The organism is Halomonas sp. MES3-P3E, from assembly GCF_002836035.1.
Classification (GTDB): Bacteria; Pseudomonadota; Gammaproteobacteria; order Pseudomonadales; family Halomonadaceae; genus Vreelandella; species Vreelandella arctica.
The window spans coordinates 115,343-202,929 of the sequence record NZ_PJBT01000186.1; the positions used below are offsets into that span (position 1 = coordinate 115,343).

General features: G+C 55.3%; 81 protein-coding genes (1 of these 81 cut by a window edge). 33 read left to right on the forward strand and 48 right to left on the reverse strand.

The features are described 5' to 3' along the window. Positions 1-418, reverse strand: partial view of a tRNA cyclic N6-threonylcarbamoyladenosine(37) synthase TcdA gene (gene tcdA, locus CXF87_RS16370; protein WP_101147368.1) — the 5' end (the start) only. The gene continues 464 nt to the left of window position 1, outside the view; the window shows 418 of its 882 coding nt (coding positions 1-418); the start codon lies at positions 416-418; its stop codon lies off the left edge, out of view. Positions 419-428: 10 nt separating this feature from the next. Continuing rightward, complete coding sequence (locus CXF87_RS16375; RefSeq protein ID WP_101147369.1) at positions 429-1,202, reverse strand: pseudouridine synthase; 774 nt, start codon at positions 1,200-1,202, stop codon at positions 429-431. Positions 1,203-1,390: 188 nt separating this feature from the next. Here CXF87_RS16375 and sodC point away from each other — a divergent pair, with 188 nt between their 5' ends. Next, positions 1,391-1,927: a superoxide dismutase family protein gene (gene sodC, locus CXF87_RS16380; protein WP_101147370.1), complete on the forward strand. Its 537-nt coding sequence runs from the start codon at positions 1,391-1,393 to the stop codon at positions 1,925-1,927. 197 nt (positions 1,928-2,124) lie between these two features. Further along, positions 2,125-3,600 carry a carbon starvation CstA family protein gene (locus CXF87_RS16385; protein ID WP_101147371.1) on the forward strand — a complete coding sequence of 492 codons (1,476 nt, stop codon included), beginning with the start codon at positions 2,125-2,127 and terminating at the stop codon, positions 3,598-3,600. 115 nt (positions 3,601-3,715) lie between these two features. On the opposite strand, the gene bfr is transcribed toward CXF87_RS16385, so the two are convergent. The 5 genes from bfr to lptF form a co-directional block, all read right to left on the reverse strand. Further along, on the reverse strand, positions 3,716-4,198 hold the full coding sequence (bfr, locus tag CXF87_RS16390) for a bacterioferritin (protein ID WP_101147372.1): 483 nt from the start codon (positions 4,196-4,198) through the stop codon (positions 3,716-3,718). A 190-nt stretch (positions 4,199-4,388) separates the two neighbouring features. After that, complete coding sequence (locus CXF87_RS16395) at positions 4,389-4,595, reverse strand: bacterioferritin-associated ferredoxin (protein WP_101147373.1); 207 nt, start codon at positions 4,593-4,595, stop codon at positions 4,389-4,391. A 158-nt stretch (positions 4,596-4,753) separates the two neighbouring features. Continuing rightward, the gene (locus CXF87_RS16400; RefSeq protein ID WP_101147374.1) at positions 4,754-5,227 is read right to left on the reverse strand and encodes an RDD family protein; all 474 of its coding nucleotides are present in this window, start codon (positions 5,225-5,227) and stop codon (positions 4,754-4,756) included. Positions 5,228-5,289: 62 nt separating this feature from the next. Then, positions 5,290-6,369 (reverse strand): LPS export ABC transporter permease LptG, encoded by a 1,080-nt coding sequence (gene lptG / locus CXF87_RS16405; protein ID WP_101147375.1) that lies wholly within the window; start codon positions 6,367-6,369, stop codon positions 5,290-5,292. Further along, positions 6,369-7,448 carry an LPS export ABC transporter permease LptF gene (lptF, locus tag CXF87_RS16410; protein WP_101147376.1) on the reverse strand — a complete coding sequence of 360 codons (1,080 nt, stop codon included), beginning with the start codon at positions 7,446-7,448 and terminating at the stop codon, positions 6,369-6,371. Before lptF ends, lptG begins: the two co-directional genes overlap by 1 nt. A gap of 146 nt (positions 7,449-7,594) precedes the next feature. On the opposite strand from lptF, the gene CXF87_RS16415 reads away from it, so the two are divergent. The 14 genes from CXF87_RS16415 (at position 7,595) to CXF87_RS16480 (ending at position 25,317) form a co-directional block, all read left to right on the forward strand. Beyond that, positions 7,595-9,115 carry a leucyl aminopeptidase gene (locus CXF87_RS16415; protein WP_101147377.1) on the forward strand — a complete coding sequence of 507 codons (1,521 nt, stop codon included), beginning with the start codon at positions 7,595-7,597 and terminating at the stop codon, positions 9,113-9,115. Between the two features lie 166 nt (positions 9,116-9,281). Continuing rightward, positions 9,282-10,403 (forward strand): branched-chain amino acid aminotransferase, encoded by a 1,122-nt coding sequence (locus CXF87_RS16420; RefSeq protein WP_101147378.1) that lies wholly within the window; start codon positions 9,282-9,284, stop codon positions 10,401-10,403. 100 nt (positions 10,404-10,503) lie between these two features. After that, positions 10,504-10,935 (forward strand): DNA polymerase III subunit chi, encoded by a 432-nt coding sequence (locus CXF87_RS16425; RefSeq protein ID WP_101147379.1) that lies wholly within the window; start codon positions 10,504-10,506, stop codon positions 10,933-10,935. Between the two features lie 41 nt (positions 10,936-10,976). Then, a complete protein-coding gene (locus CXF87_RS16430; protein ID WP_101147380.1) occupies positions 10,977-12,188 on the forward strand; it encodes an MFS transporter in 1,212 nt (403 codons plus the stop codon). 104 nt (positions 12,189-12,292) lie between these two features. Continuing rightward, positions 12,293-15,139 carry a valine--tRNA ligase gene (locus tag CXF87_RS16435; protein ID WP_101147381.1) on the forward strand — a complete coding sequence of 949 codons (2,847 nt, stop codon included), beginning with the start codon at positions 12,293-12,295 and terminating at the stop codon, positions 15,137-15,139. Positions 15,140-15,352: 213 nt separating this feature from the next. Beyond that, entirely contained in the window at positions 15,353-15,727 is a 375-nt protein-coding gene (locus CXF87_RS16440; RefSeq protein ID WP_101147382.1) for an SPW repeat domain-containing protein, read from the forward strand. A 262-nt stretch (positions 15,728-15,989) separates the two neighbouring features. Then, entirely contained in the window at positions 15,990-17,033 is a 1,044-nt protein-coding gene (locus tag CXF87_RS16445; RefSeq protein ID WP_101147383.1) for a phosphotransferase, read from the forward strand. 31 nt (positions 17,034-17,064) lie between these two features. Beyond that, on the forward strand, positions 17,065-18,309 hold the full coding sequence (locus tag CXF87_RS16450) for an ABC transporter substrate-binding protein (protein ID WP_101147384.1): 1,245 nt from the start codon (positions 17,065-17,067) through the stop codon (positions 18,307-18,309). Positions 18,310-18,312: 3 nt separating this feature from the next. After that, the gene (locus CXF87_RS16455) at positions 18,313-19,986 is read left to right on the forward strand and encodes an ABC transporter permease (protein WP_101147385.1); all 1,674 of its coding nucleotides are present in this window, start codon (positions 18,313-18,315) and stop codon (positions 19,984-19,986) included. Positions 19,987-19,998: 12 nt separating this feature from the next. After that, complete coding sequence (locus CXF87_RS16460; RefSeq protein ID WP_101147386.1) at positions 19,999-20,637, forward strand: ATP-binding cassette domain-containing protein; 639 nt, start codon at positions 19,999-20,001, stop codon at positions 20,635-20,637. Beyond that, entirely contained in the window at positions 20,624-21,337 is a 714-nt protein-coding gene (locus tag CXF87_RS16465; protein ID WP_101147387.1) for a TIGR04283 family arsenosugar biosynthesis glycosyltransferase, read from the forward strand. The genes CXF87_RS16460 and CXF87_RS16465 overlap by 14 nt, the downstream gene beginning before the upstream one ends. Continuing rightward, entirely contained in the window at positions 21,327-21,962 is a 636-nt protein-coding gene (locus CXF87_RS16470; RefSeq protein ID WP_101147388.1) for a TIGR04282 family arsenosugar biosynthesis glycosyltransferase, read from the forward strand. Before CXF87_RS16465 ends, CXF87_RS16470 begins: the two co-directional genes overlap by 11 nt. Before the next feature lie 68 nt (positions 21,963-22,030). After that, on the forward strand, positions 22,031-24,175 hold the full coding sequence (locus tag CXF87_RS16475; protein ID WP_101147389.1) for an FAD-dependent oxidoreductase: 2,145 nt from the start codon (positions 22,031-22,033) through the stop codon (positions 24,173-24,175). Continuing rightward, on the forward strand, positions 24,172-25,317 hold the full coding sequence (locus tag CXF87_RS16480) for an FAD-dependent oxidoreductase (protein ID WP_101147390.1): 1,146 nt from the start codon (positions 24,172-24,174) through the stop codon (positions 25,315-25,317). The genes CXF87_RS16475 and CXF87_RS16480 overlap by 4 nt, the downstream gene beginning before the upstream one ends. A gap of 9 nt (positions 25,318-25,326) precedes the next feature. Here CXF87_RS16480 and CXF87_RS16485 read toward each other — a convergent pair whose 3' ends face one another. Together CXF87_RS16485 and gloA are read right to left on the reverse strand one after the other, a co-directional pair. Next, positions 25,327-25,785, reverse strand: a complete 459-nt coding sequence (locus CXF87_RS16485) for an META domain-containing protein (protein ID WP_101147391.1) — start codon at positions 25,783-25,785, stop codon at positions 25,327-25,329. A 37-nt stretch (positions 25,786-25,822) separates the two neighbouring features. After that, positions 25,823-26,263, reverse strand: a complete 441-nt coding sequence (gene gloA / locus CXF87_RS16490; RefSeq protein WP_101147392.1) for a lactoylglutathione lyase — start codon at positions 26,261-26,263, stop codon at positions 25,823-25,825. Between the two features lie 127 nt (positions 26,264-26,390). Here gloA and CXF87_RS16495 point away from each other — a divergent pair, with 127 nt between their 5' ends. Then, on the forward strand, positions 26,391-27,461 hold the full coding sequence (locus tag CXF87_RS16495; protein ID WP_101147393.1) for a metal-dependent hydrolase: 1,071 nt from the start codon (positions 26,391-26,393) through the stop codon (positions 27,459-27,461). A gap of 31 nt (positions 27,462-27,492) precedes the next feature. Here the strand turns inward: CXF87_RS16495 and CXF87_RS16500 are convergent, their stop codons facing one another. From CXF87_RS16500 to rho, 9 genes are all read right to left on the reverse strand, one after another. After that, positions 27,493-28,224 carry an MliC family protein gene (locus CXF87_RS16500; protein WP_101147394.1) on the reverse strand — a complete coding sequence of 244 codons (732 nt, stop codon included), beginning with the start codon at positions 28,222-28,224 and terminating at the stop codon, positions 27,493-27,495. A 45-nt stretch (positions 28,225-28,269) separates the two neighbouring features. Then, entirely contained in the window at positions 28,270-28,782 is a 513-nt protein-coding gene (locus CXF87_RS16505; RefSeq protein ID WP_101147395.1) for a DUF3087 family protein, read from the reverse strand. 77 nt (positions 28,783-28,859) lie between these two features. Then, the gene (locus tag CXF87_RS16510) at positions 28,860-29,945 is read right to left on the reverse strand and encodes a 3-deoxy-7-phosphoheptulonate synthase (RefSeq protein WP_101147396.1); all 1,086 of its coding nucleotides are present in this window, start codon (positions 29,943-29,945) and stop codon (positions 28,860-28,862) included. 2 nt (positions 29,946-29,947) lie between these two features. Beyond that, a complete protein-coding gene (locus CXF87_RS21800) occupies positions 29,948-30,106 on the reverse strand; it encodes a hypothetical protein (protein ID WP_198556120.1) in 159 nt (52 codons plus the stop codon). A gap of 147 nt (positions 30,107-30,253) precedes the next feature. Further along, complete coding sequence (locus CXF87_RS22305) at positions 30,254-30,385, reverse strand: hypothetical protein (protein WP_269801109.1); 132 nt, start codon at positions 30,383-30,385, stop codon at positions 30,254-30,256. Positions 30,386-30,493: 108 nt separating this feature from the next. Then, positions 30,494-30,622 (reverse strand): hypothetical protein, encoded by a 129-nt coding sequence (locus tag CXF87_RS22310; protein ID WP_008959857.1) that lies wholly within the window; start codon positions 30,620-30,622, stop codon positions 30,494-30,496. A 59-nt stretch (positions 30,623-30,681) separates the two neighbouring features. Continuing rightward, entirely contained in the window at positions 30,682-31,422 is a 741-nt protein-coding gene (locus CXF87_RS16515) for an NAD(P)H-flavin reductase (protein ID WP_101147397.1), read from the reverse strand. A gap of 61 nt (positions 31,423-31,483) precedes the next feature. After that, complete coding sequence (gene ubiD / locus CXF87_RS16520; protein WP_101147398.1) at positions 31,484-32,974, reverse strand: 4-hydroxy-3-polyprenylbenzoate decarboxylase; 1,491 nt, start codon at positions 32,972-32,974, stop codon at positions 31,484-31,486. An 82-nt stretch (positions 32,975-33,056) separates the two neighbouring features. Continuing rightward, positions 33,057-34,316, reverse strand: coding sequence for a transcription termination factor Rho (gene rho / locus CXF87_RS16525; RefSeq protein ID WP_007111700.1), 1,260 nt, complete (start codon positions 34,314-34,316; stop codon positions 33,057-33,059). 549 nt (positions 34,317-34,865) lie between these two features. On the opposite strand from rho, the gene ppx reads away from it, so the two are divergent. After that, positions 34,866-36,419: an exopolyphosphatase gene (gene ppx, locus CXF87_RS16530; RefSeq protein WP_101147399.1), complete on the forward strand. Its 1,554-nt coding sequence runs from the start codon at positions 34,866-34,868 to the stop codon at positions 36,417-36,419. On the opposite strand, the gene tilS is transcribed toward ppx, so the two are convergent. The 18 genes from tilS to rpsB form a co-directional block, all read right to left on the reverse strand. After that, positions 36,382-37,722, reverse strand: coding sequence for a tRNA lysidine(34) synthetase TilS (gene tilS, locus CXF87_RS16535; protein ID WP_101147400.1), 1,341 nt, complete (start codon positions 37,720-37,722; stop codon positions 36,382-36,384). The genes ppx and tilS overlap by 38 nt on opposite strands. Further along, positions 37,703-38,659: an acetyl-CoA carboxylase carboxyl transferase subunit alpha gene (gene accA / locus CXF87_RS16540; protein ID WP_101147401.1), complete on the reverse strand. Its 957-nt coding sequence runs from the start codon at positions 38,657-38,659 to the stop codon at positions 37,703-37,705. The genes tilS and accA overlap by 20 nt, the downstream gene beginning before the upstream one ends. Positions 38,660-38,762: 103 nt before the next feature. Continuing rightward, positions 38,763-42,269, reverse strand: a complete 3,507-nt coding sequence (dnaE, locus tag CXF87_RS16545; protein WP_101147402.1) for a DNA polymerase III subunit alpha — start codon at positions 42,267-42,269, stop codon at positions 38,763-38,765. A 38-nt stretch (positions 42,270-42,307) separates the two neighbouring features. Continuing rightward, positions 42,308-42,955, reverse strand: a complete 648-nt coding sequence (gene rnhB, locus CXF87_RS16550; protein ID WP_101147403.1) for a ribonuclease HII — start codon at positions 42,953-42,955, stop codon at positions 42,308-42,310. Further along, positions 42,945-44,117 carry a lipid-A-disaccharide synthase gene (lpxB, locus tag CXF87_RS16555; protein WP_101147404.1) on the reverse strand — a complete coding sequence of 391 codons (1,173 nt, stop codon included), beginning with the start codon at positions 44,115-44,117 and terminating at the stop codon, positions 42,945-42,947. Before lpxB ends, rnhB begins: the two co-directional genes overlap by 11 nt. A gap of 17 nt (positions 44,118-44,134) precedes the next feature. Further along, on the reverse strand, positions 44,135-44,902 hold the full coding sequence (gene lpxA, locus CXF87_RS16560; RefSeq protein ID WP_101147405.1) for an acyl-ACP--UDP-N-acetylglucosamine O-acyltransferase: 768 nt from the start codon (positions 44,900-44,902) through the stop codon (positions 44,135-44,137). Then, on the reverse strand, positions 44,899-45,342 hold the full coding sequence (gene fabZ, locus CXF87_RS16565; protein ID WP_101147406.1) for a 3-hydroxyacyl-ACP dehydratase FabZ: 444 nt from the start codon (positions 45,340-45,342) through the stop codon (positions 44,899-44,901). Before fabZ ends, lpxA begins: the two co-directional genes overlap by 4 nt. A gap of 159 nt (positions 45,343-45,501) precedes the next feature. Then, positions 45,502-46,536, reverse strand: coding sequence for a UDP-3-O-(3-hydroxymyristoyl)glucosamine N-acyltransferase (gene lpxD / locus CXF87_RS16570; protein WP_101147440.1), 1,035 nt, complete (start codon positions 46,534-46,536; stop codon positions 45,502-45,504). 52 nt (positions 46,537-46,588) lie between these two features. Then, the gene (locus tag CXF87_RS16575) at positions 46,589-47,080 is read right to left on the reverse strand and encodes an OmpH family outer membrane protein (protein ID WP_101147407.1); all 492 of its coding nucleotides are present in this window, start codon (positions 47,078-47,080) and stop codon (positions 46,589-46,591) included. Between the two features lie 58 nt (positions 47,081-47,138). Next, on the reverse strand, positions 47,139-49,490 hold the full coding sequence (gene bamA, locus CXF87_RS16580; RefSeq protein ID WP_442906376.1) for an outer membrane protein assembly factor BamA: 2,352 nt from the start codon (positions 49,488-49,490) through the stop codon (positions 47,139-47,141). 100 nt (positions 49,491-49,590) lie between these two features. Beyond that, positions 49,591-50,949, reverse strand: a complete 1,359-nt coding sequence (gene rseP, locus CXF87_RS16585; protein ID WP_101147408.1) for an RIP metalloprotease RseP — start codon at positions 50,947-50,949, stop codon at positions 49,591-49,593. 45 nt (positions 50,950-50,994) lie between these two features. Then, positions 50,995-52,212 carry a 1-deoxy-D-xylulose-5-phosphate reductoisomerase gene (gene ispC, locus CXF87_RS16590; RefSeq protein ID WP_101147409.1) on the reverse strand — a complete coding sequence of 406 codons (1,218 nt, stop codon included), beginning with the start codon at positions 52,210-52,212 and terminating at the stop codon, positions 50,995-50,997. Beyond that, complete coding sequence (locus CXF87_RS16595) at positions 52,209-53,039, reverse strand: phosphatidate cytidylyltransferase (RefSeq protein WP_101147410.1); 831 nt, start codon at positions 53,037-53,039, stop codon at positions 52,209-52,211. The genes ispC and CXF87_RS16595 overlap by 4 nt, the downstream gene beginning before the upstream one ends. Then, positions 53,032-53,820 (reverse strand): polyprenyl diphosphate synthase, encoded by a 789-nt coding sequence (uppS, locus tag CXF87_RS16600; RefSeq protein ID WP_101147411.1) that lies wholly within the window; start codon positions 53,818-53,820, stop codon positions 53,032-53,034. The genes CXF87_RS16595 and uppS overlap by 8 nt, the downstream gene beginning before the upstream one ends. Before the next feature lie 93 nt (positions 53,821-53,913). Beyond that, a complete protein-coding gene (frr, locus tag CXF87_RS16605) occupies positions 53,914-54,471 on the reverse strand; it encodes a ribosome recycling factor (protein WP_101147412.1) in 558 nt (185 codons plus the stop codon). A 4-nt stretch (positions 54,472-54,475) separates the two neighbouring features. Further along, positions 54,476-55,255: a UMP kinase gene (gene pyrH, locus CXF87_RS16610; protein WP_008959877.1), complete on the reverse strand. Its 780-nt coding sequence runs from the start codon at positions 55,253-55,255 to the stop codon at positions 54,476-54,478. 179 nt (positions 55,256-55,434) lie between these two features. Continuing rightward, positions 55,435-56,304 (reverse strand): translation elongation factor Ts, encoded by an 870-nt coding sequence (gene tsf / locus CXF87_RS16615; RefSeq protein ID WP_101147413.1) that lies wholly within the window; start codon positions 56,302-56,304, stop codon positions 55,435-55,437. 229 nt (positions 56,305-56,533) lie between these two features. Beyond that, on the reverse strand, positions 56,534-57,283 hold the full coding sequence (gene rpsB, locus CXF87_RS16620; protein ID WP_008959879.1) for a 30S ribosomal protein S2: 750 nt from the start codon (positions 57,281-57,283) through the stop codon (positions 56,534-56,536). Between the two features lie 346 nt (positions 57,284-57,629). Here rpsB and map point away from each other — a divergent pair, with 346 nt between their 5' ends. The 9 genes from map (at position 57,630) to CXF87_RS16665 (ending at position 72,200) form a co-directional block, all read left to right on the forward strand. Beyond that, positions 57,630-58,421: a type I methionyl aminopeptidase gene (gene map / locus CXF87_RS16625; RefSeq protein ID WP_101147414.1), complete on the forward strand. Its 792-nt coding sequence runs from the start codon at positions 57,630-57,632 to the stop codon at positions 58,419-58,421. Then, positions 58,421-61,096 (forward strand): [protein-PII] uridylyltransferase, encoded by a 2,676-nt coding sequence (locus CXF87_RS16630; protein ID WP_101147415.1) that lies wholly within the window; start codon positions 58,421-58,423, stop codon positions 61,094-61,096. Before map ends, CXF87_RS16630 begins: the two co-directional genes overlap by 1 nt. 134 nt (positions 61,097-61,230) lie before the next feature. Next, a complete protein-coding gene (locus tag CXF87_RS16635; RefSeq protein WP_157826562.1) occupies positions 61,231-64,740 on the forward strand; it encodes a site-specific DNA-methyltransferase in 3,510 nt (1,169 codons plus the stop codon). Beyond that, on the forward strand, positions 64,731-67,856 hold the full coding sequence (locus tag CXF87_RS16640) for a DEAD/DEAH box helicase family protein (RefSeq protein ID WP_101147417.1): 3,126 nt from the start codon (positions 64,731-64,733) through the stop codon (positions 67,854-67,856). Before CXF87_RS16635 ends, CXF87_RS16640 begins: the two co-directional genes overlap by 10 nt. Before the next feature lie 143 nt (positions 67,857-67,999). Then, complete coding sequence (gene dapC / locus CXF87_RS16645) at positions 68,000-69,196, forward strand: succinyldiaminopimelate transaminase (RefSeq protein ID WP_101147418.1); 1,197 nt, start codon at positions 68,000-68,002, stop codon at positions 69,194-69,196. 31 nt (positions 69,197-69,227) lie between these two features. Beyond that, entirely contained in the window at positions 69,228-69,572 is a 345-nt protein-coding gene (locus tag CXF87_RS16650; protein ID WP_101147419.1) for a Spx/MgsR family RNA polymerase-binding regulatory protein, read from the forward strand. Between the two features lie 57 nt (positions 69,573-69,629). Further along, entirely contained in the window at positions 69,630-70,655 is a 1,026-nt protein-coding gene (gene dapD, locus CXF87_RS16655; protein ID WP_101147420.1) for a 2,3,4,5-tetrahydropyridine-2,6-dicarboxylate N-succinyltransferase, read from the forward strand. After that, complete coding sequence (dapE, locus tag CXF87_RS16660; protein ID WP_101147421.1) at positions 70,642-71,814, forward strand: succinyl-diaminopimelate desuccinylase; 1,173 nt, start codon at positions 70,642-70,644, stop codon at positions 71,812-71,814. Before dapD ends, dapE begins: the two co-directional genes overlap by 14 nt. After that, positions 71,811-72,200, forward strand: a complete 390-nt coding sequence (locus CXF87_RS16665; protein WP_101147422.1) for a hypothetical protein — start codon at positions 71,811-71,813, stop codon at positions 72,198-72,200. The genes dapE and CXF87_RS16665 overlap by 4 nt, the downstream gene beginning before the upstream one ends. A 78-nt stretch (positions 72,201-72,278) precedes the next feature. Here the strand turns inward: CXF87_RS16665 and CXF87_RS22315 are convergent, their stop codons facing one another. Beyond that, positions 72,279-72,818, reverse strand: coding sequence for a cold-shock protein (locus tag CXF87_RS22315; RefSeq protein WP_101147423.1), 540 nt, complete (start codon positions 72,816-72,818; stop codon positions 72,279-72,281). A 112-nt stretch (positions 72,819-72,930) separates the two neighbouring features. Between CXF87_RS22315 and CXF87_RS16675 the strand changes: the two genes are divergently transcribed. Next, entirely contained in the window at positions 72,931-73,179 is a 249-nt protein-coding gene (locus tag CXF87_RS16675; protein WP_101147424.1) for a SlyX family protein, read from the forward strand. 31 nt (positions 73,180-73,210) lie between these two features. On the opposite strand, the gene ald is transcribed toward CXF87_RS16675, so the two are convergent. The 7 genes from ald to radC all read right to left on the reverse strand — a co-directional run bounded on the left by ald (position 73,211) and on the right by radC (position 78,610). After that, complete coding sequence (gene ald, locus CXF87_RS16680; protein ID WP_101147425.1) at positions 73,211-74,329, reverse strand: alanine dehydrogenase; 1,119 nt, start codon at positions 74,327-74,329, stop codon at positions 73,211-73,213. Positions 74,330-74,504: 175 nt separating this feature from the next. Next, the gene (locus CXF87_RS16685) at positions 74,505-74,939 is read right to left on the reverse strand and encodes an acyl-CoA thioesterase (RefSeq protein ID WP_101147426.1); all 435 of its coding nucleotides are present in this window, start codon (positions 74,937-74,939) and stop codon (positions 74,505-74,507) included. Between the two features lie 34 nt (positions 74,940-74,973). Then, entirely contained in the window at positions 74,974-76,164 is a 1,191-nt protein-coding gene (locus CXF87_RS16690) for a class I SAM-dependent rRNA methyltransferase (RefSeq protein ID WP_101147427.1), read from the reverse strand. A gap of 95 nt (positions 76,165-76,259) precedes the next feature. Beyond that, positions 76,260-77,102 carry a bifunctional DNA-formamidopyrimidine glycosylase/DNA-(apurinic or apyrimidinic site) lyase gene (gene mutM / locus CXF87_RS16695; protein WP_101147428.1) on the reverse strand — a complete coding sequence of 281 codons (843 nt, stop codon included), beginning with the start codon at positions 77,100-77,102 and terminating at the stop codon, positions 76,260-76,262. A gap of 157 nt (positions 77,103-77,259) precedes the next feature. Further along, complete coding sequence (rpmG, locus tag CXF87_RS16700) at positions 77,260-77,415, reverse strand: 50S ribosomal protein L33 (protein WP_007111734.1); 156 nt, start codon at positions 77,413-77,415, stop codon at positions 77,260-77,262. A 25-nt stretch (positions 77,416-77,440) separates the two neighbouring features. After that, a complete protein-coding gene (gene rpmB, locus CXF87_RS16705; protein WP_022520205.1) occupies positions 77,441-77,677 on the reverse strand; it encodes a 50S ribosomal protein L28 in 237 nt (78 codons plus the stop codon). 258 nt (positions 77,678-77,935) lie between these two features. Further along, a complete protein-coding gene (radC, locus tag CXF87_RS16710) occupies positions 77,936-78,610 on the reverse strand; it encodes a RadC family protein (RefSeq protein WP_101147429.1) in 675 nt (224 codons plus the stop codon). A 172-nt stretch (positions 78,611-78,782) separates the two neighbouring features. On the opposite strand from radC, the gene coaBC reads away from it, so the two are divergent. From coaBC to slmA, 5 genes are all read left to right on the forward strand, one after another. After that, on the forward strand, positions 78,783-80,120 hold the full coding sequence (gene coaBC, locus CXF87_RS16715) for a bifunctional phosphopantothenoylcysteine decarboxylase/phosphopantothenate--cysteine ligase CoaBC (RefSeq protein ID WP_101147430.1): 1,338 nt from the start codon (positions 78,783-78,785) through the stop codon (positions 80,118-80,120). Beyond that, a complete protein-coding gene (gene dut / locus CXF87_RS16720; protein WP_101147431.1) occupies positions 80,117-80,575 on the forward strand; it encodes a dUTP diphosphatase in 459 nt (152 codons plus the stop codon). Before coaBC ends, dut begins: the two co-directional genes overlap by 4 nt. An 87-nt stretch (positions 80,576-80,662) precedes the next feature. Further along, the gene (locus tag CXF87_RS16725) at positions 80,663-82,048 is read left to right on the forward strand and encodes a phosphomannomutase/phosphoglucomutase (RefSeq protein WP_101147432.1); all 1,386 of its coding nucleotides are present in this window, start codon (positions 80,663-80,665) and stop codon (positions 82,046-82,048) included. Between the two features lie 143 nt (positions 82,049-82,191). Next, on the forward strand, positions 82,192-83,091 hold the full coding sequence (argB, locus tag CXF87_RS16730) for an acetylglutamate kinase (protein ID WP_101147433.1): 900 nt from the start codon (positions 82,192-82,194) through the stop codon (positions 83,089-83,091). A gap of 18 nt (positions 83,092-83,109) precedes the next feature. Further along, complete coding sequence (gene slmA, locus CXF87_RS16735) at positions 83,110-83,718, forward strand: nucleoid occlusion factor SlmA (RefSeq protein ID WP_101147434.1); 609 nt, start codon at positions 83,110-83,112, stop codon at positions 83,716-83,718. Positions 83,719-83,804: 86 nt separating this feature from the next. Here slmA and rpoH read toward each other — a convergent pair whose 3' ends face one another. The 4 genes from rpoH to ftsY all read right to left on the reverse strand — a co-directional run. After that, positions 83,805-84,671, reverse strand: a complete 867-nt coding sequence (rpoH, locus tag CXF87_RS16740; RefSeq protein ID WP_008959900.1) for an RNA polymerase sigma factor RpoH — start codon at positions 84,669-84,671, stop codon at positions 83,805-83,807. Positions 84,672-84,804: 133 nt separating this feature from the next. After that, a complete protein-coding gene (gene ftsX / locus CXF87_RS16745) occupies positions 84,805-85,848 on the reverse strand; it encodes a permease-like cell division protein FtsX (protein ID WP_101147435.1) in 1,044 nt (347 codons plus the stop codon). Further along, positions 85,845-86,513, reverse strand: coding sequence for a cell division ATP-binding protein FtsE (ftsE, locus tag CXF87_RS16750; protein WP_008959902.1), 669 nt, complete (start codon positions 86,511-86,513; stop codon positions 85,845-85,847). Before ftsE ends, ftsX begins: the two co-directional genes overlap by 4 nt. Further along, a partial coding sequence (ftsY, locus tag CXF87_RS16755; protein WP_101147436.1) for a signal recognition particle-docking protein FtsY occupies positions 86,510-87,587 on the reverse strand: 1,078 nt, incomplete at its 5' end. The genes ftsE and ftsY, both read right to left, overlap by 4 nt.

An 87,587-nucleotide genomic window follows, 5' to 3' on the forward strand; every position in this document is an offset into this window, starting at 1 on the left:
CATGGTCGGCATCCCCAGGAATGCGCTCGGCCAGGTTGGAGGGCGTGACGAAGGCAGAGTCCGCCACGATCTCGATCTCTGGGGCAATCAGGCGGCAGCGCTCGGCCAGTACATCCACTTTGGGCTGGCCAATGGTGCCATCCAGCGCGTGGAGCTGGCGGTTGACGTTGGAGACACATACGTCGTCCAGATCAATCAGCGTAAGCTTGCCGATGCCCGAGCGGGCTAGTGCCTCGACCGTCCAGCTACCCACGCCGCCAACGCCGACTACCACTACATGGGCATGGCGAAACACCTCCGCAGCGCGCTGACCGTAGAGGCGCCGAATACCGCCAAAGCGGAAGTCATAGTCGCTAGAAGAATAGGCGCTAGAAACTGAGGCGGTAGCAAGGGAGGTTGATGGCTCGTTCAAAGGCATAGAAACAGACTCACAGTGCTTGGAGAGCGGAAGGCGTTGCAAGAGGTGGCGTTCGTACACTATCCAGCGGCAAATGCCCTGCCCAGCCTAGGTGATGAAACAGCGCGATCATGGTCTCGTCCAAGGCGCAGCTCAATTGTACACGTTTGGCCAACAGCGGATGGTCAAAGGCTAAATAGGTGGCGGCCAGCAGTAAGCGCGGCGCGCCCAACTGCTCGGCAAAAAAGCGGTTGTGAACACTTTTACCGTGTTTGGCATCGCCGATAATGGGATAGCCCCGCCGTGAAAGATGACGACGAATTTGGTGGCGACGACCCGTCAATGGCCGAGCCTCTACCAGGGAGTAACGCGCCACTGGGTAACGGTCGACCTGTACCGGCAACTCAGCGCTATCCAGACGGCGAATATCGGTCATCGCAGGCATGGCAGGCATCTCAGCTTTAGGCCGCGAGCCATCCTCTTCCCGCAGTGGGTAATCCAAACGTTCGCTCTCCGGTGCTTTACCCCGCACCACCGCCAGGTAGCGCTTTTCTACCTGACGCTCGCTAAAGGCTTCGCTGAGCAGGCCAGCCACCGTTGAAGAGAGCGCAAAAACGATCACACCTGACGTCGGTCGATCCAACCGGTGAACGGGATACACCCGCTTACCGAGCTGGTCGCGAAGCCGCTGGAGCAGAAATTCGGTTTCGCCACGCGCTAACGCCGAGCGGTGCACTAATAGGCCTGACGGCTTATGCACCGCAACAAGATACTCATCCTGATAGAGGATGTTGAGTGGCGTCATAACGCTCCCTGGTAACAGCTGGTGACAAGACTTTCTACAACAAGCTATCTATCAAACAGACCGCTATTGTCGCGGCTTGACGAGCCGATGTCATCCGTCGGCTTAATTGGCGAACAAACCGCTTGGCAGCTACCTTAAATAAGCAACGCTGCTACAGCGTTTCCATGGATTCGGAAGGAGAAAACTCTATGCGCTATTCAACACCACTTACTGCTATTGCTGCCTCATTACTGCTCGCCACATCGGCGGCCCAGGCCAATGAAACCCTTGATGTGGAGATGCATAAAGTCAGCACCGAAGGAAGTGAAGAGTCTATTGGCACCGTATCACTTGAGCATACGGATCACGGTTTATTGCTGACACCCTCGCTGTCGGATCTTGAGCCCGGCGTTTACGGCTTTCACGTTCACCAGAACGCCAGCTGCGACCCAGCCGAGAATGACGATGGCGAGATGACTGCCGCCCAGGCAGCAGGTGGCCACTATGATCCTGAGGAAACCGGCACCCACCAGGGACCTTATGGTGAAGGCCACTTGGGTGATCTACCGGTGTTAACAGTGAATGAAGATGGTGAAGCGAATCTGCCTGTTCTTGCTCCACGCTTAAGCATGGAAGATATGCCTGGCCGCAGTATCATGATTCATGAAGGTGGTGATACCTACGAGGATGAGCCTCATCTTGGTGGTGGCGGCACTCGTATGGCCTGTGGTGTCGTGGAATCTTAATACCAGCACTCACGTAGAGCAGTAAAACGGGCGGCCGATGGGTTGCCCGTTTTTATTGATTGATTACCAACTAAAGTCTAGCTGTGCTGATCAGCCCTTATCTGTACATTCGATCCGGCTAAAAAAGTGCCTACTTTTGTGTTACTGGCACACTCGCCACTCTTGGCTAATCCCCTTCACTGCTCTAGGTACCTTCGATGATCACCTTTATTGTATCGATCCTGCTGCTGATTGCGGGCTACTTTACCTATGGGAAGTTCGTTGAGCGCGTGTTTGTGACCGATCGCAAACGGCGCACACCAGCGTTCACCATGCGCGACAACATCGACTACGTGCCGATGAATACTACGCGTAACTCGCTTATCCAGTTACTCAATATTGCCGGTGTAGGCCCTATTTTTGGTCCTATTCTTGGCGCACTTTATGGCCCTGTTGCCTTTATATGGATCGTGGTCGGCTGCATCTTTGCTGGTGCTGTCCATGACTATCTGACCGGGATGATCTCGATTCGCAACCACGGCGCTCACCTGCCACAGTTAGCAGGCAAGTTCCTCGGTAAAGCGATGAAGCACGTCGTGAATGGCTTCGCGATTCTGCTGCTTCTTCTGGTGGGTACGGTTTTTGTGACTTCACCCGCAGCGCTGCTGGCCAATATGACGTCGCTGTCGTTAACACTCATCATTGTCGCTATCTTTATTTACTATCTGATTGCCACGCTGCTACCGATTGATAAGGTCATTGGCCGTATCTATCCCTACTTCGGTGCATTACTACTGTTTAGTGCGGCGGGTATTGGTATTGGCCTGATTGTAACGGGCGCCCCCATCCCCGAGCTCTCCTTCCAGAACATGCATCCTGAAGCAGCCCCCATTTTTCCGCTGCTGTTTTTAACGATCTCCTGCGGCGCACTTTCCGGCTTCCACGCCACTCAAACGCCGATTATTTCGCGTACGACTGAAAATGAAACCAATGGGCGTAAAATCTTTTACGGCATGATGATCACCGAAGGCATCATTGCGATGATTTGGGCGGCGGCGGCGATGAGCCTGTTCTACGGCGACCAGTCACTCGCCGATGTGCTGGCGGCGGGTGGCCCTGCTGCAGTGGTGAGTGAGGTGTCTACCACCATGCTCGGCGCTGTCGGCGGCACCCTGGCCATACTCGGCGTTATTGTGTTGCCGATCACCTCTGGCGATACCGCTTTCCGCAGCGCACGAATGATCATTGCTGATTACATTAAGATCGATCAAAAGCCGATTATGAAGCGCGTCATGGTCGCTCTACCACTGTTTGTAGTGTCCTATGCATTAACCCATATGGACTTCACGCTACTGTGGCGTTACTTCTCATGGGCGAACCAAACCACCGCCGTTATCGCGCTATGGGTAGGTACCATGTACTTGGTGTTGTCGCGCAAACCTCACTTAATCACATCAATCCCAGCCACCTTTATGACCATGGCTACCTTTACCTACTTGGCCTATGCCCCTATCGGTTTTGGTCTACCGCTGCACTTGAGCTATGTGGTAGCGGCACTGGGTACACTTATCTGCATCGCGCTATTTATGAAGCGTGTACGCCGTTTGAGCCGCACGACCTTTGCGGTTGATGAACCTGCAGAACAGGCGCTTGGTACAGGCAAGGCGGGCGATACGCTAGCCACCAGCTCATAGCGTGATTGAGAGGAAATACCAGCAATAGAAAACGGGCAGCCAAGTGGCTGCCCGTTTTCTATTCTGCACGTTTAGCTGAACTAAAAAGCCAGTCAAACAGACTTGGCTAGAGAGATCACTCTTCGCCAGCCATCTGCATTTGGCGCTGCAGGTAGTTCTGAATACCGACCTGTTCGATTAGCTTCAGCTCAGTTTCGATGTGGTCAATATGACCTTCTTCATCAGCAAGCAGGTCACGCAGCATATCGCGAGTCACGTAATCTTTAACGCTTTCGCAATAGGTGATCGCTTCGATGTAATCATTGCGGCCATCGTGCTCGATCTTTAGATCGCTTTCGAGCATCTCTTTAACATTTTCGCCAATGTGAAGCTTGCCCAAATCTTGCAGGTTGGGAACCCCTTCCAGGAACAAAATACGCTCGATGATCTTGTCAGCGTGTTGCATCTCTTCAATGGACTCATCGTATTCCCATTTGGCCAGCGCTTTTAGACCCCAATCTTTATACATTTTGGCGTGCAAAAAGTACTGATTGATCGCAACCAATTCATTGCCGAGCGCTTTGTTGAGATGCTCAAGAACCTTTGTATCACCTTTCATAACGTCACCTTTTCTACTGTAATGCTGATGTTTAATCTAATTTAGACAATGCGATCAAGCAGTTACGTTTGAAGAGAAGTATAGACGTAAATAGCTATACTCCAGCTTTATTGAGAGTATAGATAAGGTATTTAAAAGTTCAAGCAAATCATATATTTGCTAAAGATAACCCTAACAATAGTGATTCGCGTCACACGGCGTATGCTAGCCCCATATCGGCTTCTTGGCGTGCTTCTAGCACGGCATCACGGGTAACGGATTTTGCATGGCACGCGCACTTACCACACTGGGTTGCGCAGCCGGTTGCCTCGCGTACTTCTCGCCAGCTGCGCGCTCCATCGCTAACGTGCTGGCGAATCTGATGATCGGTTACTCCCTTGCACACGCAAACGTACATGGCGACACCTCATAAAAATCATGAGATGAATGTAAATGATTCGCATACATCTTATCAAGTAGAAATGGATACTTTTTGACATCCATTCGTCTTAATCTTAATTGAGTATGCGATAACATATTGGCAAGCCAATTTTTTTTGGAAATTCTTGGTAAAAATTATTTTTTCGGTAGCACCACGGTTTGTGTCTTTGAGGCAATATCCGGCCAGCTACGGCGCTCTGCATCGAATAACACCCAGAAATAACCCAAGCCTAGTGCCAGGAGTGATAGCCAAGCGGCTGCGCACCGAATCAGGCCTTGTTTCCAGTTCAGCGAATGACCATCCAACGTTTGCACCCGTAGTCGCCACGCCTGCATCCCCAACGTCATTCCACCTCGCGACCAGGAGAAAACAAAAAACAGGCTGACAAAAAACAGCAGCATTACCCGAAGGCTCCAGATATCAAACGCCGTTGTGCCAATCTCTTCCGGCTGCTGACCGAGCACAAAACGAAAAAATGCCAGATGGGCAACGGTCACCGCTATCCAAATCGCTAAGACCAGAAAACCGTCATACAGCATGGCGCCCAGGCGACGACCAAGGCCCGCCGGCCATACGCTATCCAATTGTGCAAAGCGTCGAATTCCCATAACTCTCTCTTTTGAAGTTGAGCACTTGTTTAACGTCTGGCGTTTCGCTTGGCGAGCACTCTTTAACCGTTACGGCGCAAAAAATAGACACCGACGCCCGCACACAGCAGAGTGGGAACCAAGACAGCCCATACGGGTGAAAATCCAAAAATGGTCGAGGCAGGTGCCAATAAATCCTGGATATATTTAAAGCTCAGTCCGGTGACAACGCCATAAAATACCCGCGTGCCTGCAGCTACCGTACGTAGCGGACCAAACACAAAGGAAGCCGCAATCAGTACCAGCGATCCCATAGTGAGCGGCAGCAGCACTTTCTGCCAAAAATAGAGGAGTGCCTGATCGTTCTGCAGGCCCTGCTCTTCAAGAAAGCGTGCATAGTGCCAAAGCTCGCTGGGCGCCTGACTTTGGATATCACGCAGCAGCCGTTCTAACTGCGTGGGTGTGAACGACGTTTCCCAGCCCATGCTTTCGATTTGATCAGACTCGGTGTAATCGTCAAATATGCGCGTGGTGGTAACGCTCTCCAGCAGCCACGCATCGTCTTCCCAAATAGCGCGCTGGGCATAGGTTGCCTCGACTAAGCGGCGGCCATCAAAACGGTAGCGGGTTAAATCAAGCACCACGTTATCCGCACGAATTGCGCCAAAGCGATAGACACTATCGCCTTCGATTTGCCAACCGCTACGGCTAGTAAGCATGGCTCCTTCACCCTGAATTTTCTCTAGCCGCCATGCCTCAGCGAACTGTTCGGTACGCGGACTGACATACTCAGCGACCATCAGCACGACAACCACCACCAACAGCACCGGCTTCATTACCCCCCACAAAATGCGCGCCAGAGACCGCCCTGCGGCACGCATTACCGTAAGCTCGTTGCTGGACGCCATGGTACCCAAGCCAATTAGCGCACCAATTAGCACCGCTACCGGTGCATATTGATAAAAGCGCCAAGGGGTGCGCATAAGTAGATACAGCAAGGCATCAAGGGCGGTATAACCTGCTTGCACATCACCTAAGTCGTCAATATAGGCAATAGTAATATCCAACCCCAGCAGCACCACTTGAACCACGATAATGGCTGCCAGCACATTGCGAGCAATATAGCGATCAAGGCGGTCAGCGACTGTTAATACCCTTAACATTAACGCATCCCCTTACGTTGCGAGTGCCACAGCAGTAGCAGACCCAAACCTAAAAACAGTCCATGTACGGGCCACACTCCCAGCGTGGCAGACCAATTGCCACTGCCAATCGCATCCACCGCGGCCAGCAGCAAGCTGAGATAAGCCACATATAAAAACACTGCAGGGAGAAGCTTGCCAAAACGACCCTGACGAGGATTCACACGAGAAAGTGGTTGCGCCATCAACGCCAGCACAAACACCATTAGCGGAAGCCCTGCACGCCACTGCCACTGGGCCTGAGCGCGTGAGCTGGGGTCGTTCCACAACATTGGCGTGGTCGCATACTCCAGTGAATCAAGCTCCTGCCGGTCGCGACTCAATCCCAAACGCAACGTATAACGCTCAAAGGTGAGCCGTTCGGCGTTTCTTTGCCCAGGAGTTACCCCGTAACGCTCGCCGCTATCCAGTACCAAAAAGCGGCTGCCGGTGTCGAGCCGCGTCTCCTGATAACCAGACGCTGCTCGGGTAATATAGTCATGGGTCGACTCGTCGCCAGGCTGGTTTTGTTCGTGTACCAGCACATCCTGCATTTCGGTTCCATCGCTGGAGAAGCTGCCGATATAAGCAGTACGACCACCGCCAAACTCTTGAAAGCGGCCAGGGGCCAACACAGAGACATCCAGGCGACTACGCTGCTCTTCCAGTACGGTTTCAGTTTGCAGCGCGCCATAGGGCGTCAGCCATAGGCTACACAAGCCCACCAGCACAGCCACAACGCTGGCGGGCAGCAGGGTCACCTTCAACAGTCGCGTAGGGCTCATTCCGCAGGCGACCATCACGGTGATTTCGCTGTTCATGTACAGCTGCCCGTAGGCCAGCATGATGCCCAAAAAAAACGACAGCGGTAGAATCAATTCCATAAAACCAGGCAGGTGATACACCATCAGGCTACCCAGCATAGTGACGGGAATATCGCCTTCTGCCGCATCCGAAAAATAGCGGATAAAGCGGCTGCCCATGATCACCAACAGCAGAATGCCAGCAACTGCCGACATGGTAAGTAACACTTCGCGAGTTAGATACCGAAATAAAATCAACGCGCTCTCCGGCTAGTCGTGCAGGATGCCATGCAATCAGGGCATAGCTTGGGTACACTAATCGAACTATTCTCAGTCCCTTTTCAAAATCAAAAGCAACGAGGCATTATCCCGAATCCCTCGATGCTTGTCTTGTTGGAGACGTCATGGAATTTTCCGTTCAGACTGCTAACCCGGCCAAAGCCGAAACAGCTTGTCTCGTGGTGCCGGTTTTTAAAGATAGCGGCCTACTGCCCACCGTCGCCAAATTAGACGACGCCAGCGAGAGACTGATTGGCCAATTGCTGGAGCGTGGCGACTTTGATGCAGCGCTTGGCAATGTGCAAATGGTGCCGTTTGCGCCGGGCCTGGGTGCTGAGCGCATCTTACTAGTTGGCTTGGGGGAACGCGAAAAGTGCCAGGAAGCCGCCTTTATTAAAGCCTTTGATGCCGCCATGGCGGCGTTAGTAAAACTGCCCATTGACGAAGCCAGCTTAGTATTTAGCGACGTACCCCTCGCTGACTGCGACACGGCCTGGAAAGCGCGCAAAATAATGGAAGCCGCCGAGCGAGCCATTTACCGCTTTGATCAATTTAAATCCTCGCCAGCTCCCGTGCCCAGCCTTGCCAAGCTGACGCTAATGGCGAGCGATGCCGAATCGATCCCACAGATTAAGCAGGGGGCGTTCATCGGCAATGCGATCGGCCAAGGCATTAGTTTAACCCGCACCCTAGGCAACTTGCCCGGCAATGTATGCACGCCCAGCTATTTAGCTGACCAGGCAGAGCAGTTGGGGCGCGAATCGAAAGGTGCACTCGAGGTAGAGATTCTTGATGAAGAGGCGCTGGAAGCCCTGGGTGCGGGCTCGCTGCTTTCTGTAGGTCGCGGCAGCAAAGAGCCATCACGCCTGATCGTGATGAAATACCAGGGCGCCGAAAAAGCCGAGGATGCCCCTCATGTTTTGATCGGCAAAGGCATTACCTTTGATACCGGCGGTATTTCGCTTAAGCCGGGCGAAGGCATGGACGAAATGAAGTTCGACATGTGCGGCGCTGCCAGCGTGTTTGGTACCGTCAAAGCCGTGCTGGAGATCAAGCCCAAGCTGAATCTGGTGTTTATCGTCGCCGCAGCGGAAAACATGCCCGACGGCCACGCCACCAAGCCCGGCGACATTATCAAAACACTGAAAGGCCTCACCGTCGAAGTACTTAACACCGACGCAGAGGGCCGACTGGTGCTGTGCGATGCGCTGACCTACGCCGAGCGCTTTACCCCCGCCAGCGTGGTCGATATTGCTACCCTTACCGGTGCCGTAATTGTTGGCCTGGGACACCACGCCACCGGTCTGCTCTCCAACGACGATGATCTAGCGCTGGATCTTCTCGATGCGGGCGAAGCCGCCTGGGATCGCGCCTGGCACCTGCCACTTTGGGACGAATACCAAGAGCAGCTGGAGTCCAACTTTGCCGATCTGGCCAACATTGGCGGCCGCCCCGCAGGTACGATTACCGCCGCGTGCTTTTTATCACGCTTCGCCGACCACTTCCCCTGGGCGCACCTGGATATCGCGGGCACTGCTTGGCATTCAGGCAAGCAAAAAGGCGCCACCGGCCGGCCTGTTGGGCTGTTAACCCAGTACCTGTTGGACCGTGAAACCGATGCCCAAGTAGAAAACAGCGACGGCTAATATCACCACTCGGCACCACGATCCCTCGTTCAACGGTTGCCTTTCAGCGCGGCAACCGTTAAACCTGAACACATGAGCGTGCGCCCTGCCCTTGGGCACACGCCGTGCTTACACACACTGCTTACTTTTGCCCTTCGGGGTCTGGCTCTAGCGGAGACAACACGCCGTGCCCACAGCTTCAGATAACCAGTCAGAATCGCGTTTTGAAATACTGCCGTCCAACCAGCCGACGGCCGATGAGATCCGTGAAAACATCCTTAAAAACCCAGGTTTTGGTCGCTACTTTACCGACCACATGGCCCATATTCGTTGGACTGTGGACGCCGACTGGCACGGCCATCAGGTGCGCCCTTACGGCCCATTGACGCTCGATCCCGCCTCCTCAGTGCTGCATTACGGCCAGGAGATTTTTGAGGGCATCAAAGCCTACCGTCATGCCGACGGCTCGATTTGGACGTTCCGCCCCGAGAAAAATGCCGAGCGCTTCCGCCGCAGCGCCCGCCGATTAGCGCTGCCGGAACTGTCCGATGAGGATTTCATCGGCTCGCTGAAAGCCCTGCTCGCCCAGGATCAGGCTTGGGTACCTACGCCTGCCAGCGCGTCTGATGAATGTAGTCTCTACCTGCGTCCGTTCATGATCGCCTCGGAAGCCTTCCTGGGCGTACGTCCGTCACAGGAAGTCGACTACTATGTGATCGCCTCCCCGGCGGCGGCCTACTTCAAAGGCGGCATTGCCCCGGTGTCGATCTGGCTCTCCTCGAACTACAAGCGTGCAGCCGCAGGCGGCACCGGCTTTGCTAAATGTGGCGGTAACTACGCGGCTTCATTAGCCGCGCAGAAAGAGGCCGAAGCGCATCAGTGTGGTCAGGTCGCGTTTCTCGATGCTGCTGAAAACAAGTGGGTGGAAGAGCTGGGCGGCATGAACCTTTTCTTCGTCTTCAAAGACGGCCGTTTGGTGACCCCGCGCCTGACCGACACCATTCTCGAAGGCGTGACGCGCAACTCCGTTCTCACGTTGGCCAAAGATGAAGGTCTAACGCCGGAAGAGCGCCCGATTAGCATTGACGAGTGGCGCGAAGGCGCCGCGTCCGGCGAGATCACCGAAGTGTTTGCCTGCGGTACCGCCGCGGTCATCACTCCGGTCGGTGAGCTGGTCACTGAAAACGAGCGTATCAAGCTCACCGCGGGCGGCAACAATGAAATCGCCATGCGCATCCGTACCAAACTGCTCGACCTGCAGTACGGCCGCAGTGAAGATAAGTACGGCTGGCTAACCCAGCTGGTTTAAGCGGGTTTAAAACCAACGCTTCACCGTTCAACGCCGCCGCAACGTTTGCGGCGGCGCTGTTTGTCAGTAGTACATTTATCTGCAATCGCTGGAGCCGCCGATGGCACGTATTGATTTCTACATTCTGCCCGATACGACCTTGGAGGCACGCTTGCAGTTTGCCTGCAAACTGGCCGAGACCATCTGGCGTAAAGGCTACCGCCTGCATCTGCACTGCGAAGACAGAGCCCTCGCCGAGCAGGCCGATAGCGCGCTTTGGAATTTTCGCCCGGAGGCCTATTTACCCCACGCCCTGGAAGATAGCGAAATGGCCGCCAGCGTGCCGATCACGCTAGGCTGGCAGCAGCTGCCGGTGCCCACGGAAGAAACCGCCCTGCTTAATTTGCACCCCGATATTCCCGAAGGTGTAGAACGCTACGCGCGAATCGCCGAGATCATCAATCAGCACCAACAAGTGCTGGTCGCCAAGCGCGCCTGCTGGCAGCGCTATAAAGAAATGGGCCATGAGGTCGTGCCGCATAAGCTCGGTTAACTAATTTATTAACAACAATAACTCAACACACGAGAGCGCCCATGCCGTTTCACACCTTTTTAGCCCGCACTCCCCTGGCCGTTATCGTCATCGCCCAACTGTTCGGCACTTCGCTGTGGTTTAGCGTTAATGGCGTTGGCTTGGCGCTGCAGGAGGCCGTGGGCCTTAGCGAAAGTGATTTAGGCTTGTTGACGATTGCGGTGCAGGCGGGGTTTATTACCGGCACCCTGCTGATTGCCACCACCGGCATTGCCGACCGTGTGCGCGCCAGTCATCTGTTTGCGATTTCTGCCGTGCTCGGCGCGCTGATCAACGCCGCCTTTATCGGCGTTGCAGAGAGCGTCACGCTGGCAGCCGTGGCGCGCTTTGCGACCGGCCTCTGCCTGGCGGGCATCTATCCGCTGGGTATGAAATTGGTGGTGAGCTGGACCCCCAGCCACGCCGGGGCAGCGCTGGGTTGGCTGGTGGGCATGCTGACCTTGGGCATTGCCTCGCCGCACCTGCTACGCGGGTTAACGCTGCACCTGCCCTGGCAGTGGCCGCTGCTGCTGGCCTCATTGTTGGCGCTGGTCGCCGCGCTAATGATTTTCAAACTGGGTGTTGGCCCGCACCTCCCGGCCACCGCCAAAAGCGGGCGCCCCTGGGCAGGGCTAGCCGCGTTTAAACAGCCGCGTTTTCGCGCCGCCGCGCTAGGTTATTTCGGCCATTGTTGGGAGCTGTATGCGCTGTGGGCGCTGGTGCCGTTTCTGGTCGCTAGGGAGTTGGAACGTCTTGGCGCTGCCAACGGCGCCCAGCCATGGCTAAGCTTTGCCGTGATTGCGTTGGGCTTGCCCGGCTGCGTACTTGCGGGCAAATGGAGCCGTCACATTGGCAGCGACCGCGTGGCCTGCGTGGCGTTAGCAACCTCTGGTGCGCTGTGTTTGGTATATCCGCTTTTGGGCAGCGCATCGCCCTGGCTGCTGCTGGCGCTTCTCGGCGTATGGGGCGTTAGCGTGATTGCCGATTCTGCTCAGTTTTCAGCGTTGGCATCGGCCACCGCCCCAGCCGAGCGACTGGGGGCAGCGCTGGCGATGATGAACGCTATCGGCTTCGGGCTCACCATTCCTTCGATTGCGCTGGTTACCGCGCTGTGGTCGAGCCAGTCGCTGGCGGTGATCTGGTGGTTATTGCCGGGTCCTATCCTGGGGCTCATCGCCATGCGCGGTTTTTCTTCGCATCAGCACCTTGCAAAGACGGTGCGCGACAACCGTTAACATTAACAACGAGCGTGAGTAGCACCTGACGCCCCCGGCACTCACGCTGTATACTCTCGCGCTATACAATTTCACATTTCTTGCCAGCCGTGAGCCGACTCTCCATGGAAAAGACCTACCAACCCGAACAGATCGAAACCCGCTGGTACGAGCGCTGGGAGGCCGACAACCGTTTCGCCCCTTCCGGCCAGGGCGAGCCCTTTTCGATCATGATTCCACCGCCCAACGTGACCGGCAGCCTGCACATGGGGCACGCGTTTCAGGACACCATTATGGATACCCTGACGCGCTGGAAGCGGATGCAGGGCAACAACACCCTGTGGCAGGTAGGCACCGACCATGCCGGTATCGCCACGCAGATGCTGGTGGAGCGTAAAATTGCCGCCGAAGAGGGTAAAACACGCCACGACCTCGGTCGCGATGCGTTTATCGATAAAGTGTGGGAGTGGAAGGAAGAGTCCGGCGGCCACATTACTCGCCAGCTGCGCCGCATGGGCGCCAGCGTGGACTGGAGTCGCGAGCGTTTCACCATGGACGACGGCTTCTATAAAGCGGTTCAAGAAGTCTTCGTACGCCTGCATGAAGAGAAGCTGATCTACCGTGGCAAGCGCCTAGTGAACTGGGATCCTACCCTGCACACCGCCATTTCTGATTTGGAAGTGGAAAATAAAGAGCAGCAGGGCAGCTTCTGGCACTTCCGCTACCCACTGGCCGATGGCGTCAAAACCGCCGACGGTAAAGATTACGTGGTCGTGGCCACCACTCGCCCGGAAACGCTGTTGGGCGACACCGGTGTGGCGGTTAACCCGGAAGATGAGCGCTACGCTTCACTGGTCGGCAAGTTTATCGAACTGCCGTTGGTGGGCCGTCGCATTCCTGTTGTGGCCGATGAGCACGCCGATATGGAGAAAGGCTCCGGCTGCGTCAAGATCACCCCGGCTCACGACTTTAATGACTATGAAGTCGGCAAGCGCCAGAACCATCTGCTGATCAACGTCTTCTCCAAAGATGCGACGATCCTTGAGCAAGCTGAGATTTTTAATCTTAAAGGCCAGCCCCAGCCCGACGAAGACGCCACGCTGCCCGCCAAATACGCAGGGCTTGACCGCTTTGAAGCGCGCAAGCAGATCGTTGCCGATATGGATGCCCTTGGCCTGCTGGAGCAAGTCGAAGCCGTTAACAACACCCTGCCCTATGGCGATCGCTCTGGCGATGTCATTGAGCCGTTGCTAACCGACCAGTGGTTTGTGGCGGTGGAAAGCCTCGCCAAGCCCGCTATCGAGGCGGTGGAGAACGGCGACATCCAGTTCGTGCCTAAAAACTACGAAAACATGTACTTTGCCTGGATGCGTGACCTGCAGGATTGGTGTATTTCCCGTCAGCTTTGGTGGGGCCACCGCATTCCCGCCTGGTACGACGCCGAAGGCAATGTTTACGTTGCCCGTAGCGAAGAAGAAGCTCGCGAGAAGCATGCACTCGAACCCGATGTGGTGCTGACGCAAGACGAAGACGTACTCGATACATGGTTTAGCTCGGGGCTGTGGACTTTCGGCACTCTCGGCTGGCCGGAAAAAACTCCGGAGCTTGAGACCTTCCACCCCTCAAGTGTGCTGGTCACTGGCTTTGACATCATCTTTTTCTGGGTAGCCCGGATGATCATGATGACCCTGAAGTTCACCAAGCAGGTGCCGTTTAAGACGGTTTACGTACACGGCTTAGTACGCGATGGTCAGGGCCAGAAGATGTCCAAATCCAAGGGCAACGTGCTCGACCCTATCGACTTGATCGATGGTATTACGCTGGAAGAGCTACTCGAAAAGCGTACCGGCAATATGATGCAGCCGAAACAGGCCAAGGCGATTGCCAAAGCCACCAAGGATGAGTTTAAAGACGGCATTGAAGCCCACGGCACCGATGCGCTGCGCTTTACGTTCCTCTCCCAGGCCACCACCGGGCGCGATATCAAGTTTGATATGAACCGCCTGGATGGCTATCGCAACTTCTGCAATAAGCTGTGGAACGCCTCACGCTACGTGCTGATGAATGCCGAAGGCGAAGATTGCGGCACTAACGGCGACGAGGTTGAGCTTTCCTTGGCCGACCGTTGGATCATCTCACAGCTACAGAAAACCGAAGCGCAGGTCACCAAGGCGCTGGATGAGTACCGCTTTGACCACGCCTCCCAAGCGCTGTACGAATTCATCTGGAACGAGTACTGCGACTGGTATTTGGAGCTCTCCAAGCCCGTGCTGTGGGACGAAAATGCGACGGCCGAAGCCAAACGCGGCACTCGCCGCACATTGGTGCGCGTACTAGAAGCTATCCTGCGCTTGGCCCATCCGATGATGCCCTATATCACCGAAGAGATCTGGCAACGCGTCTCACCGTTGGCAGGTGTGTTTATGGGTGACGACGCAACGATCATGCTGCAAGCTTGGCCAGAAGCCGATGAGAGTAAAATCGACGAACAGGCCAGCCTGGATATCGAGTGGCTCAAAGGCGTCATCATCGCCGTGCGTAACATCCGCGCCGAAATGAACATCGCCCCCGGCAAACCGCTCGACGTGCTGCTGACCAAAGGCAAGCCCGAAGACGCCGAGCGACTGGAAAGCAACCGCCATTTCCTTTCCAAACTCGCCAAGTTGGAAAGCGTCACTTGGCTTGAAAACCCAGACGACGCCCCGCTCTCAGCCACGCAGTTGGTAGGCGATATGGAAGTATTGGTGCCGATGGCGGATCTCATCGACAAAGACGCTGAAATCGCCCGCCTCAGCAAAGAGATCGAGAAGCAGGACAAGCTGATCGGCGGCATCGAGAAGAAGCTCAGCAACGACGGCTTTATCGCCAAAGCGCCGGTTACAGTGGTGGAAAAAGAGCGCGGCAAACTGGCTGAATTCCAAGCGGCTAAAAAGCTGTTGGAAGAGCAAAAGGCGAAGATTGAGGCGTTGTAATAACGCTTTCATAGCTTGCAACTAAAAAAGGGCGGTACTTAGCGGTGCCGCCTATTAACGAATGTTATAAATCCTTTTTAATTAAGTAATTACCTGCCAAAAAGCATGCTTATCGCTGGAAACCCGAGACGCCTTTACTATGTTAATAGTGATGTCGGTTAATGCTGTATTAAATCGGCATTTAAACCACTTGGCATATTAAGGAGGATAGCCATGCGCTTTATTTCAACGCGGGTACACGGGATGGTCGATTATCTAATGGGCTTGCTGCTTATCGTCGCTCCCTTCCTGCTCGGTTTCGCCACGGGCGGCGCTGCACAGTGGGTGCCGATCATCTTGGGTGTGGTCATGCTGGCGTCAGCCATTATGACCAAGTATGAGCTGGGGCTTATGCACATGATCCCCATGCCACTCCACCTCACCATGGATCTGATCAGCGGTATTCTGCTGCTCGTTTCGCCTTGGCTGTTCGGCTTCGCGGATACGGTCTATTTGCCGCATGTGATTCTCGGCATCATCGAGATTGGCGCCAGCCTTACCACGGAAAAACAACCGCGAAACATGGTGGCTACAACGAACCGACGCTGAGTATTGCTGTTTTCGTTTCCACCGGCGGCCCTATCGCCCTTGGATAGAGAAGTGAATAACGCCTTTAGCTTACGCGCCCACCAAATCATAAGGTGGGCGCTTTGCGTTATGTAGCACCATTTGAGCGATCTGGCTGGCATGTATAGCGCCTTATACTCTGTCTTAAGCAGTCTTTATCACTTTTTCTTACGAAACGTGTAAGGTTGGTACAAGAACAGCCACTAAGTGGCATCGCTGATTCAGCAACAATATGGACTGCTCTATGCCGACACCAACTGAAGCGCGATTAGAGGCGCTGGCGACCGAACTTGAGCGGGCCGGGATTGCGTACCGCGAGCTTTCGCCGATGGCGGATACCGGGCTAGCTCATGATCATGTATGGGTGCATCGCCGCGATGGCGATGATTGGGTGGCGCGGCTACCGAAGCAGAGCCAGATGAACCTGCCGCCGGAAGCGAACCTTGCCTACCAGGCCGCCTGCTATCGCCGCTCTAGCCCTGGCGGGCACACGCCAACGCTTTATAACACCCTGCCACCAAGCGAATCGCTGCCTCGTGGCGGGTTATTGGTTGAGGCGATCCGCGGCCGTTTGGCCAGCCTGCCGGAAGATCTGCCCGCCATCGCGGATGCTCTTGCCAGCCTGCACCGTCAACTGCTGCCCGCTCTCGCGGCGCGGGCACCTCTGCTCGCGCCTGAAAACCCGTGGCAGGCGATGGTCGATGAAGTGCGCCAGCAGGCTAACTGGCTTGGTGATGCGCAGCTTTCGAGCAAAGTAACTCAACGCATTAAGCAGGAACTGGATCTCCTCCCGCCCCACCTAAGCGATGCCACCCCTACGCTGATTAGCTTTGATACACATCCCGGCAACTTCTTGATCCGTGATGATGGCCGCGCCGTATTGGTTGATTTAGAGAAGTGCCGCTACGGCCTTCCAGGCATTGATCTGGCTCATACCTCGCTCTATACGTCGACTACCTGGGATATCAACAGCCAAGCCGAGCTATCGCTAAGCGACGTGATTCATTTTTACCGCCGCTGGCAAGCCGCCATGGACGTATCTCCAGATACCGACACACTGGTCGCCTGCCGCCGGGCCACCTGGCTTTGGTCGCTGACGTGGTGTGCTAAATGGCGCGCCCAGCACTTAAACGCCAAGGATGCCCAGCAGCGCGGTGAAGACTGGTCGGCAGAACTCACAGACCCCACGGTGATTGACCACGTGCGCGACCGAGTTGAACACTACCTCTCGCTGCCGATTATTGACCACGTGCATAGCGAGCTTCAGTGCTTGCAAGCCTCCCTATAACGTTTTTACCTACTGATATGAGGTTCGCGCGATGCCGATTAACCGTTACTCCCTGCGTGAGACGTTTTCAACAACGCTCGCCACCTCCATTTCCACAGCGATGCTAGCTCTTGCGTTTCCTGCCATGGCCAACCCTGACCCTAGTGATTGGCAAAGCGTGGTAGCAGACGCCGAAGGCCAAACCGTTTACTGGAATGCCTGGGGTGGCGATACGCGCACCAATCGTTACATCGACTGGGTGGCGCAGCAGGTGCAGGCACAATTCGGCGTCGAGGTTGAGCACGTAAAACTGGATGATACGGGCAGTGCTGTGGCGCGGGTGCTGGCGGAAAAACAGGCGGGTAACCACGATGAAGGCAGTATCGACCTGATTTGGATCAACGGGGAAAACTTTGCGGCGATGCGCGAAAGCGACCTGCTATTTGGCCCCTTCGCCGAGGCACTGCCCAACTTTGCGCTTACCAATGCGACCGAAAACCCTGAGGTGGTCACCGACTTTACGCTGCCCACCGAGGGCTATGAGTCGCCATGGGGTAAAGCGCAGATCACTTTCTATTTCGACAGCGATCAAACCGAAACACCACCCCAGGATATCCAGTCGCTGCTCACATGGGCCGAAGCGAATCCTGGCCAATTCAGCTACCCCCGCATTCCCGACTTCACCGGCAGCACCTTCCTGAAGCAGGCACTGATTGAGCTGACAGATCAGGATGAGGCGCTTTATCAGCCGGTGTCAGAGAGCAATTTCGACGCCGTAACAGCGCCGCTTTGGGCTTACTTGGATGCGTTGCACCCACATCTTTGGCGCAGTGGTCGCAGCTTCCCCGACTCAGGCCCCAATCTGCGCACGCTGATGAGCGATGGCGAGTTGAGCTTGGCGTTTTCGTTCTACCCCACCGATGCCGCCGTAGCCGTCATGGAGTATGAGCTGCCCGATAGCGTGCGCAGCTACGTGTTGGAAGGCGGCACCCTGGGTAACGTCCACTTTGTGGCGATTCCCTATAACTCGCCCCATAAAGCCGGTGCCATGGTGCTCGCCGACTTTCTACTTTCACCGCAAGCCCAGGCCGAAAAACAGTCGCTGGCAATGTGGGGAGACCGCAGCGTTTTGGATATCGATCAGTTAGAAGCGGCTGACCAGGCCCTGTTTGAACAGGGTGACCGGCACCCTTCTGAGCTAGCGGCGGATGCGCTATCAAACACGCTACCCGAGCCGCACCCCAGTTGGATGACCTCCCTGCAAGACGCATGGCTTGAGCGTTACGGCGTTAACTAGACCATGCTGCGACTGGCCCCGGCACTCATCATTGCCCTGCTCGTACTGCCGGTAGGCGCAGGGCTGCTGATGGTTCTGCTGCCAGCATTTGGCTACCTGCCGACGCTGGGTGGATATAGCGTTAGTTTAGCCCCCTGGCAGATGCTGTTCGCCCAGCCGGGGCTAGCTCGATCAGTAGCCATCAGCTTTGCCAGCGGGTTGGTGAGCACCGCCCTCGCGCTAATAATGGTGGTGCTGTTTTTGGCGGCCAGTCGAGGCACTTGGTTAGATCGTGGTATTCGGCGGCTGGTCTCACCGCTGCTCGCCATTCCTCATGCCGCTATTGCCTTTGGATTTGCCTTTTTGATTGCCCCTTCAGGCCTTGTGGCGCGGCTGATATCGCCCTCACTAACGGGGTGGGAGCGTCCGCCGGATGCGTTGATCGTCAATGATCCGTTGGGGCTCTCCCTGATGGCCGGACTGGTGTTGAAAGAGGCGCCATTTCTTCTATTAATGAGTCTTGCAGCGCTGCCGCAGCTAGCACCTGAAAAGCGCTTAATGCTAGCGCGGTCGCTGGGTTACTCACCTACAATAGCTTGGCTAAAAACCGTACTGCCCTCTCTTTATCCGCTGATTCGCCTGCCGGTTTATGCGGTGATCGCCTATGCCACATCGGTCGTCGATATGGCGCTGATTCTGGGCCCGACACTTCCCCCCACGCTCAGCGTGTCGATTCTTGGCTGGTTTAACGACCCCAATATTAGCCACCGTTTTATGGCTTCGGCGGCGGCGGTGCTGCAACTTGGCATTACGCTCGCCGCGCTGCTCTGCTGGTGGCTGCTGGAACAACTTATCCGCACACTAACACGTGGCTGGTTGACCAACGGCAGTCGCCAGCGCGGCGAGACTGCACTGCGGCTGTTTGGCCGCTCGGCATTACTGATTTCCAGCGGTACGGCACTGGCTGCCCTGATCGGCTTGGGGCTTTTCTCTGTGGCTGGCTTTTGGCGGTTTCCTGAAGTGCTGCCGCAGATGCTGACACTCGATCATTGGCAGCGCAGTGGCTCAATGCTGGCGTCCCCGCTGCTCAATACAGCGCTGATTGGGCTTATTTCCACGACGCTGGCCACCGCGCTGGTACTCGCCACGCTAGAGAACGAGCACCGCCAGCACCTTCAGCCCAAACGGGCTCTGTGGCTGCTCTACTTACCGCTGCTGGTGCCGCAAATCGCCTTTCTTTTTGGGCTGATTGTCGCGGCTGAAAGCGTGGGCATTCGTCCTCAGCTAGGCCTCGTTATCGCGGGCCACTTACTGTTTGTACTACCTTATGTCTATCTTTCATTAGCCGAGGCGTACCGCCAACTGGATCCTCGCTGGCTGCAGGTAGCACGTTCATTGGGCGCGTCACGCAGCGCCGCATTTTGGCGCGTACGCCTGCCGCTACTATTAGCGCCGCTGTTAACGGCCTTTGCCGTGGGTTTAGCGGTCAGTATCGGCCAGTACTTACCCACTCAACTACTCGGGGCCGGGCGTGTCACAACGGTAACGACAGAGGCAGTTGCGCTTGCCGCGGGCAGCAACCGACGCTTAATCGGCGTGTGGGCGCTAGTACAAGCGGGTTTGCCATTAATCGGCTTTATGCTTGCCCTAACGCTGCCCCGCTTTCTGGGCGCGCAGCGCCGTGAACACGCTACCTAAGAGAGAGCCACCGTGACCGCTTTATCAACCGCGCCACTGCGCCTGGAACAGATAAAAATAGCCTTGGCAGGCCGCGAGCTATTAGCGGTAGACGCCACGATTGCCCCTGGCGAAGTGCTGACGGTAATGGGCCCTTCCGGGTCGGGAAAATCGACCCTACTGGCGTATATTGCCGGTTTTCTTGAGCGCGAGTTTAGCGCCAGTGGCGGCGTATGGCTGGGCGAACATCAGTTACTGGATCTACCTGCAGAGAAGCGTGGCATAGGGCTACTGTTTCAAGACCCGCTGCTGTTTCCGCACCTAAGCGTCGGCGGCAACTTGCGTTTTGGGCTACCTCGACATAGCCGTGATCAGCGCCAGCAGGTCACCCACGCGCTTGAACAGATTGGGCTGGCAGGCTTTGAAGAGCGCGACCCGGCCACCCTTTCCGGCGGCCAAAAAGCGCGGGTGGCGTTAATGCGCCTGCTGCTTTCAAAGCCCCGAGCAGTGTTGCTAGACGAGCCTTTTTCCAAGCTGGACACAGCGCTGCGCCAAGAGATGCGATCGCTGGTGTTTAGCCAGCTGCGGGAAGCTGGCCTGCCAGCGCTACTGGTCACCCATGACCACGCAGATGCCAACGCAGCGGGAGGACCTGTAATTGCGCTCGGCTGAAAAACCTCCGCGTCTTAGCATCGTGGTCCCCGTGCTTAATGAAGCGCTAACACTGGCTCAGCATTTAACCGCGCTGCAGTCGCTGCGTACTCATGGAGTAGAAGTGGTGGTGGTCGATGGCGAAAGCTGTGACGACAGCGTTCGCGTTGCCAAATCGCTGGCTGACCGTGTGCTCAGCAGCCCTCCAGGGCGAGGCGTACAAATGAACTTAGGGGCGCAACACGCTAGCGCTTCAACGTTGCTGTTTCTGCATGCAGATACTCAGTTGCCTGTGGGCGCCGTTGAGCAGATTATCCATGCTTTGAAGCCCTATGCCATGAAGCCCCATGCCTGGGGGCGCTTTGATATTCAACTCTCAGGCCGAAGCGGCTGGCTCCCGGTCATCAGCTGGATGATGAACCAGCGCTCGCGGCTTACTGGCATCGCCACCGGCGATCAGGGCATCTTTGTATGCGCCAGCGCATTCAAGGCCATAGGTGGCTTTCCTGAGCAGCCACTGATGGAAGATATCGAACTCGCTAAACGGCTCAAACGGGTGTCTCGACCCGCCTGTTTAAAGGCGAAAGTGGTAAGCTCAGGCAGGCGCTGGGATCACTACGGCGCGTGGAAAACGATCCGCCTGATGTGGCGGCTGCGCTATCGCTACTGGCGCGGCGTTAGCGCAACCCAACTCATTAAGGAGTATCGTGATGCCCGCTGAAACGCCGGTAAAGAGCAGGCTGTTGCCCCACCTCCATCTGCTGGCGAAGGCGCCTCTGGCAGGCCAGGCCAAAACGCGCCTGGCACCACTGCTGGGCAGTGAGGGCGCCGCTGAGGCGCATGCCGAACTGCTGCGCCACTGCGTCGCGACTGCGTGCAAAGCGCTACCCGCAGAACAAGTCACGCTTTGGACGGCGCTTGATCACACACACCCGCTGTTTATCGAGCTTCGTGAGCAGTTTGGCTTTATCTTAAACGCCCAGCCGGATGGCGACTTAGGAGCACGCGTTCGCTACGCCCTCAAGAGTACACCGGGGCCAGCCATGCTGATGGGCAGTGACTGCCCCAGTATTACCAGTGCGCTGATTACTACCTGTGCACAACAATTAACCCGCTACAACGTGGTCATTTTACCCGCCGAAGACGGCGGTTACGGCTTTATTGGCACCCAGCAAGACTACCCAACACTCTTTAAAGACATTCCCTGGGGCACCCAAAGCGTACTTACAACCACGCGGCAGCGCATTGAGGCGTTGGGGCTCAACGCGGCTTACCCAGCGACTATTTGGGATGTGGATCGACCCGAGGATTGGCAACGCTGGAAAGCGTTAACGATTCCCGTGTAAGGAAACTGGCTCTCTTACCACTCAGTTAGCACCACTCACTCGTTTACCCCCTGGCGCTGGAGCGTACCGTGACCCGACAACGTTTGATTATTGCAGCGCTACTCGCCATTGCCATTGGCGTGTTTTTTCTTAGCGGCGCCCATCAATGGTTCACGCTAGAGACCCTAAAGGCTTACCAAAACGACTTTCAATCGGCGTTTAACCAAAACCCGTGGCAGGTGGCTGGCCTCTTTTTTGCCGTCTACGTGGTGATGACCGCCCTCTCTTTGCCGGGAGCCACGCTGCTGACACTGCTGGGCGGCGCACTGTTTGGCCTTGGCTGGGGGTTGTTGATCATCTCCTTCGCCAGCGCAATAGGGGCGACCTTGGCCTTTTTGCTCTCTCGCTTTCTGTTTCGCCACCCGATTGAGCAGCGCTTTCCGCGCCAGTTTGAAGCCGTTAATCGCGGCGTAGAGCGTGACGGCGCTTTTTATCTGTTTATGCTGCGCCTGGTGCCGGTGTTCCCGTTCTTTATGATCAACCTGGTCATGGGGCTAACCCGGATTAAAACCGTTACTTACTACTGGGTGAGCCAACTGGCGATGCTGCCAGGTACAGCGGTTTATGTGAACGCAGGCGGGCAACTGGGAGATTTGGAAAGCCTCGCGGGTATCGTCTCGCCAACGCTATTAGCCTCTTTTGCATTGCTGGCGGTTTTCCCCTGGATTGCCCGGCGCATCGTGCTGCTGATGCAGAAGCGCAAAGCCTACACAGGCTTTACCCGGCCCGACCGCTTTGACTACGACATTGTGGTCATTGGTGGCGGTTCGGCGGGGCTGGTCACTAGCTACATCGCTAGCGCCGTGAAAGCCAAAGTAGCGCTGGTGGAAAAACACAAGATGGGCGGCGACTGCCTGAATACCGGCTGCGTGCCCTCCAAGGCGTTAATACGCGCTGCCCGCGCTGCTCATGAGATTCGCAACGCCTCACGCTTTGGGGTGACTGCCGGTGAACCCCAGATTGATTTTGCCAATGTGATGGGCCATGTGCATCAAGCGATTAGCGATATCGAACCCCACGATAGCGTCGAACGCTATCGCAGCCTAGGCGTTGAGGTGTACCAAGATCACGCCACGCTTACCTCGCCATGGGAGATTCAGGTGGGCGATAAAACCCTTACCGCTCGCCATATCGTTCTGGCCACGGGTGCTCGTCCTCGAGTGCCACCCCTACCGGGAATTGAGAGTGCGCCCGTTTTAACCTCTGAAAACCTTTGGTCACTAACGGAGCTGCCCAAACGCTTAGTAGTGCTCGGTGGCGGTGCCATTGGCTGCGAGCTAAGCCAAAGCTTTGCCCGCCTGGGCAGTCAAGTGGCGCTGGTCGAAGGGCTTTCTCAGCTGTTAGGACGCGAGGATCAGGAAGTCGGCGCACTGGTCGAAACGACCTTAGCGGATGAAGGGATCAAGGTGATGACCGACGCCAAAGCGCTGGAGGTTCTCAACGACGAGGCAGGCTATCAACTGGTGGTCATGCATCACGACGAGCGTAAGCTGCTTCCTTTTGACTATTTAATGGTGAGTGCGGGCCGCCAAGCCAATGTGGAGGGCTTGGGGTTGGAGGCGTTGGGGATCACGACGACCCAAGCGGGGACGTTAGAGCTTAACGAGCGTCTGCAAACCCGCCTACCTAATATCTGGGCCTGCGGTGATTTAGCGGGGCCTTACCAACTGACGCATGCGGCGGCCCATCAGGCGTGGCACGCTGCGGTCAATGCGCTGTTTGGAGAGCTCAAGAGTTTTGCCGTGGATTACCGGTTTATGCCTGCGGTGACCTACGTGCAGCCGGAAGTGGCACGGGTAGGATTGAATGAGAAAGAGGCCAAAGCAAAAGGAATCGCGTTTGAAGTCACCCGTTACGCCATGAATGAGAGTGACCGCGCCATTGCCGAAGGCGCTACCGCAGGCTTTATCAAAGTGCTCACCGTGCCCGACAAGGATAAAATCCTGGGGGCGACCATCGTTGCCGAGAACGCCGGCGAATGGCTGGGTGAGTTTACCATTGCCATGAAACATGGACTGGGGCTCAACAAGCTGCTGGGCACCATTCATCCTTATCCCACGCTTGGTGAGGCCGCCAAGGCCACCGCAGGCGTATGGAAGAACGCCCATAAGCCTGAACGGGTATTGAAACTGCTGAAGCGCTACTTCACTTGGCGTCGCGGCGAGGCAAAATGACCTGTCCTATCAAAAAGCTGTTACTCATTGGGGCGGGCCATGCCCACGCCTTTGTGCTGGAAGCCTTTGCCCAGCAGCCAGACTCGAATATCGCGATTACGGTGGTGAGCGATAGTCCGTTGGCGGCTTACTCCGGCAGTGTACCGGCCTGGTTGGCAGGCGAATGCACGCTACGTGAAACGCAGATTGATGTGGCGGCGTTATGCCAGCGGGCCAACGCGCTTCTCATTCTCTCTCCGGCGAAAGCCATTAACCTTCAATCACGCTGTGTGGAGCTGGCAGATGGCGAGTGCATCGATTTTGACGTTGCTTCGTTCAATATTGGCTCTACCCTGACCCTCCCTGAGCAGCATGGCGAACAGCTTCCCCACCTGCTGGCCATGCGTCCACTGAGTTCGCTGCATTATCGCTGGCAGGCGCTGCAAGAAACGGTCAACGCGCTTCCTCCTGGCGGCGACTTAAGGGTAGTCAGCGTTGGTGGCGGTGCCGCAAGCTGCGAAACGTTGATGAGCGTATTGGCTCAGTTGCGCCACCAGCGTCCCGATATTGACTGGCAGGGACATTTACTTAGCGCCTCGAATGAGCTGCTGCCCGGGGCAGGTCGCTTGCCACGCTGGTTAATGCGGCACGCCTTGTTACGCGCGGGCATTAACGTGTTCCAGCAGATACGTGGAGCGGCATTGGTAGACGGGGGCGTATTAACACACTGCAACGTACTCATGCGTGCCGATATCGTGCTGTGGGCCACCGGCGCTGTTGGCCACCGCTGGCTTTCTGAGACCGCGCTTCCACTGAATGATCAAGGCTTTATTCAGGTAGAAAAATCGCTGCAGGTGGTGGGCCAGCCGGTTATCTTCGCCGCGGGGGATTGTGCGGCTTTTGACCCGCCGCTGCCCAATGCGGGCGTATACGCGGTACGCATGGGTCCTCATTTGGCGGACAATCTTCGCCGGGCCTGCTGCGGTGAATCGTTGGCTGATTGGCAGCCACCCAAGCGCGTCCTGGCCCTGATTGGCACCGGTGACGGTCACGCGATTGCCAGTCGAGGAAGCTTTGGAGTATCAGGAAAGTGGGTATGGGAATGGAAAAAGCGGATTGATGCGCGCTTTATCGCCCGCTTCAATCCGCCTTTTGAGGGCTAACTGGCTACCTTAGTTACCTTCGCGCCAGCCGCCTAACACCCGACTATCCGGGCCAAAAAAGACCAAGCGGTCATGATCAATCAGGTAACGGTAAGCGGTTTCCATCATATCCGTGACGCGTTTGGCATCATCCATTTGCGGGCATGCCATACGTGTAGTGGCCAACTCGCTAAACTCGATGCGCTGATTTTCCCCTAGCGTCACCTTACCGGTAAGGCGGTTACAGCCATCATGGCCACTAACGCTACCATCACGAGATATCTGGAAAAATGGCGTTTCCGGCATCGACAGCCGCTCATCGGTGCCCACCAACAGTAAGTTCCAACGCTGATCAACAATGGCGCCGGAAAGCGAGGAACCGCTCGACCCTTGCGGCGATGTGCTTGGCCCTGGCGCACTGCTACAGGCGCTTAACAAGAGCACAGTGGAGGCGAGCAGTGGCAATAAACGCCAACTTTTCTTGGTCATGGTGAATCGTCCTTGTTTGCTAGCCTTTCTGGAATAGCTACCAGCTACCGGTATTTTCCATCGACGCCCAGGGTTCTTGCGGCTCGAGTGCATCGCCTTTTTGCAGCAGTTCAACCGAGATACCATCTGGTGATTTTACAAACGCCATGTGGCCATCGCGAGGCGGACGATTGATGGTCACACCGTTGTCTTGAAGCTTTTGGCAAAGCGCATAAATATCGTCGACGCGGTAGGCCAAGTGACCGAAGTTGCGACCGCCCGAATACTCTTCTGGATCCCAGTTGTAAGTCAGCTCTAGTTCAGGAGCGGTGAGACGCGCCGAGCGCGCTTCATCAAAGGAGGCGGCAAGGAACACCAGCGTAAAGCGGCCCTTCTCGTTTTCTTTACGACGGACTTCTTTAAGACCCAGCAGATCGCAGTAAAAACGTAGCGAAGCATCTAGGTCACTCACACGTACCATGGTATGTAGGTATTGCATATCGACTCCTCAAAAAACGACCGTAGCCATACTTTACAAAAACGTGACAGCGTACATAAAACGCCGCAACGCTGTACAATTAAACCATAACGTTTATCTTAGCTGGGTTTACCCGTCGGAGAAACCTGTGGATTCAGTCACGCAAGCTGCGCTTGGCGCAGCCATTGGTGGTGCCGTGTTGGGTCGGCGCTTGGGCCGAAAGGCCATTCTCATTGGCGCCGTGCTGGGCACTCTGCCTGATCTTGATGTGATAATCGATTACGGCGATGCCGTGGCCAATGTTACCGAGCATCGCGGCTTTAGCCATTCACTGTTTATGCTGACGGGCTTGGCCACGCTGCTGGCACTACTGAGCGCACGCTTTGTGCCTATCAAGGCGATTAGCCTGCCCCGCTGGTGGTGCTTTTATACACTTATTCTGGTCACGCACCCGCTGCTTGATGCCCTTACCACCTACGGTACCCAGCTGTTGTGGCCACTTGATGTAACGCCTGCGGCCTGGCCGATCATTTTCATTATCGACCCGCTTTATACCCTTGCCTTGCTCATCGCCCTGGGATTCGGTTTGGTCACTTTGCGGGTAAGAAAGGCCTGCACTTGGGGGCTGGCCATCAGCTGTGTTTATCTGACCATGGCGGCTGGGGCGAAAGTAATGATTGAACAACGTATCGCCCCAGTGCTGGCGGAGCAGGGGCTACAAAAGGCTCCCCTGCTGATTCAGCCAACCCCGTTCAATATTGTGCTATGGCGCGCCACGGTGATGGATGGGGATCGCTATTATGAAAGTTTGATCAGTGTGTTTGACGGTAGCAACCCGCCCCGCCTGGAACCGCTGATTCGTAACGCAGCGTTAGAAGCCCCTCTTTTGGCCAGCTTACAAGGGCAGCGCTTGGCGTGGTTTGCAGGGCCTTTTCTGCGCTATGAAGAGCGTTGGCTGGATGGTAAAGAGACGCTTATTGCCACCGATATACGGCTCGGTTTTCCGGGGTTTCATCCGTTTAGTTTCACCCTGGCTACGTTAGAAGAGGAACGCTGGGTACCGCTGGCGGTGAGCGAACAAGTGGAAAGTTCGCGCGGCCTTCATATGACAACGCTCTCCCGGCTTGCCGCTCGCGCCGCTGGCAACACCTCGGCCCTCTGCGCCAGCGACTTTGTGGCGCGAGAGTGGCGGGCCGAGCGTGTTATCTATCGTTGCTAAACCAAGTTACTCAACCAAGCTGCTAAACCCATTAGGGAGCAATGCCTTGGCCACAGCCACTATATTGCTCCCCACCGTAGGTCAGCGTGACCCTGGCAGGGAAAGGCTTACCGCTCATGTCGTCAAAGCAGGCGCCAGCTTCAATGCGAACGCGGAAGAAAGGTTCCACATCCGCGTTTTCAATGACGACCCTGCCTGCTTCGTTGTCCATCACGCTAATCATATAGGGTTGTTGAACGCGCTCTTCCCCATAGTTGAGTTCCATCGTCAGTGTTGGCGTATCGTTCGCCAAGGCAACCGACCAGCCGGGTTCATTGCCCTGCCCGCGGAACATTATCCCGGGGTGATCCTTCCGGGTTGAGGCATCACGGCTAGCGGCCAGCTCGCACTTGAGTTGACCACGAGGCGTTTCTACCAATGCCTGCTCACCGCGATTCCAGAAGCTGATTTCGCCGTCTTGATAGCGAGCACCGCTGGCCACCACCGCTTGCGGCAAGCGCCAGGCGCCATGCAGCGACCAAAGACGCAGCGTTTCGCCGTCGACAGCGGTGATTAAATTCTGGCGCGCTGGGCTACAGTGCCACGCATCGAAGCGCTGCGCCGAGCCGGGAAAAAGTGCCGAGGGTAAAAAAGGGGCTCGGTTCTCCAGTGTGGCCTGGTTAGCTGTCGTCGTTTCGGCGGAGGGCGTCGCTGCACAGCCTCCGATAACGACCGCCATGCCTGCTGCGACAATGGCGCCACCCCATGCGTGTAACCTCTTCATTCAGCGCGCTCCCTTTGTGTCTAGTGCTCTTGCTGTCTGTATCGTTTATCCGCGTTTGAACGCCTGCAGGTCATGGGTATCAATACGCTCCACCTGCGGGGGCAACCCCAGCGCTTCGCGTTTGATCTTAACCTGCATTTTTTCAGCCAGCCGCTCCGAATCGTCGTCGGTGGTACGCCCGTTAAGCTCTGCCAACTGCGCCATGCCTTGGTGATAGAAGGTGAGTAGGTCCAAGGCTGTGCGATTATTCTCTTCCACTGCTTTACGCAGCTGGGAAAGGTAACCGCTGACTTGCGACAAATGATGTTTGAGCTGCCAAACATAGCGTACTTCGGTCATCCACGGGCGCTCACGCAGCACGGCAAAAAGTGCACTGGTGGCCAGTAACCCAAGTAGTACGCCAAGGGCGTTGAGCCAAAGACTGCTGCCAAAGGTGGTCGTGAGCAGCATGGAGAACAGCAGGCCAAAAATAATCAGTTGCCCTGCCATGGCAAAACTGATCATGCGGGCTTTACGGCGGTAGGTCTCAGGGTCGTGATCTTCTAGGGCAAATACCATGGCCAGCCTCATCATCAAAATAAGTTACTTATGATACGGGGCTGGCCATGGCAAACAAGTACTAGTGTTAGCGAGACTTAACTCAAACGCTCCGCGGCTGTTTTAAGTAAGTGCTCGGTAGTCTCCCAGCCCACGCAGGCGTCGGTCACCGAAACACCGTAGCGCATAGCACCTGGCTTGAGCGGCTGCTTGCCTTCGAATAAATGGCTTTCCAACATCAATGCCACCAGATTGGCTTCCCCCGACTGGCGCTGGGCGAGTACATCCAGCATCACTTCGCTCTGGCGACGATGATCCTTACGTGCGTTAGCGTGGCTGCAATCCACCATCAGCCGTGGGTTTTGGCCCGCGTTACGTAGTGCGGTGGTAGCAGCTCGTACGTGCTGAGTCTGGTAGTTGGGTTCACCGTGACCACCGCGCAGTACTACGTGGGTATGTGGGTTGCCAATGGTTTGCTGGACGATCGGATGGCCTTGAGGATCGACGGCAAAACGCTGGTGCGGGTGGGCCGCCGCACTCATGGCATCAATCGCGACTTGAACGTCGCCACTGGTAGCATTCTTGAACCCCACCGCCGCGGCTAAATCACTGGCCAGCTCCCGGTGCAGTTGCGATTCAGTGGTGCGCGCGCCTATCGCTACCCAGCTCAGCAAATCGTCCAGATAAGGTGCCAGCATCGGCTGCAGAAGCTCGGTGGCCACCGGCAGGCCACGCGCCGCCACGGCGTGCATCAGTTCACGGGAGAGCGCCAGGCCGCGGGGCATATCGCCACTGCCATCTAAATCAGGATCGTAGGCCAGCCCTTTCCAACCCACGGTGGTGCGGGGTTTTTCAATGTAGACACGCATCACGGGTAATATCTGCTCGCTCACTTCTTCACTGAGCGCTGCCAGGCGGTCGGCGTACTCAAGCGCGGCATCAGGGTCGTGCACTGAGCAGGGGCCGACCACCACGAGTAGACGGTCATCGTGACCGCTTAAGATTTGCTGTACAGCGTGACGCTGGCGGGCAATTTGCTCACTTAGCGGGTCGCTTAACGAGATACGCTGACGCAGTTCGGCGGGGGTAGGCAGCCTTTTAGAGGTGGTAGGCGTAAGCTGCGAAGTGACCTGGGCAGTATTGACGGCTGGTTTATTTACAACAGAGCTGATGGGCGCATTCATGATTAATTCTCCGCAATCGTACATCGTTTGACTAGGTGACCACCCAGGCGCACGCGGTCGGAGGTGGCAGCTAGCACCGACCGCGCGTCGCTAAATCGCCAACCATAGCCATAGCCCACATAGCCGGTAGCGAACGCGTTAGTCAGTCCACGATAAATCATGATGCTGCTCCTTGATGAAATAGTGATGAAAGTTAACCAAACCCGTTAGTAGCAGGGACTAAAAACGCCAAAAGCCCCGGCGGGGTTACCGACCGGGGCTTCTGTGCTTGCGGCAGGCAACCGAGTGGTGTGCCTGGTGGCGCGACGTTAGGCGTCGGCCAAGGGCACACCGTGGCTAAACCAATACCAATAAGAGCCTGCGCTACCCATGAGCACGCACACGCCATCAGCCATGTCTGGCAGTGGTTTCATCGTGTGTGGCGTGGTGAGTCGCTGCATGTCTCTAGTTTCCGTTAGTAATGGCTCGCCCGAAAGAATCGTCCGCTAAGGCTGCCGCAATGATGTTGTGGTTTTTATCCTGCCTGCAAGCGTTGCAAATGGCAACACTCAACCGCTAAAAGCTTGTACCCAGCCAATCGTCGCGGGCAGTGCTGCCATGCTAACCAATACCACTATGCCGAGAAAAATGGATAAAAAGCCAGATTCGTCTTTATAGTCTTCGTCGTGATGGGCCATGTTAGCCTCCTTTTTTATCAACGCTATATCAGGGGAGTCTCAAAAAACCTGCGGCCATATTAAGTAGTTCGAGGGGCGTAGGCAAACACATCCGAAAACACTCGCTCAAGCTTCACGCCTTTCGTCTCGAGCACATCCAAGCAGGCATATACCATGCCGGGTGAACCCGAGATATATACATCATGGGTGTCCAGCGTTATCTCTGCGTCTTTCAAGACTTGGTCAATACGCCCCTGGTGGTGGTTGATCCGCTCGCCCACTGCCATCGGCTCTTCTAACGGAAGCTCGGTCACTGCATGAAACGAGACGTTAGCATGGGTTTGCGCCCACGAACTCGCCAATTGCTCCAAGTACAGGTCGCGATGTTCACGCGCTGCCCACCATAGCGAAATTTCACGCTCTGGCTGCTCGTGGAGTACTGCTTCAATAATCGCTTTCATCTGCGAGAAACCGGTGCCAGCGGCTATCAGCATTAATGGCCGCTCGCTCTGACGATCCAACACGCAATCCCCACACGGCAAACGCAAGGTAAGCTGGTTGGCCACCTGAAGCAGCTCACGTAACCGCGCTGAGTTATCCCGCTCTGGCCAGTGTTGGATATGTAGTTCAATGATGCCATCACCCCGTTCAGCGCTGGCAATCGAAAACGGTACCCAGGTTGTGTCGTCTATCTTCAGTTCTAAATATTGCCCCGGCGCATGCTGCATGGCTTCGGCGCGCCCGGCTAGCGTTACGCCAAACACATCGGGGTTTAAGTTCTCAACCTCGGTGACTTGGCAAGTCAACGTCCTTGCACTCATGAAAGCCTCTTTTAACAAATTCGGTCAGCGATACGCATGATCAACGGCTGTCTTCAGTCTATCAAAGGCGAGAGGGCGGTAACGCCAGGCCAATGCCCAGTGCTTCCCAGCGTTCATCTACCCGCGCTTTAACCGCTTCGTCCATCACAATAGGGGTGCCCCATTCGCGATCGGTCTCTCCCGGCCACTTGTTGGTAGCATCAAGCCCCATTTTCGAGCCAAGGCCTGAGACCGGCGAGGCGAAATCGAGGTAATCGATCGGCGTATTCTCGACCATGACGGTGTCCCGTGCGGGGTCCATCCGCGTGGTGATCGCCCAGATCACGTCTTCCCAGTTACGCGCGTCCACATCGTCATCCAGCACGATCACAAACTTGGTGTACATAAACTGGCGGAGGAAACTCCAGACCCCCATCATGACGCGCTTGGCGTGTCCGGGGTACTGCTTCTTCATCGTCACGACCGCCATACGATAAGAGCAGCCTTCCGGTGGAAGGTAGAAGTCGACAATTTCGGGGAACTGCTTACAAAGGATCGGCACAAACACTTCGTTCAACGCTAACCCAAGGATCGCGGGCTCGTCCGGTGGTCGCCCGGTGTAGGTCGAGTGGTAAATCGCATCACGGCGCATGGTCATGCGCGTGACGGTAAATACCGGGAAGTGGTCGACCTCATTGTAGTAACCAGTGTGGTCACCAAAGGGGCCTTCCGCTGCCATATCATCCGGGTAGATAAAGCCTTCGAGAATAATCTCGCTCGATGCAGGCACATCAAGATCGGCGTGGCCGCACTTCACCAACTCCGTCCGCGAACCGCGAAGCAGGCCCGCAAAGGCATACTCTGAAAGTGAATCTGGCACAGGAGTCACGGCGCCCAAAATCGTCGCCGGATCGGCGCCCAACGCCACGGCTACCGGGAAAGGCTCGCCAGGATGGCTTTTTTGGAACTCCAGAAAATCCAAGGCGCCGCCACGATGGGATAGCCACCGCATAATCAGCCGGTTCTTGCCGATTTTCTGCTGACGGTAAATCCCTAGATTCTGCCGCTTTTTGTTCGGCCCTTTGGTAATCACTAGTGGCCAAGTCACCAGCAGCCCAGCATCGCCTGGCCAGCAGTGTTGAATCGGCAGCATGCCAAGATCGACCTCGTCGTCTTCATACACCACTTCTTGTACCGGCGCATGCTTGACGTTTTTGGGGCCCATACTGAGCACTTGCTTGAAGATCGGCAGCTTGTCCCAGGCATCTTTCAAGCCCTTGGGCGGATCAGGCTCCTTGAGGAAAGCCAACAGCTTACCCACTTCTCTTAGCGCTTCTACCGAATCTTGTCCCATGCCTAGCGCGACCCGTTTGGGGGTGCCAAACAGGTTGCCCAACAGCGGCATGTCGTGGCCTTTGACGTTTTCAAACAGCAACGCTGGGCCACCGGCACGCAGCGTGCGGTCGCAAATTTCGGTGATTTCCAGGTAAGGATCGACTTCGACGTGGATACGCTTGAGTTCACCCTGCGCTTCAAGCGCCGCGATGAACTCGCGCAAGTCTTTATACTTCAAGGCACGCTCCCTGACTGGCGAATGCGCCGCGTTAGCGGCGCTCTTTTGGACTACAAGCTAGCGGCGCTCTTTCTAAGACCAGCTAGCGGCGCTTCATCGCTTCAAAGAACTCAAGATTGGTCTTGGTATCTTTCAGACGGTCAATCAGGAATTCAGTGGCGGCGGTGTCTTCCATCGGATTGAGCAGCTTGCGCAGAATCCACATGCGCTGCATTTCATCCTCAGAGGCCAGCAGGTCTTCACGACGGGTGCCACTGCGACGAATATTGATCGCCGGGAATACGCGACGCTCGGCCAGTTTGCGGTCCAGATGGGCTTCCATGTTACCGGTACCCTTGAACTCTTCGAAGATGACTTCGTCCATCTTGGAGCCGGTGTCGACCAGCGCCGTGGCGATAATCGTCAGGCTGCCGCCCTCTTCGATGTTACGCGCCGCACCAAAGAAGCGCTTCGGCTTTTCAAGGGCGTGGGCATCAACACCACCAGTAAGCACCTTGCCGGAGCTGGGTACCACGGTGTTGTAGGCACGCGCTAGACGAGTAATGGAGTCGAGCAGGATGACCACGTCTTTCTTGTGCTCAACCAAGCGCTTGGCTTTCTCGATAACCATTTCTGCCACTTGCACGTGACGCGCAGGCGGCTCATCGAAGGTCGACGCCACCACTTCGCCACGCACGGTGCGCGACATTTCAGTCACTTCCTCAGGGCGCTCATCGATCAGCAGTACGATCAAATGACACTCTGGATTGTTACGCGTGATGGAGGTCGCGATGTTTTGCAACATCAGCGTTTTACCCGCCTTCGGCGGCGATACCAGCAAACCACGTTGGCCTTTACCAATCGGCGCGGTTAGATCGATGATCCGCGCGGTAAGGTCTTCCGTGGAGCCGTTACCGATCTCCATACGCATGCGATCGTCTGGGAACAGTGGCGTCAAGTTCTCAAACAGAATCTTGTGCTTGGCATTTTCCGGACGGTCAAAGTTGATTTGACTGACCTTCAGCAGGGCGAAATAACGCTCACCCTCCTTCGGCGGACGGATTTTGCCGGAAATGGAGTCACCCTTGCGCAGATTGAAACGGCGGATCTGCGAAGGCGATATATAAATATCGTCGGGACCGGCGAGATATGAGCTGTCAGCGCTACGCAGGAAGCCGAAGCCATCCTGAAGAATTTCCAGCACACCGTCGCCGTAAATATCCTCGCCACTTTTGGCGTGTTTCTTGAGGATGGCGAAAATGATGTCCTGCTTGCGCGAACGGGCCAGGTTATCAATACCCATTTCACGGGCGATATCGAGGAGCTCGGGAACGGTTTTTTGCTTGAGTTCAGTGAGATTCATCGGTGTGTTAGAAAGTTGCTCATGGAAGCTGGGCGCCAGGCGCCGGGAGTATGACAGGAGGCGTGAAAGTGACGCCGTGTGATGCGTTCAGACCCCGGTAAAGGCACGCGCTCGAAGATGAAAGGAACGGCGTTGGACTTAACTAACAACGCTGCTGCTAGTTGTTATTAAGACTCAACTCGAGGGTGCTAACACTTGTCTACTCTGGTTCACACAGGAAGAGTGGTTGAACCAGTGGGCTATCTGACGACTTGGAATTCTGGCTGACGCTAACGGGATAAACAATGAATAACGTCTGGGGCGACCAAGGTGCCGTACTTGAACGACGCATGCAAGATGATTTATCTAAACTGTCTATTTAAGCCTTCTATCTAAACGGTCTATCAAAACTATCTTAACAACGAAGTACTTGTGGACACACTAACTAACCAGGTCAGATCAAGCCAGTAGCTCGATGGTAGTCAAGCCCTGCGACAAACGCAAGCCTTTGCAATTGACAATAGATAAAGGTCACCGCAACCTTGGCACAGCCAACACGAAGGAAAGCTCATGCCCAAGGACATTTTGCTCCCCATTGACGCCTCTGCCGCTGAGGCAAACAGCGGCGCGCCGCAGCGATTCGCCGCCATTGACCTGGGCTCCAACAGCTTTCACCTACTGGTGGCCAACTACCAGCATGAACGCCTCCAGGTGGTGGCCCGCTTGGGTGAAAAAGTGCAGCTCGCCGCAGGCTTAGACGATGACGGCATGCTGAGCGAGGCGGCTATGCAGCGCGCGCTAGACTGCTTAGGACGCTTCGCGCCCTTTTTAAGCGATATTACCAACGCCAATTTGCGTATCGTGGGCACTAACGCGTTACGCGATGCGCATAATAGCCAAGCATTTATCGAACGCGCTGAGGCCCAATTAGGTCACGCCATCGAAATTATTGCTGGGCGCGAAGAGGCTCGGCTGATTTATTTGGGTGCCGCCCATGCCCTGGCCGAAAGTGGCCGTCGATTAATCGTCGACATTGGCGGCGGCTCGACTGAATTCATCATCGGCGAGGCGTTTGAGCCTAAGGCGCTGGAAAGCCTACGCATGGGCTGCGTCACGTTTTCCCGGCGCTTCTTCCCCGACGGTGAGTTGAACGAAAAGCGCATGCGCCGCGCCGAGCTGGCGGCCCTTTCGGAGCTTGCCAATATTCAGCGCCCCTACCAGCGCCTGGGCTGGGATGACCCGGTCGGCTCCAGCGGCACGATCAAGGCCGCCGCCAGCGTGCTTTATGCCTACGCCGATACGCCCCATGAAGGCGTTATTACCCGCGGCGGCTTAAAGAAGCTGCGCGAGCGTCTGCTCAAGTGCAAACAGCTGGAAAAAGTCGAGCTGGACGGCCTCAAAGCCGACCGCGCCAAGGTTTTCCCGGCGGGGATTGCCATTCTTGGAGCTATTTTTGAAGCCTTCGATTTAACCCAAATGCGCTTCGCCGACGGCGCACTGCGTGAAGGCGTGCTCTACGATATGGCCGGGCGTAATACCGCAGAAGACTCGCGCTCGAAAAGCCTGGAGTCGCTGCAGCGCACCTACGATGTCGATACGCGCCAGGGGCTTAATGTCGCCGACACCGCTGAGCGCTTATTCCATCAGGTACGCCACGCGTGGTCGCTCAACCCCGATCAAGCGCGCTATTTGCAGTGGGCTAGCCATGTGCATGAAATCGGCTTGGCGATTTCCCACAGCCAATTTCATCGCCACGGTGCGTACCTGCTGGAGCACTCCGATCTCGCTGGCTTCTCCCGTCCTGAACAGCGGCGGTTGGCGTTTCTGGTGCGCGCGCATCGACGCAAATTTCCGCTTAAAGAGTGGCAGGCTTTGCCCGACGCGCAACAGGAAGTGACGCAGAAGCTCGCCCGGCTGCTACGTTTAGCCGTACTGCTTAATCATTCGCGCCCTGAAACCGCTCCCTCGCTGCCGGAGATAAGCGCTGACAGCGATAGCCTGACCATCACGCTGCCTGCCAGTGATGAACCCACCCTGCTGAGTACCGACTTGGAGCAGGAGCAGGCGTTTATGGAAGCCGCCGGTTTCAAGCTTTTGATACAGCAGGGAAAGTCTGACGGATGAAGCGCGCCCCCTCGGCTTGCCATAGCAGCTTGCCAGGGGGAGCAATCACGCCAATACACGCTGATGCCTGCATGATCACCACCAGCCGTCCGCGCTCCCAGGGCGGTACCTCTGCCTCCTGAAGAAGTCGCTTTACATCGCGCCTACCCCGCGTTGGCAGTTGAATGACCTCGCCTCCCTGTCGCCAAGTGACCCTGAGCAGTTGAGACGACGCTTGGGATGGCGTTGGTAACGAAGATACTTGCCAGCCCAGCGGCCCGATGGGTGTTTCCAGGGGCGTTTGACCATCCCAACTAACCTCCCACGCCGGTAGCGGCTCAAGAGGCGCCATCAGATAGAGCCGCTGACGCCACAGGCGCGCCTGAGCGCCCTGCCACTCGACGCATACCTGGGCATCCACCTTCGCTGTTAATTGATCCAGCAGGCTCTCTAGGCGCTTTTGCGGCGGCGTCGGCAACCCTTGCTGCTGGCAAAGCGTACGCACCAAAAGCCGCTGACGGGGTCGCAAACGCGCGCTTAAAGCTGCGGCGTTCAAGTATTGGTTATCGACGCATTGGCCATCAATGGTAAGTAACGCTTGCAGCTCTTGCTGGGCATACTCACTCAGCAAGGTGTCGGCTTCGCTGGCATGTTGGGCGCTACTCGCCAAGGCCTCATCTGCCCCTGGCCAACGTTCGCGAAGCGTCGGCAGCACCCGGTGGCGCAGGCGGTTGCGATCAAGGCTGATATCCCTGTTGGTAGGGTCTTCGCACCAGCAGAGATCAAGTGACTGCGCGGCTTTCTCAAGCGCGGCCCGCCCTACCGTAAGCCACGGGCGCAGCAGCGTAATAGCGTGGGCATCACGCCGATAAGGCATACCCGCCAGGCCGCGTACGCCACTGCCGCGCAGGGCAGCAAGCAGGAAGGTTTCCGCCTGATCGTCCTGATGCTGGGCGAGCCAAAGCGTGTCACCGGCGGGAAGAGTGGCGAAGAAAGCCTCATAACGGGCATTGCGCGCCGCTCCTTCAATACCCTCGCCTTGCGTATCCACTACCACCTCGGCGACTGTGAGGGGAACGTTGGCACGCTCACAAAGCGCCCGACAGTGGGCTTCAAATGTCGATGCTGCCGCTTGCAGGCCATGATTGATATGAATGGCTCGCAGGGGGCGTTCTGCTTGTTCACAGACCTGTACGGCTAACGCGAGCAGCAAACAGGAGTCCAAACCGCCCGAGAGTGCCACCCAAATAGAGCGCCCCGGCGGGGTTTCCGCCAGGGCGTCATTAAGCAGGCCTTGAAGCGTACTACGCGGCTGAGGCGCCATAGCTCATCAAGCGCTTGTAGCGACGTTCAAGCAGCGCATCGGTATCCATCGCCTGCAAGCGCTCCAGGCTCGCGGTGAGCGCTTCCTTGACGCGCTCGGCGGTAGAGAGAGGATGGCGATGAGAGCCGCCTAACGGCTCTTTAATCAGCGAATCAACAAAACCCAGCTCCTTCAGGCGCTCGGCAGTGATCCCCATGGCCTGGGCGGCATCAGAAGCCTTGGTGGCACTTTTCCATAGAATCGAGGCGCAGCCTTCCGGTGAGATCACCGAGTAAGTGGAGTACTGCAACATCTGCAGCTCGTCACATACGCCAATGGCCAGCGCGCCGCCGGAGCCACCTTCGCCCACCACGGTCGAGATAATCGGCGTTTTCAGACGCGACATAACGGCCAGGTTATAGGCAATAGCCTCGGACTGGCCACGCTCTTCAGCATCGATACCGGGATAAGCACCGGGGGTATCGATAAACGTCAGAATCGGCATTTTAAAGCGTTCTGCCATTTCCATCAGGCGGCACGCTTTGCGGTAACCCTCGGGGCGGGGCATACCGAAATTGCGGCGAACTTTCTCTTTTACATCGCGGCCTTTTTGATGACCAATCACCATCACCGGCGACTCGTTCAAGCGTGCAATGCCACCCACCAACGCGGCATCATCGGCGAAGTTACGATCACCGTGCAGCTCGTCAAAGTCGGTGAAGATGTGTTCGAGATAGTCCAGCGTATAGGGGCGCTGGGGGTGCCGTGATAGTTGCGAAACCTGCCAGGGAGTCAAATCCTTGAAGATCGATTCCGTCAGCTTACGGCTTTTCTCTTCCAGCCGAGAGATCTCGTCGGAAAGGTTCACTTGGCTATCGGAACTGACTAGACGCAGCTCTTCAATTTTTGCCTGAAGTTCGGCAATCGGCTGTTCAAAATCGAGATAATTAGGATTCATCGGCGCTGCCTGTAAAAAAGAAGCCTGTTCAAAAACAAGAATGTAATAAAGCGCATTATCGCACCCTCACCCTGCCACGCAAGCTGGGCACCTGCTCTTTAACTTAGCGATAGCGTAGCTGTACACCTGCTTGGCCCTGTACATCCCGCAGCGCCAGCAGTAAATCGTCGCTCGGCGCGACTTTCCACTCATCGGCAAGTTCCAGCCAAGCGACCGCTGCCGGGTGGCGATACTGCAGCCGTACTGGAAGACCAGCTTCATCACGATACGGCGTCAGGCTGTCGCGCAGGGTTTCAATTAAGCGACCATTGATCTGACCCGCGTCCAGCGCCAGTTCCACGGCTTGGCCGTAGCGAATGCGCGCCGTCACCATGGGTGTCACGTCTTTACCACGCAGGCGCAGACCGCCGGAGAACTCATCGCTGGAAACCTCACCCTCAACGATCAACACTTGATCGGCCTCAATCTGACCGCGTAACTGCTCAAAAAGCTCCCCAAACAGCGAGGCTTCAATACGCCCGGTGCGGTCGTCAAGGGTAATAAACGCCATGGTGTCGCCGCGCTTGGATTTCATGGTGCGCACGCCGACCACCAGACCGGCGACACGCTGGGGATCGCGGGAGGGCTTTAAATCACTGATCCGGGTAGACACAAAGCGCTTTAATTCCCGCTCGTACTCGTCGATCGGGTGACCCGTTAGGTAAAGCCCCAGGGTGTCTTTCTCCCCAGAGAGGCGCTCGCGATCAGTCCACTCTCGGGCGTTGATATATTCGGCGTAAACGTTGCTATCGCTGTCGTCAGCTTCAACGAAGGCGTCACCGAACATATCCAGCATACCCAGGTTTTGATTGGTATGGTTCTGGGCGGCGGCTTTCAGCGCATCTTCCATGGCAGCGAATAGCACCGCGCGATTGGGACCGATGGTATCCAGAGCGCCGGAGCGAATCAGTGCTTCCAGGGTGCGCTTATTCATCCGTTTAGGGTCCATGCGACGACAGAAGTCGAAGATATCCTTAAACGGGCCGTCTGCCTCGCGAGCTTCAACAATGGCGCCAATCGGTCCTTCGCCCACGCCACGAATCGCACCCAGGCCGTAAACCACTCGGGCATCGGTATCGACGGTGAACTTGTAACCGCCCACGTTGACATCCGGCGGCGTCACGGTGAGCTTGAGGTTGCGGCACTCCTCAATCAGGGGTACCACTTTATCCAGGTTGTCCATTTCCGTGGACATCACCGCGGCCATAAAGGGCCCCGGATAGTGGGCTTTTAGCCACGCCGTTTGGTAGGAAACCAAGGCGTAGGCGGCCGAGTGCGACTTGTTGAAGCCGTAACCGGCGAATTTTTCCACCAGGTCAAAGATGTTACCGGCAAGATCTTTATCGATACCGTTGGCGGCGCAACCTTCCATAAAGCCATCGCGCTGCTTGGCCATCTCTTCGGGCTTTTTCTTACCCATGGCACGGCGTAGCATATCGGCCTGGCCAAGGCTGTAGCCCGCCATGACCTGAGCGATCTGCATGACCTGCTCTTGGTAGAGAATGATGCCATAGGTAGGTGCCAACACTGGTTTCAATAGCTCGTGCTGGTAATCCGGGTGTGGATAAGAGACTTCGGCCCGGCCGTGCTTACGGTTGATAAAGTCATCCACCATGCCCGACTGCAGCGGGCCGGGGCGGAACAGCGCCACCAGGGCGATCATATCGTCTAGTGAGTCAGGCAGCAGGCGCTTGATTAGCTCTTTCATGCCACGGGATTCGAGCTGAAACACCGCGGTGGTTTCAGCGCGTTTGAGCATCTCAAAGGTCGGCGCGTCGTCCAGCGGGATGCTGTCGATATTGAGCGGCCCCTGGCCATTGACGCTGCGCACCTTATCGACCATCTCCAGCGCCCAGTCGATAATCGTCAGCGTGCGTAGACCCAGAAAGTCAAACTTAACCAGCCCGGCCTCTTCGATATCGTTTTTATCGAATTGCACCACCAAGCCTGAACCGTCCTCGTCGCATAACAGCGGCGAGAAGTCCGTCAGTTTGGTCGGCGCAATGACCACACCGCCTGCGTGCTTACCTGTGCCCCGCGTGGTGCCCTCCAGCTTGAGGGCCATCTCCCAAATCTCTTCGGCCTCTTCGTCGTTGCCGATAAACTCTTTGAGCGCCGGTTCCTGCTCAATGGCCTTGGCCAGGGTCATACCCACTTCAAAGGGGATCAGCTTGGAGAGCTTATCCCCCAGCGAGTAGGGCCGCCCCTGAGCGCGTGCAACATCACGCACCACGGCCTTGGCGGCCATGGTGCCAAACGTCACGATCTGAGATACCGCATTGCGTCCGTAACGCTCGGCCACGTACTCAATTACCTTATCGCGTTTCTCCATACAGAAATCGACGTCAAAGTCGGGCATGGAGACACGTTCCGGGTTCAGGAAGCGCTCGAAGAGAAGGTCATAGCCGATCGGGTCAAGGTCGGTGATCTTTTGCGCATAAGCCACCAGCGAGCCAGCACCTGAGCCGCGTCCAGGGCCTACAGGAACGCTGTTATCTTTTGCCCACTGGATAAAGTCCATTACGATCAAGAAGTAGCCAGGAAAACCCATCTGGATAATAACGTTAAGCTCAAACTCCAGCCGATCGCGGTAGCGCTGGTCGATCGCCTTGTATTCATCGCTGTCGCGGGGATAGCGTTCAGCAGGGAAGAGAAAATCGAGTCGATCCGTCAGGCCATCGTGAGAGACCTTGCGGAAGAACTCATCCTGGGTCATATCCTCAGGAATTCCGAATTCGGGTAGGAAAATCTCGCCCAGACGCACGTCCACGCTGCAGCGCTCGGCAATCATCACGCTGTTTTCCAGCGCTTCGGGGATGTCGGCAAACAGCGCCGCCATCTCGTCGGGGCTTTTTAGGTACTGCTCTTCGGTGTAGCGGCGCTCGCGACGTGGATCGTCAAGTGCCTTGCCTTCACCAATGGCAACGCGGGTTTCGTGGGCCCAAAAATCTTCGCGCTCTAAAAAGCGTACGTCGTTGGTCGCCACCACCGGCGTGCCGGTTTCAATCGCTAGCTTGACGCTGGCGTGAACACAAGCCTCTTCCAGCGGGCGCCCGGTGCGCACCAGCTCTAGGTAAAAGCGATCAGGAAACGCGACCTGCCACTCTTCAAGCAGTTGCCGCGCTTCTCGTTCGTGGTCAGAGAGCAGATGGCGACCAATATCGCCCTCTCGCGCACCAGACAGCGCAATCAGCCCTTCACTCTGCTCCAGTACCCACTGCTTATCGAGAATGGCGCGCCCCTGGCGTTGACCATGCGTCCAGCCCTTCGAGATCAGCTCGGTCAGGTTGCGATAACCAACCTCATTCATGGCCAGCAGCGTTAACCGATAAGGGTGAGACTCGTCATGAGGGTTCTGCAGCCATAAGTCGCTGCCAATGATCGGTTTCAACCCCGCCCCCTGGGCGGCTTTGTAAAACTTGACCAGACCAAACAGGTTGGTTTCATCGGTCAAGGCCAGCGCTGGCATCGCCCGTTCAGCAGTCGTGCTGACCAGCGATTTGAGCTTAACCAGGCCGTCGACCAGTGAGTATTCACTGTGCAAACGTAAATGAACGAACGGGACCGTCATGAGACTCTCAGAAATACGCTAGATGAAGAAGAAATACGTTAAAGCAGCGCCAACTGACGCTGCACCGGCGCAAAGCTACGACGATGTTCGGCCAGTGGCCCGTGAGCTGCAAGCGCCGTCAGGTGCTCTTTGGTCGGGTAGCCTTTATGGCGCGCAAAACCATATTCAGGATAGCACTCATCCAAGGCAACCATTTGGGCATCCCGGGCAACCTTGGCCAGAATCGAGGCGGCGGCGATGGCCGCGTGGCGCGCATCGCCTTTCACCACGGCCTGCCCGGGCAGCAGATGCCCAGGTAATTTATTGCCATCCACAAGTAGATATTCCGCCGCCGGAGCCAGTGCATCAATGGCTCGACGCATGGCCAAGTGGGTGGCGTGGTAAATATTCAGCTCATCCACTTCGGCAGCGCTGGCTTCTGCCACGGCAAAGGCGAATGCCCGCTCGCGAATTTGGCTATCCAGCGCTTCACGCCTACTGGCAGTAAGCTTTTTAGAATCGGTAAGACCGTCAACCGGCTGAGCGGGGTCGAGAATTACCGCGGCGGCTACCACGCTGCCGATCAGCGGCCCACGTCCTACCTCATCCACTCCTGCCAGACGCTCACCACTGTAGGCAATTTCTAGCGGTTGAAAATCCTTGTGCTCAATCAACCAATGCGCTGTCACCCTATCTCTAACGGCCATCAACAGTCTCCAGTGGCTGACCTGCTGCTAGCTGGCTGATCGCCTCGGCGGCGCGCCGACTGGCGTTGCGCTGTAGCGTAGCGTGCATCTCGGCAAAACGTGCTTCCAACGCATGGCGGCTTGCCTCATCTGACAGCATGGCACTGAGCTGGTCGGCAATCGCCTCGGGTGAGGCGGCCTCTTGAATCAGTTCCGGCACCAGCGTCTCCTGAGCGATCAGATTGGGCAGCGACACCCACTGAGTTTTCACCATTCGCTTGGCTAGCCAATGCGTCATTGGTGCCATCTTGTACGCGACCAGCATAGAGCGATGACATAGCATCGCCTCCAACGCGGCAGTGCCCGAGGCCAGCAGAACGATGTCGCTAGCCACCATGGCTTCGCGAGCCTGACCATCCAAGAGCGTCGTGCGCTCGGTGAGCAGGGGATAGTGCGTCAGCAACATACTGATTTCACGGCGGCGGTCGGGCGTTGCTGCGGGGATAACGACCTGAAGCTCGGGCTGACGCTGACAGAGCTGCTCGGCAGCGGCAAGAAAGGTATCACCCAGGAAACGGACTTCATTGGCTCGGGAGCCGGGCAATAGCGCCAACACCGGGCGATCCAGGGCTAATGCTAGCTCTTGACGGGTGGCAGCGCGGTCATTTTGAAGCGGCATTTCGTCTGCCAGGGGATGCCCCACAAACGCCACAGGCACGCGATGCTCACGATAGAAAGCGGCTTCAAAAGGAAGCAAGGTCAGCATGCCATTTACCGACTTGGCGATACCTTTTACGCGCCCCTGGCGCCACGCCCATACCGAAGGACTCACATAGTGAGCGGTGGTAATACCCGCCTCACGGAGCTGGCGCTCCAGGCCTAAATTAAAGTCTGGTGCATCAATACCCAGCATAATGTCAGGCTGCCAGGCCAACGCTTCGGCTTTTAATGTACGCCGCACACGGATCAATTCGGGGAGGTGCTTTAGTACTTCGACCAGCCCCATCACAGCGAGAGTTTCTAGAGGAAAGCGGCTCTCCATGCCTTCAGACTGCATGCGCGGCCCACCGATGCCACGAAACTCGACGCCTGAGTAACGTGCTTTAAGTTCACGCATCAGGCCAGCACCAAGAATATCGCCGGAGAGCTCCCCGGCCACGATATAAACACGTTGCAGGGTCATAAGAGGTTCAGCATGGGTTAGCGGGTGATGCCGCGGGTCGAACGCTCAATAGAAGCGGCAAAATGCTCAACCTCGGGCATATCAAAGCGGCTGCGCATTTCGATAAGCGCCTGTTCCGTTGTTAAGCCTTGGCGATAGACCATTTTATAAGCAGTGGTGAGGGCACTGATCGCTTCGCGGCTAAAACCACGACGTTTCAAGCCCACTAAATTAAGACCGCGCGCTTCTGCCGGATTGCCGTTAATCATGATATACGCGGGCGTGTCTTTGGTGATAATCGAACCGCCTCCAGCCATCGCATGATCGCCAAAATGACAGAACTGATGTACAGCTGCCAAGCCACCGAGAATGATATGATTGCCTAAAGTGACGTGACCAGCCAGGGTCACCTGGTTAGCTAGAATACAGTCGTTGCCGATGACGCAGTCGTGACCAACATGCACATAAGCCATAAATAGATTACGTGACCCGATAGTCGTTTCGCTGCGATCCTGAACCGTGCCTCGATGCAGCGTCGCACCCTCGCGAATCACGTTATCGTCGCCCATCACTAGTCGCGTAGGTTCACCCGCATATTTTTTATCCTGACAGTCTTCACCTACCGAGGCGAACTGAAAAATACGCGTGCGCTCACCCAGCGTAGTAGGACCTTTAACTACCACATGGGGGCCAATCACCGAACCCGCACCGATAATAACGTCGGGCCCAATAATGCTAAAAGGTCCTACTTCAACGTCGTCTGCAAGCTGCGCCGTTGAGTCGACCAGGGCAGTAGGATGTATCAAGCCACTTTCCTCTCAGCACAAATTATTTCCGCTTCGCAGGCCAACTCACCATCAACCGTAGCGCGGCAGGCAAACTTCCAAATACCCCGTTTACCTTTAATAACATTCGCTTCTAACGTCAGTTGGTCACCTGGCATAACGGGACGCTTAAAGCGCACATTATCACTACCTACGAGATAGTATACATAGCCATCTGCCGGCAGTTTGTTAACGGTTTTGAAGCCTAGAATGCCGCAAACCTGAGCCAACGCCTCAAGCACTAAAACACCCGGCATAATGGGGTGATGCGGGAAATGACCATTGAAAAATGGCTCATTGATGCTGACATTCTTATACCCAACAATCGATTCGCCGATGGCTAGCTGCGTTACTCGATCCACCAATAAAAAAGGATAACGGTGGGGCAAGTATTCGCGAATTTCATTGATATCCATAACCATCGTAGCGACCTCTAAAATTACAAAAAACCTGGAACTCATGAAAAGAGTCAGGTAAACACCAGCACGCCTGCTGGTTAAAAGGCTGAGGATTATACCCCGCCGCTAACCAGTCTCAAGCCAGCAGCGGATAAATCATTCAGCGACGACTCACCACATAGACTAATCACGCTGCTTTTTTTCCAGTCTTGCTAAGCGCTTAGCAATGTCATCAAGCTGTTTAAAACGCACTGCATTTTTTCGCCACTGGGTATTGGCCATGGCGCCGGTACCGGAAGAGTAAACCCCTGGTTCATGGATTGAATTCGTGACCAAACTCATCCCTGTCACCTGAACCCCGTCGCAGATGGTCAGATGGCCTGACAAACCAACGCCACCCCCGAGCATACAGTGCTTTCCGACCTTGGTAGAGCCCGCAATACCTACACAGCCCGCTAAGGCACTGTGGTCGCCAATGATCACGTTATGAGCAATTTGTACCTGGCTATCGATTTTGACGTCATCGCCAATGACCGTATCACCCAGCGCGCCGCGATCAATGCTGGAACAACTTCCTACTTCCACATCATCACCGAGCACGACGCCGCCCAGCTGGGCAATTTTATGCCAGCCTGCGCCGTCGTGGGCAAAACCGAACCCATCACCGCCGATCACACAGCCGCTTTGCAAGATTCCCCGCTTGCCAATCACTACGCCATGACAGAGGGTGACGTTGGCGTGTAGCCGCGTTCCCTCGCCAATGATGCTGTCGGCGCCGACCACGCTGCCAGCCCCGATCACCACGCGATCACCCAGTACCACACCTGCTTCAATCACAGCATGGGCTTGAATGGAGACATCGGCACCTAGCTGAGCATCTTCCGCCACTACTGCCGTGGGATGTATTCCCATAATGTCGCGAGCAGGCAAGGGGTCAAACAGCTGCGATAGTTTGGCGTAGCCTAAATAAGGGTTATCAATCTCAAGGCGCGGTACAGGGCAGTGCTTGCCATGTTCAGGGTGCAGAAGCACCGCCGCCGCTTTAGTCGTCGCCAAATCTTTTAAATAGGCGCGATTAGCTAAGAAAGCCACTTGATCAGGCTGAGCTTCTTTTAGCGTTGCCAGACCACGTATCGGCTGCTGTGCATTGCCGCTAAAGGCAACACCCAAATGGCGCGCAATGTCGGCGAGGGTAAGGTGGTGAGAAGCGTGCGTCATGGGAACCCAGGGAGCATTGGTGTGGCTAAGCCACACCGCTCATCGTTTAAAGTTAGTTCAAGGTATTAAATATCTGGGTGACTTCATCCGTCACATTAGGCAAGTCTACCCCTGAATGCAGCACACCCTGAGGTTCGACCAGTACGTCAATACCATGGCGCTCTAACACTTGCGCAACAGCCTGCTCCAGCTTCGACTCAGCGTCTTCCAAGAACTGCTGCTCAGAGCGCTGCTGAGCTTGCATAACTTCCTGTCGAAGCTGCTCAAAGCGGCCGCCTTTTTGCTGCAGTTCACTTATCAATGACTCGCGCTGAGACTGCGCCATAGTATCGCCTTCGTTTTGAAGACGCTGCTGTAGCTCATTACCCAAGTTCTGCGCTTCACGCTGTTGATTACCAATTTGCCCTTCCAGGCTATTGAGGGACGCCTGTGCAGACTGGGTATTCATCAACGCTGCCCGCCAGTCCAGTACCGCCACTTCTGCCGCATGAGCAGGCAAAATCATCGCGCCTAACAGGCAGACAACCGCTGTCAGTCTACGCATTGTGTTAACTCCTTAGGTCACGCTAGCGCGCACCACCATGGTGCGCGATCTAGCAAAATTAGAACGTTTGGCCGAGTGAAAACTGGAAGAACTGGGTATCGTCACCGCTCTCATCATTCAATGGCTGAGCGATACTAAATGTTAGCGGCCCAACCGGTGTCAACCAGGCAAGTCCGACACCCGCGCTGTAGCGCAAATCGCCCAAGTCCACCCCAGAACTACACTGTTGCCGACCTGCGTCCTCATCCAGCACATCGTAACAAGAGCTTAAGAAGGTATTACCGCCATCAATGAACAGCGATGTTTGCAGCGCACGCTGATCTTCAATAAATGGCAGCGGGAAAATAATTTCAGCGCTACCTTCGATGGAAACGTTGCCGCCTAAGGTGCGATCACGGCCACCTTCATTAGCAGGCGTAGTGCGCTGCCCAAGTGTATTAGAGGTGTAACCACGAACCGAGCCTAACCCGCCCGCGTAGAAGTTTTCATAGAACGGGAACGGATCGTTACCACCCAACGTATCGGCATAGCCAACGTTACCGGTAAATTTGAATGCGAAGGACTCGTCATTATTGATCGGGAAAAACTGCTGAGCACGGGCACGCAGCTTGTAGTACTCCGCATCGCTACCCGGCACACCCGTTTCCACTGACAAACGCTGGTAATTGCCCGCTGTCGGCATAATCCCACGGTTAAGGTTATTACGCGTCCAGCTTGCCGTTAGCTTGAGACTTTGGTCATCTTCACCTTGATCTTCTACATAGCGGCGAATTTCTGAAGCAGTATCGAAATAAGTCTTAACCGTTAGGTCTTCAATGCTGGCGCCGAAGTTAAGCCGTGAAAGCTCGCTAACGGGGTAACCAAAGTTGATACCAGCACCGTAAGCATCGGTTGAGAATGTCGATATATCCGAATCGGCATAGTCGGTTTCGCGATAGAACAAATTGTAACCGCGCGAGATCCCGTCCAACGTCCAGTAGGGATCGGTGAACCCGAAGTTAACGCTAGTAAACGTATCACTGCGCTGAGCACCTACATTGACGCGATTGCCTGTACCGAGGAAGTTATTCTGCGATAGGCCTACGCCGTAAATAACACCCGCGCTCTGGGAGAAACCGACGCTTGCAGAGACTGAGCCAGAAGGCTGCTCTTCCACGTTATAAGTGACGTCGAGCAAGTCCGGCTCACCAGGGACAGGCTGAGTATCCACCTCTACTTGGCTAAAGAAGCCCAAACGCTCAAGACGCTGACGCGATTGTGTAATGGCTTCGGTGGAAGCAGGTGCGCCTTCCAACTGCGTCATTTCACGGCGTAGCACTTCATCTTGAGTCGTGGTATTACCAAAGAACTCAATACGGCGCACATAGGCACGCTCACCGGGATTGACGGCAATGACCAGATCCACCGTTTCACCATCATCTGACATTTCAGGCACGCCCTGGATATCAGCAAAAGCGAAACCTTCAGCACCTAAACGCTGACGTAAGGCTTCCGTGGACGCATTGACATCGCCGCGGGAGAAAATCTCACCTTCTTCGACGGTCAGCAGTTGGCGGGCTTCATTTTCGCTGATCTGTAGATCACCTGCGAAACGAATATTACCAACGCGATACTGGGTACCTTCATCAACGTTTAAGGTGATAAAGATTTCGGATTTTTCCGGACCAATCGACACTTGAGTGGATGTCACATCAAAGTTGACGTAGCCACGATCCAGGTAGAACGAACGCAGCCGTTCAATATCACCGGATAGCGCTTCACGGGAGTATTCATCGCTAGAGAACCAGCCAAAAAAACGCCCCGGTCGATCCTCTAACTCAAACACTTCGCGTAGCGTCTCGTCGTCAAAGGCTTCGTTGCCGACAATATTGATTTGTCGAATTTTGGCGACTTCGCCTTCGTTGATATTGATATTGACCTGAACGCGGCCTTCATCGACTTCTTCAACTTCGGTATCAATACTGGCGCTATAACGACCTTGAGCCTGGTAGACACCTTCCAATTCGCGCTGAATCTCTTCCAGCGTGGAAAGCTCAAGTACTTGGCCTTCCGAAAGCCCCGATTGGCGCAACCCGTCGCGCAAGTCTTCTTCGGATATTTGATCGTTACCGCTGATGTCCAGCCGAGCAATGGTGGGTCGTTCGACCACCTGAATAACGAGCACATCCCCCTCACGGGCCAGTGAGACATCATCGAATAGCCCGGTGGCAAACAGGTCACGGGCAGCGGCAGCCAACTGCGCTTCGCTGACACGCTCATTGGCGCTCACCGGGAATGCATTGAAGACCGAGGCGGCGGATACCCGCTGCAGTCCTTCCACTCGAATGTCAGAAACATCAAAGGATTGTGCTTGGGCGCCGCTGGCGCCTGCCAGCAAGAGTGCCGCCATTCCAAGGGTCTTGATTTTCATGCAGTCAATTCGCTCGCGTTGGTCTGCCGTTCATTCCAGAAAGGCACCATATACATTTGTGCAGGCAGATGACAAGGCATCCTGTGCGCTACACGCGTCATTACCACAGGCGCATCAGATCAAAATAGAGGGCCATCAACATCAGGGTGCCGACCATGGCAAGCCCAATGCGCAATCCTACCGCTTGAGTTTTTTCAGATACTGGCCGCCCACGTACGATCTCCATAAAATAATAAAGCAAGTGGCCACCATCGAGCACCGGGATAGGCAATAAGTTAAGCACCCCAAGGCTGATAGAAAGATACGCTAGAAAACCGATAAACGCTTCCATCCCAGCACGAGCCGAATCGCCAGAGATCTGAGCAATGGTGATGGGCCCCGAGAGATTGGAAGGTGAAATAAGCCCCACCAACATCTTTCGAATGGCGTCAACGGTGAGTAACGTCATCTCACCGGTACGTGATAACGCTTGGCCTACCGCTTCGATAGGACCATAGCGAATCTCACGCTGAAACGCTGCTGGCCACTCAACTTGCTGAGCACCGGCACCGATATACCCAATTTCGACCCCAGTATCCAGGCTGTTACGCCCTGGGGTTAAATCAACAGTTGCCCGTTCGCCGTCGCGCTCGTAGGTGAGCTCCAGCGTTTTGTTTGGATTACCACGCACAATATTAACAAAGTGCATCCAATCATCTACTGGCTCGCCGTTAATGGCGACCATTGTGTCGCCCGCCATGAGGCCGGCTTGTTCCGCTGCCTCACCACTGACCACTTGGCCTAAAACTGCCGGAAACTCCGGCTGCCAAGGGGTAATGCCCAGTGTTTGCAGCGGCTGTGGCGGATCTTGGCGAACCAAAAAATCGGTAACAGGTAATTCAAAGCGCTGTATGTCAGTGGCACCTTCAGAACGTGCGTCGATATCCAGCTCACCACTGAAGCCAATAATAGACACTAGCTTCAGATTCACATCTTCCCAAGAGCGCATTTCGTCGCCCTGAATGGCGATAATCTCATCGCCGTTGGCAAGCCCGGCCTCGGCGGCTGGTGAGTCAGGCACGATGCTGCCGACCATCGGCGAGACCACGGTGGTTCCCGCGACAAACAGCGCCCAGTAGGCAACAATCGCCAGCAAGAAATTAGCGATCGGCCCCGCGGCCACAATAGCAATGCGCTGCCAGACTGTCTTGCGATTAAATGCCTGGTCGAGCTGGTCTTCCGGTACCGGTGCCTCGCGCTCATCGAGCATTTTGACATAGCCGCCCAGCGGAATCGCGGCTATCGCATATTCCGTGCCTTGACGGTCAACACGTGACCATAGTGGCTTGCCAAAGCCTACCGAAAAACGCAGCACTTTGACGCCACAGCGTCTCGCCACCCAAAAGTGGCCAAACTCGTGAAAGGTTACCAACAGGCCCAGCACTACAATGACCGCTAAAATATTCTGTATCAGGCCCACACTGCACTCCTTAACGACCCGCGTTACGACCAGCCCAGCGAATGCTTAAGCGGACCACCTTGTTACCAGCTCCAACGCCTGCTGTCGTGCCCATCGATCGGTTGCTAAAACACTTTCAAGGCTATCGACCCGGCCTTCATAGGGGCGCGATAAGACCTCGGCCACCAGCTGTCCAATCGCCGTAAAACTGAGCTGACGCTGTAGAAAAGCATCAACCGCTATTTCATTAGCCGCATTCAGTACTACCGGCGCCATACCGCCCTGCTGCATTGCTTCACGGGCGAGCCCCAAACAAGGGAAACGGACTTCATCGGGGGCTTCAAAATCTAGCCGCGCCACCTGAAAAAGATCCAATGTTTCGACCCCAGCGTCAATACGTTCAGGCCACGCTAACCCATAGGCGATGGGTGTGCGCATATCGGGATTACCTAGCTGCGCAATCACCGAGCCATCATGATACGCCGCCATGGAGTGAATCACGCTTTGTGGGTGCACCACCACCTGGATCTGCTCAGGCGTCGCATCAAACAGCCAGCAGGCTTCAATGAGCTCCAGCCCTTTGTTCATCAGCGTGGCGCTATCAACGGAGATTTTACGCCCCATTGACCAGTTTGGATGAGCGCAGGCTTGCTCGGGGGTGACGTTATTAATATCAGCCTGGCTCCAGGTACGAAAGGGCCCGCCGGAGGCCGTTAGCAGCAATTGGCTAATGCCGTGGCGCGCCAAGCCACCGCGATGTTCTGCTGGTAGACACTGGTAAATGGCGTTATGTTCGGAATCAATCGGTAACAGCGTCGCACCTGAACGCGAAACAGCGTCCATAAACAGTGCGCCGCTCATCACCAGTGCCTCTTTATTGGCCAGCAACACGCGCTTGCCCGCTTCGGCGGCGGCCAGTGCAGGCAGCAAGCCTGCTGCACCCACGATAGCCGCCATCACGCAATCTACACTAGCGTCACGAGCAACCTCACACAGCGCCTCTGGCCCTGCGTTCACCTCGGTTGGCAGACCCGCACGTTTGAGCTCTTGGCGTAGCCAAGCAGCATCGGCCTCATCATCCAACACGGTCACTGCGGGACGGTGCGTTAAACACTGGGCTAACAGGGACTCTTTTGAAGTATGCGCGGTAAGCGCATGAACGCTATAGCGGTCGGGATGGCGACCGATTACATCCAGCGTGCTAGTGCCGATGGATCCTGTCGATCCAAGCACCGTCACACGCTGCGTAGGTGGTTTAGTTTGCGGATGCTGCCGTTGGCTCATAGCGGCTGCCCCTGAACCAGCATCGGCATAAGCACTTCAAGATAAAACAGCGCAAATAGCGGAATCGCCGCGGTCAGGCTATCGATGCGATCCAGCACCCCGCCGTGGCCTGGCAGCAGCTGGCTTGAATCTTTGATATTGCGGTGACGTTTGAGCATGCTCTCCAGCAGATCCCCAAGCACAGAGGTCAATGTAACGACTGCTGTCACGAGGATAAGCGTGAGGCTACTGGCCATACCCAGTGATAGCCACACGGCAAACACAACGGCCAGAATAGCCGTTGCTGCTAAGCCGCCGTACACGCCCTCCCAGGATTTACCAGGACTGACGCGAGGTGCCAGTTTGCGCTTACCCCAGTTGCGGCCCACAAAATAGGCGCCGATATCAGCACACCACACCAGCAACAGCACAAACAACAGCCACGCCATACCGCTCTCACGCAGCACGTTAAAACCGACCCAGCAAGGCAATAGCACCCAAAGGCCCATTGCCAGTCGTCGCGAGGTAGCTTGCCACTGCCGGCCAGCGGCAGGGTAGCGAGTTACCCAGTAAAGATTGATTAACCAACCTGCAGCGGCCAGCCAAAGCGGCCATGCCGATGTTGCGGCATCTATTAGCCACATCATCAGCATTAACGCTGCCATACCGGCCACTAGTTGAGCACGCTGCGCTGTGCGGGTGAGGCCAGCTAAATTGGCCCACTCCCAGGTGCCAAGTAGCACAATCAGCGCCGTAAACAGCGCAAAGGCGCCACCGTCCAATCCAAACAGGCCAGCCAACACCAGCGGTGCTAGCCAGGCTGCGGTGATAATCCGCTGTTTAAGCACCTTGCGCCTCTATTTGTTCGTCCGTCATGCCAAAGCGACGACGGCGCTGACAGAAGTCGTTTAATGCCGCATCAAACGCATCAGCACCGAAATCAGGCCATAGCAGCGGTGAAAAATGCAGCTCGGCATAGGCCATTTGCCAAAGCATAAAATTAGATAGCCGCTGCTCACCGCTGGTGCGAATACACAGATCAATGGCCGGCACATCATCAACCCCCATCGCTTTATCAAAGCAAACTTCGTCAATATCCGACGGTGCCAAATCGCCTGCCGCGACTTGCTCGGCCAGGGCGCGCGCCGCGCGGGCGATGTCCCATTGGCCACCATAGTTGGCAGCAATCACCAAGTGCATGCCCGTATTCTGTGCGGTTAACGCTTCAGCGCGCTGAATATGCTTTTGTATCGCATGGGAGAAACCGCGCTGTTCGCCAATAATCGAGAGGCGAACATTGCGCTCGTTGAGCTTTTTGACTTCACGCTTGAGCGCCATCAAAAACAGCTCCATCAACGCATTAACTTCTGCGGCAGGGCGCTTCCAATTTTCGCTGGAGAAGGCAAATAGACTCAGCGTTTTCACCTCGCGCTCGGCGGCCCGCTGTATCACTGCACGAACCGTTTCGACACCCGCGCGGTGCCCACGGACGCCTGAAAGTCCACGCGCGCGCGCCCAGCGATTATTACCATCCATAATGATAGCAACGTGTGACGGCGGCGCCTCCTCGGCCTGAGGAAGCGCAACGGTATCGTCCGGCTGTTCTTCAGGAAGCTGCGGTGACGTCATGGTTTCTCGCACCAAAGATCAGTCATAAAAAAACCAGCCAGAGTGTGGCAAAACGGGCAGCATAGGCTGCCCGTGGTTGCATAAATCACAGGTTTATACCTGCATTAAATCCTGCTCTTTAGCGACCAGCGCTTTATCAATCTCAGCGATATACTTGTCGGTCAACTTTTGGATGGCGTCTTCGCCTTCACGCTGATCGTCTTCGGTAATGTCTTTATCTTTCAATAACGACTTGAAATCACCGTTAGCATCACGACGTACATTGCGCACCGCAACGCGAGCATTTTCGGCTTCGCTACGTGCTTGTTTAATGTAACCTTTGCGGGTTTCTTCGGTTAGCATCGGCATCGGCACCCGAATCACCGTACCGGCGCTGGCCGGGTTCAAGCCAAGGTCGGAGGTCATGATGGCCTTTTCAATTTTCGGCACCATGCCCTGCTCCCACGGCACAATACTCAGCGTGCGAGCATCTTCAACGTTAACCGACGCCACTTGGCTAAGCGGCACCTGGCTGCCGTAATACTCCACCGTAACGGCGTCTAAAATACTCGGGTGAGCACGGCCGGTACGAATCTTGTTGAAGTTACTATGCAGCGCCTCAACGCTTTTTTTCATGCGCGATTCGGCATCTTTCTTAATATCGTTAATCACGTCATTACCCTCTGTATATCAGCGTGCCTTCCTTGCCCCCTACTACCATATTCAGTAGAGCACCAGGCTTATTCATATCAAATACCCGCACCGGCATATTATGGTCACGTACCAGGCAGATTGCGGTCAAATCCATCACGCCCAACTTTTGATCCAGGGCGTCATCGTAAGAGAGCTGGTCATACTTCACAGCATCTGGGTGTTTTACCGGGTCTTTATTGTAGACGCCATCCACTTTGGTCGCTTTGATGACCACATCTGCGTCCACTTCAATGCCGCGTAAACAGGCCGCCGAATCGGTGGTGAAGAAGGGGTTACCCGTCCCTGCAGAGAACAACACCACGTCCCCTGAGGTTAAATAACGAATGGCGGTTCGGCGGTCATAATGTTCTACCACACCACTCATCGGGATAGCCGACATCACCCGCGAACGGATATTGGAGCGCTCTAAAGCGTCGCGCATCGCCAACGCGTTCATCACGGTGGCTAACATACCCATATGGTCGCCGGTGACACGATCCATGCCAGCTTCATTGAGCGCCGCGCCGCGGAACAAGTTGCCGCCGCCAATCACGATACCCACCTGCACGCCAATGCCGACTAGCTGACCAATTTCCAGCGCCATTCGGTCAAGCACCTTAGGGTCAATACCAAAATCGTGTTCACCCATTAACGCTTCACCAGAAAGCTTGAGCAAAATACGCTTGTATTTTGACTTCGAACTCTCAGCTTTGCCTTTGCTGGGTGCTACGTGGGGGGTAGGTTCTTCAACATCACGTGACATGGCATCTCTCCTGAGGCAGACCTGAACACAGGCAGGCGGGGCAGCCCCTATGTATAAAACTGACAACATATAAAACCGATAAAAAAAGAGCCGGTTATACTAGCATCAATTATACAGAGGCCGGATACGCGAAGGCGTGCGCTCGCGCGCACGCCATCTTCTTTCTGAAACCTCTGACCTCAGCGACGGCCAGCCTGTTCCATAACTTCTTTAGCAAAGTCGACTTCTTCTTTCTCGATGCCTTCGCCAACTTCAAAGCGCGTGAAACCAACCACTTCGCCGCCCGCTGCTTTAACGAACTCAGCAACGGTCTGGTTCGGGTCTTTAACAAACGGCTGCTCGGTCAGGCTGTTTTCAGCCAGGTACTTTTTCAAGCGACCTTGAACCATTTTCTCAGCGATCTGCTCCGGCTTACCGGCCATATCTGGCTGCGCCAGAATAATCGCTTTTTCCTGATCTAGCTGCTCTTGCGGCATGTCGGCAGGATGGGCAACCGCAGGATTGATCGCAGCTACGTGCATCGCAACGTCTTTAGCGACTTGCGAAGTGCCACCAGTCAGCACGGTTAGAACGCCAATGCGGCCACCGTGGACGTATTCACCCACTAAGCCACCGTCAGCAGCGTTAACAACGACGGCACGACGCACGCCAATGTTTTCACCGATTTTCTGAACCAACTGCTCGCGTGCTGTTTCAAGCTCGCCCGCCATGACGGCTGCAACATCTTCGCTTTTCGCAGTAAAGAAAGCACCGGCGATCTTGTCGGCAAACGCGATGAAATTGTCATCACGAGCAACAAAGTCAGTCTCGGAGTTGATTTCGACCATTACGCCGTAGCTACCATCTTCCGCTACACGCGTTACCACAACACCTTCGGCGGCGATGCGGTCGGCTTTCTTAGCCGCTTTTAGGCCTGAGCTTTTGCGCAGGTTTTCAATCGCAACTTCGATATCACCGTCGGTTTCGGTGAGTGCTTTTTTACACTCCATCATGCCGAGACCGGTACGTTCGCGAAGTTCCTTGACCTGAGAGGCGCTGATAGCTGCCATGAGAATTCACCTCTGAAATGGTTCTATGAGAGTTAAACGCAACACAGAGTATAGGCATGATAAATGACCATCATATATCACACTGCCCTATGTCTCTCTGAATTGCGGGGCCGGTAATGAGTGCCGGCAAATTCGTCCGCTCAGACAGTTCATCTGTCGCGGGAAAAAGGGGGCATAGCCCCCTTTTATCTTGATGCGGCACACCTGCTTACCGCACCCACTGCTGCGATTACTCGGCGGCAGTGTTGTCTTCAGCTGCAGCGGCCTCTTCGGTCACTTCAACAAACTCTTGTGCGTTGCCTTCTTTGGCACGACCACACGCATCCGCAATCGCTTTAACGTAGATCTGGATAGCGCGGATGGAGTCATCGTTGCCTGGGATTACGTAATCAACGCCATCGGGGTTGGAGTTAGTATCCACCACGCCGATAACCGGGATACCCAGTTTGTTGGCTTCGTTGATCGCGATGCGCTCGTGGTCAACGTCGATAACGAACAGTGCGTCCGGCAGGCCGCCCATGTTCTTGATACCGCCGATAGAACGCTCAAGCTTTTCTTGCTCGCGAGTTGCTACCAGGACTTCTTTCTTGGTCAGTTTCTCGAACGTGCCGTCTTCGCGCATGGTTTCAAGATCGCGCAGACGCTTAATCGACTGACGGATGGTCTTGAAGTTAGTCAACATGCCGCCCAACCAGCGATGGTTGACGAAGTGCTGACCGGCACGGTTCGCTTCTTCTTTAATTACCTTGCTAGCGCTGCGCTTGGTGCCAACAAACAAAATTTTGTTGTTGGATGCCGCCATCTTCTCGACCACATCGATCGCTTCATTCAGCGCAGGAAGAGTGTGCTCAAGGTTGATGATGTGAATCTTGTTGCGCGCGCCGAAGATAAACTTGCTCATCTTCGGGTTCCAGTACTTGGTCTGGTGACCAAAGTGAGCGCCTGCTTTCAGCAGGTCACGCATATTAACGTGAGACATGGTAAAACTCCTCAAACTCGGGTTAGGCCTCCACGCACCCCATGGATCCGACCGTTGACCGCGTTAAACGCTGCCAGCGGCACCCGGGACCATGTGCCGGTGCATGTGTGTTTTTAAGGCTTGATGTTTTTAGTGATCAAACAAGCAGTTGCTCTTTAATGAGCATGCTGCGGATTCATCGCCCTACCCTACTGCCGCCTTTCCCAGCTAAGAAGCTTGGAATCACGATTGCAGGAAAGCGCGCGGCTTTATACCATAGATCATTGCCAAGATGAAGTCGCACCCCGTTTGACGGTCTTAAATTGCGCCATTCAATTTTTCCATTCTGAATCCATATCGAGTATTCATGAACGTTCCTATCAAGACGCCTTCTGAAATCGAACACATGCGCGAAGCCGGGCGCCAAGCGGCTAGCGTTATCGAAATGATCACCCCTCATGTCCAGGCAGGGGTCAGCACGGGGGAAATCGACCGTCTTTGTCACGACTATATCGTTAACGAACTGGGGTCGGCCCCGGCACCGCTGAACTACCACGGTTTTCCCAAGGCAACCTGCACCTCTATTAACCATGTGGTGTGCCATGGCATTCCCGATGACGCCAAGAAGCTCAAGAACGGCGACATCATGAACCTGGACATCACCGTCAAGACCAAGGATGGCTACCACGGCGACTCCAGCGTGATGTTCGTGGTGGGCGAGACTATCCAGGGCGAACGGCTGTGCCGCATCACCCAGGAGTGCCTGTATAAGAGCATTGAACTGGTGAAGCCTGGCGTACGTCTTTCCGAACTGGCTCGAGTGATTCAAAAGCATGCCGAAGAGCACGGCTACTCGGTGGTGCGCGACTTCTGCGGACACGGTATCGGCGCTGATTTCCATGAGGAGCCGCAGTTTTTGCACTACGACGGCTACGCGCCGGACGCCGATATCAAGCTTGCTGCCGGCATGTGCTTCACCATCGAACCGATGATTAATGTCGGTGACTATAAAACCAAGGTACTGCGCGATGGCTGGACCGCCGTCACTAAGGATCGCAGCCTCTCCGCCCAGTGGGAACACACGCTGCTGGTCACTGAATCTGGTGTTGAAGTGCTGACCGCGCGTCGCGACGAAGACTTCAGTTTTTTGACCAACTGATGCTTCTTCACCACTACCGGTTTGAACCGGACACCTCGCTTTACGATTTAGACCTGTTTCGCACCGAGCTTGCAGGTTCTCGCTCCCCGGTCGCCCCGTTCAAGGCCGCGCTGCGTGAACTACAAGCACGCTTCGATGACCAGTTTCGCGCCGGAGCGGATATTCGCGATCTCGTTCGTGGTCGCGCCTGGTACCTAGATCAGCTATTGGCCATTGCCTGGTCGCAACACGAGTGGCCCGATGACGGCATCGCGTTGGTCGCAGTCGGCGGTTATGGTCGGGGCGAACTGCACCCGCACTCCGACATTGATCTGCTGCTGTTGCTGGAGCAGGACGACGACACCGCTTATCGTGAACCGCTTACCGCCTTTATCACGTTTTTGTGGGATATTGGCCTGGAGATTGGTCACAGCGTGCGCTCGCTCAACGATTGCGAACGGGAAGCCGAAGCGGACGTGACCGTGATTACCAACCTGCTTGAATCACGTTTGATCGCGGGACCGGAGGCATTGCGTGAGGCGATGCGTGAGCGCCTCAGCGCCGAGCACATTTGGCCCGCCGACCGCTTCTTTGAGGCCAAGTGGCAGGAGCAGATTGCTCGTCACTACCGCTACAACAACTCCGAATACCACCTGGAGCCCAACCTCAAAAGCTCCCCCGGTGGGTTGCGCGATATTCAGATGATCGGCTGGGTAGCCAAACGCCACTTTGGCACCGAACAGTACACCGACATCGTCGCTAACGGCTTTATGAATGACGCCGAACTGCGCATTTTGAGCCAGGGACAGGCGTTTTTATGGCAAGTGCGCTACGCCCTGCATATGCTCACCGACCGCGCCGAAGACCGCCTGCTATTTGACCATCAGCGCACCATTGCCGAGATGTTTGGTTTCCGCGATACGCCTGAACGCCTCGCGGTTGAGCAGTTTATGAAGCGCTACTACCGCCATGTCACCGCGCTAGCGGGCCTTAACGATATGCTGCTGCAGCATTTTGACGAAGTCATCCTGCGCGGCAAAGAGGCACTGACCACCGTTAAATTGAACGAGCGCTTTGAAACTAAGGGCGGTTATATTCAAGTACGCTCGCGTAACCTGTTCCGCGAGCGACCGGCAGCGATGCTGGAGCTGTTTCTGTTGATGGCCAAGCACCCCGAAATTGAAGGGGTTCGCGCCGATACCATCCGACTGATTCGTGATCATCGCCACCAGATTGACGACCACTACCGGGAAGACCCGCGCCACCAGCGGCTGTTTATGGCCATTATGCGCGCCCCTGGCAACGTACCGCGCCAGCTTCGCCGCATGAACCGCTACGGCATTTTGGGCAAGTACCTGCCCGAATTTGGCCGCGCCGTGGGGTTGATGCAGCACGACCTGTTTCATATCTATACCGTCGATGCCCACACTTTGCGGCTGCTCAAGTTTCTGCACGGCTTCCGTAAGCCGGAAGCGAAAGGCGACTTCCCCGTGGCGGCAGCGCTGATGCAGCAGCTTCCCAAGCTGGATCTACTGTGGATTGCCGGGCTATTTCACGATATCGGCAAGGGCCGTGGCGGCGACCACTCGGAAATTGGTGCCCGGGACGTTGAACAGTTCTGCCAGCGGCATCACGTCTCGCCTCACGATACGAACTTGGTCAGCTGGCTGGTGGAGCACCACCTGCTGATGTCGATGACCGCGCAAAAGCGCGATATTAGCGACCCCGATGTGATTCGCGATTTTGCCCTGGTGGTGCGTAATGAAACCCGCCTGGATTACCTGTATGTGCTCACCGTTGCCGATATCAACGCGACCAATCCAACGCTGTGGAACGGCTGGCGGGCGACACTGCTACGCCAGCTGCATGCTGAGACCAAGCGTGCTCTGCGCCGCGGCCTAAACAACCCACCTGACAGAGATGACTGGGTACGCGAAACGCGCACCGAGGCGCGCTCGCTACTGCAAACTATTGGCGTTAACCGGGCACAAATCGACCAGCTTTGGGAATCCCTCGGGGAGGACTACTTTCTCCAGTATGCGCCTAGCGAAATTGTCTGGCAGACCCAAGGCATCCTGAACCACAACCAGTCGCCGCTGCCGCTGGTGTTGATCAGCGCGCCCACCGCCGACATGGCCGAAGGCGGCACCAAGGTGTTTATCCATACCCGTTCGGTGGATGATCTGTTCGCCGCCACTGCCGCCGCCATGGAGCAGCTGGGGCTATCGATCCACGACGCACGCATCGCCACTTCCCACAACGACTGGACGCTGAACACTTTTATTGTGCTCGACAGCCATGGCCAACCGATTCGCGACCCTGCGCACATCGAAGAAATGCGCCAACACTTAGTTGAAGAGCTTGATGACCCCGATGACTATCCAGATATCGTCACGCGCCACACGCCGCGCCAGCTCAAGCATTTCAAGGTACCCACGGAAGTACTGATTGAGCAGGACCCGGCCAATGAGCGCACCATGCTGGAACTAACGGCCCCCGACCGCCCCGGCCTGCTGGCTCGCGTGGGTCGAATCTTTATGGAGCAGGATATTTCCCTTTCAGCGGCAAAAATTGCCACTCTCGGCGAGCGGGTGGAAGACGTCTTCTTCATTACCACCAAGGCTGGCGAACCGCTGACCGACCCTGAACGACAACAGCAGCTACGCGAGCGGCTGATTGAAGTGTTAGGGGTTTGACAAATTACACTCTAACTTTCTCAACTATTGCTGGCATAAGGCAGAAGCGCTATTTTTAATGGCAAATAACTGTCTAAAAATACAGCATTCAGTAAAAAATGAAGCTCTCAGGCGTAACCACTGTAGGAACAAAGATGACCGCACCGACCCCAGCTTTCGATGAACTACGCCGCTTTCTTAAGGACATGTTTCAGTTCGAAGCCCATGATCTAGATTTCGGCATCTACCGTATCACCCGCCTGAAACGTCAATTCATCCAGACTTTTATCGATGGCAAAGCGGATAGCAGCCTGCAAAGCATTGTCAGTAATGCCTTAAATAGCGTACATAACAGCCAGAGCGAAACTGCTAGTAATTGGTTAGCGGCCTTCGCCGCTCAATTCGGCGATATGGGTCGTCCACTTTGGCAAGCTGTTACGGAAAACCCAGAGGATGAAACCGCACAGGCTCGATTCAGAAGCTTATTCGCCATGCCGGTACTCAGTGATGAGCAACGCGAGCAGGCAGAAGCCCAGCTAACGACCTTCCTTGAAACTCGGCAACTGACATCCGAGCAGTTGGAAACCAAAGTCTATAACCATCTGCTCAACTTCTTCGAGCTGTACTACCAGAATGGCGATTTCGGCTACAATACCCGCGCCACCAGCGCATTCAAAGTACCCTACGAAGCCGACTACGATGGCACCGATACGCTGTTCCATTGGAAGCACAAAGATAGTTACTACATTAAAACTGGCAACGGCTTTCACAGCGTACGTTGCCAGATCGCTGGCGAGTGGGTGGAATTCCGTCTAGTCAGTGGCGGCGATGAAGACGTAGAAACCAGCGAGCGTAATAACAACAAAGACGGCGACAGCAAGCACTATCAATTGAAGGATATTCAACCCATTGTCGAGCAGGATGCCGAAGGCAATGAAAAGACTGTCTGGCAAGTGCGCTTCACCCTGGCAGCCAGGTCCACTCCTAAAATCGAGCTATACACTTACCTGTGGCAAGAAGTTTTTCAAAAAGAAGATGATCTGACGCCGTACCTCTATAAAAAACCCGACAAAAGTGACCCTAAGCTTGGAAAACCGTTATTTAATGATCTGACCAGCGACTTTGACAAGAGCGACGGAGGCCAAATCAAGGGTATTGGTCAACTGCGTCTCAAGTTTGAAAAATATCTGGAAGAGTTGGCTAAGCGCAACGAATTCGCCGATCTTGGCGGTAATGTTGACGAACGAAGAAAGGAACTTGAACAAGATTGGATTGCCACTTCTTTATGGGAAATCGACCGCAATCTCAATAAGTTCTACGTTGGTAATGACGCCGATTACTTTATCCATAAGAACTTGCAAGAATTTCTAACTGGCGAGAAAAGCCGCTTCATCAAGCAGGTGATCTTCTCAGATCTTGATGCCCTACTGCATGCTGGCGAGGATAATAGTACTGCTCTGATCGCTCGTGCGTTTAACCAAGTCGCTGACACTTTGATTGGTTTTCTCGCAGCCATTGAGAATTTCCAGAAAGGCCTATTCGAGTTAAAAAAGAAAATTGTTGATACGCATTACCTGGTATCCGTAGGCAAGATTCCCTCGCACTTTCATAAGCGAGTTTTCGCTAACATGGCACAGCGCGACGAATGGCGCGATATTTTCAAAGTAAATATTAGTAACGCATCAGAGCTGATAGAACACCCTACGCTAGTAGTAGATACCAGCCTTTTCCGTGCAAGTGACCCCAACTTTCAGGATGATTTGATCAGTCTGCCCGAATTCGACAATCTTGATGAACAGACCGACGGCCTACTTATCGCCTCAGAAAATTGGCAGGCACTGAATTTACTGCAGGAGAAATTCCGCGAGCAAATCAAGTGCATCTATATCGACCCTCCCTACAATACCGGTGGTGATGGTTTTCTGTACAAAGACAGCTTTCGGCATTCGAGTTGGGCTAGCATGATCCACGATCGTCTCATGCTGGCGCATTCATTTTTGAGCAAACATGGAGTGCTGTTCGCTAGCATTGATGAAAAGGAACGCACCCAGCTTGAAAACCAACTACGCCAGACTTTCGGCGCGAGCAATCGAGTAGAAGAAATAATCTGGGCGCAAAATTCAAATAAAAACAAGTCTCCAACCTATTCAACAAACCATGAGTATGTGGAGGTATTCGCTAAAGACCTGGAAACAGTCAAGGCTGAACCGACCATGTTTCGCGAACCTAAGCCCGGCTATGCCGAGATGATGGAACTAGTGGAACAATTGAACTCTCAGTACCTAAGTAGCAATGAGTTTGAAGCGGAAATTATTAAGCTATACGCCAACCATCGCGAAGCGCTCAAAGCCGAGCTGGAGACACAAGGTATTGAGTTCGACAAGAACCTTGATCCCTGGAAGGGTTTATACAACTATAAAAATGCTGAGTACCGGGATGTGAATGGTTATTATGTTGAAGAACACCTCGCCCAAGAACAAGAGGCGCTGATATGGATTTGGCGTGAAAGTGATGCCTCAATGCCCCAGGTGAAGCAAGATTCACAAAAGGCTATTTTTCGAGATCCGAGTGACCCTGCATTTCGATTCTACAAACCGATTCATCCTGTTACAAAAAAGCCGTGTCCACATCCAAAGCGTGGCTGGGCGTGGCCATTTGAAAGAATGGAAGGCCAGACATCCTGTTTTGTAGAGCTTGATGCTGATAAGCGTATTGTTTGGGGAAAAGATGAAAAAAAGGTTCCTCAAGTTAAGCGCTACCTGCATGAGGCAGAATCAAATGTTGCCAAATCGGTTGTTACCGATTATTCCGACGGCGAAAAGGATCTGACTGCTACCACAGGTAAAACCAGAACGTTTGCTAGCCCAAAACCCGTAAATTTAATTGAACGCTTCACCCAGCAAACCACTAGCTCGGGTGAATGGGTGATGGATTTTTTTGCTGGTTCTGGCACTACAGGTCACGCAGTTATACGCAGCGATGAGCAGCGACGCTTCCTACTCACCGAAATGGGTGGCTACTTCGACTCAATTCTCAAGCCGCGCATCAAACGCGTGCTTTACTCAACCCAGTGGAAAGACGGGGCACCAATTAATCGTGGCCTTCATAAACGCTTAGTAAAAGTGCAGAGTATTGAGCAGTACGAAGACCTGTTAGATAACCTGACCTTGGATGATGGCGGTCAGTTACGTACTCACTGGGACGAAGTTGAACTGCCCAAGCAAGTGCCGGTCAGCTACTTGTTTCGCCCTGAGCAAAGCAGCCCGACCAGCTCACTGGATATTTCACGACCGTTTAGCCAAACGCTACGCGTCGGCAAGGCCCGTGAAGAAAAAACCATCGACCTAATGGAGACGTGGTGCTATCTGCAAGGCTATTGGGTCAAATCACGCCGCACATATCGCCCAGATACTCATCCAGACATCGGCCGCCCCTATCTAGTCGTTGAAACCATTCACGATACATTGGTAGTTTTCCGCGATATCAACCCGGCGGAAGACGACACCGACAGCCTTCATACTATTCTTGCCCACTATACCGACGAGCAGGGCGTCAGCCGTGTCCAGCGCTTGGAACTGAATTTCGACGCTGACCTACGCCAACTGACATTCGAAACCTACCTGATTCAGGCCAGCGATTTCCTGCGGGGCGCACAATGGAGCTAAAACTCTACAACCGACTCAAACGCGAACTGCTGGGCGAATTTTCCACACGCGCTGAAGGGCACGACCGTGACTACCAAAAACAGGTAGAAAGCTTTGCTTCTCGTCAAAGCAGTGGCCTGCCCAAACCAATAGGACGCAAGATACAGAAGTGGTTGAGTGACTATAACCAACTGCTTTCACGGCCTTTCACGTTGCGTTACTACCAAACTTTGGCGCTCTACTTTACCGAATACGTGCTTGAACAAAAGCGCGCTGGCAAGGGGTTTGCCGAACAGAAAGCCCTGGCGTACTGGATGGCCACTGGCAGCGGTAAGACGCTGCTGATGCACCTAAATATTCTGCAATACATCGAGCACATTGGCGGTACAGCAGCTTTTGATGAACTGCAAATTATTCTAACCACGCCGGGCGCTAACCTGATTGAACAGCACGAGCGCGAACTGGGCGAAGTAGTTCGTCAGTTGAACCGCCTCTACAACAACCGAATCAAGCTAACGGTTGCCACCACCAGCGCGCTACTCAATAAAGAGCCCGGCTTCTTCAACATGCCAGACAGCACCCGGCTTTTTCGGCTAGTACTGGTGGATGAAGGTCACATAGGCTTGGCCAGCGGAGGCAAGGAAGTAGGCGCTTTCAAGCAACTGCGCCAAAACCTACTTAAACCGGACAATGCTTTTTTGTTTGAGTATTCGGCAACCTATCACGGTATATCCGAAACTCATGTCCGCGACTACGAAGAACAGATCGTCTACGACTACAACTACTATCGTTTCTTCAAGGATGGCTATGGCAAAGACTACTCACTACAGAGTCTAGCTGATGATCGCTTCGCCGATACTGGCAAGGGCGATACCGCCTTTTTCACCGCCACTTTCGACACACTGCATGAAAAACTCACTGCACATGAACAGCTAACCATCAGCCAAGCGCATGGTACTGGAGAGCTGCCCTTCACCGGGCACTTCCCCGACAAGCCTCTGCTAGCTTACATGGGCAATACGGTAGAAGATCCCAAGAAAGAGGGCAGCGCAAAGGATGAGGTTTCCGACATTCGCCGCTTCGTGGTCTGGCTCGCCCACCTTGATAATGCTAGCCGTGCGGCTTATTCCCCCATATTCAACGGTCAGCACAACGGCAAGCTGACCCTGACCCGATCTCCCGGCGTAGCCGATGAAATCTGGCTTTCCTGGGGCGATGCGCAGTATTGGGGACTGATCAACGTCGGCAATGGTGACAAGTTCTTTAAAGAGTGTGAAGCACACCCACAGCTCCGTGACACCAATGGTGAACCACTGGTAATACTGAGCAAGGCCCCCATTGTCAATGCGCGCTATCACTTCGACGCTATTGATGACGTAGGATCTCCGATCAATGTTTTGGTGGGCAGTCGCAAGTTCGCCGAAGGCTGGAACTGCTTCCGAGTGTCGATTATCGGTCTGATCAACCTCGGTTCGAGCAAGGGCAACAAGATCATTCAGATTTTCGGAAGAGGCGTACGCCTGAAAGGCTTACGAGGGGACGGCAAGCGTCAACATCTAGTTCATAGCGATGATTATGCAGCGCTCGTAGATAGTGACACGTCGGATAGCCAACTTCGTCGCTTAGAAACTTTAAACGTTTTTAGCCTTAACAAATCATGGTTGGCTGTTTTTCTCGGCGCGCTAGAGAAGGATTTACCTATAATCGCAGGGCCTTATAGCCTGGAGGTCAATCCCGCTATTGTTAAGGTGGGCACACACAAGCAGAAGCGGGCAGCACTGGCCTTCACCGATTATCAACACAAGTTACACACATTTAAGGTGGGACGCTCCGAATTCGACTCCCCCCTACGCATCACGTTGGATGATGAAACTCATGAGTGGTGTTGGCATTATTTTCAGCGTAACAATGTTCAGCGCAACGTTGAGCTCAGTGGTCGATTGGCTAACCCCGGTTTTAGCCTCGATTATCGTACGGATCGTACTCAGAAAGGCCATAACCTTGTGCATGAACTACGTGACTGCCTCAAAAGCCAGACAGCATTCGTTGACAGCGATTGGCTGCAAACCCGTCTGCTAACCTGGGGCCACCAACAACGTGTGCAACTTTACGTAGACCAAAGTGCTTCCATACAACCTCTCAGCGTGGAAGCTCTGCTCAAACCAACTAAAGAAATTCTTTATGACCAGCCATTGAGTGAGCGCAAATGGCCGGTTATCGAGCGCCTGCTGGAAGAAGTACAACGCGACTTGCTGGAAAAGATTTTTCATAAGGTACGCTACGACATCGACAAACGGCAGTATCGTTTTGAGACCGTACGTCAGAACGCGCCGAGTGCGCGCGGCGACTTTATCGACCGCTACAGCCTGACCTATGAATTTGCTGAACTAGAACAGAAAATCGCCTTCGAGAATGATGCCACACTGAACCAACAGATTCAGCTCGACCTTGAAGAGGCTCGTGGTGATTATCATATCTACGAACATTTACTAGGCGAAGCCACCGATACGTTACTCAAAAAGCATAAACTCAAGCGTATCGGCATATCACCTGACAGCCTGAATCCGGGGGAACGTAAATTCCTTCACGATATTTTGGAATTTATTGACGATAATTACCCGCGCGATCATCGTGAGTTCTATCTGATGCGCAATGTAGAGTCGTTGCGATCCATTGGCATCTACTTAGAAGGCGAAACCCGCGTTTTCTATCCCGACTTTGTGCTCTGGATTGTGGATGAAAAAGCCAACAAAACCACGCTTGCCCTGTTCGACCCTAAGGGTCAGACCGGCATTGTCAAGGAAGATGACCTTGGCTTGAAAAGTGCAGACAGCATGAACGACAAGGTACGCATTGCCACCAACGGCCACTTGAACGAATTGGCTAAGGATCTACAGAGCCAAACAGGTCGTATCTGGTCAGTGCATTCCTTTATCCTGTTACGAGATACATCGCCACTGGGACGTTGGAGGGGTTCCTCACCAACAAACTCAGACATGGAGCGAGCTGAAGCGATGATTCAGCGCGGTGTGTTACGTCTTGATTGGCATGATAAAAATGAGTCCGGTCAGTCCTCTACTAAGCTCCGTGACGGCGATTCCTATTTAAGCCGAATTTTCGCTCAGCTTCTTTCATAAATTAAAAGCAGCGGGCAATGTTTATTAGCTAGCACTGCCTGCTGTTACGTCTCTTGCTGCCTGCAAAGATAACAAGTTTGAGCCTGAACCGGGGCTTGCCTATAATCGTCGCCCTACGCCAGCCAGCCACTAACGGACACATCATGAACGCCGACCTCGACGCCCTGCATCCCTACCCGTTTGAAAAGCTGGCGGCGCTAAAGGCGACGCTCACCCCGCCCACCGAGCTCGCCCATATACCGCTGACCATTGGCGAACCACAGCACGCGCCCTACCCAGCAGCGCTTGATGCCCTAGTAGCGCACCAATTGGAAATGGCCCGCTACCCGGCCACCAACGGCCTGCCAGCGCTTCGTGAAGCCATCGCTAACTGGGCAACGCAGCGCTTTCAGCTACGCAACCTCGACAGCGAACAGCATGTCGTTCCGGTCAACGGCACTCGGGAAGCGATTTTTGCCTTTGTGCAAGCAGCCCTGGATCGCACACGCCCGGCGAAAGTCGCGGTACCCAATCCGTTTTATCAGATTTACGAAGGCGCGACGCTCTTGGCAGGCGGTGAACCGCTCTATCTAGACTGCACCGCTGAGAACAAATTTCGACCTGACGTTAACGCTGTGTCCGCCGAGACATGGCGTGAAGTGCAGATCGTATTTATCTGCTCACCGGGCAACCCCACCGGGGCCGTCACGCCCATTGAGGAGTTCAAGCAACTCATTGCTCTGGCCGATGAGCATGACTTCATCATCGCGTCAGACGAGTGCTATTCGGAGCTGTACCTGGACGAGACCGCCCCACCGCCCGGCCTATTACAAGCCTGCGCCGAACTGGGCCGTGACGATTATCGGCGTTGCGTGGTATTTCACTCGCTCTCTAAACGCTCTAACTTGCCCGGCCTGCGCTCGGGTTTTGTGGCGGGCGACGCAGCCCTGCTAACCCCCTTCAAGCGCTACCGCACCTACCACGGTTGCGCCATGTCGCTGCCCATCCAGCACGCGTCTATCGCTGCCTGGCAGGATGAGCAGCACGTGCGCGCTAACCGCGACGCCTACCGGGAGAAATTTAGCGCGGTGACCGATGTGCTTTCGCCTGTCATGAGCTTCCCAGCGCCTCAAGCCAGTTTCTATCTCTGGCCTGCAGTACCGGGCGGCGATGATATTGCTTTCACCCAGCGCCTGTTTGCCGAGCAGCATGTAAGCGTATTACCCGGCAGCTTAATGGGGCGCACGGGGGCAAACGGCATTAACCCTGGCGCAGGGCGTGTGCGATTAGCGCTGGTGGCCGAATTGGCGCCTACGCTGGAAGCGGCACAGCGTATTCGTCATCTTATTGAGTGCGGTTAACCGCGATAACGCTTTGCTTCATGGAGGCTGTATGCTGACGCTCTATATTATTAATACCTGCGACACCTGCCGTAAGGCGCGAAAAGCCTTGGAAGGCAAAGGTATTGCGTTCAAGACCTACGACCTGCGCAAAGATGGCCTTTCGGCGGGTCTGCTTAAGCACATTTTAGAACGTGTACCGCTTGTCGATGCCGTCAACAAGCGTAGCAAAACCTGGCGCGACCTCCCTCAAGAAGAGAAAGACGCCTTTGATACGTCTGCCCGCCAGATACTGGTGAAACATCCCACGCTACTGAAGCGACCGCTACTAGAAGTAGACGACTCAACCATTCTGGTTGGCTACCGCGACGGCGATTACGACAAGCTGAGCAGTTAGTCGCTAGCCGCACTCATTCTTCATTCTCTACTACTCATTACTAAAGGACACTCTCTTATGCTGAGCTTTGCGCTTGGAATTGGCACCCAAAATACTCAAGGTGATTGGCTGGAAATTTACTACCCGGCACCGCTGTTCAACCCCGATGCGAGCTTAGTAGCCGCTGCTCAGCAAGCGCTGGATGCGCCGCAAGGCAACGCGGCGATTAGCTTTTTGCCTGAAGACTGCACACGCCTGGCAAAAGCCTTAGAGGCCGCTGGCCACGCCGCCCAGGCAGAGCTTGCTGAAGCGCTTTCCGCTAGCCAGCGCCCGCTGGTGGCTATGTTTCTGGACACCGACCAACCACCACAAACCGCCCCTGAGGTGTATCTCAAACTGCATTTGCTTTCCCACCGTTTAGTGAAGCCCCACGGGCTGGATCTGACTGGCATGTTTGGTCTGTTGCGCAATATTGCCTGGACCAATGAAGGCGCGATCGATATTGAAGAGCTGCCTGCACGCCGCTTAAAGGCGCGCATGGCGGGACGCGCACTCTCCGTGGACTGCGTCGACAAATTCCCCAAAATGACCGACTACGTGGTGCCTACCGGTATCCGCATCGGCGACACTGCCCGCGTGCGCCTGGGCGCTTACTTGGGCGAAGGCACTACCGTGATGCACGAAGGCTTCGTCAACTTCAATGCAGGCGCCGAAGGCCCGGGTATGATCGAAGGCCGCATTTCGGCGGGTGTGATGGTCGGCAAAGGTTCAGACCTCGGCGGCGGCTGCTCGACCATGGGCACCCTCTCCGGCGGCGGCAATATCGTTATTAAAGTAGGCGAAGGCTGCTTAATCGGCGCCAACGCTGGCATCGGCATTCCCCTGGGTGACCGCTGCACGGTGGAAGCGGGGCTTTATATCACCGCTGGCTCCAAAGTGACGCTGCTTGATGACCAGGGCCAGGAAGTAAAAACCGTTTCTGCCCGCGAGCTGGCAAGCCAGGACGATCAGCTGTGGCGCCGCAACTCGCAGAATGGCCGCATTGAGTGCCTGACCAACAAAAGTGCCATCGCCCTGAACGAGGCGTTGCATGCCCACAACTGAGCCTGAAGCGCTGTCGCCGACGCTGCAACTTGCCTTTGAGCTGCTCAGCCGAGCCTCGGTAACGCCGGACGACGAAGGTTGCCAGGAACTCATGATCGAGCGTTTAACAGCGCTCGGTTTCAATGTTGAGCGGCTGCCATTTGGCGATGTAACGAATTTTTGGGCAGTGCGCGGTCATCACGGCCCCGTCGTGGCTTTCGCGGGCCACACCGATGTGGTGCCCAGCGGCCCTTATATCAACTGGCAGCACCCCCCGTTCGAGCCCTGCATCGACGCAGAGGGAATGCTGTGCGGGCGTGGCGCTGCCGATATGAAAGGCAGCCTCGCTTCCATGCTGACCGCCGTTGAACGCTTTGTCGCGAATCATCCAGAGCACGACGGCCGCATTGCCTTTCTGATCACTTCCGATGAAGAGGGTCCGGCGGTCGACGGCACTCGCGCGGTGGTTGAACATCTGCGCGAGCGCAATGAGCGCCTCGATTACTGCATTGTCGGCGAGCCTTCGTCCACCGATCGACTGGGCGATGTGATCAAAAACGGACGTCGCGGATCGCTCGGCGCCACGCTACACATCAAGGGCGTGCAAGGCCACGTGGCTTATCCGCATTTAGCGCGTAACCCTATCCATCAAGCGATGCCAGCACTCGACGCGCTGGTCAATGAGCATTGGGACGCGGGCAACGATTTCTTCCCGGCCACCAGCTTTCAGATTTCTAACCTGCGCGCAGGCACCGGTGCCACTAATGTGATTCCTGGCGATGTCGAAGTGGTGTTTAATTTTCGCTTCTCGACCGAAGTGACCCAGGAAGAGCTCAAAGCGCGCACGGAAACCATTCTCGCTCAGCATGGCCTGGAGTATCAGATAGACTGGACGCTTAACGGCGTGCCTTTCTTGACCGCTGAAGGCGAGCTTGTCGACGCCGCCATCAAAGGCGTTGAAGCGGTAACTGGCGAGCGCCCAGCGCTTTCTACCAGTGGCGGCACTTCGGATGGCCGCTTCATTGCCACCCTGGGTGCTCAGGTGGTCGAGCTAGGTCCGCTGAACGACACCATCCACAAGGTCAATGAGCGCGTTCGCGCTAGCGACCTCGACGACTTAAGCCGGATTTACGAAGCGACACTGCAGGCGTTGCTCATCTCCGGCGAGGTAAACGTATGATGGAGCGTTACCCCGATATAGAAATCTACCTGGCTAGCGTCTCGCTGGAGGCACTCAATGAGTGGCTAAAAAGCACGCTAATCGCACCGCCGCTCAGCCCGGTAGGCAAAGGCAAATGGCAAACCCGAGGTCAGTATGAGGGCGACTGCGTACCGGTATTATTAGTAGACAAAGCCGCCGATGGCTTTGCCAGCCTATGGTTTGATAGCAACCACACCCCTTGGATGACTGACCAAGAGTGCGCCCAACAAGCCGCAGAGGCGCTTCAGACCGAGGTGCGATGCTCATTGGGCGGTTGGAACCCCGGCGATGATCCTGACCGCTTCTGGCAAGTGATGCCCGGCGGCAAAGAGGGAGCCATCGAGTGGCCCGATTCAGGCCGATAATAGGCCCTATAAACGTAAACGACCCCGCCGAAGCGGGGTCGTTTACTATCCTACGATCAATTTAGCTAGTCGTTAAACTTACTCAATAATACTCACATCGTCGGCCTGCAAACCACGCTCATTTTTAATCACGTGATAACGCACAATTTGGCCTTCAGCTAACATACGCGGGCCACGGCCGCGAATGGCGCGAAAGTGTACAAAGACATCTTCACCATTATCGCGGGTAATAAAACCATAGCCTTTGTTAGTATTGAACCACTTCACTTCCCCCTCTTCACGGCCATCATTGGGGTCGATGATGTCTTCTTCCTCATCATCGTCCAAGGGAGCAGCCGCTTGAGGCTGGCGCGATGCAGGCTTAGGACGCGCTACCACATCAGACGCCACCACTACTGAGGGCGCAAAAGCAGCAGACGCTAATGTGCCAATACACAGAACAATAAAACACCCGATAGCAACAGCAATATAGACACCGCTACTGTCTGCCAACACCTCCATTAATTGCTCGGCGAGGGCACTATTGGTTAAACGAACAATCCCCGCCAACAGAAGTGGCGTGGGGGCGGCAAGTAATACACTGATTAAGAAACAGCGAAACACAACTTTTGGGTTCATAGAAAATAAAAGCTCTCTTGTTGTATGGGTAACAGACGAAGGACAATACCCGCACTATCAGGCCCATTCCCAATAGCACTGGCATACTACTACATAAGGTTGCAATGTTATCATGACCCACGAATTATCGCCTGCTGAGCTAACCCAGCTTGTGGAATCTTTAGAAAGCCGCTTAGCGCATCAAGAACACTGGCTGGACACGCTGGACCAAGCGGTGATTCAGCAGGAGCGCCGCCTGGAAAAACTGGAGCAGTTGAGTGGGCTGATGCGCGAACGCCTGCGCGAGCAGCATCAAGCACTTCAAGCAAGCGAACCCCAGGGCGGCCAACGCCCCGAGGATGAACTTCCGCCACACTATTAAGCCAATGGTAGCGCCAACGACTGCGTATTTATTAGCCTCCAACAACACTCGCGGGATTACTACTTTCCAGCCCAAAGGCGTCTGCCACGGCTTGATAAGTAACTTGACCAGCATGCACATTAAGACCGGGCAGGAAGTGCGGGTCGTCACGTAGCGCCTGCTGCCAGCCTTTATCCGCCAGGGCAAGCACGAAGGGCAGCGTGGCGTTAGTCAGCCCCTGGGTAGAGGTACGGGCCACGGCGCCGGGCATATTGGCGACACAGTAGTGAACAATGCCATCAACGATATAGGTCGGTTCGGCATGGGTAGTGGGCTTACTGGTTTCAAAGCAGCCGCCCTGATCAATCGCCACATCGACCAGTACACTGCCGGGCTTCATATCGGCTAGCATGCGGCGAGTGATCAACTTAGGCGCAGCGGCGCCGGGCACCAGCACCGCGCCAATAATCATATCCGACTCACGGGTGGCCGTTTCAAGTGCATCGGCGGTGGAATAAACCGTTTTGATGCGTCCCTGATAGCGGTCATCCAGCACTTCCAGCCGCGCCAGAGATTTATCCAGAATGGTGACTTCTGCGCCTAACCCCAATGCCATGCGAGCAGCGTTTTCGCCGACGACGCCACCACCGATGACCGTCACTTTCCCCGGCGCCACACCGGGCACACCGGGCAGCAGCACGCCTGCACCGCCCTGGGCTTTTTCCAGGCTATGGGCACCGGCTTGAACGGCCATTCGCCCCGCTACGGTGCTCATCGGCGCGAGTAGTGGCAAGCCGCCACGGGCATCGGTAATCGTCTCATAGGCGATGCAGGTGGCGCCGCTTTTCATCAACCCACGGGTAAGGGGCTCTTCGGCGGCCAGATGAAGATAGGTGAACAGGGTATGCTGCGGAGTGAGCCGCGCCACCTCGTCAGGCTGGGGCTCTTTCACCTTGAGGATTAGCTCGGCATTGCACCACAGTGTGTCCACATCGGCTTCGATCTGAGCACCGGCGGCCTGGTAATCGGCATCGGTAAAGCCAGCGCCTTCACCGGCACTAGCTTGAACGCTGACCTGGTGGCCACGACCGGCTAACTCACGCGCACCAGTGGGCGTCAACGCGACACGATACTCGTGATTTTTAATCTCTTTGGGGACGGCGATTTTCATTGGTTTTTTCCCTGTGCTTTTAAAGGTCAGTCGTCTTGTTAAGCAAATTACAGCACAGCTAACGTTGACCACCACCCCAGCAAAGAAAAACAAAAAAAACGCCGGTTAAGGCGTTTTTTAGGAGAAAAATCTAACGATTGCCGGTTCTGCACGAAAAATTCCACTCTACTTTAAATTACTCAACGATAACGGCGCCGCCATAAATGCGACGATATTCCTCGGGCAAACGTTTGGGCCGCCCCGTTGAGAGCGCCACGCAGGCAAAGCGCGTGCGGGCATAAAGCAGTGTTTTGGAATCGCTGGTGCGCGCTAGTTGAAAACGCCGCGTCAGACTCAAACGTTCATCGCAATCGATAATCCAGGTCGCCAACTGTAGCTCATCGCCTGCAAAAGCAGGCGCGAGGTAATCCAGTTCATGACGATGAACCACCATCGCACGGTCAAGCTCCCGGTAACGCGCAAGCGAGAGGCCAAGTGCGACCGAGTGCGCCCAGCTAATCTGCTCAACCCAGCGCAGGTACTCGCTGTTGTTAACGTGCTGATAAGCATCAATTGCCTCATCAGCGACACGGATATCGATCACAAAAGGATCGGGCAGCGCCCACTCCATCCTTGGCTCCTCTTTATCCTGACTCTCGTGTGAATTAGTCGCGGAACACGCGCACTCCCAACGCTTTCAGGTAAGACGTTTCAGGAATGGCTGGGTGTACTGGGTGATCAGGGCCTTGATGGCCTTGGAAAATCACCTGGCCATGGCGATCCTGGTGGCGTACGGCGCCACGCACCACATCCATTAGCCGCTCGGGTGCTAGGTGCATTGAGCAGGAGGCGGACATCAACAGGCCGTCGCGACCCAGCAAGCGCATGGCTTCGCGGTTCAAGCGGGCATAAGCACGTTCGCCGTTAGGGATATCCTTGCGCTTTTTGATGAACGCAGGCGGGTCCAAAATGACTACGTCGAACTCCTCGCCCTCTGCCTTCAATGCTGCTAAGGCTTCAAATGCATCGCCTTCGCTAACAGCCACTTTCTCCTGAACGCCATTGAGCTCAGCGTTACGTGCAACCTGATCTAGCGCTGGACCCGAAGAGTCTAGGCAAATCACCTCTTTCGCGCCGTGAACGGCTGCTTGTACGCCCCAACCGCCCACGTAGCTAAAGACATCCAACACGCGCTTACCGGCCACTTGGCGATTGAGCCATTCGCGATTAACACGGTGATCGAAGAACCAACCGGTTTTCTGGCCATTAAGTACCGGCACGACAAAGCGTGCGCCGTTCTCTTCCAGCACCACTTCGTCAGGCAACGTGCCCTTGATAACGTCAACGTGGGCCTCGAGACCTTCCTGACGACGACCGCCAGTGTCGTTACGGAAAACGATCACTTCAGGCTTGATGACTTTTTCAAGCGCATCAACAATCTCATCAGCCAACGCCTGCATGCCAGCCGTATTGAGCTGCACGACGAGAACATCGCCAAAACGATCAATCACCAAGCCTGGCAGCAAATCGCCTTCACCGTGAATCAAACGGTAATACGGCTGCTCATAAAGACGCTGACGTAGCGCCAGCGCTTGGTTAAAGCGGTGCACAAACAGCGAACGATCCAAGCGCATTTCCGGGTCACGCGACATGACGCGGGCCGCGATTAACGAATGGGGATTAACGTAAGCCACCGCCATGACTTTTCCATTGGAGGCTTCTACCAGGGCGGCTTCGCCTGCCGCAAAGTTTTTCAGCGGCGTCTCTTTGATATCTACTTCATTGGAGTAGATCCAGAGATGGCCCGCTTTCAGGCGGCGGTCAGCATTTTTATTCAGGCGCAGGCGTTGGGTCACAGCAATCTCCAAAAACTTTGTTTTAAAAACCTAGGCAAAGCAAAAATTAGCCAAGGCAAAACGTCAGTAAAACATTAGCACTTATTAGGCAGGCATTAGCGCTGGCAACCGGGGCAAAATACACTGGCTCGCTGGCCTAGCGTAATGCGGCGAAGCTCCGCGCCGCAGCGCAAACAGGGCTGGCCGTGGCGGCCGTAAACATTTAGCCGCTGAGCAAAGTAGCCGGGCTCGCCCTGGCCGCTGACAAAGTCCCTCAGCGTAGTGCCGCCCTGGGTAATCGCCGCCGCCAGCACCTCTTTCACGGCAAGGGCCAAGGCATCATAGCGAGCGCGAGAAACTCTCCCTGCCGCACGGCGCGGATCAATGCCCGCCATAAATAGCGCTTCCGCGGCGTAGATATTCCCGGCACCGACAACCACTTGGTTATCCATCAGAAACGGCTTTACCGCCACGCGCTTGTTACGCGAGAGCGTATAGAGCCATTTGCCGTTAAATGCATCAGATAATGGCTCGGGCCCCAAATGCGCGAGACGCTTATCCTGCGTTTCGTCATCGGCCTGCCAATCCACAAAGCCAAACCGGCGTGGATCGTGATAGCGCAACACATAACCGTTAGCGGTAACCACATCGACATGGTCATGCTTTTTAGGCAAATCCCCCACCTGGGCAATCCGCAGGCTGCCCGACATGCCCAAATGCCATAACAGCGTGGCGCCAGCATCATCTGCAAGCGCACTAATCGGCTGAATTGGAATCTGCAGATATTTTGCCCGCCGCTTCAATACGCCAATGCGTGCGCCCACCAACCGCTCGGCCAAGTCATCCGGCACGGGTACGCGCAGCCGCGGCTGACGCACCAGCACTTCAGTGACTTCCTGACCTTCAATATAAGGCGCAATCCCGCGGCGGGTGGTTTCAACTTCGGGCAGTTCTGGCATATTTGAGCATCGTAACGGCTTGTGATGACAGCCTAATGAAGATGGATTCGCTAGGCATGCTGCGCATAAAAAGCATGCATGCAAAAACCCGGCTTGAGGCCGGGTTTTTGAACAGGCGCTCGCCTGAAGAGAAAGCCGATCATCATCGCTTACGCGATTACTTGATCTTGGCTTCCTTGTAGATAACGTGCTTACGGACAACCGGATCGAATTTCTTGAATTCGAACTTATCCGGGGTATTCCGCTTGTTCTTATCAGTGGTGTAGAAGTGACCTGTACCGGCACTAGACACCAACTTGATTTTATCGCGCATGGTTCAACTCTCCCAATAGGCTTACTTAGATAGCGTCGCCGCGCTTACGAATAGCGACCAAAACTGTGTCGATACCTTTCTTGTCGATGATGCGCATTCCTTTAGTGGAAACGCGCAGCTTGACGAAGCGGTTTTCAGACTCAACCCAAAAACGGTGGGTGTGCAGGTTTGGCAAGAAACGACGACGTGTCTTACGCTGGGAGTGTGAAACGTTATTTCCAGTTACCGGACGCTTGCCGGTAACCTGACATACTTTGGACATTAGAGCCTCCAACTGCTTGGCCAGGATATAAGAACCTGAGTGTTCAAAACTGTCGGGCAAACCGGAGCAGGGAAGGTGTCGGCGCCGTTAACCGCCAAGCTTTATCCAAATCCGTTATTCAACCCAAGTTTAAAGGTGGCACTTTATACCAGAGCACCCGACTAGCAGCAAGCAAAACCCACTAAAAAGGTTAAATAAGCGCCTTTTTGCTCATTTAACTTAGATATTGCTACGCAATGTACTGCGCGTCGATTTTGCTTATAGCCAGCCACGCTCGGCAAAAGAGACCACTTCTCCATCTCCCACCACGAAATGATCCAACACGCGCACTTCAAACAGCGCGAGCGCGTCTTTTAAGCGTTCGGTGATTCGTCGATCAGCATCGCTTGGCTCTGCCACACCCGATGGGTGATTGTGAGCCAGGATAACGGCGCCAGCACTAAGTTCTAAAGCGCGCTTGGCAACTTCGCGGGGGTAAACAGATGCGCTGTCTAGGGTACCGCGAAACAGCGATTCATAGCGAATAATTCGGTGCTGTGTATCCAAAAAAAGCACCGCAAACTCTTCATGGCCTAAATGACGCAGCTGGGAGCTCAGATAGTGGCGCACCAAGGCAGGCGATGTCAGTGCATTGCCACGCGCCAACTGGCTAGCCAAATGGCGCCGCGACAACTCAAGCGTAGCCTGTAGTTGGGCATACTTAGCGGTGCCTAGCCCATGGGCAGCGCAGAAACTTGCTTGATCAGCCTCCAACAGTTGGCGTAAGCCACCAAAGCTTGTGAGCAAATCCCGCGCCAAATCAACCGCTGAGCGCCCCTGCACGCCGACGCGCAAAAAAATCGCCAGTAACTCCGCATCCGAAAGCGCCTGGGCGCCTGCGTTTAATAATTTCTCCCGCGGCCGCTCACCCTCTGGCCAGTGATTGATTCCCATCGCACCTTCCCGCGTTGTCCGCCCTTGGTAATTAACGCAAACCGCGTTCAAACCCAATCACGCAGCCTGCCTCAGTAAACCTAGCTTACCCTTGTTTCTCCCCAATATGCCAAATTGGTGGTGCCAGTGGTATGGTAAGCCTCCTCACGAACGCGGATGTGGATGACTGAACATGGCTTCTGTTGCTGACACAACAAGCACCCCGATAAACGCTTTCACCACTGCCTCAACACTCGCCGGCAAACGGGTGCTACTCGGGGTTAGCGCGGGTATTGCTGCTTACAAGAGCGCATTGCTTGTGCGCCTGCTCAAGCAAGCGGGCTGCGAGGTGCGAGTGGTGATGACCGATGGGGCTCAGGCCTTTATTACGCCGCTCACCCTGCAGGCACTCTCCGGTGAGCCGGTGCGCACCTCCTTACTCGACCCGGAAGCCGAAGCGGGCATGGGCCATATTGAGCTGGCCCGCTGGGCGGATGCGGTGCTGATCGCTCCCGCCACGGCTGACTTAATCGCCCGCTTGGTGCACGGCATGGCTGATGATTTGCTCACCACGCTTTGTCTGGCGTCAGAAGCGCCTAAACTGATTGCCCCAGCCATGAACCAAGCTATGTGGCGCCATCCTGCCACTCAGCGCAATGTGGCGCAGCTGCAGCAAGACGGCTGGCAGCAAATCGGCCCGGACGCGGGTGATCAAGCCTGTGGCGATGTGGGGCCTGGCCGCATGAGTGAGCCTGAAGAGATATTTAGCGCTGTGATGGCACTGTTTGCAGCGCCACCTTCTCCTTATTACGGCTCCTCCGCCAGCACTCCTCATGTAGTAATCACCGCTGGCCCAACTCGCGAGCCGCTGGACCCGGTACGCTATATTTCCAATCACAGTTCGGGAAAAATGGGCTTTGCTTTAGCTGCAGCGGCAGTGGCGCAAGGCGCCAAAGTGACGTTGATCAGCGGGCCCGTTAATTTACCCACCCCGCCGGGCGCTACACGGATTGACGTTGAGTCAGCCGAGCAGATGTCCCGTGAAGCACAGCGGTTAGCGCCCCAAGCGGCGCTATTTATCGGCTGCGCGGCGGTTGCTGACTATCGTGCGGCAGCCCCCGCCGAGCACAAGCTCAAGAAGCAGGACGATAGCGACACTCTCACCCTGACCCTGGTGAAAAATCCTGACATTATCGCCAGCATAGCGGCGCTTCCCGCTGGTCAGCGCCCGCTGGTAGTTGGCTTTGCCGCCGAAACCCAAGAAATAGAGCGCTACGCGCAGGATAAACTGCAGCGCAAAGGGCTGGACATGATCGTGGCTAACGATGTTTCCCAGGCGGGCCTAGGGTTTGGCAGCGACCAGAATGCCGCCTGGTTACTGTGGCGCACCGCGGAAGGCGTTGAAAGCCGGGCGGAAGCACCCCAGCCAAAAACCCAGCTAGCCGCTACGATCATTCATCAGGCGCTCGCCCTGCTATCGACGACAGCACCTGAAACAACCTCTACTAACGCTTCTGGAGAACCGCAATGAGTGCCCGCCCCCGCCTGCAGTGCAAAGTGTTAGATGAGCGCTTGCACGATTATCTCCCCACCTATGCAACGGCAGGCTCTGCCGGCATGGATCTACGGGCACTGCTGGACGCGCCACTGACCTTGGCGCCCGGCGACTGCCAGCTCGTACGCACGGGCATTGCCATCTATATTGAAGACCCCAGCCTTGCGGGCATGATTCTGCCGCGCTCCGGTTTGGGGCATAAGCACGGCATTGTATTGGGCAACTTGGTGGGCTTGATCGACTCCGATTACCAGGGCGAGCTGATGATTTCGGTCTGGAACCGGGGCCAGAGCGACTTTACCCTTGCCCCCTTCGACCGCCTGGCACAATACGTGCTTGTGCCTGTTGTGCAAGCCGAACTCGCTCTTGTGGACGCGTTTGAAGACTCCCTGCGGGGCAGCGGCGGGTTTGGCAGCACCGGCAGTCAGTAGCTATTAGCAATAGCCATTAGTAGTAGCGATTGGCAGGACGTGGTTAAGAAACCTTTGCAAGGCAATTTCTGTTTAGCTGGGAAGCTTATGAACGCACAGACCGTACCCGCTTCGATTTTTCGCGCCTACGATATCCGCGGTATCGTTGACGACACGCTCACCGAAGAGACGGTAGAAATGATCGGACGCGCCGTGGGCTCGGAAGCCGCCGCGCGGGGAGAATCCAGCGTGGTAGTCGCACGCGACGGTCGCCTTTCAGGCGCTCGGCTGCAAGCAGCGCTGATGCGTGGCCTGAATGCTGCAGGACGAGACGTTATTGATATCGGCATGGTCCCCACGCCGGTGTTGTACTTCGCCACCCACATCTTGCCAAACACCCAGTCAGGCGTGATGGTTACCGGCAGCCATAACCCGCCTGACTATAACGGCTTTAAAATCGTGCTGAGCGGCGAAACGCTCTCTGGCGATGCAATTACCGCCCTGTTTGAGCGCATCCAGTCTGGCAACCTGGAGAGCGGCCAAGGCAGCATCACCCAGCAGGATCTTCGCGAAACGTATTTAGCGCGTATTTTAGGTGACGTTAAGATCAACCGACCGATCAAAGCCGTGGTCGACTGCGGCAACGGGGTTGCCGGGGAGCTTGGCCCGCAGCTGCTGACCCGCTTGGGCATTGATACAACTGCGCTGTTCGATGAGATCGATGGCCACTTTCCCAATCACCACCCGGATCCTGGCAAACCTGAAAACATGCAGGATTTGATGCGCAAGGTGCAAGAAACGGGCGCTGATATCGGGCTTGCCTTTGATGGCGATGGCGACCGAGTAGGCGTGGTCACCTCCACCGGCAAGCTGATTTATCCTGACCACCTGCTGATGGTATTTGCCACCGATATGCTCACGCGCCAGCCCGGGGCCAAAGTGATTTTTGACATCAAGTGCACCGGCAATCTAGTCAAAGTGATTAGTGATGCTGGGGGCGAGCCTGAGATGTGGCGAACCGGTCACTCCCTGATCAAAGCGCGCATGAAAGAGACCGGCGCTCAGTTGGGCGGAGAGATGAGCGGACATATTTTTTTCCAAGAGCGCTGGTATGGTTTTGACGATGGCCTTTATGCCGCCGCTAGGCTGGTAGAAATTCTCGCCAACCAGCCTGACGATGCGGATACTTTTTTCGCCACATTTCCCCAAGACGTTGGTACCCCAGAGATTAATATTGCGGTTACCGATGCTAACAAATTTTCTCTAATGGATAAGCTTGCTCGCGAGGGCGACTTCGGCGAAGGTATCAAAACTACGCTGGACGGTATTCGCGTTGATTACCCGGATGGCTGGGGATTATGTCGCGCCTCTAACACCACACCAGCCCTGGTTATGCGCTTTGAAGGCAAGACCCATGCCGCGCTAGCTCGCATTAAAACGGTTTTTAATAACGCGCTACAGCGCGTCGCGCCAGATATTGAGCTGCCCCAGTAATGAGATAGCTCTTCAAATTGCTCTTCACATAGCTCTTCATATAGTTAGGCGCTGAAGGGATCGCGCGCTTAGAAAGTGCGACCCTCACTACTCAATCAGCATAAACGTTAGCAGCATAATAAACGTTCGCAAGGGACAACCTCATGAGTTCAACCAGTCGCGACCCGCAGGTCGTTGTGGAGGTGCTTTCCGAAGCCCTCCCCTACATTCAGCAGTTTTCAGGCAAAACGGTGGTGGTCAAATACGGCGGTAATGCCATGACCGAAAGCACCCTGATTGACTCCTTTGCCCGCGACATCGTGTTAATGAAGGAAGTCGGCATCAACCCGGTAGTGGTGCACGGCGGCGGGCCGCAAATCGGCGACCTACTCAAAAAGCTCAACATCGAGTCACGCTTCGTCAACGGCATGCGCGTCACCGACTCGCAAACCATGGACGTGGTCGAGATGGTGCTGGGCGGTTTGGTTAATAAAAGCATCGTGAATCTGATCAACCAGAGCGGCGGCAAGGCGATCGGTCTGACCGGTAAGGACGGCGCGCAAATTCGTGCCCGCCAACTCAAGGTCGAGCACCAAAGCCCTGAAATGACGGCCCCGGAAATTATCGATATCGGCCACGTGGGCGAAGTGGAGTCGATCTCAACCGAGTTGATTGAGATGCTGGCGGCGCGCGACTTTATCCCGGTGATCGCCCCGATTGGCGTCGACGCTGCGGGCCATAGCTACAACATCAATGCTGACCTGGTAGCGGGCAAGATTGCCGAAGCGCTTAACGCTGAAAAGCTGATGCTGCTCACTAACGTCGCCGGTCTCATGAACGCTGAAGGCGAGGTGCTCACTGGCTTAACCACCGCGCAAGTCGATGCCCTGATCGAAGATGGCACTATCTATGGCGGCATGCTGCCCAAAATTCGCTGCGCGCTGGATGCGGTGAAAGGCGGTGTAAATAGCTCGCACATTATTGATGGCCGTGTCCCCCACGCGGTATTGCTGGAAATTTTCACCAATGCTGGGGTGGGCACCCTAATCACGGACGCGAGCTAACCGCGACGGAGGCACATTATGAGCGAAGATCAAAAACCTCGCCGCCGCGAGCAGATACTCCAAGCACTGGCATTAATGCTTGAAGAAGACAGTGGCAAACGCATTACTACCGCCGCTCTCGCTCGTCAGGTAGGTGTTTCAGAAGCAGCGCTCTACCGCCACTTCCCCAGCAAAGCACGCATGTTTGAGGGGCTGATTGATTTTATTGAAGAGAGTATTTTTGAGCGCATTACGCGTATTTTAGACGACGTACCCGACGCCACCACCCGCTGCGGCACCATCTTGGCGCTGCTACTGGGCTTCGCCGAGAAAAACCCTGGGCTAGCCCGGGTGATGGGGGGCGACGTACTCACCGGCGAAACAGCAAGGCTACGCCAGCGGATAAATCAGCTTTTTGAACGCCTGGAGATGCAGCTCAAACAGGTACTGCGCGAAGCCGAACTGCGTGAAGGTCTGCGCCCTACGATTCCCGCTTCCGCCGCCGCTAATTTACTGGCGGCCCAAGCAGAAGGCCGGATTTCGCAGTACGTACGCAGCGACTTTAAGCGCCTGCCCACCGAACATTGGGAAGATCAATGGTCGCTATTATCTGCGCAATTACTACGCGCCGCGGCACAGCCCGCCTAGATTAAACCGCAGATGAAGGCTACACAAAAAACCGGCACCTTTTGCAAGGGCCGGTTTTTTAATACGACAAATGCTACCCAGCTGACTTAAGCCACCATCGGCTCACCCATTTTCTGGCGCAGCTTTTTCATCGCATTCTTTTCAAGCTGACGAATACGCTCAGCGCTGACCCCATAGACATCGGCCAGATCGTGAAGTGTTTCTTTACTATCGGCTAACCAGCGACGCTGCAGGATATCCCGCGAGCGCTCATCAAGCCCCTCAAGAGCGACCTGCAACCGACGCGTCGAGTCTTCCTCGAAGTTGCTATCTTCCAACTGCGTGGCAGGATCTGATGCTGCGTCATCCAGGAAATGCACCGGCGCCTGATAGGTACTCTCTTCATCATCGCCTGCGGGCGCATCAAAACCGGCATCGTAAGAGGAGAGACGCCCTTCCATATCGCGCACGATCTCAGGCTTGACGTCGAGATCCTTGGCAATGGCGGACACTTCGTCATTGTTCAGCCACGCCAAGCGCTTCTTCGCGCTACGCAGGTTGAAGAACAGCTTACGCTGCGCTTTGGTGGTGGCAATTTTGACGATGCGCCAGTTACGCAGCACAAATTCGTGAATTTCCGCTTTGATCCAATGCACGGCAAAAGAGACCAAGCGAACGCCTTGATTAGGATCGAAGCGTTTGACGGCTTTCATTAAGCCGACATTACCTTCTTGAATTAAATCTGCTTGGGGTAACCCATAGCCAGAATAACTACGCGCAATGTGCACCACAAAGCGCAAATGTGACATCACTAAACGCCGAGCAGCTTCTAGATCACCGTCATCATAAAGACGATAGGCGAGCTCTCGCTCTTCATCGGCGGTTAAAACCGAAATTCCATTGACTGCGCGGATATAGCCGCCCAGATCACCGCCGGGTGAAAGTTGCCCCACCGGTATAAGACTAGTGCTCATGTGCAGGTGGTCTCCCCTGTAACCCATCGTGGTTGACGTAGCACGTTATCAATAACCTATTACCTTAAATTCTGTCTTACAAAGACCTTATCGCGAGAATAAGGTTCACGCGCTATTGAATCGGCCTGCTGAATCATTTTGGGCGAATACTTGAGAGATGGCGAGTTACCGCCAACCAAGCACCCAACCAGCCTAGTAGTGTACTGCAAGATAGCAGAATTGTAGAGCCTGTCACGTCGAGTTGAGGTAATGAGAAGCTGGCACCGTAGCTCGCCGCCAGAGCGGCCACCGGCAGTGACAGCCAGTGGTTCCCCACCCCCAGCAACCCGAGCGCTAACAGCCCGCCACCGATACCGTACCAAGCCCCGCTGTATAGGAATGGGCGTCTGACAAAGGCGTGAGTGGCGCCAATCAGCATCACCACTTCAATCTCGCGGCGGCGACTTTCCACCGACAGGCGAATAGTGTTGCCAACCACCAGCAAAACGCCCAGGCCAAACAGCGCTCCCAGCGCCAGCGCAACGCGCCTTCCCAGCTCAGCCAGGTTCCTCAGTCGCTCCACCCAGGCCAGATCAAGACGCACCTCATCAACCCCGGAAAGGGCTTCAAGCGTAGCGGCCAACTGCTGCATGGCAGCCGGTTCGATGCTTGATGGGTGCACCACGATACTGATGGGCAGCGGGTTGCTCTCCAAACCCGCTAGGGCATTATCCAGCCCCAGCGACTGCTGAAACTCCGCCATGCCCTGTTCAGCGCTGATCAACTGCGTCTCAAGCACGCTCTGCTCAGCGTTGACCGCCTCTTCTATACGTTGTGCCTGGGCATCATCGGTGCTCAATTCCAGATAAACGGTGAGCGTGGCGCTTTCATCAAGCTCGGCATCCAGCAGGCGCGCACTGTCCAGGGTCAACCACAGCGCAGCGGGCAGCACCAGGGCAATGGCGATGGCTAACATCGTCAGCAGATTACCCAAGGGATAACGTACCAAGCGCTGAAAACTATCCCACGCCATACTGCGATGGTGGCGTCCCCAGGCCCGCAGACGGCTGGAAAAGCGCGTTTGCTGGGAACGTGCACCTCGCTGTGAGGATTTATCGGCCGGTGGTTTAGCAGCGGCTTTTCGCGGCGTTTTTAATGCCGCTCCCTGCTGGCGCCTTGGGGTCGCGGAGGACTTCATGCCGCCCCCTCGTCGGCCACCAAACGACCATCGCTTAAACGCAGGATGCGGTGGCGCAACTGGGCAATCAGGGCCAAGTCGTGGCTGGCGATCATTACCGTGGTACCAATTCGGTTAAAATCCTCAAACAGCGCCATAATATCCGCTGACAGCTGTGGATCCAGATTACCCGTAGGCTCATCGGCGAGCAGTAGCGCAGGCTTATTGACCACCGCCCGGGCAATGCCGACGCGCTGCTGCTCGCCGCCCGACAGTTCTATCGGCAACGCCTTTTCACGGTGCAGCAGCCCTACTTTATCTAACGCTGCGCGCACACGGCGGGCGGCCTCACGGGGTTCAACCCCCTGAATCTCCAGTGGCAGCGAGACATTGTGGAAAATACTGCGATCAAATAGCAGTTGGTGATCCTGAAAGACCACGCCAATCTGACGCCGATAGAACGGCACCTGACTGGCATGCAGTTGGGCAATATCATGACCCGCCACGACGACGCGCCCGCGACTAGGCTTCTCAAGACGCATCACTAGGCGTAGTAGCGAGCTTTTCCCCGCACCGGAGTGGCCAGTCAGAAACACCATCTCGCCCCGAGCAACCCGAAAGTTGAGATGCGCCAGGGCTTCGAAACGACCGCCGTAGCGTTTTCCCACATGCTCAAAGGCAATCATGCGCTGGCATCGTCCCCTTGGCGGTCAAACAGCGCGTGGACAAAATCATTAGCCTCGAAGGGGCGCAGATCGTCGATACCCTCCCCTACGCCAATAAAGCGAATGGGTGTTTCCAACTGTTTGGCCAGTGCAAAGATAATGCCGCCTTTGGCGGTGCCATCCAGCTTGGTTAGCGTGATCCCGCTAACTGGCACGGCATCATTAAAGGTGCTGGCCTGGGAAATAGCGTTTTGTCCAGTGCCTGCATCCAACACCAGCATCACCTCATGTGGCGCGGTGTCATCTAGCTTCTGCATCACCCGGTGGACTTTTTTCAGTTCTTCCATCAGGTGGCTTTTGTTATGCAGCCGCCCGGCAGTGTCGGCGATCAGCACATCAACACCTCGCGCAGTGGCGGCCGCTACCGCATCGTAGATTACCGAGGCGCTGTCCGCGCCGGTGTGCTGGGCAATTACTGGCACGCGGTTGCGTTCGCCCCAGACTTTGAGCTGTTCGACAGCCGCAGCACGGAAGGTGTCACCGGCCGCCAACATAACGCTTTTGCCTTCACGCTGAAAACGCTGGGTGAGTTTGCCGATGGTGGTGGTTTTACCCACGCCGTTAACGCCTACCACTAAAATAACAAACGGCCCCTTGCCCGCCTTCTCCAGCACCAGCGGCTTGGCGACCGGCGCCAGCATGGTGGTCAACTCTTCCTGCAAGCCACGGTAAAGCGCCTCAGGGTTATTTAGCTCTTTGCGTGAGACGCGCGCTTCCAGGCGGCCGATAATCTCGGTCGTCGCGTCAATACCGACATCGGCCATTAGCAGCTGCGTTTCCAGATCTTCCAATAGCTCGTCATCAATCTGTTTTTTGCCTAAAAACAGATCGGCGATGCCGTCGGTTAGATTGGCACGGGTTTTCCCCAGGCCTGATTTGATACGTGCAAACCAGCCTTTCTGTTCGCCTTGCTGTTCACTTTTTTCGGCGACTGGCTTTTCCTGTAAAACAGGACGTTGTGCCGTTTCACGAACGGGCTCTGGCTCTGGCTCTGGCTCTGGCTCTGGCTCTGGCTCTGGCTCTGGCTCTGGCTCT

Excerpts from the sequence above, each read along its gene's own strand:
- uppS (WP_101147411.1), bottom strand. The coding sequence starts at position 53,820 with ATGACGTCACCGCAGCTTCCTGAAGAACAGCCGGACGATACCGTTGCG.
- CXF87_RS16485 (WP_101147391.1), bottom strand. The coding sequence starts at position 25,785 with ATGACCAAGAAAAGTTGGCGTTTATTGCCACTGCTCGCCTCCACTGTG.
- rnhB (WP_101147403.1), bottom strand. The coding sequence starts at position 42,955 with ATGGCCGTTAGAGATAGGGTGACAGCGCATTGGTTGATTGAGCACAAG.
- CXF87_RS16650 (WP_101147419.1), top strand. The coding sequence starts at position 69,228 with ATGCTGACGCTCTATATTATTAATACCTGCGACACCTGCCGTAAGGCG.
- CXF87_RS16415 (WP_101147377.1), top strand. The coding sequence starts at position 7,595 with ATGGAATTTTCCGTTCAGACTGCTAACCCGGCCAAAGCCGAAACAGCT.
- gloA (WP_101147392.1), bottom strand. The coding sequence starts at position 26,263 with ATGCAATACCTACATACCATGGTACGTGTGAGTGACCTAGATGCTTCG.
- CXF87_RS16435 (WP_101147381.1), top strand. The coding sequence starts at position 12,293 with ATGGAAAAGACCTACCAACCCGAACAGATCGAAACCCGCTGGTACGAG.
- mutM (WP_101147428.1), bottom strand. The coding sequence starts at position 77,102 with ATGCCAGAACTGCCCGAAGTTGAAACCACCCGCCGCGGGATTGCGCCT.
- CXF87_RS16515 (WP_101147397.1), bottom strand. The coding sequence starts at position 31,422 with ATGAGTGCAAGGACGTTGACTTGCCAAGTCACCGAGGTTGAGAACTTA.
- dapC (WP_101147418.1), top strand. The coding sequence starts at position 68,000 with ATGAACGCCGACCTCGACGCCCTGCATCCCTACCCGTTTGAAAAGCTG.
- ftsE (WP_008959902.1), bottom strand. The coding sequence starts at position 86,513 with ATGATTGCCTTTGAGCATGTGGGAAAACGCTACGGCGGTCGTTTCGAA.
- CXF87_RS22315 (WP_101147423.1), bottom strand. The coding sequence starts at position 72,818 with ATGAACCCAAAAGTTGTGTTTCGCTGTTTCTTAATCAGTGTATTACTT.
- CXF87_RS16505 (WP_101147395.1), bottom strand. The coding sequence starts at position 28,782 with ATGGTATTTGCCCTAGAAGATCACGACCCTGAGACCTACCGCCGTAAA.
- CXF87_RS16395 (WP_101147373.1), bottom strand. The coding sequence starts at position 4,595 with ATGTACGTTTGCGTGTGCAAGGGAGTAACCGATCATCAGATTCGCCAG.
- lpxD (WP_101147440.1), bottom strand. The coding sequence starts at position 46,536 with ATGACGCACGCTTCTCACCACCTTACCCTCGCCGACATTGCGCGCCAT.
- CXF87_RS16375 (WP_101147369.1), bottom strand. The coding sequence starts at position 1,202 with ATGACGCCACTCAACATCCTCTATCAGGATGAGTATCTTGTTGCGGTG.
- CXF87_RS16400 (WP_101147374.1), bottom strand. The coding sequence starts at position 5,227 with ATGGGAATTCGACGCTTTGCACAATTGGATAGCGTATGGCCGGCGGGC.
- rpmB (WP_022520205.1), bottom strand. The coding sequence starts at position 77,677 with ATGTCCAAAGTATGTCAGGTTACCGGCAAGCGTCCGGTAACTGGAAAT.
- CXF87_RS16430 (WP_101147380.1), top strand. The coding sequence starts at position 10,977 with ATGCCGTTTCACACCTTTTTAGCCCGCACTCCCCTGGCCGTTATCGTC.
- CXF87_RS16455 (WP_101147385.1), top strand. The coding sequence starts at position 18,313 with ATGCTGCGACTGGCCCCGGCACTCATCATTGCCCTGCTCGTACTGCCG.
- tsf (WP_101147413.1), bottom strand. The coding sequence starts at position 56,304 with ATGGCAGCTATCAGCGCCTCTCAGGTCAAGGAACTTCGCGAACGTACC.
- sodC (WP_101147370.1), top strand. The coding sequence starts at position 1,391 with ATGCGCTATTCAACACCACTTACTGCTATTGCTGCCTCATTACTGCTC.
- slmA (WP_101147434.1), top strand. The coding sequence starts at position 83,110 with ATGAGCGAAGATCAAAAACCTCGCCGCCGCGAGCAGATACTCCAAGCA.
- CXF87_RS16450 (WP_101147384.1), top strand. The coding sequence starts at position 17,065 with ATGCCGATTAACCGTTACTCCCTGCGTGAGACGTTTTCAACAACGCTC.
- lptG (WP_101147375.1), bottom strand. The coding sequence starts at position 6,369 with ATGTTAAGGGTATTAACAGTCGCTGACCGCCTTGATCGCTATATTGCT.
- rpsB (WP_008959879.1), bottom strand. The coding sequence starts at position 57,283 with ATGTCTCACGTTAATATGCGTGACCTGCTGAAAGCAGGCGCTCACTTT.
- ppx (WP_101147399.1), top strand. The coding sequence starts at position 34,866 with ATGCCCAAGGACATTTTGCTCCCCATTGACGCCTCTGCCGCTGAGGCA.
- CXF87_RS16445 (WP_101147383.1), top strand. The coding sequence starts at position 15,990 with ATGCCGACACCAACTGAAGCGCGATTAGAGGCGCTGGCGACCGAACTT.
- dnaE (WP_101147402.1), bottom strand. The coding sequence starts at position 42,269 with ATGACGGTCCCGTTCGTTCATTTACGTTTGCACAGTGAATACTCACTG.
- dut (WP_101147431.1), top strand. The coding sequence starts at position 80,117 with ATGAGTGCCCGCCCCCGCCTGCAGTGCAAAGTGTTAGATGAGCGCTTG.
- argB (WP_101147433.1), top strand. The coding sequence starts at position 82,192 with ATGAGTTCAACCAGTCGCGACCCGCAGGTCGTTGTGGAGGTGCTTTCC.
- bfr (WP_101147372.1), bottom strand. The coding sequence starts at position 4,198 with ATGAAAGGTGATACAAAGGTTCTTGAGCATCTCAACAAAGCGCTCGGC.
- fabZ (WP_101147406.1), bottom strand. The coding sequence starts at position 45,342 with ATGGTTATGGATATCAATGAAATTCGCGAATACTTGCCCCACCGTTAT.
- tilS (WP_101147400.1), bottom strand. The coding sequence starts at position 37,722 with ATGGCGCCTCAGCCGCGTAGTACGCTTCAAGGCCTGCTTAATGACGCC.
- CXF87_RS21800 (WP_198556120.1), bottom strand. The coding sequence starts at position 30,106 with ATGATTTATCGTGGACTGACTAACGCGTTCGCTACCGGCTATGTGGGC.
- CXF87_RS16640 (WP_101147417.1), top strand. The coding sequence starts at position 64,731 with ATGGAGCTAAAACTCTACAACCGACTCAAACGCGAACTGCTGGGCGAA.
- accA (WP_101147401.1), bottom strand. The coding sequence starts at position 38,659 with ATGAATCCTAATTATCTCGATTTTGAACAGCCGATTGCCGAACTTCAG.
- CXF87_RS16635 (WP_157826562.1), top strand. The coding sequence starts at position 61,231 with ATGACCGCACCGACCCCAGCTTTCGATGAACTACGCCGCTTTCTTAAG.
- CXF87_RS16510 (WP_101147396.1), bottom strand. The coding sequence starts at position 29,945 with ATGAATGCGCCCATCAGCTCTGTTGTAAATAAACCAGCCGTCAATACT.
- coaBC (WP_101147430.1), top strand. The coding sequence starts at position 78,783 with ATGGCTTCTGTTGCTGACACAACAAGCACCCCGATAAACGCTTTCACC.
- CXF87_RS16500 (WP_101147394.1), bottom strand. The coding sequence starts at position 28,224 with ATGAAGAGGTTACACGCATGGGGTGGCGCCATTGTCGCAGCAGGCATG.
- ald (WP_101147425.1), bottom strand. The coding sequence starts at position 74,329 with ATGAAAATCGCCGTCCCCAAAGAGATTAAAAATCACGAGTATCGTGTC.
- CXF87_RS16725 (WP_101147432.1), top strand. The coding sequence starts at position 80,663 with ATGAACGCACAGACCGTACCCGCTTCGATTTTTCGCGCCTACGATATC.
- CXF87_RS16440 (WP_101147382.1), top strand. The coding sequence starts at position 15,353 with ATGCGCTTTATTTCAACGCGGGTACACGGGATGGTCGATTATCTAATG.
- ftsX (WP_101147435.1), bottom strand. The coding sequence starts at position 85,848 with ATGAAGTCCTCCGCGACCCCAAGGCGCCAGCAGGGAGCGGCATTAAAA.
- CXF87_RS16385 (WP_101147371.1), top strand. The coding sequence starts at position 2,125 with ATGATCACCTTTATTGTATCGATCCTGCTGCTGATTGCGGGCTACTTT.
- dapD (WP_101147420.1), top strand. The coding sequence starts at position 69,630 with ATGCTGAGCTTTGCGCTTGGAATTGGCACCCAAAATACTCAAGGTGAT.
- CXF87_RS16665 (WP_101147422.1), top strand. The coding sequence starts at position 71,811 with ATGATGGAGCGTTACCCCGATATAGAAATCTACCTGGCTAGCGTCTCG.
- map (WP_101147414.1), top strand. The coding sequence starts at position 57,630 with ATGAACGTTCCTATCAAGACGCCTTCTGAAATCGAACACATGCGCGAA.
- lpxB (WP_101147404.1), bottom strand. The coding sequence starts at position 44,117 with ATGACCCTGCAACGTGTTTATATCGTGGCCGGGGAGCTCTCCGGCGAT.
- CXF87_RS16480 (WP_101147390.1), top strand. The coding sequence starts at position 24,172 with ATGACCTGTCCTATCAAAAAGCTGTTACTCATTGGGGCGGGCCATGCC.
- pyrH (WP_008959877.1), bottom strand. The coding sequence starts at position 55,255 with ATGTCACGTGATGTTGAAGAACCTACCCCCCACGTAGCACCCAGCAAA.
- CXF87_RS16575 (WP_101147407.1), bottom strand. The coding sequence starts at position 47,080 with ATGCGTAGACTGACAGCGGTTGTCTGCCTGTTAGGCGCGATGATTTTG.
- rho (WP_007111700.1), bottom strand. The coding sequence starts at position 34,316 with ATGAATCTCACTGAACTCAAGCAAAAAACCGTTCCCGAGCTCCTCGAT.
- CXF87_RS16630 (WP_101147415.1), top strand. The coding sequence starts at position 58,421 with ATGCTTCTTCACCACTACCGGTTTGAACCGGACACCTCGCTTTACGAT.
- CXF87_RS16425 (WP_101147379.1), top strand. The coding sequence starts at position 10,504 with ATGGCACGTATTGATTTCTACATTCTGCCCGATACGACCTTGGAGGCA.
- bamA (WP_442906376.1), bottom strand. The coding sequence starts at position 49,490 with ATGAAAATCAAGACCCTTGGAATGGCGGCACTCTTGCTGGCAGGCGCC.
- rpoH (WP_008959900.1), bottom strand. The coding sequence starts at position 84,671 with ATGAGCACTAGTCTTATACCGGTGGGGCAACTTTCACCCGGCGGTGAT.
- dapE (WP_101147421.1), top strand. The coding sequence starts at position 70,642 with ATGCCCACAACTGAGCCTGAAGCGCTGTCGCCGACGCTGCAACTTGCC.
- CXF87_RS16470 (WP_101147388.1), top strand. The coding sequence starts at position 21,327 with ATGCCCGCTGAAACGCCGGTAAAGAGCAGGCTGTTGCCCCACCTCCAT.
- CXF87_RS22305 (WP_269801109.1), bottom strand. The coding sequence starts at position 30,385 with ATGCAGCGACTCACCACGCCACACACGATGAAACCACTGCCAGACATG.
- CXF87_RS16685 (WP_101147426.1), bottom strand. The coding sequence starts at position 74,939 with ATGGAGTGGGCGCTGCCCGATCCTTTTGTGATCGATATCCGTGTCGCT.
- ispC (WP_101147409.1), bottom strand. The coding sequence starts at position 52,212 with ATGAGCCAACGGCAGCATCCGCAAACTAAACCACCTACGCAGCGTGTG.
- CXF87_RS22310 (WP_008959857.1), bottom strand. The coding sequence starts at position 30,622 with ATGGCCCATCACGACGAAGACTATAAAGACGAATCTGGCTTTTTATCC.
- CXF87_RS16675 (WP_101147424.1), top strand. The coding sequence starts at position 72,931 with ATGACCCACGAATTATCGCCTGCTGAGCTAACCCAGCTTGTGGAATCT.
- rpmG (WP_007111734.1), bottom strand. The coding sequence starts at position 77,415 with ATGCGCGATAAAATCAAGTTGGTGTCTAGTGCCGGTACAGGTCACTTC.
- radC (WP_101147429.1), bottom strand. The coding sequence starts at position 78,610 with ATGGGAATCAATCACTGGCCAGAGGGTGAGCGGCCGCGGGAGAAATTA.